Origin of the sequence: Paenibacillus qinlingensis, from assembly GCF_031455095.1 — a bacterium.
GTDB lineage: Bacteria > Bacillota > Bacilli > Paenibacillales > NBRC-103111 > Paenibacillus_E > Paenibacillus_E qinlingensis_A.
The window spans coordinates 1325898-1441240 of record NZ_JAVDSB010000001.1 but is presented as its reverse complement, the minus strand read 5'-3'; the positions used below and the strand labels follow the sequence as shown (position 1 = coordinate 1441240).

The window sequence follows — 115343 nt, the reverse complement described above, 5'->3', positions numbered from 1 at the left end:
GCTGTATATGCAGCATACAGGAAGAACGGTCTTTTTTCCTGATACTCCTCGATGAAGTCGACGGCCGCGTTGGTAAACAACTCGGTAGAGAACGTATTCTCCATATATTCCAATTCCTTTGGATATTTCCCTGTTGCGTCGTAATCAAACACTGGAACTTGGGTATGATCGCTCATCCCGTGAAAATGTAGCTTAGCTCCCCCTTCGAAACTCCGGGTGAGACTCCCCTTGTCGTTATGCCACTTACCAACCGCATGTGTGTAATACCCTGCCTCACGCATCGTTTGCGCCATAAGACGAACATCCGAGCGAATTACGCTCGAATGTTCTCTGTTCGTCATATCCTTGCCGATCGTCGCCCGGAAGAGCGGAATACCCGTATGGACGCAGGCTCGGCTCGGCGCACAAACCGCTCCAGTTAGCGCACCAAATATATGTGTATTCCGACATGCTGTTCCGCTGGCCACTAATGAATCTAATACTGGTGTTTGCAACCTTTCACTGCCAAAAGCACCAATGGCCTCGCCACGATGATCATCTGCGATAAGAAATACGACATTGGGTCTTTCAGCCAATTGCTTCTTGATGCTTTCCTCTTTCATGTTAACCCTCACTCTCAAGCGACTTCATGTGATTTAATTCCAGCAGTGCTTTACTTCTTCGATTTATATTGGGTATAAGCTTCTTGATAAATTTCCAAATAACGTTTGATGTTCATTTTGTCCAACGTGCTCAAGTAGTTGTTCCACTCTTTTTCAACATCCAGTGACCCTGTTACTGTTTTAGCAAAAAATTCAGTTCGATAGTCTGTTAATGTTTTCTCCAGCGTAGAAAGCTCTTCAGCCTGTTCGTTCGTGAAGAATAATGGCGGTACAATTTTGCTCGGATTTAGTTGGTATGGCTCGTATTTCTTCGTTTCATTATACAAAATAAGTTCAAGCGAATTTTTCGGATCGGCTGCCACGCTTAAGCGCAACTCGTTCGTACGCAGTGACGGACCTGCTTGGGCCCAATGCACGTTTTGCAGCTTACCAAACGATACAATTGGTTTCCACACGGCTTGCTTCCCGTTAACGGCGAGCTCTCCTTGTGCAGGGCGCACCCACTCTTGATCAGGACGGCCTTGTGTACTGCGGAGTGTCGCTTCTTCCGAAAGGAGCAAATCTGCTAAGCGGAATGCGGCAGCGGGATTTTTGGCTTTGTTCGTGACCACGTATTGACCTGCAGACACCGCAAATGGATTGAACGCCGTAGACCGAACACCATTCGGGCCTTTGAGTGGCGGCACGGAGATATAATCTTTAAATCTCGCGTTATCGACTTCAACGAATACCGTTTGATTTTGCGATGCAATAGCTCCCACGATTGGGATCTCTGGGTTCATCCCCATTTGTTTCAGTTGGTTTCTGTCCTGTGTAAACGTTTGCGGAGAAATCAAACCTTCAGCAAACATTTTATTCAAATACTTTAAAGACTCTTTCCACTCCGGTTGATTGAAGGCCACTTGAACCTTGCCATCCTTTACATATCGCAGGTTAAAATCCTTTTCGATAAACGCGCTTGGCAGGAATAAATCCAATGTGGATGATGGCCCGTTAGTAGCGCCAACTAATGGAATCTCATCTGCCTTGCCATTTCCATTCGGATCTTTTTCTTTAAAAGCTTTCAGCACTTGATAAAACTCATCCGTCGTTTCAGGCATCTTCAATCCGAGTTTGTCTAACCAAGGCTTGTAGATCCACATCTTTTGACCGAGGGAGCAATGGTAGCACTCATTCACCTGGGGTACGGAATAAATTTTGCCATCAGGCATCGTAATCAAATCTTTGACATAGGAAACCTGACTAAACATCTTTTTCATCTCAACGCCGTACTTATCGATATAGGGATTCAGAGGAATAAACACGCCATCTTTCCCATAAATCGACTGCTGCACGGGAGAAACGTTCATATTCAACAGTACATCCGGATAATCACCGCTGGCAAGTGAAACGTTCAGTTTTTCTGCAAATGTTTTTTCAGGTGCGACTTCCCAATCGATATGAATATTGGTTTTCTCTTCCAGCCACTTCGTAAACTCGTTCGTTGCAAAGTTTTCAACAATGCTGGAACCTTTGACCATCACCTTGAGCGTCGTTTTTTCTTTCGTAATCGGGAATTCGCCCGCTGGCGTTACTTGATCATCAACGATAGCTTCCTTCTTCTGGGCAGCGTCCTTTTGTCCACTGTCCGAGCATGCACTGAGAAGCACCACTGACAACGCCGTAATGGCTGCTAAAACTTTTAACCCTTTTCTCATATAAAAACCTCCCTTTATCCTTTTAGTGAGCCAATCATCATGCCTTTAACAAAATGTCGTTGTATGAATGGATAGATGATGAGCACGGGCAGCGTGGACACAACGATAAGGGAAAATTTCAAAAGCTCCCGTAAACCATCTCGTGCCGCTTGATCGGCAATGTCGGTTATCATCGACGCATCGACCTCGTTTTGCACCAAAATATCCCTTAATACCAATTGAAGCGGATACAACTCTTGATGTTTTAAATACAGTAATGCACTAAAATATTGATTCCAATGACCAACTGCGTAGAACAAAGAAATGACAGCTATGATTGGACCTGACAAGGGAATTACGATTTTTCTAACAAAGGTAAAATCGCTGCAGCCATCCATTTGAGAGGCTTCAAGCAACTCATCTGGAATCGTGGTTTGGAAATAAGTTCGGGCAATAATCATATTCATCACACCAAGCGCTCCTGGAATAATTAATGACCACCTTGTATCAATCATTCCCAGCTCTTTGACCACGAGATAAGACGGAATTAATCCGCCAGAAAACATCATGGTGAAGACAAACAAAGCCATGACAGCATTCCGAGGCATAAAATCTTTCCTCGATAGCGGATAAGCCGCTATGAGTGTAAATAGCACATTGATCGTCGTTCCTACTACGGTATAAAAGACCGAGTTCAAGAAACTCGACATGATCAACCGATGCTTAAATACCGCCTCATACCCCGCTAACGTCGGCTCCACCGGAAACAACCAGACTTTCCCGGAAATGACCGCTGTGGATGAGCTGAAGGAAGCACTGACAATGTAAACTAGTGGGTATAAGATTGTAATTGTAAATACAAATAGGATGATGTAATTCACAATGGTAAAAAGTCTATCATCTGCACTCTCTTTAATATTTCCCGTCATTGAAGCGCCTCCTTATTACCACAGACTCGTTTGTCCCAGTTGTCTAGCTATCCGATTGACAAGAACAAGTAAGATTAAATTGATGACTGATTTAAACAAACCAATGGCAGATGAATAGGAATAGTTGATGGCTGTTGAAGCCAAACCGACTTTGTACACAAACGTATCAATGACCTCAGAAGAGCTCATATTCAACGGATTCTGTAGCAGCAGTACTTTCTCAAAGCCAATGTCAAGGACATGTCCGGTATTCATGATCAGCAGAATTACGGCAACCGGTAGAATACCCGGTATGTCGACATGCCACATACGTTGTACTTTATTGGCGCCATCCACCACTGCTGCCTCATGAAGCGAAGGATCGACAGCTGCAAGCGCTGCCAAGTAGATAATGCAGGAAAAGCCAACGTTCTGCCAAATACCCGACCAGACGAAAACGTGCGAGAACCACTCGGGTATTCCCATAAAATTGATGGCGGGTAGACCGAAATACTTCATGATCTTTTGAACAAGACCCACACGAGGATCCATCATTTGCAGAATGATACCAACCATGACGACGACGGATATAAAATGTGGTGCATACGTGACCATTTGTACGGTTTTCTTAAAGTATCGCGAATTAACGTAATTCAATGAAAGCGCGAGAATAATGGGAAAAGGAAAGCCTGCAAGTAAACTATAGAGGCTAAGCACAATCGTGTTTTTCATAATCCGAACAAATTCATACGAATGAAAAAAACGATCAAAATGCTTTAATCCTACCCAGTCACTTCCCCATACCCCTTTTGTTGGAAGATAATTTTTGAACGCAATCAACGCCCCATACATCGGTACGTATTTGAAAATAATCAAATAAATAATCGGCAACAGCATGAATATATAGAGCTGCCAATGGCTGGATGCGTTTTTCCTCAGTCGGAACAAATAATTTTCCTTTTTACTTACTGTTGTTGTTAAGGTGCCATTCTTGCTAGCCGAAATTCCCATAAATCCCTCCCCATTTCGATGACCATAACTCATTATGTTAGATGTACTTCTGTATGTAGCATACAAAATGATGGGTATCTGAGCATTGTGTTCATTTACACTGCTATGACTTTTTTTGCACTTGAAGATGGCATCCGTATCGTAACTTTCGTACCCCTTCCAAATTCGCTTTGTACAGAAAGCCCATATTGCTGGCCGAACACCATTTGAATCCTGTTATGTACATTGAGGAGCCCGATGCTGCCCTCACTCGTTGGTTGCGAATCCACGAGTCTCTCCTGTCGGCTGTTTTGCAGTCGTGTGTTTAGTTGCAACAGTGATTCCGCTTCTATACCACAGCCATTATCTTGTACAACAACATAGAAATCCGCTTCATCTTTCCAAGCGTCAATAATAATGGTGTGTGTATCCTCGATGCCATAAGGAAATGCATGTTTGAATACATTCTCTACCAAGGGCTGCAGTGTCAAGCGAACCATGCTGTCGAGCAAATAGTCCGTAGAGATCCGAACATCAATCTCAAATTCACGTTGATTGCGATATTTCATAATCGACATGAAATACAAAATGTGTTTAAGCTCATTCGCTACCGTAATTTCTTCCAAATCCGTACGAATGGAGTAGCGCAGCATATAGGACAGAGAACGAACAATGTCTTTGATCTCGCTAGATTTTTGAATGACAGCATAACAAATAATGATTTCTAACGTGTTGTACAGAAAGTGCGGATTAATTTGTAATTGCAACGATTGATATTCGGCCTGCTGCCGTTTCATTAAATTATCCTGATTGCGCAGCTCGGTCTCGTAAACACGCTCAACTAGCTCTTCCAGTCGAGAGACCATCGTATTGTAGCTGATAATCAGCTGATCCATCTCATCAAGGCTTCCCGTAAGCGGAACGCGGGTCCATAACCCTTTTGCCGTCTGACGCATCCCATTCTCTAACAGTCGAACTGGCCGAACAATCGATTGACCGAATCGATAAGCTAACAAGGTTGCTACGATCAAGGTAACGATACCAACAATTAGTGTCGTTTGCCGCAAGTCTGAAATGGGCTGGCGCTGTTCAGAAACGGACATACTGGCAACCAGCGTCCAACCTGAGTAGTCTGATTTTCGACTAAAGAACACTCGCCCCGGTTCTCCGGGCAGCTCAAATATTTGATCTGGTTTCGTCTCAACCGTATTGAAGAAATTACCATTCAGTTGTTTCCCGATACGATCCTGATCTGGATGATAGAGTATTTTCCCGCGATCGTTGACGATAAAGAAATACCCGGATTCCCCGAGTTTTATACCCTTCCATAGGGTGTTTAATTCCCCAATTTTGAGCTCCATGCCCATTATGCCTTTGAATACGGTCGATGAGGTGCGATCCGCTAATTTACGAATGAGAGTAAGATGACCATCCAGGAATCCGGAATCTTGAATCATGAGCTTACCATTGATCCTATCGTCGTCCTTCATCTGTTCCACATATTCTTCAAAGCCTTTATAATTAAAAGGGACAATGTGGACATTGAAATCCGTTGCCTGGAAACCGTTATACCCGACGATGTAAGTCATCGATATTTCCGGGTTGTTAATGAGTACTGGTTGAAATACGCCTTTCATTGCCAACTCGGATGAATAAAACCCAGAAGTTGAGTGATACGGCAGGTCCAGTGCTTCTTTTACCACAGGAGATATCAGAATAGAAACCGTTGCTCTCTCGTAACTTTTCAGAAATAAATCAGTCTCATGTAACACATTATCCACGATTTGCGTTAACAGTCCTTCGTACTGATTCTCCAATTCATTGGACGATCGCCAATAGCTAGTGACCCCCAGCGTCACCAAGGCTAACGTGATAATAATAACGAAGGAAATATACACCTTGCGTACTAATCTGCTGTTCATTACTTGATCCCCAGCAGTCCGCGATATTCGGTGGGGGAATAGCCAGTTGCCTTCTTAAATACTCTGGAAAAATGGGGATAGCTTTCATAACCGACCTCGGCGACAATGTCGATGATTTTGAAGTGCGGAACAGCAAGCAGCTGTTTGGCCTTATCAATTCGTTTACGCATCCGGTGCTGTACAAAGGTCTCATTCGTATGCTTCTTAAAATAATGACTGAAATAAGTTGGCGTTAGACCTAGTTTCCCTGCTACCTTGTCCAAAGAAAGTTCTTCATCAAACAGATGCTTATCAATGTATTGAACAGCCGCCTCCAAAACATCAATTCGTTCATGATTACGGTATTCGCTCAGCCGCCCAATCCAGCTTCTAATTTCGATTTGAAAGCAATCATAGGTAATGATGTTTAGAGCGTTCTCCTCTAAAAGTGGTTTTGCCTCTATCCGGTAAGCTCCTCTGACATTTAGTTTCTTATGCAGCAGCCTAACAGCGTCGGACACAAGCAAATGTTGTTGATGCTCTGTTTTTACATCGAACAACTTCCTCTTCCCCTCTTCCAGCAATTCCTCCACATGATCCCTATCCATGAGCCAAACGGCTTCTTCCAATTGATCGATCCACTGTTCAAAATGGGTGTAGGAAATCAGAGTTGCTTCTTGCATGGCAAGCATTTTATCCAGGACTGGGAAAAGTTCAATTTCTGTAATCGGTTTTAATAAATATTCTTGTACACCATATGACATACACTTCTGAGCATATACAAAATCGCCATATCCGGAGAGCACGACGACTTTGGTAGATAGTTTTAATTGTTGAATATTTCGGCATAGCTCTAATCCGTCCATCCGCGGCATTCGAATATCCGTCATTACAATGTCTGGCGGGCTTGCCATAATATGCGACAAGGCTGAGGCACCATCCGTAAATGTATCAATCTCACTAAACCGTTGATATTCACCGATTAGTGTTTTGAGGCCAACCCCGATAATAGGTTCATCGTCTACAATACAGATTCTAGTCATTCGGTTGCCCCCTGTTTCAAAATGAAAACCTGTAATCGCCTTTGCTAGAGCTCCATACCTTTATTATGGTACGATTTCCTTTAGGCTGAATACCCATCAAAACCTGAACAACGTCTTCAAAATCGCAACCGCGAACCCTTATTTATCGAAATGTGTATGTAAAATAAAGAGAGACCACTCGGTAAAGCCTACCGAGCAGTCTATGGATGCATTGTCATTATTGAATGGGCAACCCGTAGAGTCGCCAAGGTTTGTTTCCTCCAAAATAGCCGCACATATGACTCTCTGCTGGTACTGGCTCGACTTCCCATGAACCCCTATCAGCTGTAGCATAATCTGCACGATAGAGCACAGCTTCCTCACCTTGCGGCAAGTCAAGCTCGAATATACCACCGCCCAACGAACGATACTGGATGTTCGAACTTGCTGACATACGGATGTCTCCCGTCATATCTGTTTTTAAGCGGCAGGGTTGTCCGGCTAAGCTTTTGACCCTAATCCACATTGTAGCTCCTTCAGCTCGACTCGCACTGACCACAAATGCGCCTTCGGCTCGCAAATCATGAAATGCGACTTCCCTCCATGTAGATGGAACGGCCGGGAATACGCGAATCTCCTCTCCCCAGCTTTGAAGCAGCATATCGTGAATGGCCTCAGCGCCAGCGAGCGGTGATTCAATGACCGGTCCAGCTTCTCGATACATGGTATTCGGCTTCAGAAGATGCATCAGCGTTTTCAGATACTTGAGTGACTCATCACCCTCACCTAAAGCGGCAGCAATGGATGCGGCCCCTGTAAAAGTAAACCCACGTAGGTCTCCCTCACGTGAAAACCAATGGCGAAGCGAGCGCATGATGAGTTCTCTTTCCTCCGTCGTGTCTCCACTCATCAAATGTAGCGGGAACACAGCCATTAGATGGCTGAAATGCCGATGTCCAAATTCCAAGGGCTGGCCGGCGCCGATCATAAATCCAGTCTCATCAACGGGGAGTGGCACCAGTTGCTCCAGGGTAGTCTCCCATTTGGCTTTTTGCGGGTCATCTATGTCAAGAATACGGACAATACGCAGCAACGTTTGGCACCCCCAGCGCAGCAAGGCCAAATCATAATGAGTATCTGGTACGGTCAACTGTAAGAAAGAACCATATTCAGGTGAGATCATCGGAGGAAGGTGCAATTTCCCATCTTCACCCTCTTCTAGCAAATGCAAATAGTATTGTACGCTTCGCTTCAGCAGCGGAAATAACAGTTCTTCCAGCATCGAATGGTTCATGGAATGTCGATAATGCCGCCAAAAATTATGGCAAACCCACGTTAAATTTCCTACCTCGGTGCCTACATTTCCAGCTAAATCGTAGCTCATGCTACGGCCCAATCCCGCTGAGTCTCCCCGGTACTGTTCAGGTACGTTTCGTATCAACTGTTCCAAATTGTCTCGGAAAGCACGAACAAGTGACTCGCCTAGCTCTAAGCGTCCTGATGTATACACAGGCGAGTAGCTCATCTGTACATTCATGTTGAACCACACACCTGCCCATGGTGTCGTTGTGAGCCACGGTCCTTGATTATCCATGATCATTCCATCGGAGCGGGTTACAGATGCGAGTTTGTACATTTGGATCCAATAAAAGCTTTCCAGCATCGTATCCGGGATGGATACAAAGCTTTGCTGATAGTAGTCATGCCACCAACTTCGGTGCAACGCCTGCCAAGACTCCCGTGGCTGATTAACCGCATTTCTCACGTTGGCTTCAATCTTTTGTTTCACCTGCTCATTGAAACCATTACCAATGGATAACCATAATTGATGTAGATTTTCGCCTTTTTCTGGCCGCCTCTCGATCCATGCCGTTGTACATCCGCCAGCATAGTTGAACGTTTGTACAGCAACATGTAAGCCATCCTCATTTACTTCACGTACGACTTCCGCCTGTGGAATATATTGATTCAGGTTAAAGCCGTCCGCATTTTTCAATACATGATCCACTTCACTAAAAGCGTACCACGACATACGTGCCGCTCTTTCGCCTTCGCTCGTTTCCAGCTCTACAGACAGTACCTGATCTTGACTGTGTACAAATGCGCGTACCTTCAAGGTGCCAACTGTCGTTGTTATCTCCGCCCGCATCTCGGCATTCCACAAATCAAGCCGTATGCTTGATGGTTGATAATACCATCCGACTAGCTCCAGATGCAGCTCCCCAACGGGCACCCGTGGTGGAAAACCGCCTCCAGGTTTTTGCGCCGTAACATCTGTACACCCAAGTACAAAGCGCAGTACATTGCGTTTTTCACGATGCTCTTCACTATATATCATGGCCCCGAGAAACCCGTTGCCAATAAAAGCTCCCTCATTCCACGAATTCGGTTTTACGGACCAAGTCATATCATGTCTCGCCATAAAAGATGGCCAGTCCACCTTCGTCTTTATCATCCATTGCACAACCTTTCTTACATTTGAGTACGCACTTAGCGGCTAATCTGAACATTACGCGGTCCATGTAAATATACGTGTGAACAGGTGAGCTATCATTGTGTTTATTTATTGCGATATGATTTTTTTTGCTTTTCAAAGTACAAAAAACCTTCTATCCGCATTTGCAGAGGGAAGGTTTATCTTAATTCTAAGTTTTATGTATGACTAGCGTTCAGATGAAGTTAACTTTTCTAAATAGGATAAATAATATAACACGCCTGCTCGATCTACACTAGAAAATTGGCAAGGATCCTCGTTCATGAGTCGTCTTAATTCATCAACTTCTATCCATCTTGGGTTCTTCGTGTCATCTCCTGATTGTAATAACTCACCTTGTACGCGACAACGAAAATATGCTCCAACGGAGTCAAAAGGTCCATTAATTGTCTGATACACGCCAAACGGCTTCATACATTCCACTTCAAAACTAGGATCCATACCTACGGTATCCATTCTTGTATCCTCACCTTCAATTTCAACAACATGGAGTCCCGTCTCTTCCTTAACTTCTCTTTTTAGAGCTGTTACAAAGGATTCGAATGGTTCTAGTCGTCCACCAGGCAACTCAAGCAATTGAGATTCACCTGCTTTGTTTCGTGTTTGAATGACGATTTCCATGGTTCCATTCACATGTCTTTCAACGATTGCACGCGAATTAACAAAAAACATACTTATTCACAGCACCCTTCCTTAAGATCTTTGTGGTATATTATACCTATTTCGGGAAGTCTACAAAAGAGAATAATGGGTTTGCTTGGAAATGATTAAACATTTCACTGTACGCTATATTTTCGCTTACTTTTGTTGAGTTACATTAAAATGTATAGTATAATACATATATCTTGAAGGGAGCGATTCATATGTCTAATCTTACAACTTCATCTATTGAAATAGGAATAAGTACATTCCTCGAGGCAGCTCCAAGAGCTGGCGGCATCACGCACGCTGAACGACTCCGCCAAGCAGTAGAGGAAATCAATTTGGCCGATCAAGTCGGTTTAGATGTTTATGCCATCGGTGAACATCATCGAGCGGATTATGCGAGCTCAGCTCCTGCTGTCATTCTAGCTGCAGCCGCTGCCACAACCAAGCGAATTCGGCTCTCGAGTGCCGTCACCGTGTTGTCATCCGATGATCCGGTTCGTGTCTATCAAGCTTTCTCCACACTGGATGGCATATCCAACGGACGGGCGGAAATTATGGCTGGAAGAGGATCTTTTATTGAATCCTTCCCCTTATTCGGACATGATTTAAACGACTACGATGCACTATTCGAAGAGAATCTTGAGCTTCTACTGAAGATTCGTGAATCGGAGAAAGTAACCTGGAGAGGCGGTCATCGTGCAGCTATCAACAATCTAGGTATTTATCCGCGAGCTGTACAAGAGCCCCTCCCCGTATGGATCGGAACCGGAGGTAATCCAGAATCCGCAGTTCGCGCCGGTATGCTTGGTTTGCCTGTCGTGTTTGCCATCATAGGTGGCATGCCAGAGAGGTTCGCTCCGCTAGTCAATCTCTACAAGGAAGCAGCCGCGAAGGCTGGACACGACGTGAATAAACTTCAAATCGCCACGCATTCGCATGGATTCATCTCAGATACAGTTGAGAAGGCAGCGGACATGTTCTATCCTTCGACGGCAGCTCAAATGAATACGATTGGCCGTGAGCGCGGCTGGGCACCTTACACCCGCGAATCTTTTGATGCTGCGCGCAGCCTTCGTGGAGCGCTGTATGTCGGTGATCCCGAGTATGTGGCGGAGAAGATCGTCCTGCTTCGCAAGAACCTAGGGTTAACACGTTTCCTTTTACATGTTGATGTCAGCACGCTGCCACATCAAGACTTGCTACGTACCATCGAGCTGCTCGGCACAAAGGTCGCTCCAATCGTTCGTAAAGAACTTGCTCGCATGGAAGCGTAAGGGTCATTTAGGTATAATAAAAGAGTCCGAAATCAGGTGAAAAACCTGGGTTCGGACTCTTTTTTCTTCCTATCCCGACGACGTTTACAAATCTAATATCCGCGGATTACGTCCACCGATTGACTTATTTCTTGCCCACGATCTACCCCTTCAAGTACAGCGAGCAAACCTTCAATCGCCTCTTCCACACCGGTAACAGCAGAAATATGCGGCGTAATGACCACGTTCGAATGTGCCCATAAAGGTGATTCTACTGGCAGGGGTTCTACCCTAAACACATCAAGAACAGCTCTGCGCACATGACCTTGTTCAATTGCCTCGAGCAATGCATTGTCATCCACCGAAGCTCCTCTTCCTACGTTGATAAAGCCTGTGCTCTGCATAAAGGAAAACAATCGGCTATCGAATAAACGTTCGGTTGCAGGTGTTAAGGGGAGCGTATTTATTACCCAGTCGGCTTGAGTTAATACAGCTTGTACATCAGAAACCGGTACAACCCTTGTAAAATGACTGTTCGCAGTGCCTCTGCGAGATATACCGAATACGTTCACCCCGAACGTTTGAAGCATCCTAGCCACTTCTTCGCCTATCGTTCCGGTACCGAAAATGACGATGTTCAGCTCCTGCAAAAGTTTCTGCTTTGAAGGCATCCATACGTTCTGTACCTGAGTATGCTGAAAATGTCCATGTCGATGTATATCAGCGAGTATATAACTTAAGCAATATTCCCCTATTTTCTGTCCAAAACTTCCTACCGTACGAGTTAATACAACATCCTTTTTCCATTCGCGGTTAAAAAGAAAGGCATCGACGCCAGCACCGAGCGCATGCACCCACTGCAAATTACCGAAATGAAACGACTCCGTCGGTTTGAAGGCTACATAACCATCCGCCCACTCGAAGTGATTTGGACAAACTTCCGCTTCCGGAAGAAACAGATACTCCCTCTTCGTGTCCATTGAAGCAAGCTTTTCTAGTTCTTTATACATTCGACCGGTTACGATCACTTTTTTGATATCCATCTGACATATCCTCCTGATGAATCGTACAACGATATGATTAATATAAATTCTGTATTTGCAAGCAATTAGCTTGAAAGTAATCCCATTCGTTCAAGGATGTGAAGCTTGTTAGCTGGGACATTTTTAGCCAGATCTCCACTTGCAACATCCATGGCCTCTTCATCCGCAAATATTACAAAAGATTCCGATGTACGAATCATGCTCTCCCAATTGATAAGGTTAAGTTCCATTGCAACTTCCTGCCAAAGTGCTTTACTCTCGCCCCACCATGTGTAGTTACTTAGTACTGGATGTTGAGGTTCTTGAGACCAATCTGAATGAATTTGCCAATACTGCATTAACAATGTGAATTGATTTTTTAATTGTTCATTGGATAGAGATTCTTGATATTGAACGGGATGTTCACCAGCGCTCCATAATGTCCAGGTATCTTCACCAGCTAGTAATTGTTTATCTCGGATACTCTGCAAGCCCGGGTGAAAAATAGGGTCAATCGGGCCTTGTGGCTCGTCATGGAGATATATCCCGATAAAACAAACGGAGTCGTTTCGAAGCTTTTCTCCTATTTTTTTAATCGTATGTATGGATTCAGCTATTAGCCCGTTCACGATTTCAGCACGAAGCTCAATGATCTGTTCACTGCTTAGATTATTGTATATTACGGCTCCGTTTTCCTTAATCAGCGAAAGATTTCCTAAGTGATCATATTCCAATTGAAACTCTCGATTACGGACTGTTTTTCCTGCATACCAATATTCAGTTCGCTTTATTTTTACAAGCATTCTGTTCTCATAAGCGTACTCTTCTTCAAAATGCCATTCTTGGCCAGGATTCATCCCATTACGGACAATAAACTCTACATACATTACAGGTAGACCATCAACTATTCGTATTTCTTCTATGGAGTCCACTTTACCATTCCAGTAGCGTCGATTAATTACATGCTTATCCGTTTGTTCAAAGCACTCCTCTTGACTAGCTGAAATGAAGCAAATGTTGTTGTTTTCATCAAAAGCGTAAGCTATGCCTGCTCCTATTTCCATGAGTGGTGCTCGCGGTTCCAAGTTTCTTTCGAACCAATAAGGAGTGGAATCATAGCGTTTCCAATCGGTATATTCCCAGCGGTGTGCTTTTGATTTAGCTTTCTCAATGTAAGAAACTTGATTTGATTCTGCATCCTTACAAAGTGAAAAATAGTAATCCTTATTTATCATGCGGTATCTCTCCATTTTCAATTTCTGTTAATTTCACCCGCATGTATACATGCCTGTTCAATAAAAGCATCCACTAAACAATGCGGTGTTTCAAAGGTTGAACTTAGCTGTGGTACAAATAGTGTTCCAATAAAAAATGGATGCTTAGGTATTTCTATGATTCGGGGTTCACCCAGTTGATCTGTCCCGACAATTTTTAGTCCTGATTGTTCAATTTGATTTTGATAGTTGGCGTTAAGCCCATAATTACATCGAAAGTGTTCTATAGTCTTCGGTGTTTGATAAATTCTATATGCCTTTGAACATGGGCTAATCTGAACTTCGCCTTGCTGGCCCACAAGTGAACAAGCTAGCCTACTGATAAGTAATTTAGATGCATCTGGTGATTGCTCCTCGTGTGCTGCATCTTCAATCGATAAAATGCTCCTCGCATACTCAAGGATCATATGTTGGAATCCTCCGCATGTTCCTAGCAGTGGCACATGTTGTTCGCGTGCATAAGTGATCATTGCCAAGACACCTGTGATTGATTCTGGGCTACCCGGAGCAATCCAATAACCATCGTAATTTGAAGTAATTACACTGAAATGTTCAGGTATAGACTGGGTAGGAATCCATTGATAATCGACCTGTATACCTGATTTCGCTGAGGAATGACGCATCGCATCATTTGTTGCTTTTTGTGATGGATATTCAGGTCTGTAATCACCAATTATTCCGATTTTCAAGATAACTCTCCCCCTCTGAATATAACACAGATATGACTACCCTTAAAATCGAGAAATAGACAACCACAGGCTGCCTATTCGAATACCTCATGATCACTTTTTTTCTTGTAAATCATGTAGAAAGTCTATCATTTGTTTTTTGTGATGTTCGTCATGCTCAATAAATTCATGAATGATGTAAAGAAGGGAGTAAGGTTGACCTGTATGAGGGCAATGTGTGACACCGTTTGCGGTTGTTTCAAACAATAAGTCTTCCCATGTCATATTTCTTAGAAGATCAATCAGTTTCTTTCTGTCATCTGAGAATTCTTGTAGTAAGTCATTTTTGGATACACCTGAATTTGCGTGTTCATAGGCTTTGCTATTGTAGACGTTGAAATCGGGAAATTCAATCCCGCCGCCTTGCATAATGGAAGGAATGACGACATCAATAAGATGAAGATCCCAGTTTCTTAGATGCGCAATTATTTCAGCGATGGAAGCTTTTCCATCTTGAATGGGACGATGCCAATCATGATCACTTAATGGCTGTAAGGTACTTTGTGTCCAATGGTTAAATTGTTCATAATCACTGATCGTGTTGTGTATATTCATTCGTCATCTCCATCATCATGATGAATACATCATAGCACAATTCGAATAATGAGAACATATGTTTCATCCATTAATTAGGTTTTTTGTTTCTTGAACCAGCTCACGTAACTTATTAATCGCTTCCCTTAAGGAATCTGGATCTTCCGTAATGAGAGCGAAGGCGTCATTGATTCGCTGCGCGTATTGGATGGGCACTATTTGAAATGAATCTGCAATAGCGGCAGCACCTTTTTCATTCATTAAGTAGGTTTCATTTTTTGCAAACAAAACCTGATTTAAACAAGATACGGACCTGAAACAACATCCAGCAATAAAGGAAATATCATTTTTGTAGATTCCTTTATAGCCATTATCTAAAGCAAACGTTGCTTCCCATAGAAATTTTCCGATAATTGCTTCTAAAAAGGCTCGGGGATACGGGATCGTTCTACTCTTCATATTACCTATGACGTCTGAAGGATCCCATAATACTTGACACAAGGAAATTTCTGCCATATAAATGGCGTTAGCAAATCCATGTGGATGTCCGGGTTGATAATCCATTCTGACCTCTCCCCTTACACATTCGTCCATGACTCTCGACACTTTATGCTGATCACGATATATAAAATCGACAGCAATTTGATTAACTTTTAACCATCCTCCCCCATTAATCCAGGGGCCCCAACCACCTATTTCTGTCACTAAGTCTTCTCTATGATCATCATCTAGTTCAGCCGCAACCTGGCGAAGCTGAGCAATATCCAGTCCTAAGGAAGAATCGTAGTAGATACCAATATCAATATCTGAATGTATGTTATCAGTTCCCCTTGCTCTTGAACCACCGAGAACCAGTGCACTTATTCCGTTAACTAGTTTTAGTTTGTCAACAATACTCGCAATAGTACATGCTACGCTCATCTTTCTCACCCCAAATCACATTTATAACTATCATAATGAAAGCACGGTAAACGCTTCAAGGGAGAAGATTGATTAAACAATTATGTACCACCTATAGAAAATTAGATATTTTCAGTTGAATCCATCAATTACCACAGCGCATCCCTTGATAGGTTCACATATTCCAGTTGTTTCATTTCCAACAGAAAGTCAGGTTTACGATCAATCATACACATACTGATGTTCAAAAGTCGCAAGTTTTGAAGCTTCTTTAACTCGCGCGGTAACTCATGGATCGCCGAATATTGGATCGTAAGAAACGCCAGATTCTCTACTTCACCAATCTCAGGTGGGATACGATTTAGGCTGATTTCTTCTTTCGGCTTAAACAGCAAATCAGGAGTCGGCCGATCCGAACTCGCACATATGATGCTAAGCTCCCTCAAGTTTTTCAATTTGGCTATGGATGCTGGAATACATGCTAAATCGGCGGTCATGATTTTCAAACTTTCAAGCTTACTTAATTCAAATAACGCTTCAGGAAGTTGATACAAATCCTGTTCAAATATTTCTAGTTCGCGCAGCTCCGTAAGTTCACGAATCCTCTCTGGCAGTTCAGTCAACCCATGTCTACTCAGATAGAGCCAATCCGTTTGATGTTTGATCGCATCATCTAGCAGACTATCCAGATCACTATGAGACGCAAGTTGCAAAAAGAGCCCCGTTATTTGTTCCATTAATGCAATAGCTTCTTCCTCCGTTACATCCATACCATACCAGCGTTCATGTACAACGGAGTATAGATAATCGCCGCCACCCGCTTTCACGAAACACAAATCTTCTGGCAGTGAAGGATAGATCCAATCAGACAAGCTGTTTGCCATTTGCTTCAGTAAGTTCCCGCTCTCTTCACAGGATCTATATAAGTAATAGGTTCCCGCTGTATAGAAAGCACGACAGTCATAAGTAGTTCTAATCCTTTTGATTTCTTCAATATCTCCTTGGAGTTCGATTGTCTTCAGCAGGAAAGGCTCCAATGACTCCAATACATGAGCATAATTTCCCTTTCCCTCGGCAGCTGCCAGTTTCTCCCCAAGCACAAAATATGCCGAATTTCGTATCGCCAAATCGATTACTTGGTTGTAAGCTTCCCCTTTGGGGTCTGTATACATTCTTTTCATAGAAGTCTCCATTTCTACTCGATGTACAGTTAATCACTACTGTTTACTGACTTTTTCTTTAAATAACTCAATAACAATAGCCCTTTAACAAAACAAACCATACTGATTAACCACATCATGCCAATCCCAGCAATTGATAAAGAATTAGTTAACGAGCTTGAATAAGCCCTATTTTCCAATATCCTTATCCAACTGAATGCTGCAAACGTAAACAATAGCAAGTGACTTAAAAACCACCCATAACCCTGTTTCTTAAAAGAACGCATCAAACTTATCACCAGGACGCAAACAGGAATGATAACAACTAACAAACCTATTTTGAGATATACAAGGACCTCTTCTTCCATGAGCATACAAACCATCACTCCTTCATCCTTAAATAACAAATTATCCCAAACGTGTAGACGCTGCAAAACCATGAATAGTTGCTTACTTCGTTCTCTCCATACGAAAAAGTGGTAGCTCCCCTTAGCTACCACTCCTCTAAGTATTTAACTTACTCTTTAACGAAGGGGATTTTCTTTTGGATCTGGGTACGTTCCTCTCACCGAATTCGCAATGTCCACCAAAACTTGCTCTGTTATTTTCGCTTTCACACGGTAGCCGACAATTAGTGCATATTGATAGTTATTCTTTTCAAACGTAAGCATGTAAAATCGGCCAGATGACACCTTTCCGTATTGTGCTTTAGTTCCATCACGGAGTTCGTAGGTACCAAGTAAATCATTCTTATTCTGGAATAAGTTACCTCGATATTCGGAAGGTCTTATCCGTATCATGTAATGATAGACAGTATCACGTTCGTTCAGATATTCTATTTCAAGTTCATCATTCGCGGGACTGCCAAATGTGGTCGAACATCTCCCAAGTTGATGCGTAAATACAACTGGAGGCACCTCAATCGGCAATTTGATGTCACGCGAGAAATACTTCTCACATGCCGCCACTGCATCATCAACCGTTGTATACCCCATCTTAAGATGCATCTCTTCAAAAGGCTCTTTCGCCTCCACATCACGTGGTGCATAACAAGTACAAACGATTAGTAATCCAAACAACACTAGCATTCTCCACATGGTGTATCACCTTCCATAATTTTGGATATAGGCTCTCCAAATTAGCAAGAAGAAATACACCAGATTCACTTTTAAGGCAAGGAGGTAACACGCTATGAAGTTATTTTTTAAGCCAAATATTCTTATATAAGTCAGTAATCATGACTTCCACAATCCCCGCATCTTTAATAGGCTCACCTTTTGGCTCCGTGCTTAAGTAAATGTTAAATGAGAAACAATCGCCATCCTTAAAATTCAAACCACATTGACCTGACTCCGTTGCATGGTATGTTTTATCTTCGTACTTTACAGTCATTTTGGCAGACATGGAATAAGTAAAAGCATGATCATTTATAGTCTCATGGTGAATCCCCGAGATGAGAGAAGCACCTGATAACGAATACGTTCCAATTGATCGAAATCCAAGGTCATATTCGCCAACACGTCTACTCTGAAGCCAAGATACGTATATTTTATGTTCGTTATCCTTATAGATCACTTTACCGATGTTGCTTTCAAGATCAGACAAATCCACTTGTAGAACATACTTACCATCGATGACCTGACTATTTCTACTCGTAAATTCAGTTGTGTTGTTTGCAATAAATGCGATACCTTCAGTCCATAAACCCATTAATCCAGTTGCCCATAGGACGACAATCGAAACAAAGGTAACCATAAGAAGCGCGGTCATATAAATTAGTTTTTTTACACGCATATCTTCGCCCCTACCTCCTCGCTTTCCTACGTTCATGTATATGAGACTTCAGGTATGTTATTGGATAGCTTTTTGTACACTCCGACTGGGCATCCGCATGGTCAAAGCGAACATTAACACACCAAGTCCTGCACAGGTCCACGCCATGCTATGTAGGTGCGAGGTCGTGATGTTTTTGCCGAATAATGCCGCAAGTAAACTTGAAGACAGAATGGTTCCGATAAACCGCGAAGTCATGAATAGTCCGGAAGCAATGCCTGTCTCTTCTTTAGTAACGAAATCGTAAAGTGCGGTCTGCATGGATAAATTGTTAAATCCGTTGGCAATTCCTAGCACGCAGAGGACAAGGAAAATGGTTACTGCGCTTGCATTATCCTGAATGAGCATGAGCAGCAAGCTGCCCACAGCAACCAGAGCCGTTCCGGCAATCAGCGGCGGCCTGGAACCGCTAAGGTCAATCCAGCGACCGACTAGTGGCGTGACCAACACACTGAAACCGGCAATAGACAGCATGACTAGACCTGTCTTCTGCGGGTCCATCCCCTGTACGCTCTGTAAATAAGACGGAATGCCAAACATGATGGAATAGAAAGCAATATTCGTCAAAATAAACTGCGCATAAATACGAGTCACGTTCATATTTTTACGTAAAAAAGCAACATTGATGAACGGCTTACTTTGCCCGAGCTCATATCGGTATAACCAGAACGTCAATCCTACGCTGACTATCAGCTTCCACAGGCTTAGTCCGTCTGCTAGCGCTAGGAAAAACAGCAGCCACATGAATATGGCCGAAGAAAATAGTGCTACACCCCACCAATCCATTTCAGCAGCACGGCCAACCATTTTTGGATCTTTCGGGAACAGTTTCCAAGCGAGTACAAATGAAGCAATAATAAACGGAAAATTGCAAAGGAAAATCAATGGCCAGTCTCCGTAGTGTAATAACAAGCCACCGAGTGAGGGACCAAAAGCAGCTGAAGTGCTGGAAAATATAGATATGATGCCAAGAGCCTTCGCTTGATTCGAAGTGATTTGACTGCGGATCATCCCCATCCCGGATGGAAACAAGGCAGAGCTGCCCAAAGCCTGAATAATCCGAAACCCAATAAGCCACCCGAAGGTGGGTGACAGCGGAGCAAGACTCGATGACAACGTGACGAGCAGCAGCCCCAGGATAAACACTTTTTTGCGGCCAAATAAATCGCTCCATTTGCCCATAAGCGGCTGTCCAATAGCGCTAATTAAGTAATAGGTAGAAATTAACCACGATACATCAGCAAATGTCAGGTGGAAGTCCTCCTGTAGCCGGGCTAAAGCGACCGAAATCATTGTCGTATTGAGCGGGTTAAGCAAAGTGCCAAGTGCTACGGCAGTAATAAGCAGCATTTCTTTTCGTTTGATTGCTGTCTGAATGATTGCCATACTATCACCTCATTTTATGTTATTCCTGGATTAACTTGCATAAAAAACCGCGGCAGCTTAAAGACTAGCAAAAAAGTCCCAAGCTCACGCGGTTTTCTTAAATTAAGTAAAATAAATGAATCGCTCGCCAGCTGACATCATATGAAACTTTTGTGCTGGATAGTTGTGAAATAAGTAATCAACAAAGTAGGATGGGTTATCACGATTTTTCGAAAACATATCAAAATGGATAGGAATAAGTATATCCGAACCGATTTCCACGCCGAAATCAGCCGCTTCACGGAAGTTCATGTTTCCCACAATGCCTCTGGAAGTTCTGGCATAATCCCCTCCATTTATTGGCAATAACGTGACATGCGGTTGAAATTTCTTAGCTTGCTCGATCAATTCAGGCGTGACTACTGTATCCCCCGTATGATAAATACGCACACCATTTATTTCGATAAAAAAGCCTAGATAATATTGATTGCCGTCTTGATCAGACTCATACGCCGTATGCGCTCCTGCCACAGGCGTAATAGTGATGCTTTGGTCGGAGATGACTTGTTCCTGTCTTGCTGGCAGAATACGACTTCGATCAATCTCAATGTCATGTAGTAGATAGGCATGAGAAGCAGGCGCAACAAATTTCGTTGCCGGATGTGCTTGAGCAACACCTTTAATTGTAGTCAAATCCATGTGGTCATTATGAAAATGTGTAAGCAATACCGAGTTTACATTCAACTCATTCGGAGAAAGCGGAGGTGGAATTTCACGCTTAAATTCCGTATCGGGATCCTCTGTTTCAATGGAATAGCTTAAATAGGGATCTACACAAATAAGTTCATCTGAACTGCTGCCTTTTATCAGCACACCTGCTTGACCCAAACTCCATATAGCTACCCCACCTTCAGGGATTTGTGTTCTTTGAATATCTTTCAACAGCGATTCACCAGCGTTATAAATTGGTCTCATATGCTCTTTTCCCATTTGACTCCACTCCCATTATCATATGTATCATTCGTGTTGCATGTATACGTTAGTTTGTTGTATGAACTCCGTGACGACGCAGCACTTCCTTAACTTCTTCGCTTCCCGCTAAAAGGTTTGGTAAGGGTGATCCTGCATCAATGAGTTGTTCAAGCACCGATGGATAATCCCCTGTTGAATCTCGCATGTGAACGGATCCCCACAAACAACTGCCCAAAGCATTTCCTCCGTAACCCTGTGTAAGTTGGACGGACGCTCCATGCTCAAGCAGCAACTGAACCACTTCTTTATTTCCACGGATTGCTGCGTTATGCAGCGCTGTACAATCTTTGTTACTACGCCGTGAATCGGCTGGAAATCCAGCTTCGAGCATCGTTCGAACAGCCTGATCTTCATTCTTCCAAGCTGCATCAGCAATCGAGCTTAGCTCTTCCGTCGAAAGTGACTTTACCAAATTGGCATCCTTCGCAAGTTGCTCTTGCACAGCCGCTTGATTCCCCTGCAAACATGCTAGCAATAGACGCTGATTTGGCGGACTATGCCTAGAAATCAGATCCACAACGTCGGGATGATTCCGGCGTGCCGCAACATGGAGCGGCCGCGCGTGAATGCCTATTTTATACTCATAAATATGCCCACCGTTCGAATCACCGGAAGTGAAAATCCCTCGTCCTACTTGCGCTTGAAGGCTCTCTGGGTCGTCACGAAGAAGGGATTGAATTAGCTCAATATCTCCGATTTGGATCGCCATAAAGATATCCACTGCCGCACCATGCGCAACGAGATACTTACATTTATCCGTATTGTCGATCGCCCATTGTATAGGCGTGCTGCCATGATCGATATCGCGTATATGAATATCCGCTCCATGAGCAAGTAGTACATCCATAATTTCATGTTGAGTTGCAAAATGAAGCGGAACTTGTCCGTCCGGGCCTCGCTGATTGACCGCTAAGGGATCCTTCGCAATGATCTCTTTGACTGTGTCCAGCATGCCTAAAAGTGATGCCGCATGGATATCAACAGGGGCTCCACGTTCAATCAAATAGCGAGAAAGCTCAAGATGGTCATGATGCAAAACGCCGAACCCGCCTGCCCACCAACTGCTCTTTGCATGTAAATCAGCGCCAAATTCTAGCAATATATCTACGGCTTCTCGGTTCCCTTTTGCCGCTGCAGCGACGATCGCAGGTGTATCGAATGGAAACCAAGGTTCATTGATTTGATTTGTAACAAAAGGATGCTCCTGTAGGAGCCGTCTCAATTCAACGGAAGCGTTGTTAATAACCGTATGCTTGAATTGTTCAATGATATTTCGCTCGTTCACGAACGGAACCCTCCAATTCGATTAAAGGTCTTTTATTCTCGCCATTATTTCACGAACACACTGTTCGATATCCTTATCGGCACAATCAATCGTTATGTCACTGTATTTCCTATATAGCGGAAGCCGTTCCACGTAAACGTCCTCCAGACTATTTCCTTTTTTTATCACAATGCCTCTGGTGGTTATGTTGGTTAATCGCTTGCTAATTTCTTCATAGGAGACATGTAAATATATGATCTGACCGCCCTGTTTGAGTGCATTCATCGCAATATCCGAATAAATGACACTTCCACCTGTAGCAATCACACAATTATCAAAGTGTAAGTTAGCAACAACCTTTTCTTCGACTTCCAGAAATTTTTCAGTGCCATCCACATCGAGGATATCTTGTAATAGTCTACCTTCCTGTTGTTGGATAACAATATCTGTATCTACATAATTCATACCCATTGCTTTTGCTAAAAGCACGCCTAATGTGCTTTTTCCAGCTCCCGACATCCCGATCAATACGATATTCATAAGCTGCCTCACCTTAGTTCTATTGAAATTGGTTTCGTTAACCTATTCGTCATTTTACATAAATATCCTTCACGGACCTGCCTGGTCTATGCATGAACGCAGCGAAGCTGCCGATCCTTGTCCGGCAGCTTCGCAATGTCATCCTAATCTTCTTTAGTATAAGATACGGTTCCAAATTCACCGCATATATCAAGAAATACCCCATTCATATCGAATATTTCTTTCTCTTCTTCTAAATAAGTAAGAACTTTTCTCCTTAAGGAAGTGTCAGGTTTGGCATCCTTCACCTCGGTTAATTCATTAAACACAAAGTTCCATAAAAACCGCACAGAACCCGCTGTCGGATAGAGATAGAACTGCTCTTGGAACTTCACGATATTGCTTGTCTGCGGTAACATCTCCCGCAATTGAGGAGTAAAGAGCCAAGTATGGCATACCATCCCTTTGTATGAAACCTCTGGGAAATATTTTGCATAAAATTCCTTAGCTTGTATGTAGGTGTCTTTAATCTTTTCCATATCAAAAGCTGTATCTCTGGGGATGTGAATCTCAAGCATAGTATCATCCTTATCCAGCACTTTTGTCCATTCATTTTTGTTAAGTTTAATTGGATTGTTGAGACCTTTTCCAATCGGCGTGATCGGATTTCCAATGAAATATTCATCTGTTTCCTCATATTCCGTCACAAAACCATTGGTTGTTTTCTCTTTATTACATACGCCTTGCATATCACCATTAGCCCTTAATTCCATCCCTTTACTGCTTAAGAGCATAAATCTTTCTTCCTTCTCATTGTAAAAACCTTTAACAACCCCAGAAAACTTGGTCGCAATAAATTGCATACCTCCCACTCGAAACATTCGGGCTTCAAGATGACGCCAAATCCAGCTGAAATTTCTAATGGCATAATATCCGACTAAATTATAGGCATTTTGCACCCATACACCGATATCTCGTAAGGTTTCTACAAATAGCTCCTCGTTCAATCTTCTTTCGGCGTACTTCTGCTCGGCCAGAGGTAATCTTTGCAAGGCTGCATGAAGATAAAACAACGAAGCCTCTTGTCCAAGAACTTCTTCCACGTAAGCATGAATCGCTAAAGGTTCCCATACCGTTGTCCAATAGCCACTTTCGATATTATTCTTATAAAAATCCATATAAATGTCCATCAATTTGGAATCATGATTAATTTGATCCGTGATGGCCATCAATATTTCGGTTGCGCCCTCGGGCATCAGAATTTTACGACAATAATGCTGTGTGACATCTTTTGATAATAATTGAAATTCCATGCTTAAACTCCCCTCGATCTTGCTTCACTTACATTCATTTGACCTTATTGTAACATGGGAGCATCCTTTTGTGTTTGACTCGCCGAGTCTTCTTAATCGTTCAATCCTTTGCCACTAAGTATGTGCTCCATGTATTTTTCAACCCGTGACACGCGTGTTTTGGATTGTTTGGGTTCAGAGAAATGAAGGAGATATGCTCTTTGCCTGCCTGGTGTTAATGCCTCGAAAGCCGCTTTTAACGCAGGGTTTTCATCCAATTTAGCCTGAAATTCTTCAGCAACTTTGAATTCGGTTGGCTTTTTAAACGCTACTTCTAATCCGGCTTTTTCCACCTCTATCGCTTCATAAATGTAGGCTTTAATAATGGATTCCAAGGCAACAATTTCGCGTATATCCGTAAACCTAATTTGGCGAGCTGACTGAACATTCTCCGTTTGTTGGATGAGAATCCCATTGGCATCTTTCAGCAAGGCCCCTTTGTGAAACAGAAGTGCACAGTAATCTTTAAAACCATGCATCAAAACGATGTTTTTGTCCTGAAACGTGTAACAGGGATGCATCCATTTAAAATCTTCGGTTAACTCACAGTCAAGAACAATACTTCTCAACTTCTCAAACTCTTCTTTCCACTTCTTTGCCTTATTTAAAAATCCATCAACCTTGCGGTTCATCGTACTATTTGACATAAACATACTCCTCCCAACTCATCGTCGATACGTCAAATCGTTTCAGATATTTACCTTACTTTAAATACCTTCCTGTGATCGATTGCTCAGCTTGAATCATCTGTTTTGGTGTACCTTCGAACACGACCTGTCCACCTTTGCTGCCCCCATCCGGTCCCATGTCGATGATCCAATCTGCATGGCTGATGACTTCAAGGTTATGCTCAATCACGATTACCGTATTGCCAGCGTCCACAAGGCGGTTCATAATCTCCAACAGGTGACCGATATCTGACATATGTAGACCCGTCGTGGGTTCATCCATCACATAGATACTGCCCTTCTTATGCAGCTCGCTTGCCAACTTAATACGCTGACATTCGCCACCCGAGAGAGTGCTGAGCGGCTGACCTAGTGTAATATAGTTGAGTCCTACATCACTCATCGCCTGGAGCTTACGAACAACTTCTTTCATCTGAAAAAATTCCAGTGCCTGATCTACGGTCATACTCAGGACTTCTGCAATAGATTTGCCGTTTAACTTGTAGGCCAGTACTTCTTCCTTGAAACGTTTACCTCCACAAACTTCGCATGGCAACTTCACGTTGTCTAGGTAAGCAAGGTCTGTATATACAACACCTAGTCCTTGGCAGTTCTCGCAGGCACCCTTGGAGTTGAAGCTGAATAAGCCTTGGTTCACTTTGTTCGCAGTTGCAAAAGCTTTACGAACATCATCCATAATCCCTGTGTATGTAGCGGGATTAGAGCGAGTTGAAACGCCAATCGCAGATTGGTCGATTACAATCGCATCCGGATGCTGGCCAAGGAATACGTCATTAATCAGTGTACTTTTGCCAGACCCAGCAACACCTGTAACTACGGTCAGTACACCGGTTGGTATATCAACGCTTACATTTCGAAGGTTGTGCAAGGAGGCTTCCTTAATAGTTAAAGAACCGGATGGCTTTCTGCAATCATCTTTTAATTGGAGCGGACGCTTCATATGTGTACCCGTCAATGTGCCTGACTCCAGTAAGCCTTCATAGCTTCCTTCATACACAATCGTTCCACCGCGATTGCCAGCATGCGGCCCGACGTCTACAATATGATCCGCTACCTTGATTACATCAGGATCATGCTCAACCACAATGACCGTATTCCCTTTATCACGCAGCTTTTGAAGCAATTCATTCAATCGGTGTACGTCACGGGGATGTAAACCGACACTCGGCTCGTCGAAGATGTACGTGACATCTACAAGACTACCGCTCAAATGCTTCACCATCTTGACACGCTGCGACTCGCCGCCAGACAAGGTATCCGTCTCACGATCGAGCGTCAAGTAATCTAGGCCAATATCCACTAGATGCTGCAAGCGATCCCTCAGTGCCTTCGCAACAGGTGCTGCTACTGGATCGTCAATTTCGCGAACAATGCGAATGAGCTGACCAACCTCCAGGGCGGATAACTCCGCAATGTTGTAGCCATTGATTCGACAACCAAGCGCAGCTTGACTAAGCCGCGCACCGCGGCAGCTGGAGCAGGATCCTTCCGTAATGAAGGGTGCAACAGCTTGTTGTGTACGCTCGGACTTCGTTTTCACATCCTGTTTGATATACTTGTTTGTGAACTTCTCAATAATACCTTCCATGGTTATATTCATGGCTTTCCCGGCGAAATTCATCTCCACTTTCCTCGCCTTGCCGTACAAGAGCTGCTCTAATTCGTCTTCCGTGTAATTGATCAGCTTCTTATCGGGATCGAAGAAGCCTGTCTGCACGATCAAGTTCAAATCCCAGCTGTTTACCTTATAGTCAGGCAGCAGGATTGCCCCTTCATTCAAGGACTTTGACTTGTCGAAAGCCTTATTCATGTCGACACCAAGCCTACGACCGAGTCCGTTGCACTCGGGACACATACCTTGTGGATCGTTAAATGAGAACATATTTACAGGGCCAATAGAGGGGTGACCCACACGTGAGAACAGCAGACGGAGAATGGGCGAAATATCAGTAATCGTACCCATGGTTGAATGCGAACCACCGCCTAGCCGTTTCTGATCAACAATAACGGCCATGCTCAGATTCTCAATCGAGTCCGCGTCCGGTTGTGGAAATCGCGGAAGAAAATTGCGAACGAACATGCTGAAATTTTCGTTCAGTAGTCGCTGGGATTCGGCGGCTATCGTATCAAAGACGATCGAAGACTTGCCGGAACCGGATACGCCGGTAAAAATCGTGATCTTTTTCTTCGGAATGCGCAAGGAGACGTTCTTGAGATTGTTTTCCCTCGCAGCCGAAATTATGATATACGCCTGATTGGATTCACTCATGCCTAACATCCTTTCGCTCTAATTCGTTTTAGGTACTCCAAAATTTACTATAGAAAGCGACACAATCTCTAATTTCTCGAAGCGGAATCTCCTCTGCCTCGCTCTTCGGTCGTATTATAGGTCACCATTTAGTGTCATGTCAATTCTATCCTTTAACTCTTAATTTGCACAAAACAGCCCACCGGTAAGTACCGGAAGGCTGTTGTTATGCAATCTATGCGTTCTGCTATTTAGCAGCTTATTTCTGTTGTTGAAGCACTTGCAACATAGCTGCTACAACACCATTATGATTGGATAAATGTGCGGCAGTCGTAAGAATTAATTCACCGAAGTTTTCGGCTTTTTTGAAGTTCTCTGGCACAGACTCGTCTAGTCTATCCTTCAACGTATTGTAAATATGTTCACGCTGTTCTTTCAATTGCTCTATCATGACATCCCACTCAGGCATCTGAGCAAGCTGCGCTTCAGTCCATTCCGTAGCTTTCGTTCCATAATGAAACAATTCTTTATAGTGTTCCGGTGTTGCCAGCGTTTGCTGCGAAAGTCCAAAAACATGGAAATCTGTTATGCGAAGCACATGTCCCAAATGCCAATAAAGGCTGGTGTTAAAACCTTGTGGAACAACTTTACGTAAATCCTCTGGGCATTTAGCAAGGTGGTTCATGAAATTATTATGCTCAACATTATATAAGTGAAATACGAAATCTTTTCTCATTTTCATTCTCCTCTACGTTATAAAATATGAATGCTATGGTGGGCTTACGATTGTTGCAGCTTTGAATAAAATCGATTGAATTTGGCTGAATACATGATCACGTAGATCACAATAATCGCGGCAAATAGATTAAGCAAAATCAACGAAAAATTCAAACTAAAAAATTGTGTCAGAACACCAACGCCAACTGGCGGAACAATGAATCCTGCGTATGCACTTAAATAGAAGGCTGAAATGACGCGCGGACGTTCCTCTGGCTTTGGCAATTGACTAGCAAACCTTAGGGAAACTTGGAATGTCCATCCGGCACCAATGGCTTGAATGAATATGCCTGCCCACAGGAGGAATAGACTCGCTGATTCGCCGGAAAATACGATGACCCACGATCCTATTGCCAGACACAAAATACCCAATCGCATCCGAATAACGGGATTGCGCGGCCAAGGAAAGAACTGCATTAAGGCCCCTCCACCAAGCAGCACCAGTATTAACAATCCAGAAATAGAAAGATTGTTCGTGTGAATGACGTGTTTAACGAAAGTTGGAATTAGTGAAAATACGATGCCACCTAATGTAAATACTGTAAAAATCGGCAGTCCGATAAAAGACCAGAAGTGTGCGCGAATATTGTCAGGAACGCCTAGTGATAGTTCAGTTTTAGCCTGCGTCCGCGCATGACTATCTTCGAGTTTCGGCAGCATTTCCAACACAATCCATGAACTCACTAACAAGATAAGAAGAAACCAATACGGAACACGAAGCGGCATGACATGAACATACTGTATGATTAAACCTGAGATAGCTGGTCCTAATCCAAATCCAATATTGATGATGACACCTGATAATTTTATGGCTGTACCCACTTTAGTGGAAGCCGTTTGTTTCAATAAAAAAGCGCTGGCTGTACCTGTAAAAGCACCATAAGCGATACCTTCCAATATCCTAGCCGCGTAGAGCATCGTTACATTCGTACTTAGGATAAAAAGCAGCGTCGATGCGATCGAAAACCAAATGGAGATGCGAAGCACCTTTTTCAATCCCCAAGCGTTCCCCCTAGCTCCTACGACTAGCAAGGTCGGCAGGAGAACAGCGGCATATACGGCAAACAATATCGTGATTTCAAGAGAGCTCAAATGAAAGTGCTCAGCGTATAAAGGGAATAGCGAGGAAATAAACGTAGCTCCGATGGACATGATAAGTACAACCCAAAGCATTTTTTTCACACGGTTAACCTCTTTCTATATTGAATGAAAAGGTGGATTAGGAAGTATATTGGCTTTATGTTGTCCTGTTTTTATCTAGAAATACAGTGCATGAGTGCCTGAATCCACCTTCTTACTTACTAGTTAGTAAGTATCGTTCAAAAAAATTTATCTCTTAACCATTCTCACTATTTGTTCCATAATTTGAGGTGTAATATCTTTTTCTAACACCCGTTTGTATTGCAAGCTACCTTTGATACATGATAAAACAGCATACGCTAAAGCTTCAATGTCAACAAAACTTTTAACTATTCCTTCTACTTGAGCTTGGCCTAACAGCTCCATCCAACCTGTCAATTCAAACTGGCTAAGCTCTCGAACTCTTAGCTGAACGACTTCTGGTATAGATTCGAAATCGGTTTGCAGTGACGATATTGGACATATCCCTTTACCACTTAGTTTTAATTGTTTATTGATGAGATTTTTAATTTTCTCTTCCGTGGGTACATCTTCATTTTTTACAGATTGCATAAGGCTTTTCAAAGTCTGATGTATCCGATCCGTTACGGCAACGGCCAGATCCTCCTTCCTCTCAAAATGGTAATGTATACTTGCTTTGGTCACGCCTAATTGCTTAGAAATATCATCATAACTAAAAGCAACGTAACCTTTTTCCCGAATCAAATCCAGCGCCAATTCAATAATTTGTGTTTTTCTGTTTTCCATGCTCGTATCTTAACTTACTAGTTAGTAAGTTGTCAACTCATTCTTTTTCTTCCCCTCATAACTTCTATCACATAATCCAAATAAAGGTACTACACAAGGATAGTACTTAATAAATACTTCATAACATGTTACTTTGAGTGTAGAAAGCCAGCCCAGCCGTTCTTACGAAGAGCTAACTGAAAGATGAGGTGATCGATTCATGGACATTCATAATCGATTTGAGGATTTAGAGAAGCGAGTTATTGAGCTCGAGAAAGAAGTTGCACAGTTAAAACAACGCACACCATCAGCCTTTAAAAGCAGCATACCAAATCCTGTTCAGCAGATTGCACCCATTGCTCTTGCACCACCGAAGCAAGATGTAATCAAAAAAGAAACAGACTGGGAACACCTCATTACACGTGTCTGGCTGCCGCGGGTTTTCATGTTTGTTCTACTGATAGGAATCGTCTGGGGATTTAAAGCAGCAGTTGATAGTGGATGGATCACAGAGCGCTTGCGTTGTGCTCTAGGTTACTTAGTTGGTGGTGGCTTTGTATGGCTCGGATTCCATCAACACAAGGCCAATCGACCATTACTATCACAGGTGCTATTAGGCGGTTCCATTGGATTGTTCATGCTAACAACCTTTGCAAGTCATCAGTTATATCATCTCATTCAAGCACCTACAGCTTTTACACTCAATGTTCTAGGAGTTGTACTGGGACTATGGTTGTCACATAAGCTACAATCACAAGCATTAGCGATCATCGCAAGTGCGGCAGGTGTGTTGACACCTTTTCTCTTGCATACTGACCATCCTTCCTCTGTGTTCTTTGTAAGTTACGAAGCCATTTTGTTCATTAGCTTTATGCTGTATGCAATTAGAGCTAAATTTGTCGGTTTACTGTACGTTTCATTTGGTTTACTTCCTTTGGCCCTGTTCCTTTTTGGCATAAGCACGAACGGGGATATGAAGATTGCAGCCATTGGCATTTCCGTGCAGCAATTCGCTTTACTTGTGTCTATTTGTTTAAAAACCCCCACGATGCCTCACCAACTTAGGCTGTTGATTCCGAGCTTTGCTTTAACCTCGATTTGGTTTAAAGTGTCCTACTCGGACACCGTTTTCAACTTTGTAATGATCTGTACCTGTCTGATTTATGCTGCACTTACCTATTGGTTCAATCGAAATGATAAAGAAAAAGTACCGTTTACCTTGACAATAACCTCATACGCTTTATTATTCTACGCGGCGAACTTCTTCAACGCAGATGCTTTAGCTGGATTCTTGTTAGTGGAGGGTATTATTGCCTTATTTCTCGGATTCGTAGTGAAGTCGTTATTGCAAAAGGTGAACGGAATCATCATCTATACCCTCGCTTTTTGTATGTCAATGTCAACGGTCCTTGAAGGGATGCGTACAATCCTGTCAGTTGAGATGCTAATCTGGCTATTCATATTAGTTACAATGCTAGCTATGATCAAAATAGTAACCCGTTACGGGGATGCCTTTACTTTTAGGAACATCATCGTTTGCCTTAAATACGCACTAGGCGTGTTGGTATTGTTTTTCATTACCGAAGTGACGCGGACATTGGCACATGATGTAAGCTCAAATATGCAACATCTGCTTGTTTCGACGGCGTGGGTCGCTTACGCGATTAGTGTCATTGCTTATGGACTACAGAAGCAAATCAAACAAATGAGACTTGCTGGTGTAGCATTATTATTCCTAACCCTAATAAAAGTCATCTATCTGGATTTACCGAATGTCTCCCTGACCGTCAAAGCCATTTTATTCATTGGACTCGGGTTTATTGGCCTTCTGTTATCACGTTTCTTCTACAAAAAGAACTGAGGTAATTGTGCCTATTTTTAACTTTTTTATGAAAGATTTGAAACCTCTTAGACTTCAAATCGTATCAGTGAATAGGCAAATCACAAGGAGGAAATTTAGACATGTCCATGTTTAAACGAATGCTCGCTAGTGTCGGAATCGGCGCTGCACAAGTAGATCTTATGCTTCATCAAGATGAAGTGAACGCTGGGGACATCATCGACGGTGTTGTTCGAATCCAAGGAGGACGCGTTGACCAAGAAGTTGATGACGTTTATGCCTTCGTGATGACGCGTTATGTGAAAGAAGAAAACAATACGAGAACGCAAATTGAAACAGCCATTGCCAAATTCCAGCTTGTCGGGAAATTTACCGTTGAAGCTGAGCAAGTTTATGAATTTCCAGTTTCCTTCGAGCTTCCAGCGATCACACCCGTAACAATGGGAAGAACGCCAGTCTGGATTCAGACCGGGCTTGATATAAAAGAAGCCGTGGATCCCAAAGATCAGGATAAGCTTCAAGTAGGCCCGCACGAACACGCTGCGATTATCCTTGAAGCTATGGACCAACTCGGATTCCGACTCCGTGAAGTGACGTGCGATTACGCGCCAGGCATCGGTCGAGAGATTGGATTGCCTTTCGTCCAAGAATTCGAATTCGTCCCTACCTCACAATTCCGAGGTCAACTGGATGAAATCGAAATAATCTTCTTCCCAGACGGGAACGGCGTGGACTTATTACTACAGATCGATCGTAAAGCTCGCGGACTATCCGGTCTATTCTCAGAAGCAGCCGGAATGGATGAAAGTTTTGTAAGAGTACGTTACGATAGTAATGAAATAGCTTCCGGAACAAGCTACATAGCCGGTGAGCTGGCAGAGTTAATCCGCAATTATGTATAAGATTTTAGTGTAATCCGACTAGCATGAGCAACAAGGAAAACCACGCAAGATAAGGTGATGGCATCTTCTTATCTTGCGTGGTTTCTCATTATTACTAGAAATTTAACATACACCAACCTACCGTTTACTCCAGCGTAAGCAGTAACGATAATAGAATCGGCGTCGTATACTTGCCCCAGGAAGAACCTCAACTGCTGCTTGACGAATCTCGCCTATTGACTCTTTGGGTGCCGCAATCCGCACAGCGGGATCTTTCATCCCTCCGTGCATGCGATCCATGATCCGGATAGGAACAAGATAAAGTCCTGAAATTAGTAGATCCATAAATGTTTTATCCTCTGCTAAACCAATAACGAGGAGCCGCCCGCCAGGTGCGAGAAATTCGCCCATATGTTGAAGTGCCTTTCGCAATTCCATATGATGTAGCGTCGCAACACAGATGATCGTAGCAAATCGTTCTTCTGGAGGCGGAACTGGCATTGCGAGGAAGTCATCATTTACAAATGACACATTCGCCGTTGCAGCTAGTCGCTTTTGCGCAAGAGAAATGGCTTTCAAATCGGGGTCAATGCCAACCACCCCTTGAGCAATTGGCGCGAGACGTTGAAGTAATAATCCGTCACCACAACCAATATCGAGTACTCGCCCTCCTCGCAGCTTTGCGTCTGCTACTAATTCATTATGAAACGCCGTATTATGATTCCAGTAATTTTCCACTGCTATAGTCGCTCCCCTACTGATTGTAGATTAAAGACCCGCCTCTTCATCAAGTCCCAACATGATGTTCATACATTGAATGGCAGCTCCCGAAGACCCCTTCCCCAGATTATCGAGTCGACAGGAAACTAACACTTGCTCGTCATTCCCTAAGACAAAAATCTCAGCATTGTTGGTTCCATTGCATAATATTGGATCTAGCGCATTTGGGGACATTGCTCTAGGATCATCAAGTGGAATGACACTTACAAACCGTTCACCTAGATAATAATCTGTGAGAATCGTATGAATTTGCTTAAGACTAGGTTGATTACGAAGCAAACGAGTGACAAGAGGAACTGTCACAACCATGCCACTATAGAAATTGCAGACAGTTGGAAGAAAAACAGGCGGGAACTCGAGATCCGTAAATTTCTTCATTTCAGGTAAATGCTTATGATCTAATTTTAAACTATAAGGCTGTGTAAGTCTCAGGCTGTGACTTGTATCGTGATTATTGCTGGACTCAAATTGTTCAATTAGTGACTTTCCGCCACCACTATAACCGGTTAAAGAGTTAAGGCTTACCGGATATTGCCGAGGCAGAATTCCCATTTGAATAAGCGGTTTCACCGCTAGGATAAAAGCAGTAGCATGGCATCCTGGAACTGACACACGAGATGAGCTGGCTATCTTGTCCCTTTGGAAGGGCAATAATTCTGGTAAGCCATATGTCCAAGCTTCCTGAGTACGAAAAGCCGTACTACTATCAATAATCCGTGAATGCGGATTCGTAATAAGAGTTACTGCCTCACGAGCAGCTTGGTCAGGTAAACATAAGAAGACAATATCTGCTTGATTCATTAACTCATTTCGGAGCTCAGGATCCTTTTTATATTCCTCTTGAATGGATAGCAGCTCCAGATCATTACGTTGGTTAAGTCTTTCATGGATTTTTAATCCTGTCGTCCCGTACTGACCATCTACAAACACCTTCATCGCGCGTACCTCCGTATACCATAATGTATAATTATACATTTATATGTATGTATATACAATCAATCTTTCATCAATGTTACTAAGAAACACGGTTGCTCCGTCCTCAGAAAGTCAGAAGTTAAAAAGATGCGAAGATGCATCTTTTTCCACTAGAGAAGTCGCAGGCTATTAGGAAAGATGCCATTGTGCATCTTTTCACACCGGATTTATCCCTTTTAGGGAATATCGGTAAAAAAGGATGTATTTTCGCAGCAATTCTTCGATAAACGCTCTTTTCTCCTGAAAAGGATGTATTTTTGCAGTTCTCTGCTCAGATCGAGTTGCTTAATGGGAACAAAAAGGGATAAGGATTGCATAGTGCAAAAAGACCACTCCATGGAGTGGTCCTGTATGCACGATTTCTTCCTTTTAAACTCTGACGTACTGCTTTTCCCACTCCACTACCCTACTGCATAACCTGTTCACCAGTTGATGTTCGTGACTAATGACCAAAATACCGCTGTGAGTTCGCTCAGCCCATTTCATTACCGACTGCCAAATTTGCGTTTGCGTAATCGCATCAAGCATAGTTGACATTTCGTCGGCTATTAGGTAGCGTGTTCCGGCCCCTAGTGCTCGTGCAACGCAAATTCGTTGCAGTTCCCCCCCTGATAGTTCACCGGGGTAACGGTTTAACCACTCGTCCTCAATCGCGAAGTCCGCTAGTAAATTTGCATCTATGCTGCCAGATTCCGCAAGTGTACGCCGCAGCTTCCATTTCGGGTTCACGGCTTGCTCAGGGTGCTGTAGGACGAGCTGGACGGGATTTCGCTCGCCTGCGGGAATTGCTGCACCATCTAGCTGTACATGACCTTCAACAGGTTGAAGATGGCCCGCAAGCAATTTTCCCAGCGTGGATTTCCCACAGCCGCTCGGTCCAACAAGTCCGACAATCTCACCAGATGCTATGGAAATGTTCGTGTGTTGAAATAACCAGTTCCCCTTCTGATACGCATATCCAAGTGCATTTCCCTCAAGTGGCATGTGAACACCTCACTTCACCATTTCTGACCTTACGCAATTCTGGCGGACTTTCCTCACATTCTTTTGTAGCAGACGAACAACGCGGAGCGAACACACACCCCTTAGGTAAAGCTTGCGGCAAAGGTTGAGAACCCGGAATAGCTGTAAACTGTTGACTAGGGAGTGCACGCCATAGCGCCTTCGAATACGGGTGTCTCAGCATCTCTCCATCCCCAGCAAAGTCGCTGCGATGTGCAATTTCCACTACGGTTCCCGCATAGAGTACGGCAATTTTATCGGCTACAGTAATAGCTGCCTCAATATCATGCGTGATCAGCATCACGGCACAGCCGCCTTCAGCTAATTTCCGGAACCGATCCAACGTCTCCTTCATTGCGACAACATCTAAACCTGGTGTGGGCTCATCTGCAATTAACAACTTTGCACCGCTCACCGTTGCGGTTGAGACTAGCACTTTCCGGGACATACCTCCCGATAATTGAAAGGGAAACCATTTGGCTACATAATCCGCCAGATTGTATTTGTCAAAAGCTTTTCGTTGGAGTTCTACAGGATCTCCTTGACGAACAGACTGCTGCACTTGCTCTCCCACTCGCATCAATGGATCTAAATATTGCACGGATTGAGGGATCAGCGAAATTTCAGTTCCTCGGATCCTTTTTTGTCTCTCTGGTGTTAAGGACTCCCCTTTAAATTGAATGCCGCCAGTAACTTGAGCATTACTCGGGAGAATGCCAAGAATCGCATGCGCAAGTAGACTTTTCCCCGAACCACTGGAACCTACAACTGCCACAATTTCACCTGCAGCAATCGAGAGATGTACATCATGAAGGGTTTCCGTGCGTACCTGTCGCATGCGTCGGTCATACCGATTAAAGTGGATAGAAAGATTAGTAATCTCTAACATTCATGATCTCCTTTCTCCAACAATCAATCTTTAACGATCATGCGCATGCCTTGGATTCACCCATTGCTTCAAGTTTTCCCCCAACATAGCAAAGGAACGAACTAACAACAGCAAGCATAAGCCAGGAAATAAGGCCAACCACCAAAGTCCTGAGGACAAGTAACGCATGGATTCGGATAAAATAATGCCAATAGCCGGTTCATGCGGCGAAAGGCCCATCCCGATAAACGTAATGGAAGCTTCATGTAAAATAGCATGCGGGACGATGAGAATAAGTCCCACTAATAACTGTGGAATCAAGTGGGGAATCATGTGCCTAGTCGCAATCCACCATCTAGATTTACCAAAATTACGTGAGATGACGACATAAGGAGCCGTTTGGATCTGCAACACCTCCGCGCAAATCACCCTTGACAAGCTTGGCCAATGTGTCAACGCGACCCCAATGATAATCCCCTTGGCACCTCCTCCTAAAACAAATGCAATTAAGAGCAGCGTCACAAGATGAGGCACACTGAGAAATAAATCCGTCAACCAGTTAATGAAACGATTCATCGTTTTACCCATAACAGAACCTAAGAGTCCCATTACACTAGCAATAATGACACTTGAAGCACCAGCAGTTAGTCCTACTTTGAGACTGAGAATTAATCCTTTGATTGTTCGGGTAAACATATCTCGGCCAAGCCAATCTGTGCCAAAGGGATGTTGCAAGGAAGGCAGCAAATTTCGCTGTGCCAGATTCGTGTCTAAACCAGTAACGTTGAGACACACGGACAGTATATAAATTGCGACTAATACCAACACAGCAACAACCGATGACAACCATAACCGATGACGATAGTGAAGTCTGGGAAGCGTCATACCGACGCGTTTCATAGCCTTCATAACCGTTTGCCTGTTTTCATTCGAGGATCAATAAGTCGGTAACTTAAATCAGCCATCGTATTTCCTGTATATACGAAGACAGCGCTAAATAACACAATACCCAGCAGCAACGGGATATCACCACGAAGCCCTGCCTCTACGGCAGCTTGACCTAACCCAGGATATGAAAATACTTGCTCTGCCAAGACAGCTCCCCCGAATAATTCGCTGAATGAAGCAAACTGCAAGGTAATTGCTGGTAAAGCTACATTACGAAGACCGTGTCTCCAAAATAGGGTGAACCCACGCTCGCCTCGAGCTCTAGCAAACAACCAATAATCGGATTCCGTCACATGGATTAGCTTTTCACGTGTATGTAGTGCGATAGCTGCAATCCCAGTAACACTTAGCGTCAGCGCGGGCAACAGCATATGACGAACACGATCAAGGAAATGAACCTGATCAGATGTAACGCCAGCTGGGACAGCAAGCCCGATGGGGAGTATCCCGAGCCACACCGCAAAAACTAACATGAACAGCAAGCCAACCCAGAAAGTTGGCGTTGAAGAAAGGGTATAACAATACCACCGCACAAGTTTGTCGATCCAAGTATTTCGATTCATTGCGGCAAGAACACCAGACACAAATCCAATCAGACCGGATAACAACCAGGCAGCGCCCATGAGTGTTAGAGATGCGGCAAAACGTTCACCGATCACCTCCAACACAGGTCTGCGGAAAATCATCGACGTTCCCAAGTCCCCTTTTACAAGTGCGCTTATCCAATTCCAATACCGTACCAATGGGGGATCGTTAAGCCCCCAGTATTGCATGATGGCTTCACGCTGTTCCGCACTCACTCGCAACATATCGGCCCCTACATAGGCTTGAATCGGATCTATAGGCGAGAAATGAACCAACATAAAAGAAATAGAACTCACAGCAAGGAGCAGAAGGAGTAGACTTCCTCCTTTGCGAAGCAGAAATGGCAGAATAACATGGGTCATGCTCGTCATTAAAGATCCTTCCTGTTTTAAGATTTCCATCGCCATTCCTCGATGTTATCCGTTACTGGCCAGCCATGGCCATGTGGATGGATTTTTTGCTGCCCGATGTCCAGACCCGTTTTGACCAAATAGAGATGATCGATATTGACCAGCCACGCCCAAGGCGCATCTCCAACCCCACTTAAACCTGTTTCTCCATCCCATTGCGCCTTTTTCCAAAATGACCAAGCTTCTTTTTCATTTAATGCTCGTAAGGCTTGCGTCATATAATTGTCAACCTTCGGATTAGTGTAATACCCAGGGTTATAGTATTCGACCCCGCCAAATTTACTGCTGTATACGTTGTACATTTCAAGTGGATCATGACTGCCCCAACCAAATAGCACGGGATTTGCATGCATTTGCTTCTCAAGCTCATCCCAACTTTTCCCCTCGGCTTTTACCTGTATACCTACAGGTTTCAGCATGTCTGCTGCCGCGATCGCTAGAGATTGACGAGTCACATCGCTAGAAGGATAGAATAGACTTAATTGTGCTTTCAATCCCCCTTTTTCAACAACACCATCATTATCTGAGTCGATCCATCCGTTATCAGCTAACAGTTTCTTGGCAGCCTTCACGTCTGCATCCTGAAAGACCGCCGCTTGGTTGAACCACGGAAGTCCATCATTTAACGTATATGCTGGTGTACCGTGCCCTTCAAGAACACCTTGTACCAAAGCTTTTCTGTCTAACGCGATATTAATTGCTTTACGCACAGATGGGTCTGCCGTAACATCGTTACCGATGGGATAGCCTTCCTTCGTTTTGCTGCCTGATTTCATATAAGGTAACATGATCCCTCGGTTATCAACCGTTTTGGCGGCAATCAATGCCATTCCGTTTACTGCTTGTTTGCTGAATGCCGCAGGAATCGCAGCCATGTCAACCGTTCCCGCCTTCGCTGCCGCAAATGCTGCATCCTCACCTAGGAACAGGAACGTGAGTTTTTGGAAAAACGGTTTATTTCCATAATAATCAGGATTTGCTTCAACAATTAATTGCTGGCCTTTGTCCCATTGAACTAATTTGTAAGGACCAGATCCGATCGGTTTCAGCGAATAGTCTTTTCCATGGGCATGTTTCGGAACAATACCTGTTGACACCAGCATTTGTGTAAATGTAGATTGAGGTTCTTTAAGTGTAAATACGACCGTCGAATCGCCCGACACATCTACTTGCTTAAGGTTGCTCAAATCGATAGATGAGCCGCTCGCGGAAGCGGTTTGATACGTATATTGAACGTCCGCAGCTGTTAGAAGTTTACCATCACTGAACTTAACGTCTTTACGAAGCTTGACGGTCCAGATTAAGCCATCTTGACTTACCTCATAGCCCGTGGCTACATCGTTACTAATATTCAAATCCTTATCGCGTTTCAGCAACGTGCTTTGGAATAAGGGAGAACCATAACGCCCCCATCCCGTAGTTGGATCAAACCCTGTTTCAGGTTCGCCGCCGATGGCGAGAACTAACTCATTCTTCACCTTATCAACTGTCGGTTGTGGCTTTTCTTTCGTACAAGCTGCCAGTATGGCGATCACAGTCATCATCACCAAAAAAGTAAATAAACGTCGTCTCACATCTAACGCCCCCAATAAATGTTCACGTGTGCAGTAACACGATTTTATAAAATAGTAACACAACTTGATGTCAAATTGTACTATTTTTTTGTGATAGTGAACGAGTTGGAAGCGATCATCCATGGTGAAATAAACAAAGCAGGTCGCCTAAGCGCCTGCTTTGTTTGTCACTATCGATTAAAGCCAGTATCAGAAATCACGCGCTCCACTTGCTTCGTTCGTGTTGGTGAAGCGACATGCTCTTTCTATGGCATTTTATAAGTAATCAACATGTGATCAACCATCATTTTGAAAATCGTCAAATCCTGCTTATAGTCTTCCGGCGTCGTCTTCAGGCTCTTATCCTGTGTAATGGCTTCATGGAAGATTTCCATTTCGATCGTGTAAGGATCTTTAAAAGTCGGCCGATGAACCCGCTCCTCGTAAGCCTCTCCTACCGTTTCACCTACATGTAACGTCGTCGGCAAATGCCGGATATAGGGTGTGTTGTACTGCACTTTTAATTGTTTCGTAGATCCAAACACCTCGATGTGTGCATCGAAACGTCGATTGTGATCAAGACCCGTTTCATACGTCGCGTAGAAGCCATCATATTCGAACGTAGCGGCCATACACGAACCCCCTTGCCATTGCACAGCTGAAACAACGCGATTCGGAACACCAATGAGCTCGCGCATAGCTGAAATATCATGTGAACCTAGGCCAAGCAGCAACGAATATGCATTGTAGATGTCCTGCGGAACTTCACCGATCGCTTGCTTCATCAATCGTTGATGAATCGTTTTGCGCTCTACCGCCGCTTCAGCCGGAATATCCGTAAAGCGATGCACCGTGCTTGTTTGATTCGTAAAAAAATGATTCATCCCAATAATGCCTCGAATAACCGCATATTGAATGCGCCCCATTTCTTTGACATCCTGGACCGCCTGTGTAAATGCTGGTGCATAGCGACGCATATAGCCGACCATAACCTTCACGCCATACTCATCTCGTGCGGCTATGATGGCGTCAGCTTCTTGCTGGGTCATCGTCATCGGTTTCTCAATAAACACATGTTTCTTCTGCTCGATTGCGGCAATCGCACAAGCCGTATGGTACTCATTGCTATTTAGAATAAAAACAGCGTCAAGATCAGACTGCTTAACGAGCTCTTGTGCATTTGTGTATTGCTCGTGGACACCGTACCGAGTTCCTGCCCACTTCACTAAGCTAGGGGATATATCACAGATCGCAGCTATTTCATAGCATTCGCTAAGTGAGGCTAGAATTGGCAAATGAATAATTTGAGCTACCTCACCAAGCCCAATGACCCCAACTTTAAGTTTCTTCATGTCACCAACCTACCTCCGATTTACATTATTCATTACTTCCCTTTTAGCATAATTGGATTGTGGAAGAACGGTATCTACCTGAACCCCATCCTCGGTGTGGTCCTTCCTATCCTTAATTCTTATTGAACGCTCCTTACATGAACATCATCCAAATAGAAGGAATCAGTTGCTGCTGGGTTATCGGTGTAAATCAATAGAACGACATCGGTGACAGTCCCCGTTTCACTAATCGTGTAATTCCCTTGCACCTGTGTCCAAGCTGACGTGCTGAGGCCAGCACTTGTCAGCATGGTCACTTGCTTCTGCACCCCATTCAACTTATATTGGATGCCGAGTCGCAAGTATTCTCCAGGGGTTGATCCTATTGCCAATTTGGCCCATGCTGAATAGGTATACGCCGCGCCTTTGACCACAGGCAGTGGGACTTGAAGGCTGCCATAGCCATTCGACTTCGTAATTTTGACCGACTGTGCACCGGTGTGATGCTCAGCAGTCGATAGCAATTGGCTAATTTGCCAACCCGTGTAATGCGTCGCTGCGTCTTCAAAACCTGGGTCCATGACGAAATCCGGCCTCACTTCCACATCATCCAGATAAAAGGCTTCCGCAAGGGCAGGATTATCGGTGTAAATAAGCAGTCTGATATCACTGACTAATCCGGATTCATTAATCGTATACGTGGTGGCCGCTTGTGACCAAGCCGTCGTCGTCAATGCAGCACTTGAGGTGAGGATGACCTGCTTCTGCACCCCATTCAGATTGTACTGTAGTCCGAGCTTTAACACTTGCCCCGACGTAGATCCCGTTGCCAGTTTCCCCCACGCAGAATAATAGAATGGTTGGCCATTCACCACATCGAGTGGCATGTTTAGACTGCCGTAGGCATTCGTCTTTGTAAGCTTCAAGGAATGAGTTCCTGTATGCATTTGCGCATTACTCAATTGTGGCGTAATTTCCCAACCTGAGTAATGCAGGTACGTGTCTTCAAAGCTTGGATCCACAATTTGATTCGCACCAACCGGAATGCCTGAGCTATCGACTGCTCGAATGCTATCAATACTAAATGTTCCCGTGGTGGTCATCATATCAAAACGAATCTGACGAATCGTCCCTGTCCAAGCCGCATTTTCAAACATCGGGACATGATAAAGCGTCTGATTACCGCCATTTGGCCCTATGTAGAATTGCACAGATTTCGCTTCATCCCAATTGGTATCGCTATTGGTAATGAAATAAATGACGCCTGCCCCTTCTGCGCTGTTCATCATTCGAATATCCAAATAAGAAGCATCACTTGCATCAAGCCCCAGCATATCACCCGAAACGATACCTGGATCGGTCCCGGTTGACGTTCCACTATACGAGCCGCCAGCAACTGTTAAGCCGCTAATCTGCTTCACATCTGTCCAGCCCTCACTGTTTCCAGCTGTGTTAAATTCCCATGACTTTGCGTAGTTTCCAGTCAGTTGCGGTTTATTCCACACCTCGTTCACGACTCGGTCCGTCGGATAGAGAACATTGATCCGATTCTTCTGCGTGAGCGTTGGCACTGTATCGGTATGTGCTCCCCCCGTGGTGAAGGTGTTGCGAATCGTATCCATATAGCCAAATCCCTGCAATCCTGTTGGCATGAGGAAATGGCCTTCGCCAAATTCATTCCAATTGTCGAGCATAATGATGCTTTTACCGACAGAGCCTGCAGGTAAAGAAGGAATGTACGTGTTCTTGACCCAGTTCGCTAGCGTGTTAAACTCGGTCACCGTCGTCCAATATCCACTCTTACCGAGCCACGGGAAATCGTCACGCCCCATACTGAGTGTTGGAATCACATCGAGAATACCTGTGTTCTTCTGGTCATTCATGATTTTCTCTTGCAGATTAATATGCGAATTTACACCGCCATAGCTATACGCATAGATGGAATCAAACCCTGCTGTATTCAAATTAGTTAACGCAGTTGTATCCGAGGAACTAGTCGGCGTTATTAGAATAACATCCGTAAACCCAGCAGCTTGCACAGCTGTTCGTAAGTAGGAAATCTCATTCGCAGCGGCTGTTAGGCTGCCGAAGTCGCGAATCAAGCCATCCAATTTATAAATGGAGAGCACCGGTTTATTGCCAATTTTCAAATACCGTGGATCTTTGAAATAATATTCAATCCAATACGGCACGATATTGTTCTCGAAATCAGCAGCTCCTGATGAGAACGAGCTCGTATTTTCCCACATAATCGTAAAGTTCATTTGATCGCTGTATTTGGCATTGAAGAATCCGTCATGAAGTGCACTTCCTAGATAAGGATCCTTAATTGGCAAGCCTTCATTCCCCCGTGGACGGAACCAGCAATAATTCTCGAAATTGACACCATGCTCCACCTTCCACTTGATTTCCCAATCGGCCGTCTCTGGACTTCCTTCATCGTAGAAACCGAGTAACGGTGTTCGCTCTGGATAGGGGTTTATGGCGTCCCAACCAAGATGCGTTCCTTCGCGCCACATGGAGCAAGATTGCACCCCAATTTGATACGTAGGAGACGAAACTTTCACTGGCGTAGGCACATAGTCTCCTGGGAGTGGATAATCCTTGTATAGCCCAATGTCATCTACCCACATCAATTTGTTCGCACCGTTCGGTGCATAGAATCGAATTGTATCGATACTCGTAATCGCTGTTGTGAACGCAGCATTCGAGACCAGCAGCTTCCCATTGAGATAGATATCAGCTTTATCCGTAGACGGATGCACTTTCACCATGAACGCATACCAGACATTGGCTTTGTAATTGTAAAAGGGGACTGCAGTGCCTGAGCCGTTGACATAATTGAACTGTCCACTCGCCGTTGTCAACTTGACAGCGCTTGAACTGCCGCTTTTTAATTCGAAGACCATGCCGTCTGCTTTCGTTGGAATTAAGACTTTGAACTGGAAAATCTCATCATCACTGAGCGCAGAGACGGTTTTCGATAAGGCCACACCACTTGTGGATGCTGATCCATCCAATTTCAGACTATATATGTCTGGGCTCGTGGCGCTTTTGTTCTGCTCGACCGCGATAACACCACCTGAATTGGTCGCCGTCCAATCCGCAGGCACATTCGTCATGGTGGAAATGAATTTCTCATTCACCGAATAGCCTTTGTAAATCTGAATCGGCGTGATGTAGACATCGCCCGTAGATGCTGCACCTGTTTGCATATACATGCCGTTCAGTTGACTCACGCTCTGATTGAAATTCGCTGCGCTCGCCTTAAGTACACCGTTCACATAGACATCCGTTTTGTCGGTGTCGATGTTCGCGACAACTTTGATGCCATATTCTGTGTTGGCGGAGTAGGTTTGTAAGTTTTGCGTGCCTGAGGAGGTATTCAGTACAAACTGATTGGAGCTCGTGGAGATGCTAATGGCTGCAGTCGTATCATTGCGCAGCTGCCACTGAAGCCCATCGATAATGGCGCCAGGCTTGAAACGAAATTCCCATACGACAATGCCCGATGTTTGCGTAACGAATTTATGGTACATGGTCACAGGAAGTGTAGAACTTGTATCGCTGAGCTTCATGTAGTTGTTGTAGGAGTAAGTCATACTTCCACCACTTTGGTTCACATCCCAACCCGATGCCGTGTATGTCGCATCTGGTTTGGCTTGCAGGAAGGAGAAGTTCTCATCCAGCAAATAACCGACCTGAACAGGTCCACCTTCTGCTTGCGCCGTCGAAGATAGAATTGTGATTAGAATGAATGTACTCATTATGACTGAACAAGTGAGAACCATTCTTGCCAGAATCGATCTTATTATCATCTTGAATCCCCTCTCGTAATGAAAATAACCCCTTCACTTACGTTGATCCGAGTGAGTCGATGCCATCGTAGGTGAAGGAGTGTGAAGGATTTTATCTCGGCCATCTCTGCGGAGATGGGGGTAACACTGGAAAAGCGGCATGAGGTTCTAATTGGTACCAATAAGCCACCGACGAAATATCATCCGAACGTTCAAACAGCCGTTTACTATCGTGACCGATTACTTGAATCGTCACTTTGAGGTCACTTTGGAATCGGATTGGATCAGGCAAATGCCAACGATACAACCCATGCATAGGTACTTTTCTCCCATATTCGCGATCTATTTTGGTAGAATCCTTGTAGTATTTGTACCCCAGAAAAGGCGTTGAATACGACTCAGGTTCAGACTCGCCCGCAAAGCACCAAGCACCTCCAACGTAATCCTCGGTGCCTGTTCCACATATGCTCGGCCACTCGGTGTCGCCATCTAAGAAGAACTTAATCTCGCCTTCCCCCCACCAATTGCGCTCTAGCGCAGCCCAAGCCAGATAGGTGCCAATATACTGCCCGGCTCCAGCCACACCATCGAGAATTGTGTAATCCTGCCCGAGCTCTGTTTGCCGCATTCTTCGCCATTGTGCATGGAAGTATGCGGCATTCGCTGGGAGTTCATCGACCAAGGTATAGTTAAACGTGTAGAAAAATCCATGAATATCTTCCGTATGCTGATTATCAATGGTGATCTTCGCGGATTTATGGAATGGCATCGCAAAGTAACAATTCATGCCGCCAGTTGGATTCACGGAGATTGGTAAGGAGTTGACATTCGTACGAATACCAAACCCATTACAGAAGAAATCGCCTAAAGGCACTTCTACAGATGGCGTGTCTTCCTCATCCCAATACATGCGTAGAACCATATCTCGCAGTATATAGTTGCCTTCCTGTGCACGATGGTGAAGTTTATCCGTGACCGTTACCCAGAAGTGCTGTAGAACACCAGGCCCTTGTATATTGGCAATGGTGACCGTCTCGCCTGCCTTAATCGCGATACATGGGCGTCCTTTCCGCCCGACCCCTAAATGATTCGAAGCTTGCCCGCCTTGCCCTTTCTCTCCGTTCGGGTTCTCGGGAGAGATGGATCGACTACGAGCCGTAGTAACGAGTGGAGCAGATGAATAATCAAACCCAATGCCAGATTGCAAATTCATAGGTAACACCTCTGTTATCGTGTAGTTTATTGAAAGATTGTGCCTTTCTTCACTTCGTCGATGATGCGAACGACTTCAAGCGCCTCTTCCATCCGAATTTGAAAAGGGTGATTCAACCTATAGGAGGCATACAACTCATCCCAAATGTTGAAGGTTTTCTCCGGTTTCACTGGTATTCGCTCCTCTATCCAAACCAGCTGTTCGCCGGATTCATACGTACCCGTTTTGCCAAATGCCTCACCAGGTGTTCCTGGATTAACTTCCAATGTAGCGAGCGGCACGTTAGGATCCAAGTAGCGAAGATGAATATCATTGTCGGTCAGTGAAAGAGCTCCTCTGGTTCCATACACTATATAAGTAGGCGAGTTGATCGCGATCCCGCCACTTATTTCCAAATCCACGATGCGACCGTTTTCCCCCCTCAAAATAATTTTCAAGTGATCTTCCGCATCCCCCGCGGCCACGACATGCTTCAGGTCGCTCCACACTTGCTTCACAGGGCTTTCCAACAGCTGTAGCCCGTGATCAATAATGTGCGGTCCCCAATTAAGCAACTGCCCGCCGCCAAAGGCTTTAATCGTCTGCCAATCCGCACGACGCTGATAGTTATGCCGAGTGAGCCGAATCTGATAGACATTGCCAAGCATGCCGCTTGCGATAATTTCGCACACATGCAAGAAATCCGCATCAAACCGACGGTTATGACGGATGAAAATACGTCTGCCATAAGCTTCCGCAGCCTTGCTTAGCTCGAGTGCTTCCTCATAGGTTTGAGCAAATGGCTTTTCAATCTGAATATCCTTGCCAGCAGCTAACGCGAGCATCCCATGAGCGTAATGGTCGCTGGAGCGAGTCGCAATATCCACTAATTCGATATCCGGATCTTGCACCATCTCTTCAATCGTCTCATAGGCGCGAATCCCATGTTCTTCCGCGATTTGCCGGCGTAGTGCGATCGGATCTGTCACTGCCGTCACGATAAACTGCTCAGGCTTATGTTTCAATTCACCATAATGGGCGTTCCACCCCGCACGCCCTAACCCAGCAATACCAACTCGAATGGGCTTAATCCCTGTTTGCACAGTGGATTTCTCAACTTGTTCCAATACGTTCCCCTCCTGCATGTAAAATTAATTCACTTTCGTAGAGTTGCACAACCCATTTCATAGGCATTCTCACAATTTATACCTCCCCATCATGTGTTCATAGATACGGCCGATGTGAGCTTCAAAATGAAACCCAGACCGGCCGTTGTTTTGTCTTCTTCACCTACTTTTTGTTGATGGTTTTCCATTCATCCAACTGTTTCTGCATTTCCACCATTACTTTGTCATAACCCGCATCGACGTACTTTTTCTTCGCTTGCGCAATGAAAGCATCGAAATCATTCATAGAACCTGTGATGAGTACGGGATTTACCTCTTTGGCAACTGCGCTCACCTGTGCAATTTCTGCTTTAACCGGATCTGGGTTAAAGGTGAAGCCAACAATTTTGGACGCCGTTGCGTTCGTGTTGTTATCTTGCATCACTTTCAGAGCGGCTGTGGAGTTCCAGTTGGAATCCCATTGATCCCACAGTGGTCCAAGCCAATTGTGCCAGATGGCCCACGTTTGCTCAGCACCAGATTTGGCAGTAACGGACATTTGCGGTGTTCCTGCGCCAGACTTCACGGTGTAGTTTTTACCTTCAACGCCATACGCCAATGTGTTGGACAACGTCGGATTCTTCCATATCTCATTCAGAAGCATAATGGCACGATCAGGATGCTCTGACGTTTTACTAATAACGGCCATTGCACTCGTAATAGCACTTGTTGTAATTAAGGTTTGACCGTATTTCGTTTCAAGCGTTGGATAGCCGAACAGTGCTGTTGATTTGGAGCCATCTGCTGTATAACCGCCTGAATCTTCAAGGACAGCGTATTTTCCAGATTTGGCTTCAGCAATGAAATCTGTTTTGATCGCAGCATCTTTCGCGACATAGCCTTTTTTATAGAAATCGTTCATTGTACGATAAACGCCTACATTGTCTTCCGCCTCAAGTGGATTGACCAGTTTACCTGATCTCTCATCAAAGAAGACATTCCCACCTAGATTGGAGTAGTGATACAAATTCGTTCCGATGGCTGCCACATTCCCTGTTACCAAAAGCGGTGTCATGTTTGGCTCATTTTTCTTGATGAGCTCTAAGTAAGGTTCAATACTTTGCAACGTTGTAATTTTGGTTGTGTCAAATTTGTATTTCTCTGCAATATCCTTTTTGAATACCCAACTATGTGCATCTGAATAAGGAGTTTGGCCAGGGATGGCATAAATTTTCCCATCAAACGTTACGGCTGACCATGCACGTGGATCAACCTTTTTCTTAATGTCGGGTCCATATTTATTCAAAAGATCATCCAATGGCAGAATTGAACCCATCTTCACATTGTTCATAAATTTATTTGAACCTGAAGTTGAGAAAGCGATATCATATTTGGTGCCCGTTGAGTTCATTAAGCTCATCTTCTGTTCCCAGCTCGCATTGTCAATGAAATTAAAATGCAAGCTCGCATTAATGCTTTCTTTTAACATCTTATTCGCTACGGCTTCTACGGCTTCTTGATCCGTTTCGCTATTGATCGGGCTGCGCATATACCAAGTAAGGTTAACAAATTCCTTCGTAGGTTCCGCAGCTTTCGCTGTAGCCTGTGCAGTTGTTGCAGGCGCTGTCGTACCGTTTGGACTTGAAGTGGAAGTGGAAGTCGAGCTGCTGCAAGCGCTTAACATAACAGGTATCGTCAATACAAAAGGTAAGGTCGTTCCTAACACTTTGAATTTTCTAGCATTTCGTTGACTCATTTTTAAGTCCCTCCCGTATCTTCGTCCATACTATTATCATGCTATATGAAACAGTTACTGCGCAAGAGCACATTCACAGTAACTGGGATACTACCCCTTCACCGAACCAACGGTCAGTCCTCGGACGAAGAATCTTTGAAAAAAGGGAAATACCACAAGCATGGGTCCTGCTGCAAGCACACACATCGCCATCCGAGCGCTGAGCGACGGGACTTCCATACCAGGCTTCACGAGTCCATATTGAATGGCTTCTGCACTATTTAAGAATTCCATATTCTTCAAAACACGAATTAGCAAATATTGAAGCTTCAACATATCCTTGTTATCAACGTAGAGCAACGTCAGCCACCAGTCGTTCCAATACTGTAGAACGAAGAACAGTCCTACGGTTGCAAGTGCAGGTAAAGATAATGGCAGTACGAGTTGAATGAAAATTCGCGTCTCGCCCGCTCCATCCATTTTGGCTGACTCGAAGAGCGCATTCGGTAGCGCTTGCAAGAATCCTTTCATAAGCAGCACAAACCATCCACTGATTAAGTACGGCACAATTAGAGCCAGTATGTTGTTTTGAAGACCTAACCATTTGGAAATCAGAATATAGGATGGAACGAGCCCTCCCTTAAATAGCATCGTGAAAAAGATGAGAAAAGCCAGAATTCCTCGGTACGCATAGTCATGCCGTGAGATCGCAAAGGCATAGGAAGTCGTCACCCACAGACCGACAATTGTTCCAACCAAGGTAGTTATAATTGTAACGGCATACGAATTTAACAATTGCTTGGGTTCCACCAGAATCACTCGATAGGCGTCTAGATTAATTTCTTTGGGAATGATCGTGTAACCGTTCTGAACAATACCGCTCTCCGATTGAAACGAAGTTGCCACAATAACGAGAAAGGGATACAGACAAGCCACACAGACCGCGATAAAAATGGCATGAATCCATATTTGTGTCACTGTATTCGTGTTTCGTAATGCCATAGGTTTGCTCATAGCTCATACTCCTTAGAAAAGCGCATTTTCCGAATTGACTCGGCGAACGATGAAGTTCGTCATTAGAACCAATACGAAGCCGACAATGGATTGGAAAAATCCCGCAGCCGATGACATGCCGATATCCCCCATATCAATCAATGATCTGTAGACGAATGTATCGATAACGTCCGTAGTCGGATAGAGTAACGTCGAGTTTAACGTCACATTGTAGAACAATCCAAAATCACTGTAGAACATGCTTCCGATATGAAGAATCATTAACATAATGATCATCGGTTTGAGCATCGGGATTGAAATGGAGATGACCTGACGCAGCCGGCTTGCGCCGTCGATCTTAGCTGCTTCGAAATATTCCGCATCAATACCCATTAGCGCTGCGTAGTAAATGACGGATCCGTAACCTAACCCCTTCCACACAGCTGCAGCCACAATGAGGACTGGCCAGTACTTGGGTTCGTTGTACCACATAATCGGTTCCTTGCCCAAAGCCGTAAGAACTTGGTTGAATACGCCATAATCCATATCGAGCAACGCTTTAAAAGCAAACCCTGCTACTACCCAGGAAATAAAGTAGGGAATAAACATAATCGTCTGATACACTTTGACAAATTTACGGTTTAGTTCAAACAGCAATAGCGCAAAGCCAACAGCGAAAATGGTCCCTAGCACGATAAATATCAAATTATAGAGGATCGTATTTCTTAATACACGAAAAAGTACGTTTCCATTAAACAAGAAATCAAAGTTTCGAAATCCTACCCAAGGGCTATTCCAAATCCCCAGATCGAATTGATACTGCTTAAATGGCAAAAGTAATCCATACAATGGCACATAATCCAAAATAATAATGAGTATGAGCCCCGGCAAAGCCAATAAGGTAAGCCCGCTATTTTTCCTGAAAATCTTCAATGCTCTTTCCATTCGTTCTCACCTCCTACTTGGTTGCCATATCGAGCTTCACAACCAAATCGTAGTTAAAAACGAAGCGATTGTATATTGCAACATAGGAATAACTCTTCAAAATCGTGCAAAAAGAGCTCCATTTACAGACTGTAATTGGAGTAAAAGTCTTGTTTTTGGAACACACACACTGCCACTGTCCCCTATTTAACACTTTTGAGACGAAACTCCAGCGTGAGCGGTCGAAAATTGCAGGCTCAGTAGCGCATCATCCACTTACTCACTCTGAGACGCCGAAAACTGCTCGCTCAGCTAAACAAACTAGTCTAAGAGACGAAACTCCAGCGTGAGCGGTCGAAAACAGCACTCTCAAAAGTGCAACTTCCTCAAATTCACTCTGAGACGCCGAAAACTGCTCGCTCGAAAGTTAATTACAATTTGTGACTTCAAATCACATGATTATTCGCTTCCCACATAGACAACGCATGATCATGTAATTTGTAAATACGTACACAGGATGTTCCTTTACTCGCAGGCTGGAGAAGGGATTTTAAACACATGTTTTTGAGTAAGTTACGTGACTTCCGAATACTGATATTTAGCAGTTTACTAACGTGTAATGGTTTGATTGCTGAATCATTAGATAGAGCGGAGCGAATAATTTCTTTCTCAAAAGCATTCATGTCAATAGATACTGCATCAACAACATCAAGGAATCGACCCATGAATTGTTGGAGAATTTGTATACACATACGTGGGCGATCTTTAATATCGTCATAGGTAAAACGTAGTATTTTCCAACCATCTAGGATGAGGTGGTTCTGGCGGATTAGCTGGTCAGCAAATTGAGAACGGCTTAAATGTACATGAGTTGTAAAGCCATCAATTTCAATGGCAAGTTTGAGGGATTGCCGTATGAATGCGAAGTCGATGAAACGTGTTCCATCGCGGAAATCCTTTACTTCATACTCAGGATGGAGAAACTCAAAATGACCAAATGCAGGAAACCAAACTTTCTCAAGAAACAGTTTCTCTGCGTGTCCAAGTCCTTCATGGAGTCGACGGTGTCGTTCACCTGTGCGTAACTTAAGATGTTTTTCTACAAAAGTATTAAATAAGCTGATAAACGATATTTTCATAAACGATGCCCCCTGGAAATAAATAAACCGCATCCCTAGCCAGCATGAGCTGAACTTGGAAAAGCGGCGTGTGCTTCACAACCATATGTAAGTTTTGTAGCAGGTGTAAATATACCATAATTTACTAAAATAATCTACTGGTTAGTTATTCCCTTAGCGACGATCCCCTACTCCCCCTGATACAACTTGACCGTCTTCTTCTGCAGCGCGTATTCACGTGGCGTCACATGGAACCTTTTCTTAAATAAGCTGAAGAAATAGCTTTCATTCACAAAACCGACCTGCTCCACTATTTCACGCACGCTGATTTGTTGATCGACCAACAGTTCGGCCGCTTTTTCCATCCGTAATTTATTAATGTAGTCTGGAATGGAGATATCCATGGATTCTCGGAATATTTTGCTAAGCTGTCTGGCGGATATTTTCATCGTTGCAGCGATGGACGGTAAATTGAGCGAGAGATCACGATAGTGCAAGTGAATGTACTCTTTTACAGCATCGACAATGTAATAATTATGTTCATTATGCTTATCCGTACTGTCGTTCACCATGGCATCCTGCAGCGAAGCCTGAAGTAAGTCACGAATCTCAGAGATCGTTTCCTTCTCAAGCAGACTACGACTTATTGCTGAGATCGATGTTGACAGATTCGACGTTGCGGCAAACTTCGATTCCGTAAGCGAATCCTTGACAGCGTCCACGAAACGAATGACCGAAACCAGTGCATTATTATAGCTTAAAGCACCAATCTCGTTGAAAATTTGTTGCAAATGTTCCCCTGTTAATGAAGCATTACCTGCTTTCAACGCTTGTAGGAATGTCTCCTCCAAGTTGCGATCATAGCTCATTTGCTTATTTTCACTATTTCGTTTGATCATCTCGGACGTAATTATACTGGAATGCCCAAAAATAAACCTGTACATCGCTTGGTTCAACGATTGATTATACAAGTCAGCGAGTGCGTTCAATGCATCAACTGTGTCGCTCACCATGCAAGATAGGGTCACTTTAAAATACCGATACACATGGTCCTGAACTTCTTGCATCAAAGTATGAATGGCGTCCGAGTAAGCATGCTCCTCATCAGGAATCCGTACAATTAACACCACTTGATCATCCATCATGTCTAGTCCTTCATTCGAATATGTCCGACCTACGATTTCAGAGGCGATGTTACTGATGGCATAACGGATGGTTTCTTGATCCTTGGCATGGATGTTTTGTTTAAAATCCTTGTATTTGTCTATTTTCATAAGGATCAGAGCATACGGTCCTGCCAAGGGGAGCGAAATGCGCATTTCTGCAAAGATCGGCTTTAGTTCTTCATTGCTTAGTGTTAAACCATCACTCATAATACGATTCAACCAATAGTTTTTCATCACATTTTGATAACGAAACTTCTCTTGATTAAAATGTTCAAGCTTCACCATGGATTGTTTATACACCGTTCCGAGATAACTGAGTTCATCGATCGTGTCAACCTCTTCCAAATGTGAACGACGCATGCGATCCGACATAACCGAATGAACCAATTTATCGAATGGCTTATAAATGCTGCGTGAAATGCTAAATGACAGAATTAATGCAAGAACAACAAAGATTAGTGTTATGAGAACGATTGTTGTTTTCAACCGCTCAATGGATTGAAACACCTGATTAACAGGCTGCGTTTTGATCAGAGTTAAGCCCGTTTCTTTCTCAATCACATACGTTATGTAAAGTTTTGCCCCCTCATACTTGCTTTCGAAAAACCCGTTCTTTTGAGCACCCACATGCGATGTGGCATAATTCATATATTCATTCTTCAACCACATTTTATAGTCGACTTGCTCGTTGTTACTTTCAAGGAATTCACCAGCATCATCCAGCACATAGACCCGATCGCCCTTTTTAGGATCAATGGAATTAATCTTTACGATATTGTTAATGAGCCATGCTGGTTTGACATTGACGACTACAACCCCGTCCGGCTTCGCGCTATTAATGGATGAACTATAAATAAAATACGAGAATACCCGCTCAGGCACTGTTTTCCCATTTACTAGATTTTGGATATTTCGAATGACGGGTTTCAACACTGGCAGCATTTGATTGGCATTATAAAATCCATCTACAAATGGATCTTTAAAGAAAATAGAGCTGCCGACGTTATAAAATTGATCTAGATTGCGATTATAAATACTGACCGAATGGATATAGGGATTCGCTGTCACCAGAGAAGTTACAATGTTATTCAATCGCGTGGCAACGTCTGCCATATTCTCCGTTTTGGCATACATAATTGAAGCGACATCACCGTTGACGAATAAAAATTTACTAAGGTTTTGAATCGATTCATCCATCACGTCCATATTGTATTCGATCTGGTACAAAATTTTCTGATTGGACGTAGACTCATTCCGAAGCAGCAGCTTCTGCGTACTTATATATTCAACCAGAGAAAGAACAAGGACTAGCAGCAGCACCGCCGCGCTAATCCACAGTACCATTCTTGCAAAATACGTTTTGGTTCCAAACCATTTTCGCTTCATCAAAATGGCCTTAACCTCCTCGTGTATCCATTAGGTTGATGTCAAGATTCGTCTCTGTTATATGTCAATGCCAAGCGACTTCAATCGCTCAAAACTGATCGTCATGCTATCAAATGTTCCGATTCCAGCAGAAATCCTGCTCCACCGCTCCCCACTCCACGCCAATTTCTCGGCAAGCCGCTAAGATCCCTGCAAAATTCATATTCCCCTCACCGATTTCCGCAACTCGCTGCCAAATGCCGCGTAACCTTCTCCGCTACCTTTATATTCGTTAGGCAATCCACCAATTCCTACATACTTACAACTCCAAATGTGATGTTGCTCAATGACGCTCTCGATCCGATTGACCAGGTCCGCATAGCTGATATGCGTTGCGCATATTTCTAGACCTTATGGTAATCTGAGTTGATGGTAGGCACAATCCCACCTGCGAAACAGAAGGCCATTTCTCTTCATCATAAAACCATGCCTCTATCCCCAACGCTTCACATTCTTCACAAGCAGCCTGGATGGCAGCCCACCAGTAGTCTCCCAGATATTCCGTCAATAGACCAGTCCGGCTATGGAGATACGCTCCTCCAAATCCACCAACAGCAAACTGCTGCAGTTGTTTTTTGATTTCGGCTGGCTCCAATACGTCATTGAGTGACCAGAACCGCTCTCCTGTACAGTTATTCTAGGAGCTGTATGCTGCAAAGTAAATTGCAAAATGCGTAATTCTCTTTGATTTCAGTCATGGTCGTTATAAAGTCTTGTTCGTAATAGCAAAAACCGTACACAAGTTTTCCCCATGTACGGCTGCCACTATTTTTTTAATTACAAAGCTACCGGCTGTCCTCGTTTAATGGATTCGTATGCAAGAAGTGCGACTTCTGTTGCTTTCAAGCCATCTTCCCCCGTGACAGGCACTTGCTCATTGTGCAGCAATGCTTTGACGAAATCTCGCATCATATAGGCGTCCATATCATCGCCCCAGAACGAATAAACACCTTTACCTAAGGAGTTTCGGTATAAGTCGTTCTTCTGAGCGAAACCATCGACCGAGATAACACCTTTGGTACCGACAATCTCCATCGTCACATCGCCCCAAGTAGGAAACGATTTCGGTCGCGACCAACTTGTATCCAATACTGCAAACACGCCATTCTCAAACTTCACATGAACCATGCCAGCATCTTCAACTTCGAGTTCTTCTCTGAAAAGTGTTGCCCCATAGGCATACACTTCTTTGACCTTGGATTGTAAAAACCAATTCATCAAATCCATCACATGGACTGTATGATCAAGTACAGCTCCACCACCAGAAAGATCTTTATTAATAAACCAACCACCTGGGTTCCCCCCGTGATTCGTCCCTTTAATTGCAACAATGTCACCAATATCTCCACGATCAATCGCTTCTTTTGCTCTCACGACGGCTGCTAAATATCGGCATGGGAAGGCGGTCATGAGCTGTACACCATTTTCTTTACAAGCAGCTATCATGGCTTCCATTTCTTCCATAGTCGTACCCAGTGGCTTCTCGCAAAGGACATGCTTTTTCGCTTGGGCAGCAGCGAAAACCAGTTTGGCATGATGTACGTTCTCGGAGCAAATGATAACGGCATCTATATCCTGAGCTAATAGGTCTTGGTAATTCGCATAATAGGGAATACTGTGCTGCTCCACGATTGCTGCAACACGATTTCGATCTTCTTCAGCGATGCCGATGATACTAACCTCAGGCGATTGAGCCAAATGATTAAAATAGCTAAATGCATGTCCATGCGCGAAACTTATCATTCCTACTCGTAACGTTTTCATGATGTTTCTCCTCTCAAATGAATGTCGATAATTAGAGCAGCACAGATTTACCTGTACGAATGGACGTTAGCGCCGCATTTGCAATTTCCAATGCTTTTACAGCGTCATGTGCCGTTACGATAGGTTCCGTTCCATAACGAATGCTGTTCAGGAAATGTTCCAATTCAATATAGTATGGATCATTGAAATTCGGGCTTTGTGGGATTTCCACAACCTTGCCTTGATTCTCCTCGGAGGCCACTTTGCGAATTTGCAGGGATTGTGCGTCCATACTATCCGTTCGAACTAATCCTTGCGAACCAGCGAATTCAGCTGCATAGCGGAAGGAACCAGGATATCCCCAGAAAGCTTCCAAATTGGCTACGGCACCACTTTCAAATACTAACGTAACAAGCGCATAATCCATATCAGCATCACATTTGTTCATACCATATACCGATTTCACTTCACCTAAGGTCCATCGCATGAAATCAATGTCATGAATCATTAAATCAACGATAACACCACCGCTTTTGTCCGCATCTTTGAACCAAGGTCTTGCATTCCCAGGATGACTGCCGACACGTCTTGCATTCACAACACCGACTTTTCCAATCTCACCAGCGTCGATTTGTTTCTTCATTTGACTATACTCAGGGAAAAAGCGCACGACATGTCCTACGAATAGTCTCACATCATTTTCCTCACAACAGCGAATCATCTCTTTCGCATCTTCTAAGGCAAGGGCAATAGGTTTCTCACAGATCACATGCTTCCCTGCTTTCGCAGCTTGACACACGAGCTCTTTATGCAAATAAGAGGGTACAGCTACACTGACTACGTCAAAATCGACAGCTGCAACCATCTCTTCAAAAGATTCAAAGGCATTCGTTCCTGTTTTTTTAGCAACCTCTTCAGCAAATGATAGAACGTTATCGCAGACGCCAACTAGCTCTACGCCAGACATTTTCATATAGCTCAGAGCATGCCATTGTCCCATTCCACCGCAGCCGATAACAGCAACTTTCATATCTCACTCGCTCCTTTATATGTTGTATACTACTTATAGTTATCATATCTTTTCGACTTCGATACCAAAATAACGGTGTTTGTCTAATTTATATCCAAATTTGCCGTTATAGACAGGGTGATCTTCTCCATGAACACATTCAAAGAACCCATTTATTACCAAAATGAGCATTTATGCATGAAAGTATGGCAATTCACCAATGACAACCCGAAAGCGCCATTCGGCTCTCAATGGCACTATCATAAAGAGATTGAGTTCATTATTGTACAAGAAGGCATTCTTAGTCTCCGAACACCGAATAACGAGTACGTGCTCAAGCAAGGAGATGTCGTATTAATTGGTTCCAATCAACTTCATCTGAGTCATAAACCGGATGATGACTTACTCGTTTATATCGTGCTGCATGTAGACCTGCAACCCTATTTCGATCCGGCAATGATGATGTATTATCGTCATTTTTCGGAGATGGTTAGACCACTTGAAGATCTCAATTATATGTTCTCGGAAAATGAGCAAGCCAAGCAAGAAATCGGCCGAACGATTATCGATATTCATACCGAAATGATGAACAAAATCAAAGGCTACGAAATTGCTATGAGTATGCACATCAAACATTTGCTACTTACACTTCTACGGTATGACCGTCACGAGTTGCTTCAATCGTTCGACTATGTCGATGCCACTGTAATGGAACCCATACTTGCTTACGTGGAAGCTCATCTTCATGAAAAAATTGAAATGGAAGAGGTTAGCCGGCTAGCCGGGATGAGTTACACCTACTTTTCAAAATTTTTCAAGAAATCGGTTGGTCTTTCATTTACAGATTACGTGAACAGACAACGCATCCAGAAGGCAGAGAAGCTGCTCATCACGAAAACTGAAATCATCACCGACATCGCCGCCTCCGTTGGCATTGAGAATATGGCGCATTTTTATGAGCTTTTCAAACGATACAACGGCTGTACGCCAAAAGAATATGTCAGAAAACTAATGAACTGATGCTTCCCCAAATGGAGAATTGAATTAATTAAATAAATAGACTGCCGCGGGGGGCAGATGTTAGTACGAGCACTGCTTTTTCCAAAATTTCCTTATCACGCAAAAACATAAAAGTAGTCGAATAATCCGTCGACTTTTGAATCGAATCCTTCATTACTTGTAAGGCCATATTGAGTGTCATCCATCTCACTTCCATACCTAGCTCAATTTCGTCATCTGTAAGCATGGTATTACTAACTTTTTGTTGTGCTTTGGCAATGTAGCAGTACGAAAGTTGCATGAAATCGTTTCGGTTCTTATGCTCCTCGATATAACCTAGTTCTTGCAGGATTTCTGCTTCATAACCTGTCTCTTCTCGGATTTCACGTAGAAATGCTTCCTTCGCATCTTCACGCTCATCTACGCCTCCCCCAGGTAGCTTGTACAGGTTTGTTTTGGACATATACATCATCATAACGTTCAACTTGTTATCTACGACAACACCTCTTGAACCGTAACGGGAGATGGTTTGCATACATGCAGGATCACCACCAAGCAGATCACTATCGGTTATTCTTTTAATTAGCTGCATAAACTCACCTTTCCCTTCCTATGTAAACACAAGCAGGAGCAGAACTGCGATGCAGCTGCTCCTTGCTTTTTACGATACATATATCCTACTCGCTCTTGTATTCCAAAATATCTCCCGGCTGACAATCTAACGCTTTACAAATCGCCTCTAACGTCGATAAACGAATCGCTTTTGCTTTTGCATTTTTTAAGATAGAAAGGTTAGCCATTGTAATGCCAACTTTCTCGGAAAGTTCGGTTACGCTCATTTTTCTTTTAGCCAACATCACATCAATATTAATTATTATCGCCATGTTTCTCACCTCAGACCGTCAAATCATTCTCTGATTTTATATCAATCGCTTCTTTTAAAAGCTTTTGGAGTACTGCAGCAAAAACAGCAATGACCATGGATGCAAAACTGATGACAAGTGCGATGAGAATTAATCCTGGGGAATCATCTCTCTCTGCTACCAGATAGAAGAGCGGCAAACCGAGTACGTACAAGCCGCTGATAATAACCGCACAGACTTTAATCTTCTTTAACACGTCGACAGATAAATCCGAGAAAGCTTTATTCTTATCAATATAACTCAAAAGCTTGAATGTTTGATAGAGTGCAAAGTAAAAAGGTATGGCCGTTGCATATAGATCACCCATCCATAAATATTTGAGATAGGTGTGATCCGGATACAACTCAACTGCGTAGTTTGCAATCTCTGGCACTACAAATATGCACAACGCCAGAATAGGAAGTCCCATCAGAATAACAGCTATCTTTAAAAAGAGTGTTGATCCTCGTTTCATATAAAGTCCCTCACTTATGTTTAAATTTAAGTTCAATTTACCACAATAATTATCGTTTTGCAATAAAAAACAATCGTTTTTAAATACATTATTGTTGTTGATACACAAAAAACAGCCGAGTCCAGGATGGTCGGCTGCCCAATTGACAAGTATGTTTAGCATCTTACATGTTTGCGTTTAAAACCAAGTCGATCCTTCATTACGGCTTTTTGAATATTTTCGGCCGCGCTTATGAATTTACTCTGTTTTGTTCCTTTATTAACTTCTACGGGACCGACGGCCTTAGCGATCTCCACCGCTTTATCGTGCATGGGTATGTAAGACACCGCCACCGTGTAAATAAAATTATTCATCGCATACTGAGCCCGCACTGGAGCTTCATGTATCGTACTCTTCACTAGATCAAGCATGTTGGCAATTTTACTTTCGGAGAATTCGCTGTCTGGACGGTTCCCCAACAACCAACAGTAGCAGCTCCAGCCCGCCGACATTCTCAGTTCCTTGCTGCTAGCGATCCATTTATCCGCGACTTCTTGGGCAATATTCGCTTCTGACAAGGTGACGGCAACCACATAATCGGACAACATAAAGAAATAAGCGGTGTCCATCCAACGTTCATAATCTGCTTCCTTCATGGCATTGGGATCTGCGATAATTCCAGCAAAATACATGGCATCGTAGTTCCCTGTAGCATAGAGCTCATCAGCTAAAGCTTGATTGATTTTAGTTTTCTTAAAGATTGGCTTCATAGCGCCTGTCGCAACCCCAAAAAGCGGTTCATGCGCACCGTTAGACAGGTACATTTTCTTTGTACGTTCCTTACCGAGAGCTTCAAGCTCCTGCATCACGCTTTCTAGATTCATAGTTGAATACTTCCTTCTATTTTCGATTTTCATCTCAATTAACTCGTGGAGAAGTTTCAGGCTGTCTTCAAGCGGCTTCTACCTATATCTCTACCACAACAGGCTCAAAAAGTAAATAAATGGACTATCCTCCCATAGAAAACAGGTGCAAGCTGGATGATTATCAGCGTAATGGTACAAATCCGTTATTTGGTCTACTTCATTGACAACGTTCCGTATGAAAGTATAAATTTAAGAGAATCCGTCTTGTAAATCGCCTTCAAAGGAGGAGAACTCCGTGTATCGGCTAATGATTGTAGATGATGAGGAACACATTAGAGAAGGGTTAAGCGATTTAGTTGATTGGTCTTCCCTCGGATTTCAGCTTGTTGCTAAGCTGGAGGATGGTAAACAAGCTGTTGAATGGCTGCAGAAAACGGAGATCGATATCATCCTATCGGATGTGAAAATGACGCATGTTTCCGGGCTAGAACTCGCTAAATATGTGCATGAGAATCACAACAAGACCAAAATCGTTCTCATTAGTGGCTTTAAGGAATTTGATTATGTCAAACAAGCAATGAGTTATAATGTCATTCATTATTTATTAAAACCGACAAAGCTCAGTGATATAAGAACTGTATTTCAAGACGTTAAACTCCGATTGGACAAGGAAAAAGAGGAGAACGAACAGGTATCCAAAGTCGTGAAGCATAAGAATGAATTGCTCCCTCTGATTCGAAAACACTTATTTCGTGATTTGTCGACAGGTAAATTGACCGATACGGCTGAGGTAGAGAAACTGCTTCGGCTAACCGAAGTCCAAGCTAATACCCTCGATCATCGATGTGCATTAACCCGCATCTCCTTTGCAACTCCTGGCGTTTCCGCTGATTCTATCGAAAAAATGATTCGTCATGAAGGGTCTGGTATCCTGTATGTCCCCATCTTCATGAATGCACAAGAACTTGATCTTGTTGCGCTAGATCTTCAATCTCACCCTGATGCCTCATCCTTCCGAGCATCGATCACGTCGTATATGCAAACTGTCTTACAACGTATGCATACCTTATTAGGTGTTGAAGCACATACAAACATCGTGGGCCTGTTTGAGAATTTACGCCAACTCATGAGCGAAAGTGCTCTACATTTTAACAAAGAAGATGATTTGTTCGAACGGGAAGTAACGGAAATGTCTTTACGCAACACCCCTCAACTTGCGGAACAACGTAAACAATTCCTCGCCTATCTAGGCGCTGGCAATATCGCAGCACTGTCTGAGCAGTATGTAATCTTATTGGATACCGTACATCAAGGTAAATTACCCACTCATTATGTGAAAAACTTCTTAATTGAACTCTTCTCCTCTCTTAGCTTCAAATTGAATGAAATGGATTTGCCTATCGATAAAATAACGAACAAACCTTTCTATTATGAGACCATTCTACGATTGAATAGTTATGATGAATTGCTGCAATGGGGACTCTCGGTTCTGAATGACATCAACGCTTACTTTCAAAAACATATGGCAACAGAGCCATCAGCAATTCAGAAAGCCAAGGATTATGTGAACCACTATTTTAATAAAGATATCTCCTTAGAAAGTGCAGCTTCGCAAGTGTATTTAAGTCCAGATTATTTGGGCAGAATCTTCAAACAGTACACGGGAAGTAATTTTACTGATTTTGTGACGGAGACCCGTATCCAGAAAGCCTTAGAATATTTGCAAGATCCACAATATAAAATCTATGAGATTGGTTCCAATGTAGGGTATAAGAATACGAAGTACTTTTTCAAAATATTTAAAAAGCAAACTGGGTATACGCCTACCGAATATAGACGTAAATCGATTAGTAAGGATAAACAATGAGAGATCCCTTAAGCTTATGGTTCATCTTGAAAAACTATCGATTTCAAAGTGTATTTATCAAAAACTTTCTAATTATCCTAGCGCTTGTCCTACTTCCAGTCACAGGTCTAAGTGTCGGGATTTACAATCTTTACAGTAAAACGGTGACGGAAGAAATCAGCTCCGCACATTTAAACTCCCTCTCGCGAATTCGAGATATGGTCGATATGCTCATGCGTGAGGTGGATGATTTCTCCGTGCGATTTGCATCCGATGATGTCGTAGCGCAATTGATGGAAAAGCGAAACACCGGGACAACGACCTATGATACGAGTATCCTGACCGCCAAACTATTTACGAAGCTTAATTACACCAACAATATTCAGGATTTTGTAGATTCCGTGTACTTGTACTCCGAAAACAATCAGTCCATCTGGACGTCTGACTTAAGAAGATGGTCTTTGGAAGAATTTATGGATCTGGGATGGCTGCCCAGCTACAATGAAAAGAAATTGACGTATAGAGACTGGTCGCTGGCTAGACAAGCAAAAACCCATTATTCCGACGCCAGCGTACGTCAGCTGATGACATTAATTCGGATGGCCCCCTTGCTTCAGACCAAGACAGGTAGTGTCATCATGAATATTGATACCGCAAAGTTCATGAGCATCATTCACAATACCAACAACCATTACATTGATAACCTCTATATTATTGATGCCAATGGGATCATCGTGGGTCAGGACAATTTCGATTTGATCAACCATCCGATTTCAGAAATCATCCCGAATTCGAATATGATGGAAGGAAATCCGAATGAACCCGTCTTTTTTTACAATGAGGAATCCAAGCAGTCCATTTCTCATGTCAAATCTCAATACAATAAATGGCGGTTTATTTCCGTCGTGCCTTTGAAGCTATATGAGGATAAAGCCAAGTACATTAGGAATTATTTATTCGTTTCTTCCCTATTCAGCATCGCGGTAGCCTTAATATTGTCCTTAGTCGTCTCATGGCGCATGTTTATTCCAATTAAGCAGATTATGTCTGTCGTTAGTCGACCTGGCGACTGGTTGGAGGATTCGGAGCGAGCCAGCCCGATTCCATCCGTGAAAACGCATGTAAATGAAATTAAATACATTACCTCAAGTATCCTTAGCTCCTATGGAGAAAAGCAAGAACTGGAGAATGAGCTTCGTTATCGTCTGTCTCTCCTTGATCGTGCGTATGCTGTTGCACTGCAATCGCAAATTAATCCACACTTCCTGTATAACACACTGGAAACGATTAATTGGCAAGCCTTACGACTAACAGGCGACGAAAATCCGGTGTCCGAAATGATTACCTCTCTTTCTCAGCTTCTGCGCTTCTCCTTAGAAGGTGAGGGTCATTTGGTCACGATTCGAGAGGAACTCGCGTACTGCATGCATTATCTCGACATTCAGAAAATAAGGTATCCTCGCAAATTTGAAGTGGTCGTGCAGGTAGATGAGAAGTTGAGTGATTACAAAATTCCTAGAATCACGCTCCAACCGCTGATTGAAAATTGCATCTATCATGGCATTAAACCCAAAGAAGGCGAAGGCAGAATTACAGTTACCGGCACTCTGGAGGGTGCTCACGCCGTCATTCGAATTGCAGATAACGGAATCGGAATCGATCCCGATAAGCTCGAACAGATTAATGCTGAGTTAGCCAATAAGAATTGGATTACGGGGAATCATATTGGCTTTATGAATGTGAACCAACGGATTAAGTTGACCTTCGGTGAGCAATGTGGCTTACAAATGGTGAGCGAGCCTGGCGTTGGCACGGAAGTAACAGTGAAAATAACTGCGTTAGTTGGATAATAGGTAAGGGGCAGAGCGAATAGGTTACATCGCTCTGCCCCTTATTTATTGTCATGCTATAGCTGTATTTCCGCTTTTCTCACACAGAAATTATCGTCGCCCGAGAAAACCAAATAGACAGTCTTGCCATCTGGACTCATCCATTTCGTTGGAAATTCTCCTCGTTCTCCTGGCCCCATATCCCATTGTTCTGTAAAATAAGCTGTCGTCCAGGGGCCCCATGGCTCCGGTGCATCATATACCCCGAAGCCGCCAGAGAAGCGAGTGTCTCCCCTATCTCTGTGGCCAGGTGCGTTCGGAATGTGCTGCCACCACAAATACCTTTGTATGGCACGGTTATAGCTGATTCCTGATCTTAGGCAGGCATCTTGATGCTCGAACACCGCACCGCGCTCCTCGATCTCTTTCGTCCAAATCGGTGTCTCCTCATCTAAGGCTTTGAAGAATTCATAGGCTTCTCTTTCACCTATCCGGTCCTTCGGGACACGCATAAGAATCATCCGATCTGAAGGTACATCGGCTTTGGGGTGATCATGAGTGACCGTGTAGACATAATCGTCCCTTGCATCACTGTAATTCTTCCCGTAATTGATAAACGCGCATAAACCAAATGCTTCAAACTTCCAATCGCTGAAGTTCCAGGTCTGAGCATGGTCGGTTGACCAAGTTAACTGCGCTTGTCCCCCTTTCTCATCTGCGTGAAATAACCACGCATATAAGATGCCGTCGACCATGAGAACACCGCTGCCCTTTTTCCCTTGTCTGCCATACCCTTGGTTTTCGCCGGATCCAGAGCGAACATTAATCCCTTGAACATCCGGTGGATTCCCTGTTACATAGGCAAAGCCTAATCCGAGTTTCTCTTCAAGTACTGGGTCAAAGCCATATCCGTCACCATATAACGTGTAGAGTCGATCATCGTCAGCCCATGTCACTGGCCAATTATCGCTCCCATCATACTTGACAGGATCTGTCATATAGACGACACCGATTGCCGTGCGAATCATGCTATCTGCGGGTTCCCACTCTAGGCTCTGAATCACGCTGCTTTGCGGATACGGTGGTTTTCTGAGTGCTCGTTCCTTTTCTGTCGTCATTTCTTCGTGGTTCTTCATTTGTCACCTCGATAATTGGATAGATTCTCCTGATTTGGCCCAATGATAACCAGCTTCTGCCGGCAAGATTGCCTGTTCATAACAATGCGTCATTTGCTCCACAAGGCCTTCCACATAATGGCCCGTATCATTCTTCCAGAACCGCTCCCCACGCTTGACGATCGCTTCAGGGAAGTCCACTATCTCACGCATTGAGGCTTGCATGCCGCTTATACACATCGTTTGGGACATGGCAGCCTCAATCCCACATACGGGTACACCTTGCTCTGCCACTGCCGCTATAGCCATCCATAGCTTTGTAGCCGGATGCTGATTGGGATTCTCGTATTCTTTGATTTCTCCGTTATGAAAGCGTGCCACAATAGGGGAACCTTTTTTGTGTTCTCCATCATCAAACGTAATGACAGCCTGCTCGAATTCGTAGCGGAACAAAGCCCCCTTGCTTTGATTCACTGCATGGGACCCGTAATACAACACTTCTACCCCATTCTCCGTATAGGCTCTCATCGCAGCGGTATCGAAATTGTCGATAAAATTCGCACGGTACAGCTCTGCACGAACAACAGATGGAAATGCGCTCTCAGCGATACCCTCACCAAGTACATAGAACATGTTATGTAAGTAGTGCGCTGTGGCATTATTGGCTACGCTATCCAAAATCATCGTTCCATTGGCGTCTTGCTTTTTGCCTGCCCAACCTCTGGCATAATAGGAATCTGTTCGTGGCCATAGCACGAGCGTCTTGAGCCTTAAAGGCTTTCCGAATTCGCCTGACATGATATCTCGCTTTAGATCCTGTATGCCTTGACTATGACTCCACTGGTACCCAATCGCAACAAATTTCTGGGCTTGATCTCTCGCCTTCATCATCATGAAAGCTTCTTCCATTGTTGGACATAACGGTTTTTCAGATAACACGTTGCTTCCTTGAGACAAGGCTAAACAGGTTTGGGTACTATGATATTGAATTGGAGAAGCGATAACGGCCAAATCCGACTTTGCAACCGCATAATATGCCTCAAGTGACGGATACATCGGTATCTTCAATTCACGTATTTTCTCATAATAATGACTTCTTTCCGGATAAGGGTCTACTACACCATTCAGGATATAGGGGTATTTGCCGCCGCCTTGTAACAAGGCATTCACATAAAAGCCGCCATAGCCGCCTATGCCGACCAGCACTACGTTTACAGGTTTCATAGAACCACCTCTCTCCAGTGTTAGTTAGAAAAAGACAACGCGTCCTTCATCAGCAGACATTCTTGCTCTCAGACAGGCTTCTGTCACCGCAAACGATTGCTCAGAACTTATTAAACACTTGCCACGCCCTTGAACCTGCCGCAAGAAATCGGCAAAGATCGGCTGTGAAGGCAGCAAAGGTGCTTCTTGAATACCTTCGGCACCTTCGTTGATTACATACACTTTGTTATGCATCACTTCGACAATGCCACGCGTACCTACGATCCGTATACGATCATCCGCATGACTCGGAGCCTGCTTCGGTCTTAAATAGTCAATCGTGAGAGAACCCATAACTTCATTCGTACATGTAAATTGACACATGGCAGTCGCTTCTAACTCGCCATGCTGCTGATTGGCTCTCGTTGAATGCGACGCAAACACGGACGTGAATCGTTCACCACTCCATGAATAAAGCCAATCGATGGCATGACTTCCCACCCATGGAATCGTGCCTCCATAGGTTTCACGTCGCTTGTATAACGCATTGCGCTCCCCTAACCGGTATGATTTCTGTGCATGAAGCAATCTAACCTCGCCTACGCTTCCTTCCTGAAGCAACTTTTCTACCGTCAAAAAGCAAGACGTATAACGGATGCCGAACATCGCCGCCAGCTGTGCATGCGAGTTCTGATACGCCACTTTGACATTGTCCAAATCTGCTAAGGTCGTAGCCACCGGTTTTTCCACGAAAACATGAATATTGCGATGTAAGGCTTCCACAGCTATCGAGGCATGATCATTAAAATGGCTTGCAATGGCTACGACATCTGGCTTCAGTGTATCTAACATCTCTATATAGTTTGGATAAAGCTCCGGTATGTATCCGTACTGTAGTGCACGACGATTTAGGCTATCCATGTCCTCTCCATGCGAACCAGGAGCAATTCCTGCTAGATAGGCATCTGTTTGCTCCCGTAATCCTTCCAACACATAACCTACATGGCCGGTTGCGCCTATGAGCCCTATTTTCAGCACAATACGCCTGCCTTTCTATGACTAAAATCGAACTAATGTATCCACGCTTACGAATTGACCCGTCTGCATGGAAATATTGCCTGCAATGCCAGTCAGAATAGACATAGCACCATCTATATGCGTAGCCGCACGATTCAATCTGTCTTTCACTGGTTCCACAAAAATATCATGTAGTAAAGCCGGGTCTCCGCCGCCATGACCGCCTACTCCTTCTTCATAATCAACCTTAAACGCGTTTCCGAACATCGGATGAACAGTAATTGATCTTTCGCGAGATAATTCCTGTGCATGGGTTCCATCCGGATTGTTCAAGTGCTTCACAATCAATTTAATTTCCATTCTCCCCTTCGTTCCGTTCAGGCTAACGACCAGCCCTTCCCAGGGTGTGTACGCGTTAAGCGAATAGGTCAGAATTGCGTTATTCTCATAGCGAACGATGACTCCAAGCGTATCTTCTATGGAGATCCCATCGCCGAATACACTTTGATCGCGTTGATAACCATCTTCTTTCTCAGCGTCCAAATACATCGCTTTCAATGTGTCATTGCCTGCGAGGTCAATTGCGAAAGGATCATTCAATGCATTCTCACTGCCAAAGGAACGCTGGTAGAATTGTTCCACGCCGCGTCTTTCCGCGTTTTCTCTACCATAGAAACTCAAGTCACCCATTGCAGCAACTGTCTTCGGCTTCGTCCCCAACCAGAAATTAACGAGGTCGAAATGATGCGTGGACTTGTGAACGAGTAAACCTCCACTGTTTCTTTTATCTCGATGCCATCTGCGAAAATAATCGGCTCCATGTTTAATATCGAGCAGCCACTCAAAATTGACAGACTTTACTTCTCCGATTACATCATCCAAAATAAGCTCACGAACTTTGCTGAACTGAGGCGCATATCGATAATTGAACGCAACACGAAGCTGTTTTCCCGTCCGTTTCACCGTATCTAGGATGGCCTGACACTTGTCAGCATCCACCGTCATCGGCTTTTCAGAAACAACGTCACAACCTAATTCCATCGCTTTGATAATATATGTATGATGGGTGCGGTCGATAGAAGTTACAAAAATAACATCTGGCTTCTCTGCTCGAACCATCTCTTCGAATTGACTCGGTTTATACGTAGGAACAGCAGGATGATCGCATTCATTTACTAAGACACGATTGGTAAAATCCATGCGTGTTTGATTGATATCACAGATCGCGACCAGCTCTATGTTAGATTTAAATTCAGTTACCATCGCTGTATAGAAGAACTTTGCTCGTATTCCGCATCCGACTAAGGCATACCGCTTCTTTGACATGGTGGGTAATCTCTCCTTTAAATGTTATTCCGATATTTTAATAATTCCAAGCGATTTCACGAGTAATTCACGCAGCTTGTCAACTTCAGGTTCAACACCTAATCCTGGTGCAGTTGGAACCTGCGCGACACTTCCGCGGATATCAAGCCCTTTCACCAGCATATCTTGAAGCAGCTCTGGACCATTTAATTCAGCCGGAAGCGCTAGCTCAAGCGTACTGAACATATGAATGGACGCAGCGAAGGCCACGCCACAATCCGTCAAACCGCTGCCTAACAATTCGATGCCGTTCGCTTTAGCGACTGCAGCTGTTTCCATACATTTGCGAATGCCAGCTGATTTGCAAATTTTAAGAACAACCATATCCGCAGCTTCCATCCCAATCACTTTTGCCAAATCCATGGCTGAGAAACTGCCCTCATCAATGGCAATTGGTAATCGGCTTCGTTGGCGTATGGCTGTCATCCCGGACCAATCCGAGCTTTTAACCGGTTGTTCTACACAAACGACAGATGGGAATCCTCGGATAGCCTCCAAAAGCTGAACCATCGTACTCGGCGTATACGATTGGTTGGCATCCAGCCAGAGTGGTTTATTTCCTGCTACTTTGAGTATGGCTTGCAGACGCTTAAGATCCCCTCTGACATCACCGGATATTTTGATCTTATACGCCGAATAATGACTGGATTCTCGTGCTTGCTCGGCCATGACCTCAGGCTGGTTCACGCCAATCGCTGAACAAAGCGGAACTTCTGTGGTAATCGCACCGCCGAGAAGGGCATGTAAGGGCAATCCGGCCATTTTGCCTGCCAAATCGTGAAAAGCCATGTCGATGGCAGCTCTGGCGAATGGCATGCCATTCGATACGGATACGCTAAGCGCCTCTTCGGCTCGTTTATGGAATACGTTTACCTCATAGGGGGATAAGCCGATCGCTAAGGGAGCTAGATGATGCTGGATGACAGCAACCATCGTTTCAATCGTCTCGTAGCTCCATCTCGGCTCGGCTCGTTGCTCCCCCCAACCAACCAGTCCGTCATTCGTTTCCATCCTCACAAAGAGAACGGGCTTACCAGCGTCATTCGTCTTGTTGGTGGCCCCGTTACCAAGCGTAAACACTCTACGGTAGGGGACGAGCACCGGATATAATTCAATATTGGCGATAATGGAACGCATCCAATCTCTCCTCCCTTCATGTGCAAACGAGTGATTTTACATAAGCTATATCTGCGGCAATATGATCGTCAACATGTAATTCGTCGCTATATTCGGCTGTTAAACAAAGGACACCTTTGTAATCCCTTTGAATTAAATTATCGATAACTGATGGCCACGAAGCCATGCCTTGACGTGCAGTGCTCCAATAGGGTTCCCATTGTGCTTGCTCCGCTTCATTCCCGTTCACTCTTTGGTAGTAACCATTTTTCAGATTCACCATGCATAAATACGGTGCGACGACATCCAGACTCAACTCGTGTCGCTCTCCCGTTAAGGCATCATGCGCTGCATCCCAAATCGCGCCAAAGCAATTCGGATCTAGCCCATCTAGAATGCGATGCAGAGCGAAGGCATTTTTGATACGGGTGCGTCCAATATGCTGTTGAATGCCGACTTTTATGCGGTATCGTTGACAGAGCACTTGGAGTTTCTCCAGCTCGGACTTGATCCTTTTTTCAGATGCCCAGTAACCTTCTTTGAAATCAACATCAACCATAATCCGAATAAGGGGGACGCCTGACTCCGCACAAGCTGCAAAAATGGCTTCCTCGGTCGTACTCGCGATACTATAAATGTGAAGACCATACGCTTTTAATCTGCTGCTTAATCGTGGCAACTCTTTCTCAACTTGTTCAGGCTGCACTTGAAAGCCCTCTCGGACAGGAAATTCAATGCCATCAAAGCCTAATGATTGAACTTTTGCCGCGAGATTATCTATCGATAATGATTTCCATGGCTTGGTAAAGACTGAAAAAGCAAACCGAGATGGTTGATTCAGGTGATCCGTGTTTTCCAATTGTCCCAAGCAAGAATCACTCCTCTTTATTAAAAAATTCAATCTCTTCCCAATTCATTTGCGGAACATCTTCTAATAAAGGTTGATAGGCTTCCATACGACGCAGCTTAAGCAACATTTGTTTAATATCCTCACATGAACCTTTTACTGCTCTCGTATTCGTCATAATCTTCGTACTCAAATCGATTTCAACGACTTGATACGTCCCCTCATTCTCTACTTTGGCGATAATCTCGCCGGTTGGCGAAACCATCCCCGTAAACGAAGTTCCTGGATCAGCATGCAAATGACAAGTGGCGACATAGACAGAATTGTCAATCGCTCTTGCTCTTAATTTGATCTCCCACTGCGGATTCAAGGTATCTCCAAACAAGGGAAATAGGATCAATTCAGCTCCCCGTAAGGCCAATATGCGTGCGGATTCTGGAAAATAATTGTCAAAGCAGATCATGATGCCAACCTTACCGAAGTCAAGGTCAAACACAGGGAAATCACGCCCATACGTTAGCACCTTGGTCTCACCGCGGGTCAGATGCACCTTCCGATACCTGCCAATTTCTACGCCATTTCGGTCTAACACATAGGAGACGTTATAGACATTCTCCTGCTCATCGATTTCATAATCCCAGGGAACAACGTAAGCATTATACTTTCGGGCCAGCTGACTGCAGCGCTGTTTATAGGTTTCTGAATACGTTTTGGACAACTCTCCTCTTGGAATATGACGCCGAGCCAAACGATATTGATATGCCTCTGGCATGAATACAAGATCGGCGCCATCCTTGAGACATTGCTCTGCTAGCTGCAGCAGCTCATCCAAGCACCCCTCTACCGTAACACTCTCGTCATACCGTGGCTTCACTTGAATGAGACCAATTTGGGCTGTTCTTCTTGGGGTATCCGTCATTGTTCTCAGCTCCTAAATGATTGATTTACGCTAATGCAAAGATGGTGAAAGTAACTGTCAACATGCTGGCAACTGTAGAGAATAACACCGCATGTGCGGAGAAATAAGCCTCATTATCGTATTCCAGTGCAATTAAGGCACAAATTAAGGAAGTTGGCGCCGCACAAGATAGCACTAAAGCGCTCGCAATATCTCCGTAGAAGCCCATTAATTTGACAAGTCCATATCCGATCATCGGACCTGCCAGCAGCCGAAGTGTAGCTGAGATAAGGACATCATGATACCGAATGTTCAGGTTCAACGAGGAGAGCTGAACACCTAATGTAATGAGTGCCAACGCAATTGTCGCGCCTGACATATATTCCAGCGGTAGATACAGGGGTTCTGGAATGGTGAACTGCGTTAATCGAATGACAACCGCTGCAAGCACCGCATAGATACCGGGGTATAAAATAATGGTTTTGATCGCAAAGTTAAACTCACCTTTATGCGCATTCGCGTTATAGATGCCATAAGTGCCCGGCAGCAGATTTTGAATCACCGATACGATAACTTGAACAGCTAAGGTAACCGGATTTCCTGCGAACACCAGTTGATTAAGCGGTATCATATAATTACCACTATTATAAAATAGGATCGTATTCCGCATGGCTCCCCGCATCGGTGCATCGTAGCGACGTATTCGGATCACAACTTCCGCCAAAACAGCTGATACAACAGCAAACAATAGACTGAACAAGGCAACTTTCAGTACGAGTTCCCAGCTTATTGACACTTTGAGCAGCAGTACAAACATAAAGATAGGCATAAACAAGTTAAATACTAGCTTGGATAAAGAGGCTGCGTGAATCGTGTATTTTCTTCCCATCACAAAGCCAGTTGCAATAATTAAGCCAATGGGAACCACATTCGACAATAAAATATGTAAAAAATAACTCAGATGATGAAGCCTCCCTCGATAGAATTCCAAGCATCATTATATTCTCTTCCCGAGAATACCATGACGAATTCCCAACCGTCGTTGTCCCACCATTTTGGAGAGAAGCTCAAGTAAGAAACTAATTTGCACTCCCAGTCTTCCGGTACAAAGCAATCCGAATAATAGATCGTTTTCCATGATCCCCACGGTTCGTTCGCTTCATAAATGCCCCATCCATAGTTTCTTGCTGTATGCTGCGTAACGAGGAGATATTTCTGCAGAGCAGGATTATACACCGCGTTTACCCGCATAACCCCATTCGCATCGTAAAAGACGGGCCTGCGCTGTTCGCCGTCATGCGTCCATCTGGCAGTTCCACCGTACTCATTTCCAGCAAAAAACTCGTAATGCGCCTGAGAAGTGATTTTATCCTTGGGGACTCGGATTAATGAGATTTCGCCGGGAATTTGCAATTCCCAGACCAGACTTTTTACTTCCGGTGCATACATATAGACATAGTTGTCTCTAGCTCCCTGATAATTCTGGCCAAACTGCAAAAAGGTCGGAACGAAAAACCCTCTAGATCGGTTAAACGAATTGATATTAAACTCTACGCATGTATCTTCCCAGCTAGCTCCATGATCTTCCGATTTGTATAGCTTCTGAAATTCATAGCAGTCACTAGACGCCGCTCCACTCCTCCACATGTAGAAGATACCATCTATACAAATGATCCCCCATGATTTACCTTCGAAGGTTGCAGGATGCTCTGCATCTTTTCCACCCCATACATTACATGCTTTGTAATCTTTGCGATCCCCTTCGATTCGCGCGATACCCATACTTGCACGCCCAATTTCATTCGTACCTCCGAAACCGCCGCCATCTCCAAATACGGTATATTGGTGACCATCATCCGCCCAAGTTAAGGGCCAATTATCACTGCCAGGAGCCAGACGAATGCGACTAGACCAATCAAAGGTGATACCTTTAATGAATTTACTTCTGGGATACGGCGGGTATAATGTGTTCGCAGACATCTCTTCCAACCTCCTGCTCTCTATTTACTGATGCATGCATGAACAAATGCCCGAAAGATATCGTTTGCTGCTTCGTTAGTTCCAGCTAAGTTTTCCGGATGCCACTGCACCCCGAGCACGAACCGATGTATCATACTCTCCAGCCCCTCGATAATGCCGTCAGCAGCCGTAGCATTCACTCGAAAGTCGGGTGCCGTCCGCTTTACCGCTTGGTGGTGAAAGCTGTTCACACGAATGTGAGCTGAACCAATAATCCGTTCCAATAACGACCCTGATTCGATGTGGATCTGGTGGGACAAGTGCGCTCTAGGTGCTTGCTGTCTGTGCTGTAAACACACGGCTTGAGCTCGTTCAATGTCTTGAATTAATGTTCCCCCTGCGACAGCGTTCAACAACTGCAAGCCACGGCATATGGCTAGAATCGGTTTATCCGATTTCAGAAAACGTTCTGTTAATCGGCTCTCGAGCACATCGCGTTCCGGTGTTATGGCACCTAAGCCTGGCGCAGGCTCTTCGCCGTATAGGAACGGATCAATATCCTCTCCACCGCTTAGCATGAGTCCATCTGCCATTTCGCAAATCTGATCCAACATATCTTGTGAAGCCATATAGGGCATTACGAACGGAATACCGCCAGCCTCTATGATCGCATTGGAATAATCTTTATGAAGAAACGTATGACCATTATCGAAAGTCGAAGTAACCACAATAATAGGTTTCATGTACAACAACCCCCAGTTGACAATTACGCTAGTTAATCAATCAATTCCAACGTCATGGAACGAACGCACATCGCATCATAATCAATCGATTTGAAGCGTCTGCCTGAGAAGACTAAATGCAGTTGAGTCCCGTCTTCACTTATCCATTTTGTGGGAAACCGGTACGCATGTGTCTTACCCAGTCCCCAGTATTCTGTAAAATAAACCGTGCTCCATGGCCCATAGGGCGTTGGTGAATCGAATATTCCCCATCCACCTTCATGATTACAGGCGGACACAAGCCAATATCTTTGAGTCGCTGCGTGGTAGATGGCTTCAAGCCTATGACAGTGATTAGGAAACGTGAATACCGGCTTCATCTCTGAGATAAGAGGAGTCCATATAGGCGTTCCTGAATCATCGATACCTTTAAAATATTCATATTCCGTTAGATGTTTGAGTTGATACCGATTTACTCGTGCTAGAACAATATGGTCATATTCCTCATAGGCACTAGTCCCGTGCGGAGAATAAATGTATACGTAATCGTCTGGTGCTCCTGCATAGTTTTGTCCGTAGTTGACGAAAGTTGGACAACCAAAGCTAGTTTCAAACTTGAATCCCCACTCCCATGTACGCCCCATGTCTGCGGACCATGCCAATTGTGAATTGCCTGCATTCCTGGCGAGCATATACATCACGCCGTCCACCATGAGTAATCCGCTAGCTTTTTCACCTGAAGAACCGTCGCCTTCCCGCTCTCCTGTTTCGGTCCGTAAGTTAACGCCTTCAAAAGATTGTGGCGTACCTATAATCTCGGCAAAGCCTAAACTTAGCTTTTTCTCCGTATGTGGAAGGAATCCATACCCATCCCCATAGGAGGTATAGAGCCCGCCATCATTCGCCCATGTACACGGCCAATTATCGCTGTCTTCACCGCTGATTCTAATTCGATCTGCCGGTTCGAAGGTAACATGACGCACCTTTTCACTAGCTGGAAAAGGACTTTGATGCTGCAGCATCTCTTGAATGGGATCGCAGATCCATTCCTTGATTTCACTCCAAAATAAAGCATTTTTGCCCTCTATCATCCGATTTCCTAGCCGCACAACAATCAACTCAAGACTTGGAATAACCATCATTACTTGATGTCCAGCACCTGCTCCAAGAAACATACAATCCGGAATGTTAGGAAAGATCGCGCAATGATTAGAGAAGCCGCAAATAGATGAAGTTAATAAATCACCTTGTGGGAAACCTTCTTGCGTAATGGAATGGAAATTGGCTGCCATCATTGGTTTTAACACATGAGCGTTAAGTAAGGTTTGGTCTCCCCATTGACCTTTCTGCAGATAGAGACGGGCAATTTGCAAAATGGCACGAGGTGAAAATTCGCCGCCGCCCCATGTCCCATACACGTCCAAGCCATTGTATTGAAAGGGCTTATTGTAGCCGATATGCCATTCCGAATCTGGAATGCCGAGGGGATTAAAGATTTTTTCCTGCAATAATGCTTGGATATTTGGATAAGGTGACTGCTGCAAGCTAACTGTAATGGCATAAGAAAGGGCACCGAATCCTGGGTTACTGTACAGAAACTTCGTTCCCGGGGGGTGCATCATTTGCGCCTTTTCAAGTGAACAAGTAATCGGATCCAAAGCAGAAGGACTTGGCTCTTTCTGCCAAAACATGCGTTTCCACCCCGATAACTCCGTATCAAGTGCCGATGTGTCCTCTAACCCTGAGGTATGCGTAGCTAAATGCCGAATCGTGATCTTCGATTTCAATGGATCCCTTTGCCAACTTGGAATGTAAGTACAAGCAAGATCCTGATAGGCGATGTACCCCTCCGTTACAGCAACGGCTAACGCTAGCCCCCCGACGATCGTCTTGGCAAGCGAGGCTGTGTAATGCGGAATTTCCGGGCCATAATCATCCGAATAACATTCCTTAATGAGTTTATTATTGCGCATGATAAGTAATGCTTTGGTGTTCATTTTCATTAATTGATTGGCATAACTATCGATCAACTGCGTATTCATTCCTTGATGATGGGGTTCATCGTACTCAAAAGTAATCATAAGCTTAGGCCTCCACATTCTTTGCAAGAAGTCGCTTCAATGTCGTTTCAATCGCCGAGGATTGCGCTTTTACTTGAATCTCTACCGGATATTGAGCGCGATTCGTAATAACTTCGGTACTGATCCGACTCATACGTTTGTGAATCTCGCGGAAGTTTCTACGGAAATACTCCGCTTGGATATCGGTGTATGGTGTGCTGATAGGGGCTTTCGCTGCAAACCCGTTGTCCAGCCAGTCTTGTGTTATTTCAGCTGCCCAAGCTAGATTCTCATCACCATGCGGACTTACGACCAGATCAGGGAGCGGCATGAAAATTTGACATGTCGATCCTGAGTCTTGTTCCCCCTGACCAAGAAACATCATTTGATGCAAATCAAGCCAATACTCATACTGATATTGGTCATCCATTTGATAAAATAGTTTGAAATAGGAGGAGAGCTGACTGCGATTGGGCTCCACATAACGGAATTCATCGATAGGTTCATAGACAATACCAATCGGATTGGGTGCATTTTCATCTCGACGATCCCACAGGTCCACGCGCTTCCATCGCTCGCCAGGATTGTCAGGGTCTTCTCCGAAAATAAGGCATTGGAATTGCTTAGGCGTGTACTTCGTTCCATCGTAATAAAGCTCAGGTGAATTCGCGCGACCGAACGGGTTGCCATCCGGGTTAAAGGTAATAATGGTATTCGCCAAAACTTTCTCACGGTCGAATTGACAAGGGTTACCGAGTAAATCTTTCCCGGTAAGAAGCTGTTCGATGACATCTACCATTCCGGCCGTGGTACCCGGTTCATGTGCATGGGGCTGGGAGATGTACAACGCCTTTTTCTTCGTGCGAGGTACTGTAAAATCCGAAATCGTGATGGCATACACCTTGTGCCCGCTGTAAGCAATCAAATGATCCAACACCATATTAGATCCTGCTAAGGTCTCCCATTCCTTTATTTTCTGCTCCAACTGTTCCGCTTTTGCAATGAATGGAATCAAAGTGATCTCTCCTGTCCGATAGACAAATAATTAACGTCATTAATGAATTCCTCTTGGGTTAAAATCTTGCACAAGATCTGCTTTTTCTTTTACGTTCAACAACCGCTTCGTTCCTCGCGATATCAATTGCCCATTCTGTACTGCGGGATCAGACTCTCTAGCGCTCAACATACGCGCCAGCTCATCTCTCCATTGCTGCAATTGCTCCTCGTTCAAGTTCGTTAGATCATGCATTTCCAGTGAATCCGTATAAAGATCGAAGAGCAGCTCATGTCCATCTTCTTCATACCAAATGTATTTCCATTGCCCATCCGTTACCATCAGGGTCCGTTGACCGCTGTGGCCAAATTCCCCCAATAGACAATGCCGAACAGAAGCTTCCTCCGGCTCTGCGACAAGCGGCAATAAGCTTCTCCCATCCAAGCCATCTACCTCCGCGATTCCTGCAATGGCTAGACATGTCGGCATAATATCTTGAAGTCCAACAGGCGAACGGGTGGTACGTCCAGATACCCAAGACTCGTCTCGAATCGGGCTCTTAGTTGGCGGTACAATGATTAAGGGAATTTGGCAAGCACCTCGCGTAAAATTAGCCTTAAACCAAAGTTTATGATCCCCCATATTATCCCCGTGATCCGAAGTGAAAATGATCCAGGTATTATCAAGAATGCCTGCTTCGCGCAAAGTTCCGATGATTCGGTTAATCGCACGATCAACCTGTGTAATGGACGCATAAAACCCACGATAAGCTAAATCTGCTTGTTTGTCCGTCAAGATCTCCCCACAATACCGCTCAATCGTTCGTTGATCGTATATAGAGTGCCGCTCCACCCAATCTCCACTAACGGGCTTGGGCATCTCATCTCTCTCATACAGATATAAATCGCGCATTAGCGGCGTTAGTGGCGGATGAGGTGCTGTAAAAGATGCCCATAAAAATAAAGGCCGCGTCCAGTCCCTCCGCTTGATCGTCTTGCAGCTTTGATCTGCAATCCACTCCGTCGGATGCAAATGATCAGGCAAATGCCACGGTGACATGGCATATTCATTATTGGCTATCCCGTGTGCAAAGGCTTGACCTGGGTAACCTTGCTCCGCCAACCAAAGCTCATAATCGTCGTAGCCCCGTTTCTCCGCTGTTTTGGCACCAAACAATCGCCCTTCTTCACACAAGAGCATACTGTCGAACCCATAATGGCAGCGCTCTGGATAGACATGCATCTTGCCAACGAGTCGTGTTTCATATCCCGCGTCTCCCAGTGTTTGAGGCAAAGTTGTCTCCGTAGGCAACTTGAACCCTTCTACATACGTGGTGATTCCCATGCAGTGTCCTTCAAGCCCCGTCATGATACTTGCCCTAGCTGGAATACAGATTGGCGTTGCCGAATAGGCTTGCTCGAACCGTATACCGCGTCTGGATAAAATATCTAGATGCGGCGTTTGGATAATTGGATTGCCGGCACACCCCATCAAATCAGCACGCATTTGATCTGTTGTAATGAGTACGATATGTGGCTTCATGACTTCCATGGCCCCCTAATCTCTTCAGCTAAGCTACTCAAATCAGCGATTAAAATTTGTCTCTTCCCTTCTGGCGTACCATTAAAACAGACATATTTGAAATCATTACGCCACACTGGGTGCGGATCACAACGTAATTCTGCAGGTATAGACGTACCTCCAAGCGTCCAAATCCAACAAATGGCTTCTTCTTCGCCCGTACTCGTTCGAATTAATCGGATAGGCACCTGATGAGCTTCATTGGTAAAAGGTTCCCCGGTATAAGCATCCGTCACAATATAGCTACCATGATGAGAAAAGCTGGGATGTCCGCCGCCTCGTACCTGTGGGGCTATGATTTGGAATTTCTCTCCTGCGCTGTCAAACTGACAGAACCGCAGCTCTTTCAAATTGATATTCATGAGAATATCTGTTCCGTTGGGATGCCAATCAGGGTGATGAGAACCTTCCAACCACATTTCATATGGGAGCGCGATCTTAGCATCGCTCCCATCAGGAGCCATCGTGACGATGAACTTCTTTTGCGGCTGTCCATGATCGAATAAACATCGTACTACTTGCATAATTCGATCTTGTTGACGGTTAATTTTCGTATGGAAAAAGGTAAATCTTGCACCTTCGAATGGCTTCTTATTCGGTAATAGCTCATAAGCTTGCTGTAAGCTGAAAAGCAATCGCTTCGTATTGCTCTTCACATCTACCAGCCATAAGCCCTCATCATGAGGTGCTCCGATTGGCGGTGTACAATCGCAGTCAACTGGCATCGTCGCACCATAACCATTTTGTGAGGCATTAATTAGCGAGAGAGATGGACTCAAAAGATAGGAGCCATCTGGTGCAATCTGATAAACCGGACCCGCCATCCTTCTTGTAGTTCCTGTGTCTAGCGAATACTCTACGGCAAATACATCACAGCCCTCTTTATCGTTAAAATAAAGACGATTGTCACTGCCCCAACAGAGATGCGCGCCAACCTGCATTCCCCAGCCCTTCGTGTCGGCAATTTCCGTTATCGTTTGTTCCCCCAAATGAATAATACAAACCGTCGCCGCATCATCAGGTCCAGGCAAGCGGTCTTGAAAAGGCAGTTTCAAACAAGCTAATAAGTTGCCCGATGGGCTCCAAGGGCTTACGTCGAAGAACGTATGAATGTAATAACCATCTTCAGGCGTAACGATCGTAATCGGATATGCCGTATGGCCAGCTGCATAAGGTCTGAACTTCACTTTGTTTGTTACTCTCATTCCCTTCACCCCTTACTGCATTTTCTGAAATACGACAAGCTCGCTGTCAAAATCTCCCTTTAGCTCAAGCTGAACGCCTGTGGCCATTAACGAAGCACCGCTGCGTTCCAGCTTCAATGACTCGCAACTGTAAACTGCTTGCGGGTTCAAGCCTTTCAATCGGATTGGATACACGGAATGAACAAATCGCATCGAATGTCTAAAGGCAAATAAGACAACTTGGTTCCTGTCTTGGTTTACATATTGAACGGCAGCCGTACCCTCCGGTGAGTTTGTGGGCATAAGTCTGTATAAATCTCCCTCTTGAACAGTTCCACGAATGTTTTTGTATTGCGCAATGTAACTTCGGCATTCTGCAAATTCGGCCTCAGTAAGCTTCGACAAATCCAAGCTGATACCAAGAGATCCCATCATAGCGACGTGGAACCGATAGCGAATCGATGTCGATCTGGGACGAATTCGCGCTGCCGGAGCTACCCAACACATCATCGCTTTCGGCGTATAGCCATAGGAGTATCCCTCTTGTATGGATAATCTGTCGAAGCCGTCCGTATCGTCACTCGTCCAGAATTGCTCAACATATTTCATCATGCCTAAATCAACCCGGCCACCGCCGCTCGCACAGGCTTCAAACATAACCCGAGGATGCCTGTCTCGTAAGGTTTCTATAATGCCGTACAGCCCTTGCACATATCTGACCCACACTTCTTTGTGATGCTCCCTAGGTGCATCATGCCATCCAGGCTCACTGATATAGCGATTCATATCCCATTTCACATAGGAAATATCATGAGTAGCCAATAAATTGTCTAGACGGCTAATCAGGTGATCTCTTACATCTTCTCTAGCCAAATTAAGCGTAAATTCCTTGTTTAAATGCGTGCGTTCCCGATTAGGAAAATGGAAGATCCAATCGGGATGTTCACGATATACGTCACTGTCAGGACCGACATTTTCCGGTTCCACCCACAGCCCGAATTTCATGCCTAAAGACTTTACGTGATCGATTAATGGGGTTAATCCATCTGGGAATTTACTGGGATCGGCCACCCAATCGCCTAGTTTAGAACGATTCGTGCGACTCGGCCCAAACCAACCGTCATCCATAACGAACATTTCTGTCCCCATCGCTGCTGCCTTATCCGCTAATAACTTCTGACTATCTACGGAAATGTCAAAATGAGTTGAATACCATGAGTTATACATGACTGGCCTAATTTGATCCGCTTGGCGAAGAAGGTACTTCTCTTGGTAACGGTGCATATTGCGGCTTGCTTGCCCGTAACCATGTTTCGTATATCCAGCTACGCAGACAGGCGAACTGAATGACTCACCTGACCCAAGCGTCCATGCGAAATCAAAATCATTCAACCCTGCTGTGATTTGAAGGGATTGTCTCATATAGCGTTCTGCTACGAGTTTCCAATTTCCGCTATAGGCAATCGCCCCGAAGTATACGTCACCGTGTTCCTCTGCAGCATCACCGAAGTCCACCGCGAACCACGGATTGTACAAATGCCCAGATAATCCGCATCGACTTTCCAATACTTTCTTGCCTTCTTGTAAAAACTCACGACGAACCTGGAATTCTCCGCCCCAATGCCCTGTCAAATAGGTAAACTGATATTGTGGATAGACTGGTAAATGCCATACCGCTCCCATCACTTGTTCCAGCGTAACGGATTCATGGCTTGCATTTATAATTTCAACATTTCGTTCGATGAGATCCTGTTCAGCAATGAGATTGTAATGAAGCAAAACATGAAGCTGCTGCTGCGAATCTACTAATCGAATTGTAAGCAGGTTACGATTGGTTATTTGATAACTATCATAAATATGGCAAAGATCACGACTGTGATCAGCGAAAGTTATTTTTAAGCCAGGCTCTGTGAATCGCAACCCACCCCAAGGCATAATTTCATCTTTGGATGAATCCGTATGGGAAGTTCCGATCCAATGCTGACCACCATTTTCATGCTCATAATCGAATAATTGCTGTTTCTCACCCCAGTAGCGGTGCAGCAATTGTCCTTTGGGAGATACTTGAATGACATAATCAGATTCTTTCGTTGAAAGGATCCACAATTTCTGTTGTTCCAGATACTGTATGGACATGCTGCTGAGCCTCCATTAGTTGGGAGGATAGGTAGTAGCACCTATCCTCCCCTGATGTCAATCTCGAAACATTTTAATCGCTACGAGACTTATATCTTTCGCATCAATGGTTAGATCTCCATTCACATCGGACGCTTTCATCGACTCCCAATTCGGGCTATTGCTACTTTTATGCAAATGGGAAATGACAATGAGTAAGTCGGCTATATTAATCTTACCGTCCGCGTTCACGTCTTCCCGCTGGCGAGGGATGATTTTAGCCTTGAAAGCATCAACCGCAGTTTGCAGCGCAACTTTGGCAGTATCTACCTGCGCTTGCGTTGCACTTCCATTCGAAGCCGTGACTTGCGCAGCCTGTATGGCTGCATAAAGAATCTCCTTCGCACCTTGCGGATATTGGCCTGGCTTCGTTCCAACAACGGCAGCATCGTGCACGGTTTGCGCGTTTGAGATCGTTGCGACGAGTCCTGTTGGATCAACAACGGCCACATTAAAGTAGCTTTCAGCAGCAACGCCTGCAGCCCCATCGTATACAGAAGCAGTTACCGTATACTGACCATTTGAAAATGGTACATTCGCTACATCTAACATCCAAGTACCCAAATCCGGATGATACGAAGCGTATACGTTAAAGCTGACCGATTGGCTTTGGTCAAATGCCATCGAAGATGGATTTAAGTATTTGTTTGAAGCATTTTGAAGAATAGAGATGTAAATGCCTGTAATTGCTTGATTTTTCGTGTCGGAATCGCTAGCTGTTCCAGCTATTACGGTTGGCTTTTCAGCAAGTGTTGAGCCCGCCAGAGGATTCGTAATAGCAGCTTGTGCATTGCCTACAACTGGTCTACTTTTCACGACAGGAATGTATTGCAGATTCGTTGAGTTACCGTTTTTACCTAGTGTTACTGTGGAGCCAGCCAAATAAGTCTTCTTGTATAAATCAAATGGCAGTGTCTCATTAATGATGAAAGCTTCTCCCGTAGCTACATAGCCAGCATCTAGGAACCACTGCGGCTTAGCTGTCAATCTACGGTCATAAGCTACATACACATCTGCATCGACAAGAACTTTGTACGTGGCTAACGGATCATTGCCTAAGTACGCTTTCGAGTTGGCTGCTGTCATAATCCAGTTACTGCCCGCTACAGTCTGCGGCACATAATTAAATTTAAATGCCCTGTCACTATAGGTCAGGTTTCCGGTCTGCAAGTTGGTCATGATGGACCACGTACTTGCTCCCGTTGCAGTCGGATTGACGACAAGTTCGGAAATAATCTGAGGATACTCTTCCTGTCCTTGTTCGTCTTCAGGTTCGCCTTCCGCAGGATCAATTAGCGGTGGTTGAGAACCTCTTCCCTCGACGAAAGCGGCATAAGATTCCAACCACTCTTCTAGATTCGTGTAACCGTCCCCGTCAGCGTCAGCGCTTGGGTTTTTGGGAAGGACCAGCTTTCTCTGATTTGCTGCAACGACTGGCCAGCCGCCGGCTTCCGCTATCGTGTTGACGATCATTCCTGTTCCATTTCGTGCTTGGTTAATGATTCTTGTTTCATAAGGTAAACGATCGGCTGGTCTAGCGCCAGCTTGGTTTAATACCCAATCCATCACTTCACCGACAGGTTTGGCAACGAGGCCATCTACCCATGTTGGGGCTTCTGTGGCTTGCAGCTGAGCTTGGGTGAGCGTTGAGCTGTTTTGAATCAGATCCCACTGTGTACCCACTGTAAAAGAATGATTCTGTACGCGATTATCGGATAGATAGATTTTACCGCCGGAGGCGAATCCAGCATTGATTTCAATCGGTTTCTTCCCTACAGCCCAAGATGCCAATGAAGGTCCGTTCTTGAAAACATTGCCGACAAGACTGTTTCTCGTCTCAATATTTTTCTGTGCATCAAAACGGTTAAATGAATTGATTCTGTCATAAAACACATTGTTTACTTCAACGTATTCGCTCGCCATGACATAAGGAATGCGACCTTCAGCGTGGCTTAGCAAACTGCCGATCAACGCGACTCTGGAATCCGGTTGATTATCAAATATAGGGCCAAATCCATGTGGCGCAGCGACAGTTGCCCCTTCATCGATATGAATGGAGTTGTTTAATGGCTCGGCACCGATAACATTGCGGAACGTTACATTCCCGTAGGGACCCCAAGTTCCGAATATTTCGTCAACTGACCATGTGAATGTGCTATGATCAACCACAATATTGTCTGGCCTTCCAGTTGGAATGCCAATAGACAGCGCATCTCGATTCGTTGGTGTTACCGCATAGGGCTCGTCACCTGGTGCTGCTCGGATATGCTGAATGAGTACATCATGGGTGTAAATACGAATATTAGCTCCTTTTAAGAAAATACCTGGCGAAGGTGCCGTTTGACCCGCAATAGTAAGATAGGGATCAATAATATCCAAAAAATTATTCACGACAATCGTACCCGAGACTTCAAACACCACGACCCTTGGTCCGGATTGGCTAATGGCGTATCGCAACGTTCCTGGTACATTTTTATCCTCGAGGCTCGTTACCTTATAAACCATTCCACCGCGCCCTGCTGGCGTATCCAACCCATAACCTGAAGCACCTGGAATAACTGGCTGAGCATACACAGAACTTGAAATGAAGAATAGGAGGAAGCCAAAAAATATACTGATAAGTAGTCTTGTACTTGTTTTCACGATGTTAGGCGCAGCCAATCTCGTTACCATGTCCAATCCAATCACTCCTATCGGAAATTCAGCTATAGATCCCAATTAATATTTTGGAATGTACCTGTTTGTGCAGATTCCTTCGCTTTCAGGCACATCAACGCGCTTAGAAGGCCATCCTCCAGCGTACTAACTGATTTTTCTTGTCCCTTCATAACATTCACAAAATTTTTAACAAGTGCGGTATCCCCACCGAAATGATCGTTGCCCAAATCTAAATCATGCGTCTCCACACGTGGCGTATGGTGCATGTATACCTTTAATTGACTTTTATAAAAGTCGAACTCCACGGTGCCTTTGTAACCCATAAATCGAGCTCCTCGGTAACCGGCCTTATTACGGACAAAAAAGTTTTGAGAATAGGTAACATGCATACCACTTTCGTAACGAACAATGGCACTCCCTGAGTCCTCATTCCCTGTATCTTCAGCGAAAGCACAATACGCCCATTTCTCACGCTTTGGACTTTTGAAGAATGCCGTACTCTCTTCACACGTCGTATTCTCCTCGCAATCGACACACTTCAATCCTGCAGGCTTTGTTCCTTTAAAAATCTGCTTCGAGGTCATTGCGCACACGCTGACAGGTAACTGCCCTGTGACATAATTGATATAGTCCAAATCATGCGTAGCCTTCTGGAGAAACAATCCCCCTGTTTCATTCTCGTCTCGGTACCAATTGTGATAGTAGACGGAACCGTACGGGGTATTGTTAACTGCTTGCACATGCTCGACTGTTCCAATTTTCCCAGAATCAATGATCTCTTTGGCTAATCTAGCTAGTCTGGATACGCGTAGAGGAAAAGAAACAACGACTTCCGAAGTGGCGTTGTCACTACCTTTTTTTAATAAATGAACATCATCCAATGTTGTAGAGACCGGTTTCTCTAAATATAAGGGTATACCGGATGGTAAAACTTTCAGCGCCATTTGCGTATGCAGGGAGCATCGAGTTCCGATTAAAAGACCATCAGGACGCTCATTTCTTAGCATCTCTTCAACCGTTTCATAATAATGAACATCCGTAAGATGGTTATTCTCTTCTTTAATAAACTCATTTCGAACGTCAACAATTGTAGTTACTTGACATTCCGGATGATGCTCTTGCATGACCTTGATCACATTGCGAATCCTCGAACCATAGCCGATAACACCTAACTTCAACATCTTGGTTCCCCCTATGACTGACTTCTTCAAATCACATAGCCGGGAGGCGTACCGTTTCATGACTCTGGCATCCTCCCGACCGTGCCTCACTGGAGCTAGCTTACATTACTTTACTCAATAGCGATTACGTACTGACCTAATGACGTATCCCCGTTATTGCCTAGAGACACCGTAGAACCTGATGTATACGCTTTCCTGAATAAACTGTACGTCAATCCGTTACTAGTCAAATCAGCTCCCGTATCCGTCCATGTTGACAGCCAAGAAGGTTTCGTTGTTATTGCGTCATTGTGCGCCACGTACACATTGGCGTTACTGTTAACCGTAAAACTTACAAGTGTTGTACCCGTATATGCTTTCGAATCCATCGCAGGTCGAATCCATGTCTTTCCAGTCACACTTGGTGCCACAGCAGAGAATACGACCGTTCTGTCCCCGTACGTCAAATCCCCAGCTTGCAGATTCGCTCGGATAGACCAGTCTGCTGAATTGGCTGAGTCATTAACAGTTAAATTCGAGACTAGTGATGTAAGTGGTTTTACCACAACCACATATTGACCCAACGATGTATTTCCATTATTCCCTAGCGATACGGCAGCCCCAGAAGAAAATGTTTTCTTATAAAGGCTGTAGGTTAACCCATTCCCAGCTATATCTTGCCCCGTGTCTGTCCATGTCGATAGCCAAGTAGGTTTAGTCGTAATCGCATCATTATGAGCAACATACACATCCGAGTTCTGGTTAACATTAAAAGAAACAAGCGTAGTCCCGGTATATGCCTTAGAGTCCATTGCCGGTTTAATCCAATCGCTTCCCGCTACACTTGAAGAAACAGCTGAGAATACGGTTGTTCGATCCCCATAAGTGAGGTCTCCTGTTTGCAGATTAGTGCGAGTAGACCAATTAGCCGCGTTCGTTGCATCATTGACAGTGAGATTGGAAAATAATGTAGAAGATACTGCTCTTCCCTCTACCTCAGCTGAATAGGTTTCTAACCACTCTTCCAAATTCGTATAGCCATCAGCGTCATCATCCGCGTTCGGTGATGTTGGAAGTACCAGCGTCCGGGTGTTGTTCTGAACAACGGGCCACCCCCCCGCTTCAACGATGGAATCGATGATAGCACCTGTACCATTTCTCACATTGTTAATAATGGTGTTCTCATAAGGAAGGCGATCAGCTGGTCTTGCTCCTACGTTATCCAAAACCCAATCTACAACTTCACCGACTGGTTTAGCGACAAGTCCTGTATTCCATGCTGGCGGCGTAGCTGCTTGCAGCTGAGCTTGAGTGAAGGATGTACTATTCTGAATCAGATCCCACTGTGTACTTAGCGAGAAGGAATGATTCTGCACGACATTATCGGACAGATAGACTTTCCCGCCAGAGGCGAATCCAGCATTGATTTCAATCGGTTTCTTCCCCACAGCCCAAGCAGCAAGGGAAGGACCGTTTTTGAATACATTACCGACAATACTATTTCTGGTCACTACATCTTTCTGTGCGTCAAAACGGTTAAAGGAATTGACTCGGTCATAAAACACATTGTTGACTTGCACATAATCGCTCGCCATGACATAAGGCATACGACCTTCTGCATGGCTGATTAAGCTGCCCACGACCGTGGAATGTGAACTCGGTTGATTATCATAAATAGGGCCAAATCCATGCGGTGCAGGCTCGGTATCCCCTTCATCGATATGAATCGAATCATGGAGTGGTTGTGAGGCAATCACATGTCGGAACGTAATATTGCCGTATGGATTCCACGCTTCCCATAATTCATCTACCGACCAAGTAAACGTGCAATGGTCAATGACGATGTTTTCTGCCTTTCCATTGAGGCCATTAATGGCTAAAGCATCGCGACTCGTCGTTGCTACGCCAATGGGATCATCTCCCGGCGCGACTCTTAGATGCTGAAGCAGTACGTCATGCGTTAAAATTTGGACCACAGCTCCCCTGAGGAAAATACCTGGAGACGGAGCTGTCTGACCGGCGATGGTGATGTATGGATTATTAATGTTCAACGTTGCGTTGACATTAATTGTGCCGGATACTTCGAACACAATGACACGGGGGCCCGTGCGGTTAATGGCGTATCGCAACGTGCCTGGCGTATTCGTATCCGCTAAACTTGTTACTTTGTAGACGGTCCCCCCGCGACCTGCTGGGGTATCCATCCCATAGCCTGCTGCGCCTGGAATGACGGGTAACGCGAATGCTGAACTTGAGATGAAGCATGCTGTCATGAACATGAGACTGAACAGAATGGCTAATCTTAATTTGGACATTGAAATCCTCATAACTCGTTCCTTCATTTAATAAGTTCACCTCATCCGAATAGATTGGTAGATCCTTTCAACGAAGACTGACAAGAAGGAGCATGACCATCCATGCTAGATGCCCATCCCGTTTACGATTTCAGCACATCACCTCCTATCGGTAGCGCCTGCTATTCTTTCAAAGAACCGATCATCACGCCTTTTACGAAATATCTTTGGAGAAAAGGATACACAATTAATATAGGTACAATGGAAACGATAATAATGGCATATTTCAATTGAATGGCAAAGAGTGCACGATCTAATTGATCGCTCATCCCTTCCAGCATGGAATTGTTGTTCTGTACTAACACTTTCATTAAATATAAGGACATCGGCTGCAAGTTGACATTGGATAAATAAATCATGGCAGGTACATAGCTATTCCAATGTCCTACTGCATAAAACAATGTCAGTACAGCCAGGATTGGTTTGGATAAAGGTAAAATGATCTGAAGTAAGATACGGATATCATTCGCTCCGTCAATTCTTGCGGATTCGGTCAAGCTTTCCGGAATGCTTTGTAAAAATGATCGGGTAATGATGATATAAAAGGCGCTCGTCAAGCCAGGAAGCAGAATCGCCCATCTTGTGTTGTAGAGGCCTAGCTCTTTAATAAGTAGGAAGCTGGGAATAAGCCCTCCACCAAAAAACATCGTAATGACGATAATGACCATAATCCAATTTCTGGCAAAAAAAGTGCGGCGTGATAGCGGATAGGCGGCTAAGATGGTAAAGATGAGATTCAGCATTGTGCCAACGACCGTATAGAAAATCGTGTTATAGTAGGCGACCCAAATGTCCTCATTCTCAAATACTCGCTTATAACTTTCTATCGAAAATCCTTTAGGGAATAGCCACACAGAACCTGAAACGACATGCTGTGGTGCACTGATCGACATACTAAATACATAAACAAACGGATACAATGTGATCACGATGACCATAACCATCATGACATAAATGAGCCAATCCATGATGTTGCCTCTTTTTGCTCGTCTTACTACGGCCAATTCGAAGTCCCCCTTACCATAACGACGTTTCTGACACCTTTTTGCTTATTCGATTAACCGTTACCAGCAAGATCAGATTGATGATGTTATTAAACAAACCAATCGCTGTTGTGTAACTGTAATCGGCGCTCTGAATCCCTTGTCTGTATACGTAGGTGGAGATGACATCCGCCGTTTCATACGTGGTAGGGTTGTAAAGTAGATTAATTTTCTCAAAACCAACATCCATTAAATTCCCCACACTGAGGATTAACAGAATGACGATAGTCGGGACTAGACCCGGCAGTGTAATATGCCACATTTTATGTAGGCGGTTTGCTCCATCCATTTCTGCGGCTTCATAGAGCTGAGCATCAATCCCTGCAATCGCTGCTAGATAAATGATGGAGTTCCAGCCGAAGCCTTGCCAGATGGAGGAGGAGATAAAAATATCTCTAAACCAGCTAGATTCACTAAGAAAATTGATCGGTGCAAAGCCGAACCAGGTAATCACGGTATTCACGATACCGCCATTCACTGTTGTAAAGTTGGTTATCATCCCTACAATAACTACGATCGAGATAAAGTGTGGAAGGTAGCTGATCGTTTGAACCGACTTTTTGAACATACCTTCGCGTACTTCGTTTAGCAGTAGTGCAAACATTATTGGAACCGGGAACCCCCATAACAAGGAATAGAGGCTAAGTAATACTGTATTTTTCATCAAGCGCCAGAAGTATACGGAATTAAAGAAGGTCTCAAAATACTGAAATCCAACCCATGCACTGCCGAGAATCCCTTTGAGGGGCTTAAAGTTTTTAAAAGCAATGATGATACCATACATTGGAATGTAGTGGAAAATTAAATAGTAAAGTAAGACCGGTAGAATGAGTAATAACAAATATTTATCCCTGTTTAATACTTTTGCTACATTCCCCATCATGTTCACCTCCGCATTTCAAAAGGCAGGCGTGTGTAATCTTACACACGCCACGTCCTTCGTTTATAAGTCGTTATTTCTTCATATAACGGTCGTATTGTTTTTGTTTGATGGCGGTTAATTGATCGACACCGAGTTCTTTACTGCGTTTGACATATTTATCCCAATCAATAGGTTCTTTCCCAAAGATATACTTGAGGATAGTTTCTTCATGGTACGTGTTTAAATCCGTGGAAATTCGTTTCTCATCTGCCGCTTCTTCTTTCGTTGCCAACATAAATTGGAACGGAATCGGATCGATCAGATATGGTTCTATTTTCTTAGCCAAAGCGACCAAATCAGGTTTCATTTGCAGTAAATCCATCGCTTGATTGGAGAACACGCCTTTTTCATCACGAATCCAAGGTGTAGATGGGAAAGCGCCAAGACTTCTTAATGCGCTTGTTGCGTCAAGCTTATCTGGATTGTTTTTAATAAAATCAGTGAATTGCGGTTTGCCGTTTACCATCGTATAGCTGATGCCTTCAACCCCATAACTTTGCATTCTTGCCCCTTCTTCACTGGCAAAAATATAATCCAGCCATTTGATAGCAACTTCCTTATTCTTTGCGTCTTTGCTGATGGCGTAGTAACCGCTGAGAGGTCCGTATTTTTCATAGTACCCTTTTAAGCCGGCATTTGCGGGAGGTACTGTAACGATCCAATCCGTCCCAGGCTTATTAATTGCAGCCTCTAAGGTTGCCGTATTGTTAACAAATCCTTGTGTAGCCCCTACCAATTCCCGTGTAATGTCTGGAAGGATTTGGGCAGGTGTACGTTTTGTCACGAATTCAGGATCAATTAATCCCTCGGTATATAGTTTATTGAGCCATACAACTAAGTCTTTCGCTTTGGGGTCCATCCACTCGTACTTGACTTTACCGCTGGCATCTACGGAATAATTGTTGCTGTAATCGCCCATTTTGAGGCCAAGCGCTTTACCGAAGTTCTGCAGCCCACCCCATGAATAGTTAGGAGCAAGTGGAATTTCGTCTGCTTTGCCGTTGCCATTCGGATCTTTTTCTTTAAAAGCTTTTAACACGGTGTACCATTCATCTAGATTCGTCGGTTCCTTCAAACCTAGTTTATCCAACCAGTCTTTTCGGATTAGCCAACCTTGTGGATCGGAATAAGCAGTACCACTTGTATCGCTGGAGAGTGCGTATATTTTGCCGTCAGGAGCCGTAAACAATTTGCGCATATTCGGATATTGCGTGAAATACTTCTTTATATTTGGCGCATATTTGTCAATGAGTTCATCCATCGGAACGATGAGGCCATCATCGGCTGCGGCAACTGGATTGGATGGAAGCTTCAAAATATCAGGTAAATCCGTTGCCGCTGCCAAACGAATATTCATATTCGCGTTATATTGTGCGGCTGGACTGACATCCCATTTAATCTTGACGCCTGTCTTCTTTTCTACTTCCTGCCAAACAGGGAGGTTCTGTGTGTAGCTTTTTGGAGCGTAGCTATTGTCAGGAATACCAATGGATAACGTCACCGAGCCATCTTTCACGATTGGCAGCGTATATGCCGGAGCTTCAGTTGCAGTAGGTTTAGTTGACTCAGCACTAGGCTTCGGCTCGTTGCTTTCTTCACTACTCGATTGGCTGCATGCGGCCAGCACGCTCGAAAGTAACACAATGCTTGCCGTTGTTAAAGCAATCTTTTTCTTTTTTGGCATATACGTGAGCCTCCCTTATTTGTTGTGACACGAACTTGTTTGCGTTCACATTACTATTATTAACGAATTATTGAAACAGAAAAATACTATAAATCCGCGATCTAGTACAGTAAATGGACTTCTTTCGTTTGTGAAAGGTATACAATCGAGTTAATTGGTTCAAAAATCTGTTTTTTTAAGATTACTGTCCCTTTGAACGTAAAAAGCCATCACGGCGAACCGGATGGCTTTCTTAGTATGTTTTAGGCTAAAACTTCCCACATGCGTTCATAAATTTCATATCGAGTTGGTTCATTATGGCTGCTACGCTGAATATCTTGAGCAATTTCCAACATTAAAGCTTTGAAGCATTCTACGGAATGTCCTGCAATATGCGGTGTCACTAACACATTATCAAGCTTTGTGAATGGTGAATCCTGAATAATCGGCTCTTTCTTAAATACATCAAGTGCGGCAAAGAAACGACCCGTCTGCAACTCCTTCAGTAAGGCATCCTCATCTAATACGGATCCTCGCGATGAATTTATGAGAATGGCTCCATCCGAAATCGATTGTATTAAATCCTTATGGATAAGGTTGTCTGTTGAAGGAAGCGAAGGTGCATGGATGGAAATGATCGGACAACGCATCACATCTTCAATTGAGGCAAGTTGAACACCAAGTTTCTGAGCATGCTCCTCCGTGAGATAGGGATCATAAAGCAATACCTTAACTTTAAATGGCGCTAATAATTGGAGAAAAGCTCGTGCTGTGGAACTCGCGGATACGATTCCTATCGTATTGCCTGTCAACTCATGACCCTGATTTCGTTCGGGGATTTCCCACCAAGCTCCTTGTTTTACTGCGCTGCTGCACTGCGGAATTCTTCGCAATAGCGCTAAAAGTACGGTCAAGCAATACTCGCCAACGCTAAGGGCCAACCGAGGTGCACCCGAGAATACCTTAATGTCATGTGCGAAAATATCTTTGGTTAGGCACCCTTTAACGGAGCCAGCAGCATGACCCACATAGCGAAGTTTGCTTGCTTTTTGCAGCAAGTCAGGCGTTAGTTTCGGCGTCCCCCAGCTTGACAGCAGAATTTCGGCGTCTTCCAGGATGTGTGCCATTTGTTCATGGGAATAAGGCTGGTTGCTAGTATTCCAGACCGCATCGAAGTGTTCATTGATAAACGTTCGCGTTTCCTCTGTACAAACATTTTCTAAACCTTGACCAAATGGTAAAATATAAGCTTTTGCTTTATGACTCATGTACCTAATCCCCCTGCTCTTATGAATTGGGATGCTCATTGGGACTCTCAAAGTTGGATAGGGTCATCATAAGTCTGACTCCAAACTTTGTCAATATATGAATTAACTTCTTTTCATGAGTTGGGATGTTTGTTATGATGAGTTCAATGAGGTGGAGCTATGACCATTCGAAATAAGCATGTTGAACAAAAAAGTAAGCTCGCCATCCTGCAAGCACTCCGTATGCACGGATCTTCACCTCGTATTAGGCTTGCCACGCTGACTGGGTTAAGCCGAGCAGCCGTGTCTTCTGCGATAACTGAGCTGATGGAATCAGGTCTCGTTATTGAAAGGGAACTCCTTCAATCTACTGGCGGTAGACCCCCTATTGCGATACAGTTAACCCCCCGCACACATGCCGTCATTGGTGCGGATTATGAGCATCAGCAATGGACGCTTGGTGCTTTCGATCTTATTGGCCATACGATGAACATGATCCAAATTCCTGTTGGTCAGTCTGATCCCCAATCGGCGATCGAGATGCTAACTAAGCAACTCCCTGCTTTTATAAAATCCATTGAAGCACCGATAATTCCCGTACTCGGACTTGGTATGCCCGGATTAATTGATACGGAGCATGGCATCATCGTCAGCGCTTCTGATCTAGGCTGGGAACGTGTAGACATTCGAAAGTTAATTGAAGATAGAATCGATTGGCCAACGATTGTATTAAATCGTCATCGTGCTAGAGGACTTGCAGAGTGCCGCTTCGGTTCGGGGAGCAAGAACAGCCACATGATTTATGTGGGTGTTGGTACAGGCATTGCTGCTGGTTTATTTCATAATCAGCGATTATTGTCTGGCGCTCTTGGTGGTGCTGGTGAGCTCATGGGTCATATCACTATTGTTCCTGATGGTCCCTTATGCCCTTGTGGGAATCAAGGTTGCCTACAGATGCTTGCTGCGGAATCCGCCATTGAGCATGAGTACGCCACGCTGAATACGGACACTTACGAAGATATGACCATGGATACGATCTGCGAGGCGGCTGAGCTAGGTGATCCGATTGCCTTTCTCGCTGTTACGAAAGCAGCTTCCTATTTAGGCATTGCACTCGCTACCATGCTGAATTTATTTAACCCAGAATCCATCGTACTTGGAGGCCCTATTCCCAGAGCTAGTCGTCTATACGTGACTACTGCTATGAAGGTGATGAAAGAGCGGGCTATGAGTCAGATCGTCAATGGTTCCGACTTCCGTACAGCGGCTATCGATGAAGCTGGCGGCGCTTTAGGCGCAGCGACTTTCGCATTGGATGAACGTTTGACATATCCCATGCTGATTAAATAAAAAACACGGCTGCTCCGTCCTCGGAAAGTCAGAATCTAAAAAAGGATGCGAATATACATCTTTTTCCACTAGAAAAGTCGTAGTCTAATAGCAAAGATGCAAATATGCATCTTTTTCCACCATATTTACCCTTTTTATGGAATATCGGTAAAAAAGGATGTATTTTCGCAGCAATTCCTCGATAAACGGTCTATTCTCCTTAAAAAAGATGTATTTTTGCAGTTCTCTGTTCATAGTGAGAAGCAGAATGAGAACCCAAATAGGTGTAAGCTTCACTTACCCCAAACTTAAAAAAGGTACCCTTCCTCCGTATCGAGGCTGGGTACCTTTTCAACTTCAACTTGCATACTTCGACGTAATATAACTGATGAATCTCTGCGTTGCTGGAGATAGAAACCGATCTTTCTTGATATGTGCGCCAACTCCCCACTTCCAGCCTTCGTCTTCGATCTGTATCCATCGCAGTCCATCCAACTGCAAGGCAACTGTTCTCGGCAACACGGATACACCAAGTCCTGCCGCTACGAAACCTGCCACGGTAGGAAGATCCTCTGCATCGTAGCTCGTTGCAAGCGTGAAATTCATGTGATGCACGCGGGTTAGAAGTGAGTCTCGTAATGAGCAGTTATGTTTCAAACCGACAAATGGCTCTCCTGTAATGTCCTTTAATCGAATCGACTCCCGCTACGCGAAAGGGTGATCGTTGGATACCACGAGAAATAAGGGCAGCGATAGGATTGGTATCCATTCGAAAGTTTCATTGATTGGTCTCTCGGACGTGATCATCACATCTGAATAGCCGCTCTCGACATGTGCTAGAATTTTCCCTTTGTCTCCCTGGGTTAGCTCAAACGTAATTTTCGGATTGGCCCGCTGATAGTCACGTATCAAATGTGGGATTAAATCCACACCCAAGATATTTAAATAAGAAAGATGGATGACACCCTGATTCTGGGTTCGTGTATTCTTCGATTTCGTTCTTCCCACGTTCTACCACTTGCAAAATCCTCTCGACTCGCTTCGCAAACAGTGTACCGTATCGATTTATTCGGAGGTTTCTTCCCTTCCGCTCAAACAAGACTACACCGAGCTCAGCTTCCAACTTCGAAATGGAGTGACTCAGTGCTGGCTGCGTATAGCTAATGCTTCCGCCGCTTTCGTCAGATGCTCCATCTGGGCAACTTTCAAGAAGTACTCTAATTGAGTAAGCTCCAAACGGAAGCCGCGGATCGCATGATTGACCGAATTGCTTCAGCGGCTGGAAGCCGCGAGGCTGCTTTGCAAGAACTTATGAATTCCCTCGGAGGCATTCCGATTGGACGACCAGGCCTACCCGAGGAAGTCGCTGAGCTCGCAGCATTCCTCGTTTCAGATCGCGCTGCCTCAATAACGGGAAGTGAATATGTAATTGATGACGGCACTGTGCCTACCAGCTAATAGGATTCCCATTTTATTAAAAAATACATGTTACCAAGCTGCGCTCCATCATAAAAATCCCCATCGTCAAACCTGACGATAGGGATTTTATGACTTGTCCAAAGCAATGTTAATCATTGTTCACATTTGAATCTGTTTGAGCATCCTTAATTCCATACCCAATCTTTTTCAGCATGTCAATCAACTGAAGCTTCTCTTCATCCGTTACAAAGGACACATTGTTAGAAATGGTCTCCACATGTTTCGGGAAGATCGTATCGAAGTAATTGCGTCCTTCCGTAGTTAACACGACATTCGTTTTACGTCGATCACCTGGAATCGGCAGCCGTTCCACGAGACTTTTCTTTTCCAGTTTATCTACAACATACGTGATACTCCCGCTTGGAATCGAGAACGTATCACTTATTTTTTGAATAGGGTGTGGGCCTTTGTTATAGAGAAACTCAAGAATTCGAAAAGTTTCCATACTAAGGCCATAGCTGTCAATATCGCGTTCTAAATTGGCATACAGTACGTTCACCATATTGTTTAATACCCGTATTAACCTTAAATCCAGTTCCTTACCTTCTGCATTGCGTTCAGTCATTCTTCAACCACCTTATCTAGCTTTGTTATACAAAGGATAATCGACTTCGGTTGGAACTTCAATTAAAAATATTCGAAGTGTCTCATTTTCTGCCTGAATCCTGATATCTGCCTCTTCATCCGATTGCACGATTGCAAAATCTCTATTCTTAAACTGGACCGGAGCTTGTCCTATACTTGTTAGAGAGCCGCCTTGTCCTCTTATCGCCAATCCCGCAAGTGTGCGATTCGGCAACAACTTATGAACATACGACGCACCTGCTTCAACCTCAACATCAACCATTCGTGCATCCGCTACGAGTTGTTGAACTGGAGAGCCATCACCCAAAATGGTTTTGATGTTTACACCAGCCTGTCGTGTCTGTGGGAACTGCTCGTGTTTGTATAGTGAATAAGTTGGCTCTCGTCTCACCGCATCATTCAAGTAGGGCTCAAGCCAGATTTGAAAACTTTCGAAGCCCGCTTCTACGCTCTCGGCATGCTGCATACCTGAACCGGCTTGCATGAGCTGAATATCACCTGCTTGCATTGTGCTTTCTGTACCTAGCGTGTCTCTGTGAAGTCCTTGACCAGCAATCCCGTAGGAAAGGATTTCAAACCCTTGGTGAGGATGAAAACCAACACCCCCAGCCGATGCTGCTTGCCCCCAAGCCCAATAGAATAAGGGACCTAATCTTACTGTAACTGCCCCTTGGCCTGAGAAACCTAGCGGTTTTTGAGCCCTAATTTTGCCTCTATCGAATTCTTCTTTTCCTTGATATTCAGGACCTAGGATTTGAATGTTCATGGGAATCGCTCCTTTTGTGTTAGATCAGATGTATTGTTATTCCACTTAATATCCTATAATTATTATATCTAATTATAATATATTCTTTATAATCGGTTTCGTCAACATGTAAAAATAAACAGGAATAATCGGTAGCCCATCACTCCTCCCGGTATGATCATACACATAGCAAAAAGAATCCCAAGGCAGCAAGCCATGGGATCCTTTCTTTTCTATACACTTATGCATCTTTAAATTGATTGAGTATGGATTGTGCTTGATCTACGGTTTCTAGTACAATGCTTGCTGCACTTTGACCAGCAGTAAGCATCCGCAATCCCTGTCCTGCCCAAAGAGACATATAATCGGAATTATGTTGCTTAGCCGCAGCATTTCGGATATCTCTTGTCGCAGTATTCTGACTCGGAAACGGAAGGGGCTCTACCCCATTCTTCTCCCAGTCTTTGATAAATGCATTCGCGATTCCTCTAGCAGGCCGTCCCGAGAATACGTTCGTAATCAATGTGCTTTCCTCGTTGCTAGTTAGCAGCTTTTGCTGATACGAGATATGTGCACCTGATTCGATGGCAGTCAGGAACCGTGTCCCCATCTGAACTCCTTGTGCCCCGAGGGCTAATGAAGCGAGGAGTCCACGACCATCCATAATCCCGCCTGCGGCAATAACTGGGACATGGACGCGCTCTACAATTTGCGGCACTAACGCCATTGTGCCTATATTAGCACCCATCGGACGATTGGTAATATCAAATGTTCCGCGGTGCCCTCCTGCTTCACTGCCTTGCGCGACGATTGCGTCGCAGCCGGCCTGTTCAGCAAGTAACGCTTCTTCTACGGTAGTCACCATCGTAACAATTCGAATGCCCGCAGCTTTCGCTTGCTCTGTCATGTTAGGAGGAAGGACCCCAAACGCTGTACTGATCACCGGCACTTTTTCCGCTAGTAGAACGGCGAATTGCTCCTCAAAATGATCTGGCGTCTTCACATCATCTGCAGGGATCTGAGCTAAGCCAAGTTTAGCTCTCATCACATTCAGTTCTCGTTGAACCTCCGCGGTTCTCGTATTGTCATCCTTAGCCTGAGTAACAAATAAATTGACGCCGAATGGAGCATCTGTCAACTCCCGTATGTCCCTAATGGCAGTACGAATCGCTTCAGGCTCCATGTAGGCAGCCCCCAACGTCCCCAATCCACCTGCGTTAGATACAGCAGCAGCCAAGCTCACTGTTCCTGGCCCACCAGCCATACCTGCTAAGAAGATTGGATATCGAATTTGAAAGATGCGGCAAAGTGCTGTGTTTAGGTTCATGTTCTTCTTCCTCCTATCCCTAACAAGACGACTCGATTTCCTCTATAATAACATGAGTGGATGCTAAAGGCTTGTTAAGCAGGTTGAGTACTGTTGTCTATCTACTAAAAGGTAAACAAATTGCGCGATTAATTACCAGCTTTAATTAATTTGGCTACGGATACAGTGCGTTTTGCTTGATGTACAGCTGCATCGCGGGCATCTTCTTTAATCTTCCCATTTTGATCCACTGTTACACTAGTACCGTAAGGATTTCCTCCCGCTACAAACACGGATGGATCGGTAAATCCAGGAGTGGCTACGATCGCACCCCAGTGGTACATCGATGTATACAACTGCAGAATGGTTTGTTCTTGACCTGCATTCGGATTCTGAGCGGAAGTCATGGCGCTCACGACTTTATTGACCGTTTTGCCTTTGGCCCAAAGACCGCCAGTTGTATCGATGAATTGTTTCATTTGCGCAGGTAGATTACCGAAGCGTGTAGGCATACTAAAGATAATGGCGTCAGCCCATTCCAAATCCTCTAAAGAAACAGTAGGAACATCTTTCGTTTCCTCTAGATGTGCTTTCCAAGATGGACTCGAATCAACAACGGATTGCGGCGCCGTTTCTGGTACTTTCAAAATTTTCACATTAGCTTCAGCTTGAAGACCTCCTTCTGCTGCCCATTGCGCTAATTGATAATTCGTTCCATTGGAACTGTAGTAAATTACAGCTAGGTTTACTTTTGGTGTTGTCACTTGATTGGACTCCTTTTTAAATAGGTTTTTGAAAATATTCATTGTTTCACTCCGATCCCATTTTCGAAATAAGCGATTTATTGCGTAACCAGTACTGGTTTTACGGTTTTCAAATGATGCATGTAATCTTTCGTACTTTGTGCAACGCGCTCTTCAGTAACCGTGGAAGTATCGTTAAGTGCGAAGTGTGGCAAATAAGTACCACTAATAAATGCCGTCGTAGCTTCAATAGGACGTAATATTTCTTCTAGTGTAAAACGATTTGAACCTGTTGGTTGATAAGACTCCAATGAACCATAAGTTGAGACCGCGACACCGAATTCTTTTCCTGCTGTTTTGTTACCATCTGGACCAAATGCCCAACCGTATTGTAGGACACTATCGAACCATTTTTTAAGCAAAGAAGGTGTGCTGTACCAGAAGAGCGGATATTGGAAAATAACGCGATCATGCTCTTCGATTAGTTTTTGCTCTTTGGCAACATCGATATTTTCATCAGGGTACTCTTTATATAATTCATGAGTAGTGACATCACTTTGTTCTTGTAGGGCTTCCAGCCAAGCTTTATTCCAGTTCGATTGCTCAATGTTCGGGTGTGTAATAATGACTAAAGTTTTCATCGTATAATTGCTCCATTCTAGTTATAGTTTTTTTTATGATTAGTTGGCAGACCTGTCGTCAAATCATTTGTTTTCAAAGAATGCTACATTTTTCATGAAAATACTTTCTTGTTTGCTTAGTAAGGGACCATCTAGTTCAGAAACTCGTCTCACTTCAATCCACTCAGGATCATTGCGGAAACGTTCATAATTCAGGTTGCGCATCTCCATACTCGGATGCTCAACGATATAATACAGCCGGTTATTCGCTTCATTGCTATCTTCCCAATACTGCGTAATCTTCATGCCATGCTTCGCAAATAAAGCAATCACATGATCCCTGAATCTATCATGAAGAACTCTCATTTTGCCAGGATTCACGTCATAAATGCGCAGTTCATATAACATGTCCATCTACCTCCACATACAAGTCGTATTAGGTTGCTTATTGCTTTATTCTTACCATTGACCCGCGTTTTGACCACCATCAACATGAAGAATTTCACCAGTTACGAAATCCGCGGACTCCAGATACACAATGGCTTTTACGATATCTGCAACTTCACCCATGCGGCCCATCGGATGAACTTTTGCTAGGAAATCATGCGTCTCAACAGCATGCATCGGCGTTTTGATAACACCTGGAGCAACAGCATTTACGCGAATACCCTTGTCTGCAAACTCAATTGCCATCGACTTCGTTACTGTGTTCAAGCCACCTTTGGTTAATGCGGCAAGTACGGCTGGTACAGCTTTAATTGGCTTTTCCGCGGTAGCACTTGCTGTAATATTGACGATATGACCAGAGCCTGCTTTTAGCATTTCCGTCACTGCACGTTGCGTTACATGGAAGAATCCAGACACATTCGTAGACAAGGCAGTTGCAAAATCTTCTTGCGTATATTCATTGAATGGTTTGGCAATAAAGATGCCCGCATTGTTCACCAACGTGTCGATACGACCAAAACGTGATAGTCCTTCTTGAATGATGCGCTCAGCGGTTTTCGGATCTGCAATATCGCCGGCAACATAGGCAACTTTTGCTCCTGAAGGATCGATCTCTTTCGCAACCTCAACGAGTGCTTGTTCACGGCGGCCATTAAGAACAACAGATGCGCCTTGTTTCGCTAATCCAATTGCAGCTGCTTTACCAATACCACTACTTGCCCCAGTAATAACGACTACTTTATTTTCTAAATTCATAGTCAACACCCCCCTTTTATCTACCTATTAAAAGGTAGATATTTCGTGAAAAACAATCCGCCTTTATTTAACCAAAGCGGACATTAAACTACTGGTGATCTGTTCGAACTTACTGGTATCATGAAAACTTCGTGAAAGTAATTGTGCACCTTGCAATGATGCAAGAAAATGATGTGCTTCTACTTCCGCGGTGCCTTCAAACTTCAGCTGTCCCTCACGCTTGCCCTCTTCCATCACTCGTTCTAACCACGCTAGATTAGCCGTGAAGAACTTGGATAGCCCTGCCTGCACTTTGCCTGATAATGTTGCCAAGTCAGCCGAAAGCGTGACACTCAAGCACGTGCAATACTCTTGAACAGGTCCATTGTACAGTAAGATGAATTTACGAAGCTTCTCCACATTGTTCGATGTGTCTGCATCGACTTGATCCACATACACAAGGAAGCTTCGGAGATACCTGGAAATCAATGCTTCCCCTAAATCCTCCTTGTTCGGGAAGTAATAATGAATACTGGCATTTCGTATACCTACTTTTTCGGCGATATGCGAGTAGCTGAATCCGTTAAATCCGAATTGCTGCACAATCGCCTGGGCTGTGTCCAAAATAAGTTCTGACGTGTTTTTGTTATTGTTTTTGTTCATGAGGTTATTCTACCTTTTAGTAGGTAGTATGTCAACCCCAAAGTTAAAGTTGCTATAATCCTGATGATACGCCCCCTTTTGGCATGATCATAACTATCTTCACCCTCGAGTTTGACATAATTGAAGAAATAGCTGCATAACGTTCTAAATCAAAGAGATGTGTACAGGAGGTTGAATCATGGAAGATAACAGAGAGTTGCCCAAGAAGCCTTCCCATCACGATGGCCGTCCTTCATGGGCAGGCGACACACCAGCTCAATTTCATTCCCAAACCGTTGGAGAGCGAGGCCCCGTACTGGAACAGGACAGTATGCTTCATGAAACCTTAGAAACATTCATACATACAAAAATTCTTGAAAGACCCGTCCATGTAAAAGGCTATGGCGCTTTTGGTTTTTTTCAGACGGTGAATTCGATGGCTCCCTATACGAAGATGTGCTTTCTGCAGAAACCTGGTCAACAGGTTCCCGTCACCGTCCGATTTTCCCTTGCGGTAAGTAACAAAGGCACCCCAGACACATCCCGAAACGTGCGCGGCTTTTCCACCAAATTTTATACGGAGCAAGGCGTTTTCGATCTATTGTGTAATCACATCCCTGTCTTTCTGGTGCGAGATGCGATCCGCTTCCCCGAATCCATCCAAGCCTTTTTACCCTCGCCGGTTAATAATTTGATCGATCCTGAACGTTTCTGGCGTTTTATTGCTCGAGCGCCAGAAGCAACTCATTTCCTCGTCCGATTATATTCGGATGCTGGAACCGTCAAGAGTCTCCGTCATATCCCAGGTCATAGCGTTAACACCTATGTATGGCGGAATGAGCAAGGTGCTCGTACTTTTGTGAAATATCTCTGGTATCCGTTGGCAGGCGTTCAATATATCGATAGCCGCGAAGCAGCCAAGTTAGCTGGCGAGAATCCCGATTATGCCGGTAACGACCTCTTCGATTCCCTTGCGACAGGAAAACCCTTCGAATACGGACTGTATGTTCAGTTGATGGATCCCAAAGTCGCTGAAACGCTGCATTATGACCCGTTAGACGATACTAAGGTATGGGATGAGAGACAGTTTCCATTGATGCCAGTAGGCCGTCTCGTCTTAAACCGCAATCCCGACAACTATATGGAGCAAGTTGAGAAGATTGCCTTCTCCCCCTCAAATCTAATAGAAGGAGCAGAACTATCGGACGATAAAATGCTGCAGGGACGAGCGAATATATACTCGGATTCTCAAAGGCACCGAATAGGTTCAGATTTCCGCAAAATTCCGATCAATCATCAACAAAACTGGACACCACGGTCACAAGTAACCAGCGGCGAAGGTAGATTCGTAGAGGGTCGCCTGGTACGCTCTGATATCCCTGAACCTGATAATTTCACACAAGCGGGTCAGTACTATAACACTCTCCCTCCCCTTCAACAGGAACATCTCGTAGAGAATTTATCCACTGATCTTTCCAACATCTCTGTTGATACACAACGAATCGTTCTCAGTTATCTTTCCCAAGCATCGGAAGAGTTAGCAAACAGAGTATCTCGGAAAATAGAGTTGCATCGACAAGATTAACTATTGGACTTATCGGCTGCCCATGAAGGCGGCCTTTTTGTCGTTCTTTCTCCATGTAAAATGAATATTCTGGCACCATTGGATCTATTTACACCGGTTTTAAACGATGAATTTAACCTTATTTTCATCTTCGCTACAGTTTTTTTTTATATACTTAAAGCAGCTTTATTCTTGTAAGGCGACCATATCTGTTACAAATGTGAGAGCGATGTTGATAGATTTGATAATAAGATCAGGTACAAAATAGATAAGAAAGTAGGCATGACATCCATGAAGCTAGCGGGAATCAATTACAAACATGAGCAAAGCGCAAGCTGGCTGAAACGTTCTTTATTGATTGGAACTATATTAATAGGTTTATCGGCAAGTTTTCTGTTCTTAACGCCGCCAGGCGAACGAATTCGTTTGTTTCTCGCGGACACGTTCATTGCTACCCAACATCGTGACTGGGCTTGGATTTTCGTAGGTGTGAAGAAACGGGACGAAATGATCCAAGATGTGATGCAAATGAGTGAATCCAACTCCATTGAGAAGCAAGATTTGAACGCAATCACCATTCAAAAGCATGATGGTAAGATTATTGATGTGCAAGACATCGCAGGACACGGCTGGGTTGGCAAACAAATGTATGTCTACGACCCAAGAGCAATTCGTGTTGTTGTTCCAAGCAAGGTGGGACAAGGGGAAACGATTAGTTCTATGGTTTCTCGTACAGGCGCACTAGCTGGTATTAATGGAGGAGGATTCGATGACCCGCAGGGACTGGGCAACGGTTTTGCACCTATTGGTGTTATTATGTCTGGAGGTAAGATCTTGTATACGAGTGTTGATGGGACAGTGCCACAACAAGTCGTTGCATTTGATAAGTCAGGAAAATTAATAATAGGGAAATACTCGATTGAAGAACTGTTAGATTTGCATGTAACCGATGCTGTATCCTTCTACCCGCGTATTATTGCGAATGGGAAACCTCTACCTATCGTGGGAGATGGTCTTAACCCGCGGACAGCCATAGGTCAACGCGCCGACGGTGTCATCATCATGATTGTCATTGATGGACGCCAAACCAAAAGTATTGGCGCTTCTCTCAAAGATGTTCAGGAACTTTTGCTGAAAGAAGGCTGTGTCAATGCTGGATTCTTAGACGGCGGAGCCTCTTCTGAAATGGTCGTGGGGAGCGAGTTAATCACGCATCCTTCAAGTCGATATGGTGAAAGAAGACTGCCTTCTGGACTCTTAATCTTTGAACATCCTGATAAGATTAATGTCCCGAATATTTGGGAAGGTGTCACTCACATTGATCCTGGTGGTGCTTATGATCATCCGGGTTATCAAGCGGAGCATAATAAGTAAAAAAGAAGCTGTCTCAAAAGTCCATTCAGACTTTTTGAAACAGCTTCTTTTTTCGTTAAATGCCTCACATTAAAATGTATTATAGACATTTTGACATTCTTTGGCTGTCGGCTCATAGAAACAGTGCTTCTTGTAACGTCCAGCTTTCGGCTGATTATACCACGTATCCGGACATGGTCCAGGATTGTCAAACGTGCCCGGTCGAAAATACCAGAGTGAAAACTTACCTGGCCAAACCCGCTCCCCATTTACAGCACGTTGTGCTAGGCGACGCTCTCTTTCTCTTGCATTTTGATAGTACAACCCATGCTGCAACGCTTCAAACGCATGCGGTTGGTTGATCATTTGGGGAATAGTCCGGAGATTTTTAAAATCAGAGCAATTTGCTCTTATTCGATTAATGCCAACATTGCCAACAAGCAGCATACCCGTTTCGCCTTCGGTCTCAGCTTCAGCTCGAAGCAACCTTGCCAACATGTCGATATCCTGCTTTCTAGCTTTTACGACTGCCATTCGCTCACCTCAATTGAGTATATGTCTAGACCCATCATATTGTAGGTGAAGCGGAAATGTGACTTACTTCCCACGAAACGATAATTTAATCTGATTGTCTTTCGCTCGCAGCGAATAGCTAGAATCCAACGTGCCTTGCAGCACTTGAAACGGGCTATATGCGAATTGATCATACACCATGTGCAGTTCGCTTTCCGTTGCATGTGTGATCCGCGGCAAGCTTTGAGCATTTGCGTCATATTTGGGTATCCATAAGATTTGATCCGCGTTCTTATCCATTGTTATTGACATGGCATCATCATCGAGTGTCACTGTAATTGTTCCGCAGGCTGTACCTGTAAATGAAAGAATGGCTCTGCCATCTTCCTCCTGATAGGCAATATGCTCAAATGTAAGTGGCAGCAGTTGTCCGTCAACACTATAAAATGGATATATCCCTGCACGAATGTGATTGCCGCTCCATCGATATCCATCCATTATCGGCAGATTGTTAAACTGTAATTGGTTGCCTGTACACACTTCATCCACATAACGCTCGCGATAATTTTCACAAAATAAGTGCATATCCCTGATCCAAAATCGTTCGTTCTCTGTATACCAATTGACACGGTAATACTTACTGTTGTACCAAACTGACGAACACCCTTTTTCCATCGAATCGCTAAAAGCAGCAACTACGGACGCTGGCGTTTCGGTGTAGGTACGCTTAAACCAACAGCCTGTTTCGCCAAGTGTTTCAACGTCTAGCACGCCTTCTTTTTGAAGTTTGGCTATCTGTTCAAATTGATACGTAAGTCCTTGACTCATCTTCTCCCAGCCAAAACTGTTCTCTTGTCCGACCTGGGTATAGCCAAAAGAGAGGCAATTGCCACTAAAGTTTTCTTTCAAGTACCAATCCGTCCACGTATTTACGCCACCACCAAGCGTATGATAGACAGGTTCAAGCGTGATGACAGGCTGATGGGCAGGTGCGCCAGTCTCTAGATTCAAACCTACATCGTATTGGTGAATCGGATCAGATCCCAACATACGCAGGATTGGAATGTTAATCTGTTGTTCCAGTGTTTGTGCGGGACTAAAATAGTTGTTGCGGCTTGGATAATACCCTTGATTATAATAGCCTCCCCAGAGATTATATCCATCTGTTCCCCACTGATCCTTACAAATACATAGGGCATCGATTTCATATTTTTCGGACAAATACGTTATTGTATGAGCATCCAAGCTCCAGGAACCAATAGATCTAGGGTATCTGTGAAACACCGTATAAAAGTCATTCATAATCGTATCAATGATCTGCTCCCGTTGTTTGCTTGTATATCCGACCGTAAATCCACAATGCGCATGCCAATCCCAAGGAAACCGGCCTCTCCACGGGATTCCAATTTTGGATGTCAACGGTTCTACAACCTCCAACCATACTCCAAGTTCTACGCGTTCCGAGTCTATTTCATCGAACAAAGATGTGTATTCGGGGCTACTCAATGCATCATATTGAAACAGAAATGTTCCTTTAAGCTCATGCTTCTTAAGCAGTTTTAGTTGCTCTACGACAGGTTTAACTAAATCAATGACTCTACCCGGCCTCGGCTCTACAGCACGAATAAAATTAATCATGTTGACAATCTGTCTTTTCAAATGAGAACCTTCTCCCGTTGATTATTTGTTTGATTTACCCAATGATATAACTTAAAATGCTTTCTAGGGAGTCAGAATCCAACGTAAAATGTGGACAAATCAACGGGAGTGATGGAATGAAGCAACAAGCTTATTATCGCAATATTTGGGATAACGACAACGATTACGCTGTAGATGACACCTATCTCATCGTTAACTGTACGGGATGTCAGGTTATGCAGAGTCGCTATGTGGCTAATTCCGTTCGGAATGATTATTTCTTGTTGTATATGGTCAAAGGCAACATTCGTGTACAAACCGGAGAACTTGACACATCTATGGCACCAGGTGAGTGCATCATCTTCACACCCCATCTGCCCTTCTATTTTGAAAGTGCTGGAGATCAGGAACTGGTATATGTCTGGGTTCATTTTTCGGGAAACTCGGCAGACGAAGTGTTGAAATCTTGTGGACTACCCACAGGCAAAGTGTACTATCTTAGCGGAATGGAAGAGATTATCCAAACATTTCAGTCTTTATTTCGAGTGTTTTCCCAGAGGGATTTATTTTTACAACTAGATGCAAGCCAATATGTCATTTCATTGTTGGTGTTCATCGGTCGAAATGTGCAGAAATCTAAGTTATCATCCACGAACCTTACCAATCGAATTGAATCCTCCTTGCGATTTATCCACGAAAATTTTCATCATCCATTAACCTTACAACAGCTTGCTGATATGGAACATCTGAGCGTCAGTCATTACAGGACTGTCTTTACAGAATCCTTAGGGATGTCCCCCTATGAATATATCCTATTACAAAGAATGAATCGCGCCTGCGATCTACTGCGCAATTCACGATTAAGCTGCGCCGATATTGCCGAAATGATTGGATATCAGGATCAACGCTATTTCAGTCGCTTATTCAAAATAAAAACAGGCATGACGCCTCACATGTATAAAAAACGAAAAAATGAATAAAGCAGCATGCCTCGGGCATCCTGCTTTATTCATTGCTTTTTAGTGTGTCATGGCGCCCCAATGAAAAATGGTCTTCGCGTATACATGGAGAATGCCACCTTTTGCAACTGCTCTTCTTGACTTCCTTCGATTCTATTAGGGATCGTCAATGGAGCTTTCAAACTAACCACATACTCACCGAAAGGAACTTGTTTTCCATCCGAATCTTTCCCATCCCAGTCAAATGTGATCATCGCACTCTGCATTCTCGTTTTAAACGTAAAATTGAGTACAGGCAGCTTGCCGCTCCACACAACTTCTTGTGAACGTTCGTAAAACGAACCTGTTACTCGCGATATTTCAATAACAAGATTGTCTGCCTGCTTAAGTATGATCCCGTTATCGCTTGCATTCATCCATTCGAAGCGAATTGGAACTGGCTGGCCATACGGGAAAATGCCATCAGACTTATTAGCACCTCGGTTTGTATCCAAGCCAATCAACGGAGCTAGTGGAAAACCACTCTTACCTCCTGTGGAATCTGGATCGTATTGGAACTGTTGCCAGTCTCCAGCCAACAACTGATTTGTAACAATGCTTGGTGGGATGTACGTCTCCGGATCCGCCGCTGGTTCCGTAACATAAACCCAGGCATCCCCAAGCCAGCTACTCTCTATATGATGCCAACCACTGCCGCTTTCGAACGCCGACACGACTTGCGGAGCAAGAGTTCCTCTTATGTTCGCTTGACGATTGGGGTGTTCATAGAGTGGCGTATTTTCTTTAAGCTCAATTGTTTCATTTCGCGTTTGTAAATCTTTCGGCAGCGAATAGGACAAATTGATCCATTGTTCTCCCAACCACGTATGGATATGAAACCATTCTCGATTGATTCGTTCAAAGGCGGTCACCGACTGTGAAGCACTCAAATAGCCGTTCACCTGTGAGTCCCCTTCTGGAACATCAAAAATAGGAATGCTTTCGTTCAAAGTAATGGTTTCATCCACTGGAATTCGATACGGAACAAGTTGATGCTTCGGTTTGATCCATTGGTAACCTAACCAAGTCTGAATTCTGTAGTATCCGTTGATCGTTCCCACCGATTTAAGCGGTTGCGGAGATATCGTATTCAATGTTTTCCCTTGCTCTCTTGGGTGATCGTAAAGGTACTCTATCCCTGTGGTTTGAATCCATTCGAAGAAGTCTTCAGGGAACTCGGGGTGTACAGGTTTAATCCATGTTTCTCCCTCTTCCGCCGATATCTTATACCATATCAGTGGATCGGATTCTTGAATAAGATGTGATTGCCACCCGGATTCGGCATCGAGCACATTTACTACTGCAGCTGATGTTGTTCCGATTTGTTTACCATTAGGAGTATCATACATAGCTGTTTGTTTCTCTGTCAGTATGAGCATTGTAGGCAGCTTCTTAGCTAGCAGCTCCGCTTCGACGGCGGTGGCCGGAGAAGACAACAATTGCGATAAAACGATCGACGTTACGAATACACAAGTCAGTACGATGCGCTTCAAACCCTCTCACTCCCTTTAAAAATACATTCCCCCTATACGCCTCTATACTCAACCGATAACTTTACGAAGATTAATGCCAAAATAAGATAACAACGCAGCGTCAAACGCTTCAGGCGACTGTGGCGTAAACGTACTTACTCCTTCCGCGTTGAAGATGCGGAACTCTTGATTAGCAACGGTAAGCCGTCCCTCTGGTGTTCGTTTTGCAACAATCGGATATTTATTGAAAATCGAATCCGGAGCCTGCTCACACCAGAAACTCGCAAACAAATAGTCTTTCGGTAGTTGCCGTTCCTCTGTAAAGGTGTAAATACGATGCCAACCGTTGTTTTTATGTTCGCACAGCGACCAGCCATAATCGGAGTCTTTCTCAAGCTTATAACATTCATCGCCTTGCTGTTGTTCCAATCCTTCGATGAAGGCAACCGCCCTGAGAGGCACCATGCCGCCAACACCAACATCGCAAAGATAGTTGACGCCTTCTGCTTCGACCTTTAGCACGTGATGACGCCTTTTGGGTGGCAGGTCAGCCGTGTCACGCCAAAATCGAGCAACGAAGTCCGTTACCTTGTAACCTAACTCACGAAGCAGCCAGCCGAATAAAGCATTTAGTTCAAAACAGTACCCGCCACGCTGTTGGATAACAATCTTCTGATAGAGATCCTGTGGATCGAGAGAGAGCGGTTTATGGGCTAGAATATCTAGATTCTCATAAGGAACTGTGTATAAATGCCGTTCCTGTAGATCAGCAAGCGTCTTGGCACTACCATCTAGTTCACCTTGAAAACCGATACGCGCTAAATAACTTTGAATTTGATTTTTTGTATTTGTATGCATGACTAGTACGACACCATCCTTAAGAGATTTACTTACTCTGATGAGAATTGCGGTTAAACAAATCATACCATGAGAAAGCTTCATTATCCTTCTTTTTGTCAGGACAGGACTACAAGCACAACAAAAAACCTCGTCATCCCTTTGAGGATATGACAAGGTTATTCGAATATTGACCGATTATTTATTTGTTTCCTTCCAAACACAACTTAACCAAATCATCCACATGAGCGGTTGCCAAGCACTCTACTGTATCCGCTGCACCGTAGTAAATTTTTACTTCACCATCATCTTCCAGCACCATACCTCCTGGGAAAATAACATCATTACGGAAACCGCCATCTGTTTCATAGCTAACTTCCGGAGCTAGTAATGGCTCTTTATAGAGGCCGATTACTTTCTGCGGATTATCCAAATCAAGCAGCATAATGCCAGCTGTATAGCGTTTTTTCCACGTGTTCTCCCAGCCATTTTTACCGCGGTTCGGATCAATATCAACAGCATGAATGGTCGTCAACCATCCTTTTGAAGTACGGATTGGCGGTGCAGCAGGTCCAATTTTATCATTCGCATACGGGACATGCTCGACACCTAGGACGAGATCAGTTTCTCCCCAGTACTTAAGATCAGGTGACTTGGAAAGCCAGATATCAAATTGATCTTTACCACGGCTGTACACGGGGAATGGACGCTCTAGACGCACATAATTGCCATTGATTTTCTCAGGAAAAAGAACCATATTCCGGTTGTCAGGTGCTGACATCGAGAGGATTTCGAAGCGATCAAAGTCATCCGTCACGGCAATGCCGCCTCTGACTCCATGACGCGTATCAACAGCAAAACACATGTATACGCGTCCATACATCACAGTTAATCTTGGATCATATACGCGCGTAATTTCCTCATCATAAAGTTTCCAGCAAGGGCGAGATTGCACATCCCAGTGGATGCCATCTTTACTGTAGGCAAGTCCTAAATCTGTTGTATGTGACGGTTCTAACGTTTCATTCTTGACGGAACCGTGGTCATTACGGAACACCATGACGTACTGGCCTTGGAACTTGGTGACACCTGCATTGAATGTAAGCGCTGTCGGATAGGGCACGGAATCTGCCGTAAGAATGGGGTTAGCTGGATGTCTAGTAATAATAGAGCTTGATTTTAATGAACCGATGGTTAAAGTCATCTGTGTTCCTCCTTCAATCTTATCTGACTTTAGGTTACAATAGGTGTGCTTACTATACTTATCATTCCTTGAACAAACCTCTCATTTCTTGAATAGGCAGTGATTCTATGACCTTTCCCATGAATAAACAGCTATCGGATTATCCGAATATCGGATCCTTCCCGTTTCATTTATCGATTAATCGGGTTGATCAGCATTTCCCAAGCCATCGTCATGATTTTCTGGAATTCTCTTTGGTTGTAGAAGGCCTCGGATACGAAACCGTCAACGGTCAAACACATCCCATGAAACCTGGAACTTTTACATTACTGCTTCCTTATCAAGTGCACGAAATCACTGCAGGTCCTGGCAGTCCTTTAATCTTGTTCAACTGTATGTTTGGCTTAGAGTTGCTTGGTGACCCCGCTGAACGACTGCTTCTTTCGGATCATAATCCATTCCAGACTCACTATGACCTAGGCATGGAGCAATGTGAGTTCATAACCCAGAAGCTTCAAGCTATGCTGCGAGAATATGAGTTGCCCGCTGATATGTGGCAGCCACTTCTCTTGAAAGGTGAGCTCCAGCGAATCCTTGCCTACTTGCATAGGCTTCAGCCAATTCCTTCACGTCAGCCGATTACGGAGACGCCACCCAAGACGGCTCTGCCTTGGACGATTTTGCGATATATTCATACGCACTATCGGGACCCGCTGACGTTGGAGCAGATCGGCGCTCATTTTCATTGCCACCCGTCTCGCGTAACTCAAATATTATCCCAACATCTAGGCGTAACCTTTGTTACACTGCTTCAGGAGACACGTATTCGTCATGCGTGCAGTTTATTAACGACTTCTGAGATGAAAGTGACGGATATCGCGTTTGAAGTTGGTTACGAATCTTTTGCTAGCTTTAGTCGTAATTTTCTGAAGCTTGTAGGTACTTCTCCTACGCAGTATCGAGCGTCCATGCGAGAGAAGTTGAAGTGAAACTACAAAAAACCGACTGAGACGAATCTCAGTCGGTTTTTGTTTGTACTGCTCCTATACAGATATAAATCGGATCAAACCTAGTAGGGCGAAAGCGAACAATACGATGCCAGCACCTATGCCTGTAATCGCGCTATTCGCCACTTTGAGTTTAGGAGAAACGATTATGGCAACCAGCGAGACGGCTACCATTAACGCGGCCAGTATCCACAAGCTGGGATCTTTAAAAACACTTTTTAAACTAATAAAATGAATGCCGACGATAAAAGCGATCCAAGGAGCAACATACGCTTGACGTTTTTTCCTGATGAGGACAAATGCTCCTGCACCGCCTACAACAAATTCCGTATAAAACGAAAGTAAATAATCACGAAAAGCAGCCTGATCATTCAATGCGGAGGGTTCCTGCCAGTTCTTCACGCTCAAATAGACACCTAGCAAGCAGACGAGCAGTGCTATCCCGGAAGAAATCCCCAGGTAAATTCGCCAACTTGGCCTAGGATTCTCTTGTGCCCAACCGAACCAGACGAAGCTAAACAGGCCAAATACAGATGCATACATCGCATAATCCCTTATGTATTCCAATCTGATTCCCCCTGTTCATTAATTCAATCTTCGCACAGGTTCACCGAACAGATAAGCTTCAATATCTTCCACCACGTCGCGATAAAAGGCTTCATAATTCGCTTTGGATACGTAACCGATATGTGGTGTTGTGAGCAGGTTGGGAAGCGATCGATAGATATCATCTTTAGGCAAAGGTTCCACATCGAACACATCTACCGCGGCACCTGCGATTCTACCAGACTGTAGAACATCTGCAAGTGCAGTTTGATCTACGATTGGCGCACGTGATGTATTAACTAAATAAGCTGAACGGCGCATCCGATTGAGCTCACCTGCCCCAATTAAACCTCTAGTTCGATCGCTTAGGACGAGATGAATCGATATGAAATCGCTGTTTTCCAGAAGTTCCTCCTTGGAAGCGGCTAATTTCACGCCAACCTCATCGGTCCGCTCTTTCGTCAAATTCTGGCTCCACGCCATGACATCCATACCGAATGCCTGACCGAATTTCGCGATCTTACTGCCAAGTTTACCAAGTCCAAGTACACCAAGTGTTTTACCGTACAAATCTGTTCCAAGTGTACTCTGCCATTGACCGCTGCGAATAGCGTTATGCTCGACTACGATGTTTCTAGCGAGTCCTAATAGCAATGCCCAAGTAAGCTCCGCTGTTGCATTGCCTGCTCCGCCCGTTCCGCAGACAATGATGTCTTGTGAAGCTGCTGCGGACATATCGATGGATGCATTGCGCATGCCTGTCGTAATCAGCAATTTTAAATTTGGAAGCTGAGCAAGCAACTCTGCACGGAAAGGCGTCCGTTCGCGCATAATAACGATAATTTCACAGTCAGCGATCTGTTCAAGCAATTCTTCTGGCTGATCGATATGATGTCCGATACTCTTAACCTCAACCTTATCCATGATCCGCTCCCAATTCGCGGAAGTTAACGCGACTTGCTGGTAGTCATCTAAGATCGCACAACGAAGTTTCTTCATAATTTTCTCTCCTTATAACAAATGATCATCCAGCGATCTAACGGGTACCTTCGAGCGTCATCATCGTTTCCGGCAGCACATGTGCATGTTCATTTATTAAATGAAATCGTCCATGATACGCATGGACTTCAGGTGCCCACGCACCATGCTGCGGATGGGCCCAAACGTCATCAGGAACAGTGAATACGGTGTAAGGTCCTTCCCATTCCGTTAAATTCATGCTTTTGTAAGTAATAATGCCATAACGTTCCAACCCATGCAACCTTGGCGAGGCTCCTGTATACAAGTAATACGTACCTGTACGGCTATCAGCAAAAATAAAAGGATCATGTGCAGGAATATCTGCTAATCGGTGACCTTGTTGTGGCTGAGCAACATCGCATGTTAAGTGATAGACAGTCAACTGGCGTCAACTCCTCTGGTATTCATGGATTGGCAACAAAAAGAACAGGCTGCTAGGGCACCTGCTCCTGCTACTAGACACTCTTTTAGCCTATTTGGAATATAGGACGTTCTTTGATGTAATGAACAGGAATATCAGGATAACGGGAAGTCAGTCTATCCGCCAAAAGTTTCATCCCTGGTTCTTCACTCTCAGCATGACCTAGAACGATTAATGCTTTATGCTTTCCTTGGTAAACAGCGTCCCTTACATATTCAGGCGTTTCCCATTCCGGACCTTCCCCGTAAATAACGAGATCAAGTTGTTCCTTGGCAAAAAGCGGAAGCACGTTCTGAGCTCCACCTCGATAACCCGCGAGCAGCCCTATTTTCGAACACTCCAACCCCAATTCACCTACTACTCTTACATACGGTATATCGAGGCATTTCTTCACATGTTCTACTAGGCCACTTACCGTTTCAGTAGGAATATGCAGGACGGAAGAAGCCGCATGATGCTCCTTTACGAAAGACAGCCAATTGAGTGATTGAATCAGCCCTTCCGTAACCCCATCAGGTTTATACCGATGATAATAATCATGAA

The 115343-nt window shown here is 44.2% G+C and carries 101 protein-coding genes and 2 pseudogenes (2 of these 103 cut by a window edge); 12 read left to right on the top strand and 91 right to left on the bottom strand.

Annotation, left to right across the window (positions count from 1 at the left end; all coding sequences use genetic code 11):
* The 8 genes from J2736_RS06545 to J2736_RS06510 all read right to left on the bottom strand — a co-directional run.
* Positions 1-602, bottom strand: the 5' end (the start) of a protein-coding gene (locus J2736_RS06545) for a sulfatase-like hydrolase/transferase (RefSeq protein WP_310224556.1). 799 nt of this gene lie to the left of the window's left edge; only the first 602 of its 1401 coding nucleotides appear in the window; the start codon lies at positions 600-602; its stop codon lies beyond the left edge, outside the window.
* A 50-nt stretch (positions 603-652) separates the two neighbouring features.
* Complete coding sequence (locus J2736_RS06540) at positions 653-2299, bottom strand: ABC transporter substrate-binding protein (RefSeq protein WP_310224554.1); 1647 nt, start codon at positions 2297-2299, stop codon at positions 653-655.
* 14 nt (positions 2300-2313) lie between these two features.
* Positions 2314-3207, bottom strand: coding sequence for a carbohydrate ABC transporter permease (locus J2736_RS06535; protein WP_310224552.1), 894 nt, complete (start codon positions 3205-3207; stop codon positions 2314-2316).
* Between the two features lie 15 nt (positions 3208-3222).
* Positions 3223-4197: an ABC transporter permease gene (locus tag J2736_RS06530; RefSeq protein ID WP_310224550.1), complete on the bottom strand. Its 975-nt coding sequence runs from the start codon at positions 4195-4197 to the stop codon at positions 3223-3225.
* Between the two features lie 95 nt (positions 4198-4292).
* Complete coding sequence (locus tag J2736_RS06525) at positions 4293-6098, bottom strand: sensor histidine kinase (protein ID WP_310224548.1); 1806 nt, start codon at positions 6096-6098, stop codon at positions 4293-4295.
* Positions 6098-7120, bottom strand: coding sequence for a response regulator (locus J2736_RS06520; protein ID WP_310224545.1), 1023 nt, complete (start codon positions 7118-7120; stop codon positions 6098-6100). The genes J2736_RS06525 and J2736_RS06520 overlap by 1 nt, the downstream gene beginning before the upstream one ends.
* Positions 7121-7337: 217 nt before the next feature.
* On the bottom strand, positions 7338-9554 hold the full coding sequence (locus J2736_RS06515; RefSeq protein ID WP_310224543.1) for a glycosyl hydrolase family 95 catalytic domain-containing protein: 2217 nt from the start codon (positions 9552-9554) through the stop codon (positions 7338-7340).
* A 207-nt stretch (positions 9555-9761) separates the two neighbouring features.
* Positions 9762-10265 (bottom strand): NUDIX hydrolase, encoded by a 504-nt coding sequence (locus J2736_RS06510; protein WP_310224541.1) that lies wholly within the window; start codon positions 10263-10265, stop codon positions 9762-9764.
* A 191-nt stretch (positions 10266-10456) separates the two neighbouring features.
* Here J2736_RS06510 and J2736_RS06505 point away from each other — a divergent pair, with 191 nt between their 5' ends.
* Complete coding sequence (locus J2736_RS06505) at positions 10457-11515, top strand: LLM class flavin-dependent oxidoreductase (protein ID WP_310224540.1); 1059 nt, start codon at positions 10457-10459, stop codon at positions 11513-11515.
* Between the two features lie 92 nt (positions 11516-11607).
* Here J2736_RS06505 and J2736_RS06500 read toward each other — a convergent pair whose 3' ends face one another.
* From J2736_RS06500 to J2736_RS06410, 19 genes are all read right to left on the bottom strand, one after another.
* Positions 11608-12537: a D-2-hydroxyacid dehydrogenase gene (locus tag J2736_RS06500; RefSeq protein WP_310224538.1), complete on the bottom strand. Its 930-nt coding sequence runs from the start codon at positions 12535-12537 to the stop codon at positions 11608-11610.
* Positions 12538-12602: 65 nt separating this feature from the next.
* The gene (locus J2736_RS06495; protein ID WP_310224536.1) at positions 12603-13751 is read right to left on the bottom strand and encodes a hypothetical protein; all 1149 of its coding nucleotides are present in this window, start codon (positions 13749-13751) and stop codon (positions 12603-12605) included.
* A 17-nt stretch (positions 13752-13768) separates the two neighbouring features.
* A complete protein-coding gene (locus J2736_RS06490; RefSeq protein ID WP_310224534.1) occupies positions 13769-14479 on the bottom strand; it encodes a CTP synthase C-terminal region-related (seleno)protein in 711 nt (236 codons plus the stop codon).
* Between the two features lie 93 nt (positions 14480-14572).
* Positions 14573-15073 carry a DinB family protein gene (locus J2736_RS06485; protein ID WP_310224532.1) on the bottom strand — a complete coding sequence of 167 codons (501 nt, stop codon included), beginning with the start codon at positions 15071-15073 and terminating at the stop codon, positions 14573-14575.
* A gap of 63 nt (positions 15074-15136) precedes the next feature.
* Positions 15137-15973 (bottom strand): nucleotidyltransferase domain-containing protein, encoded by an 837-nt coding sequence (locus J2736_RS06480; RefSeq protein ID WP_310224530.1) that lies wholly within the window; start codon positions 15971-15973, stop codon positions 15137-15139.
* A 128-nt stretch (positions 15974-16101) separates the two neighbouring features.
* Positions 16102-17133 carry a leucine-rich repeat domain-containing protein gene (locus J2736_RS06475; protein WP_310224528.1) on the bottom strand — a complete coding sequence of 344 codons (1032 nt, stop codon included), beginning with the start codon at positions 17131-17133 and terminating at the stop codon, positions 16102-16104.
* Positions 17134-17162: 29 nt separating this feature from the next.
* The gene (locus J2736_RS06470; protein ID WP_310224526.1) at positions 17163-17486 is read right to left on the bottom strand and encodes a hypothetical protein; all 324 of its coding nucleotides are present in this window, start codon (positions 17484-17486) and stop codon (positions 17163-17165) included.
* 150 nt (positions 17487-17636) lie between these two features.
* Positions 17637-18209: a hypothetical protein gene (locus J2736_RS06465; RefSeq protein ID WP_310224524.1), complete on the bottom strand. Its 573-nt coding sequence runs from the start codon at positions 18207-18209 to the stop codon at positions 17637-17639.
* Positions 18210-18309: 100 nt separating this feature from the next.
* Positions 18310-18906, bottom strand: coding sequence for a hypothetical protein (locus J2736_RS06460; RefSeq protein WP_310224523.1), 597 nt, complete (start codon positions 18904-18906; stop codon positions 18310-18312).
* Between the two features lie 57 nt (positions 18907-18963).
* Positions 18964-20331 (bottom strand): MFS transporter, encoded by a 1368-nt coding sequence (locus tag J2736_RS06455; RefSeq protein WP_310224521.1) that lies wholly within the window; start codon positions 20329-20331, stop codon positions 18964-18966.
* A 102-nt stretch (positions 20332-20433) separates the two neighbouring features.
* Entirely contained in the window at positions 20434-21300 is an 867-nt protein-coding gene (locus J2736_RS06450; protein WP_310224519.1) for an MBL fold metallo-hydrolase, read from the bottom strand.
* A gap of 49 nt (positions 21301-21349) precedes the next feature.
* Positions 21350-22627 (bottom strand): ankyrin repeat domain-containing protein, encoded by a 1278-nt coding sequence (locus J2736_RS06445; RefSeq protein ID WP_310224517.1) that lies wholly within the window; start codon positions 22625-22627, stop codon positions 21350-21352.
* A 21-nt stretch (positions 22628-22648) separates the two neighbouring features.
* Positions 22649-23146 (bottom strand): shikimate kinase, encoded by a 498-nt coding sequence (locus J2736_RS06440; protein ID WP_310224515.1) that lies wholly within the window; start codon positions 23144-23146, stop codon positions 22649-22651.
* A gap of 143 nt (positions 23147-23289) precedes the next feature.
* The gene (locus J2736_RS06435) at positions 23290-24438 is read right to left on the bottom strand and encodes an acyltransferase domain-containing protein (protein ID WP_310224513.1); all 1149 of its coding nucleotides are present in this window, start codon (positions 24436-24438) and stop codon (positions 23290-23292) included.
* Positions 24439-24530: 92 nt separating this feature from the next.
* Positions 24531-25124: a YdeI/OmpD-associated family protein gene (locus J2736_RS06430; RefSeq protein ID WP_310224511.1), complete on the bottom strand. Its 594-nt coding sequence runs from the start codon at positions 25122-25124 to the stop codon at positions 24531-24533.
* Between the two features lie 55 nt (positions 25125-25179).
* Complete coding sequence (locus J2736_RS06425) at positions 25180-27435, bottom strand: excinuclease ABC subunit UvrA (protein WP_310224509.1); 2256 nt, start codon at positions 27433-27435, stop codon at positions 25180-25182.
* Positions 27436-27673: 238 nt separating this feature from the next.
* The gene (locus J2736_RS06420) at positions 27674-28150 is read right to left on the bottom strand and encodes a DinB family protein (protein ID WP_310224506.1); all 477 of its coding nucleotides are present in this window, start codon (positions 28148-28150) and stop codon (positions 27674-27676) included.
* Between the two features lie 44 nt (positions 28151-28194).
* Positions 28195-29364, bottom strand: coding sequence for an MFS transporter (locus J2736_RS06415; RefSeq protein WP_310225248.1), 1170 nt, complete (start codon positions 29362-29364; stop codon positions 28195-28197).
* A 156-nt stretch (positions 29365-29520) separates the two neighbouring features.
* Positions 29521-30078, bottom strand: coding sequence for a TetR/AcrR family transcriptional regulator (locus J2736_RS06410; protein WP_310224504.1), 558 nt, complete (start codon positions 30076-30078; stop codon positions 29521-29523).
* 199 nt (positions 30079-30277) lie between these two features.
* Here J2736_RS06410 and J2736_RS06405 point away from each other — a divergent pair, with 199 nt between their 5' ends.
* Positions 30278-31918, top strand: a complete 1641-nt coding sequence (locus tag J2736_RS06405; RefSeq protein ID WP_310224502.1) for a DUF2339 domain-containing protein — start codon at positions 30278-30280, stop codon at positions 31916-31918.
* A gap of 101 nt (positions 31919-32019) precedes the next feature.
* The gene (locus J2736_RS06400) at positions 32020-32799 is read left to right on the top strand and encodes a sporulation protein (protein ID WP_310224500.1); all 780 of its coding nucleotides are present in this window, start codon (positions 32020-32022) and stop codon (positions 32797-32799) included.
* A 117-nt stretch (positions 32800-32916) separates the two neighbouring features.
* Here the strand turns inward: J2736_RS06400 and J2736_RS06395 are convergent, their stop codons facing one another.
* The 19 genes from J2736_RS06395 to J2736_RS06305 form a co-directional block, all read right to left on the bottom strand.
* The gene (locus J2736_RS06395) at positions 32917-33516 is read right to left on the bottom strand and encodes a class I SAM-dependent methyltransferase (protein ID WP_310224497.1); all 600 of its coding nucleotides are present in this window, start codon (positions 33514-33516) and stop codon (positions 32917-32919) included.
* A gap of 30 nt (positions 33517-33546) precedes the next feature.
* Positions 33547-34494: an N-acetyl-gamma-glutamyl-phosphate reductase gene (gene argC, locus J2736_RS06390; RefSeq protein ID WP_310224495.1), complete on the bottom strand. Its 948-nt coding sequence runs from the start codon at positions 34492-34494 to the stop codon at positions 33547-33549.
* Positions 34495-34902: 408 nt separating this feature from the next.
* Entirely contained in the window at positions 34903-35517 is a 615-nt protein-coding gene (locus J2736_RS06385; RefSeq protein WP_310224493.1) for an ABC transporter ATP-binding protein, read from the bottom strand.
* Positions 35507-36424: an ABC transporter ATP-binding protein gene (locus J2736_RS06380; RefSeq protein WP_310224492.1), complete on the bottom strand. Its 918-nt coding sequence runs from the start codon at positions 36422-36424 to the stop codon at positions 35507-35509. Before J2736_RS06380 ends, J2736_RS06385 begins: the two co-directional genes overlap by 11 nt.
* A 30-nt stretch (positions 36425-36454) precedes the next feature.
* A complete protein-coding gene (locus tag J2736_RS06375) occupies positions 36455-37303 on the bottom strand; it encodes an ABC transporter permease (protein ID WP_310224490.1) in 849 nt (282 codons plus the stop codon).
* Between the two features lie 5 nt (positions 37304-37308).
* Positions 37309-38298 carry an ABC transporter permease gene (locus tag J2736_RS06370; RefSeq protein WP_310225246.1) on the bottom strand — a complete coding sequence of 330 codons (990 nt, stop codon included), beginning with the start codon at positions 38296-38298 and terminating at the stop codon, positions 37309-37311.
* 26 nt (positions 38299-38324) lie between these two features.
* Positions 38325-39890, bottom strand: a complete 1566-nt coding sequence (locus J2736_RS06365) for an ABC transporter substrate-binding protein (RefSeq protein ID WP_310225243.1) — start codon at positions 39888-39890, stop codon at positions 38325-38327.
* A 275-nt stretch (positions 39891-40165) separates the two neighbouring features.
* Positions 40166-41251 carry a Gfo/Idh/MocA family protein gene (locus J2736_RS06360; protein WP_310224488.1) on the bottom strand — a complete coding sequence of 362 codons (1086 nt, stop codon included), beginning with the start codon at positions 41249-41251 and terminating at the stop codon, positions 40166-40168.
* A 119-nt stretch (positions 41252-41370) separates the two neighbouring features.
* The gene (locus J2736_RS06355) at positions 41371-44997 is read right to left on the bottom strand and encodes a carbohydrate binding domain-containing protein (RefSeq protein ID WP_310224487.1); all 3627 of its coding nucleotides are present in this window, start codon (positions 44995-44997) and stop codon (positions 41371-41373) included.
* 142 nt (positions 44998-45139) lie between these two features.
* Positions 45140-46240, bottom strand: a complete 1101-nt coding sequence (locus J2736_RS06350) for a glycoside hydrolase family 172 protein (RefSeq protein ID WP_310224485.1) — start codon at positions 46238-46240, stop codon at positions 45140-45142.
* Positions 46241-46266: 26 nt separating this feature from the next.
* Positions 46267-47346, bottom strand: coding sequence for a Gfo/Idh/MocA family protein (locus tag J2736_RS06345; protein WP_310224483.1), 1080 nt, complete (start codon positions 47344-47346; stop codon positions 46267-46269).
* Positions 47347-47509: 163 nt separating this feature from the next.
* Positions 47510-49081 (bottom strand): DUF3502 domain-containing protein, encoded by a 1572-nt coding sequence (locus J2736_RS06340; protein ID WP_310224481.1) that lies wholly within the window; start codon positions 49079-49081, stop codon positions 47510-47512.
* Positions 49082-49171: 90 nt separating this feature from the next.
* The gene (locus J2736_RS06335) at positions 49172-50074 is read right to left on the bottom strand and encodes a carbohydrate ABC transporter permease (RefSeq protein WP_310224479.1); all 903 of its coding nucleotides are present in this window, start codon (positions 50072-50074) and stop codon (positions 49172-49174) included.
* Between the two features lie 12 nt (positions 50075-50086).
* Positions 50087-50998, bottom strand: a complete 912-nt coding sequence (locus J2736_RS06330; RefSeq protein ID WP_310224477.1) for an ABC transporter permease — start codon at positions 50996-50998, stop codon at positions 50087-50089.
* 425 nt (positions 50999-51423) lie between these two features.
* Positions 51424-52116 (bottom strand): endonuclease domain-containing protein, encoded by a 693-nt coding sequence (locus tag J2736_RS06325; protein ID WP_310224475.1) that lies wholly within the window; start codon positions 52114-52116, stop codon positions 51424-51426.
* A complete protein-coding gene (locus J2736_RS06320; protein ID WP_310224474.1) occupies positions 52088-52234 on the bottom strand; it encodes a hypothetical protein in 147 nt (48 codons plus the stop codon). The genes J2736_RS06325 and J2736_RS06320 overlap by 29 nt, the downstream gene beginning before the upstream one ends.
* A gap of 49 nt (positions 52235-52283) precedes the next feature.
* Positions 52284-54647 carry an AraC family transcriptional regulator gene (locus J2736_RS06315; protein WP_310225240.1) on the bottom strand — a complete coding sequence of 788 codons (2364 nt, stop codon included), beginning with the start codon at positions 54645-54647 and terminating at the stop codon, positions 52284-52286.
* Between the two features lie 816 nt (positions 54648-55463).
* The gene (locus J2736_RS06310; RefSeq protein ID WP_310224473.1) at positions 55464-56450 is read right to left on the bottom strand and encodes a Gfo/Idh/MocA family protein; all 987 of its coding nucleotides are present in this window, start codon (positions 56448-56450) and stop codon (positions 55464-55466) included.
* A gap of 31 nt (positions 56451-56481) precedes the next feature.
* Positions 56482-57459, bottom strand: coding sequence for a Gfo/Idh/MocA family protein (locus J2736_RS06305; RefSeq protein ID WP_310224471.1), 978 nt, complete (start codon positions 57457-57459; stop codon positions 56482-56484).
* A gap of 129 nt (positions 57460-57588) precedes the next feature.
* Here J2736_RS06305 and J2736_RS06300 point away from each other — a divergent pair, with 129 nt between their 5' ends.
* Positions 57589-58458 (top strand): AraC family transcriptional regulator, encoded by an 870-nt coding sequence (locus J2736_RS06300; RefSeq protein WP_310224469.1) that lies wholly within the window; start codon positions 57589-57591, stop codon positions 58456-58458.
* 28 nt (positions 58459-58486) lie between these two features.
* Here J2736_RS06300 and J2736_RS06295 read toward each other — a convergent pair whose 3' ends face one another.
* The 4 genes from J2736_RS06295 to J2736_RS06280 form a co-directional block, all read right to left on the bottom strand.
* On the bottom strand, positions 58487-59029 hold the full coding sequence (locus J2736_RS06295) for an NUDIX hydrolase (protein WP_310224467.1): 543 nt from the start codon (positions 59027-59029) through the stop codon (positions 58487-58489).
* Between the two features lie 85 nt (positions 59030-59114).
* The gene (locus J2736_RS06290) at positions 59115-59321 is read right to left on the bottom strand and encodes a helix-turn-helix domain-containing protein (protein ID WP_310224465.1); all 207 of its coding nucleotides are present in this window, start codon (positions 59319-59321) and stop codon (positions 59115-59117) included.
* 10 nt (positions 59322-59331) lie between these two features.
* Complete coding sequence (locus tag J2736_RS06285; RefSeq protein ID WP_310224463.1) at positions 59332-59814, bottom strand: DUF2975 domain-containing protein; 483 nt, start codon at positions 59812-59814, stop codon at positions 59332-59334.
* A 155-nt stretch (positions 59815-59969) separates the two neighbouring features.
* Positions 59970-60677, bottom strand: a complete 708-nt coding sequence (locus J2736_RS06280; RefSeq protein ID WP_310224460.1) for a DNA alkylation repair protein — start codon at positions 60675-60677, stop codon at positions 59970-59972.
* A gap of 277 nt (positions 60678-60954) precedes the next feature.
* Here J2736_RS06280 and J2736_RS06275 point away from each other — a divergent pair, with 277 nt between their 5' ends.
* Together J2736_RS06275 and J2736_RS06270 are read left to right on the top strand one after the other, a co-directional pair.
* Entirely contained in the window at positions 60955-62526 is a 1572-nt protein-coding gene (locus J2736_RS06275) for a response regulator transcription factor (RefSeq protein WP_310224458.1), read from the top strand.
* Between the two features lie 26 nt (positions 62527-62552).
* Positions 62553-64355 (top strand): sensor histidine kinase, encoded by a 1803-nt coding sequence (locus J2736_RS06270; protein ID WP_310224456.1) that lies wholly within the window; start codon positions 62553-62555, stop codon positions 64353-64355.
* Between the two features lie 56 nt (positions 64356-64411).
* On the opposite strand, the gene J2736_RS06265 is transcribed toward J2736_RS06270, so the two are convergent.
* The 22 genes from J2736_RS06265 to J2736_RS06160 form a co-directional block, all read right to left on the bottom strand.
* Positions 64412-65470, bottom strand: a complete 1059-nt coding sequence (locus J2736_RS06265) for a hypothetical protein (protein WP_310224454.1) — start codon at positions 65468-65470, stop codon at positions 64412-64414.
* A gap of 3 nt (positions 65471-65473) precedes the next feature.
* Positions 65474-66673: a Gfo/Idh/MocA family protein gene (locus J2736_RS06260; RefSeq protein ID WP_310224452.1), complete on the bottom strand. Its 1200-nt coding sequence runs from the start codon at positions 66671-66673 to the stop codon at positions 65474-65476.
* 24 nt (positions 66674-66697) lie between these two features.
* Positions 66698-67690 (bottom strand): Gfo/Idh/MocA family protein, encoded by a 993-nt coding sequence (locus J2736_RS06255; RefSeq protein ID WP_310224450.1) that lies wholly within the window; start codon positions 67688-67690, stop codon positions 66698-66700.
* A gap of 21 nt (positions 67691-67711) precedes the next feature.
* Positions 67712-68995, bottom strand: coding sequence for a Gfo/Idh/MocA family oxidoreductase (locus J2736_RS06250; RefSeq protein WP_310224448.1), 1284 nt, complete (start codon positions 68993-68995; stop codon positions 67712-67714).
* 24 nt (positions 68996-69019) lie between these two features.
* Complete coding sequence (locus tag J2736_RS06245) at positions 69020-70171, bottom strand: mandelate racemase/muconate lactonizing enzyme family protein (protein ID WP_310224446.1); 1152 nt, start codon at positions 70169-70171, stop codon at positions 69020-69022.
* A 16-nt stretch (positions 70172-70187) separates the two neighbouring features.
* The gene (locus J2736_RS06240) at positions 70188-71018 is read right to left on the bottom strand and encodes a sugar phosphate isomerase/epimerase family protein (protein WP_310224444.1); all 831 of its coding nucleotides are present in this window, start codon (positions 71016-71018) and stop codon (positions 70188-70190) included.
* A gap of 7 nt (positions 71019-71025) precedes the next feature.
* Positions 71026-71916 carry a carbon-nitrogen hydrolase family protein gene (locus tag J2736_RS06235; RefSeq protein ID WP_310224442.1) on the bottom strand — a complete coding sequence of 297 codons (891 nt, stop codon included), beginning with the start codon at positions 71914-71916 and terminating at the stop codon, positions 71026-71028.
* Positions 71917-71941: 25 nt separating this feature from the next.
* Positions 71942-72823 carry an AEC family transporter gene (locus J2736_RS06230; protein WP_310225238.1) on the bottom strand — a complete coding sequence of 294 codons (882 nt, stop codon included), beginning with the start codon at positions 72821-72823 and terminating at the stop codon, positions 71942-71944.
* 29 nt (positions 72824-72852) lie between these two features.
* Complete coding sequence (locus tag J2736_RS06225) at positions 72853-73875, bottom strand: DUF4185 domain-containing protein (protein WP_310224440.1); 1023 nt, start codon at positions 73873-73875, stop codon at positions 72853-72855.
* 20 nt (positions 73876-73895) lie between these two features.
* A complete protein-coding gene (locus J2736_RS06220) occupies positions 73896-74597 on the bottom strand; it encodes a gamma-glutamyl-gamma-aminobutyrate hydrolase family protein (protein ID WP_310224438.1) in 702 nt (233 codons plus the stop codon).
* Between the two features lie 32 nt (positions 74598-74629).
* On the bottom strand, positions 74630-76657 hold the full coding sequence (locus J2736_RS06215; protein WP_310224436.1) for a serine hydrolase: 2028 nt from the start codon (positions 76655-76657) through the stop codon (positions 74630-74632).
* Between the two features lie 4 nt (positions 76658-76661).
* Positions 76662-77651, bottom strand: a complete 990-nt coding sequence (locus tag J2736_RS06210) for a hypothetical protein (RefSeq protein WP_310224434.1) — start codon at positions 77649-77651, stop codon at positions 76662-76664.
* 39 nt (positions 77652-77690) lie between these two features.
* On the bottom strand, positions 77691-79172 hold the full coding sequence (locus tag J2736_RS06205; protein ID WP_310224432.1) for a sulfatase-like hydrolase/transferase: 1482 nt from the start codon (positions 79170-79172) through the stop codon (positions 77691-77693).
* A complete protein-coding gene (locus tag J2736_RS06200) occupies positions 79169-80416 on the bottom strand; it encodes a hypothetical protein (protein ID WP_310224431.1) in 1248 nt (415 codons plus the stop codon). The genes J2736_RS06205 and J2736_RS06200 overlap by 4 nt, the downstream gene beginning before the upstream one ends.
* A gap of 12 nt (positions 80417-80428) precedes the next feature.
* A complete protein-coding gene (locus tag J2736_RS06195; RefSeq protein WP_310224430.1) occupies positions 80429-82531 on the bottom strand; it encodes an alpha-galactosidase in 2103 nt (700 codons plus the stop codon).
* Positions 82532-82588: 57 nt separating this feature from the next.
* Positions 82589-85243, bottom strand: coding sequence for a dockerin type I domain-containing protein (locus J2736_RS06190; RefSeq protein WP_310225236.1), 2655 nt, complete (start codon positions 85241-85243; stop codon positions 82589-82591).
* A 32-nt stretch (positions 85244-85275) separates the two neighbouring features.
* Positions 85276-86409, bottom strand: a complete 1134-nt coding sequence (locus J2736_RS06185; RefSeq protein WP_310224429.1) for a Gfo/Idh/MocA family protein — start codon at positions 86407-86409, stop codon at positions 85276-85278.
* A 110-nt stretch (positions 86410-86519) separates the two neighbouring features.
* Complete coding sequence (locus J2736_RS06180) at positions 86520-88703, bottom strand: hypothetical protein (RefSeq protein WP_310224428.1); 2184 nt, start codon at positions 88701-88703, stop codon at positions 86520-86522.
* A 161-nt stretch (positions 88704-88864) separates the two neighbouring features.
* Positions 88865-89746, bottom strand: coding sequence for a carbohydrate ABC transporter permease (locus tag J2736_RS06175; protein ID WP_310224427.1), 882 nt, complete (start codon positions 89744-89746; stop codon positions 88865-88867).
* A 13-nt stretch (positions 89747-89759) separates the two neighbouring features.
* Complete coding sequence (locus J2736_RS06170; RefSeq protein WP_310225234.1) at positions 89760-90665, bottom strand: ABC transporter permease; 906 nt, start codon at positions 90663-90665, stop codon at positions 89760-89762.
* A gap of 73 nt (positions 90666-90738) precedes the next feature.
* Entirely contained in the window at positions 90739-92391 is a 1653-nt protein-coding gene (locus tag J2736_RS06165) for a type 2 periplasmic-binding domain-containing protein (RefSeq protein WP_310224426.1), read from the bottom strand.
* A 242-nt stretch (positions 92392-92633) separates the two neighbouring features.
* Positions 92634-93638: a hydroxyacid dehydrogenase gene (locus tag J2736_RS06160; RefSeq protein ID WP_310224425.1), complete on the bottom strand. Its 1005-nt coding sequence runs from the start codon at positions 93636-93638 to the stop codon at positions 92634-92636.
* Positions 93639-93797: 159 nt separating this feature from the next.
* On the opposite strand from J2736_RS06160, the gene J2736_RS06155 reads away from it, so the two are divergent.
* On the top strand, positions 93798-94967 hold the full coding sequence (locus J2736_RS06155) for an ROK family transcriptional regulator (protein ID WP_310224424.1): 1170 nt from the start codon (positions 93798-93800) through the stop codon (positions 94965-94967).
* Between the two features lie 336 nt (positions 94968-95303).
* Here the strand turns inward: J2736_RS06155 and J2736_RS06150 are convergent.
* Together J2736_RS06150 and J2736_RS06145 are read right to left on the bottom strand one after the other, a co-directional pair.
* A pseudogene (locus J2736_RS06150) lies at positions 95304-95954 on the bottom strand (LysR substrate-binding domain-containing protein).
* Positions 95848-96069 (bottom strand): hypothetical protein, encoded by a 222-nt coding sequence (locus J2736_RS06145; RefSeq protein WP_310224423.1) that lies wholly within the window; start codon positions 96067-96069, stop codon positions 95848-95850. Before J2736_RS06145 ends, J2736_RS06150 begins: the two are co-directional and overlap by 107 nt.
* A gap of 107 nt (positions 96070-96176) precedes the next feature.
* On the opposite strand from J2736_RS06145, the pseudogene J2736_RS06140 reads away from it, so the two are divergent.
* Positions 96177-96404: pseudogene (locus J2736_RS06140) on the top strand (SDR family oxidoreductase); the annotation flags it as partial.
* Between the two features lie 109 nt (positions 96405-96513).
* Here J2736_RS06140 and J2736_RS06135 read toward each other — a convergent pair.
* The 8 genes from J2736_RS06135 to J2736_RS06100 all read right to left on the bottom strand — a co-directional run bounded on the left by J2736_RS06135 (position 96514) and on the right by J2736_RS06100 (position 102269).
* On the bottom strand, positions 96514-96990 hold the full coding sequence (locus J2736_RS06135) for a MarR family winged helix-turn-helix transcriptional regulator (RefSeq protein ID WP_310224422.1): 477 nt from the start codon (positions 96988-96990) through the stop codon (positions 96514-96516).
* A gap of 12 nt (positions 96991-97002) precedes the next feature.
* The gene (locus tag J2736_RS06130) at positions 97003-97776 is read right to left on the bottom strand and encodes a pirin family protein (protein WP_310224421.1); all 774 of its coding nucleotides are present in this window, start codon (positions 97774-97776) and stop codon (positions 97003-97005) included.
* Positions 97777-97996: 220 nt separating this feature from the next.
* Complete coding sequence (locus J2736_RS06125; RefSeq protein ID WP_310224420.1) at positions 97997-99082, bottom strand: NAD(P)H-dependent flavin oxidoreductase; 1086 nt, start codon at positions 99080-99082, stop codon at positions 97997-97999.
* Between the two features lie 128 nt (positions 99083-99210).
* Positions 99211-99867, bottom strand: a complete 657-nt coding sequence (gene wrbA, locus J2736_RS06120; RefSeq protein ID WP_310224419.1) for an NAD(P)H:quinone oxidoreductase — start codon at positions 99865-99867, stop codon at positions 99211-99213.
* A 35-nt stretch (positions 99868-99902) separates the two neighbouring features.
* Positions 99903-100445: an NAD(P)H-dependent oxidoreductase gene (locus tag J2736_RS06115; protein WP_310224418.1), complete on the bottom strand. Its 543-nt coding sequence runs from the start codon at positions 100443-100445 to the stop codon at positions 99903-99905.
* 63 nt (positions 100446-100508) lie between these two features.
* Positions 100509-100832: an NIPSNAP family protein gene (locus tag J2736_RS06110; RefSeq protein ID WP_310224417.1), complete on the bottom strand. Its 324-nt coding sequence runs from the start codon at positions 100830-100832 to the stop codon at positions 100509-100511.
* A 51-nt stretch (positions 100833-100883) separates the two neighbouring features.
* The gene (locus tag J2736_RS06105) at positions 100884-101627 is read right to left on the bottom strand and encodes an SDR family NAD(P)-dependent oxidoreductase (protein ID WP_310224416.1); all 744 of its coding nucleotides are present in this window, start codon (positions 101625-101627) and stop codon (positions 100884-100886) included.
* A gap of 63 nt (positions 101628-101690) precedes the next feature.
* Entirely contained in the window at positions 101691-102269 is a 579-nt protein-coding gene (locus J2736_RS06100; protein ID WP_310224415.1) for a TetR/AcrR family transcriptional regulator, read from the bottom strand.
* 178 nt (positions 102270-102447) lie between these two features.
* Between J2736_RS06100 and J2736_RS06095 the strand changes: the two genes are divergently transcribed.
* On the top strand, positions 102448-103833 hold the full coding sequence (locus J2736_RS06095) for a catalase (protein ID WP_310224414.1): 1386 nt from the start codon (positions 102448-102450) through the stop codon (positions 103831-103833).
* 261 nt (positions 103834-104094) lie between these two features.
* Entirely contained in the window at positions 104095-105186 is a 1092-nt protein-coding gene (locus tag J2736_RS06090) for a phosphodiester glycosidase family protein (protein WP_310224413.1), read from the top strand.
* Between the two features lie 69 nt (positions 105187-105255).
* Here J2736_RS06090 and J2736_RS06085 read toward each other — a convergent pair whose 3' ends face one another.
* Positions 105256-105699, bottom strand: coding sequence for a cell wall hydrolase (locus J2736_RS06085; RefSeq protein ID WP_173109105.1), 444 nt, complete (start codon positions 105697-105699; stop codon positions 105256-105258).
* 63 nt (positions 105700-105762) lie between these two features.
* Positions 105763-107337: a hypothetical protein gene (locus tag J2736_RS06080; protein WP_310224412.1), complete on the bottom strand. Its 1575-nt coding sequence runs from the start codon at positions 107335-107337 to the stop codon at positions 105763-105765.
* Positions 107338-107453: 116 nt separating this feature from the next.
* Between J2736_RS06080 and J2736_RS06075 the strand changes: the two genes are divergently transcribed.
* Positions 107454-108296, top strand: coding sequence for a helix-turn-helix domain-containing protein (locus J2736_RS06075; protein WP_310224411.1), 843 nt, complete (start codon positions 107454-107456; stop codon positions 108294-108296).
* A 47-nt stretch (positions 108297-108343) separates the two neighbouring features.
* Here the strand turns inward: J2736_RS06075 and J2736_RS06070 are convergent, their stop codons facing one another.
* From J2736_RS06070 to J2736_RS06060, 3 genes are all read right to left on the bottom strand, one after another.
* A complete protein-coding gene (locus J2736_RS06070; RefSeq protein WP_310224410.1) occupies positions 108344-109807 on the bottom strand; it encodes a flagellar hook assembly protein FlgD in 1464 nt (487 codons plus the stop codon).
* A gap of 48 nt (positions 109808-109855) precedes the next feature.
* Complete coding sequence (locus tag J2736_RS06065; protein WP_310225232.1) at positions 109856-110644, bottom strand: arylamine N-acetyltransferase family protein; 789 nt, start codon at positions 110642-110644, stop codon at positions 109856-109858.
* 181 nt (positions 110645-110825) lie between these two features.
* Positions 110826-111827, bottom strand: coding sequence for a glycoside hydrolase family 130 protein (locus J2736_RS06060; RefSeq protein WP_310224409.1), 1002 nt, complete (start codon positions 111825-111827; stop codon positions 110826-110828).
* Positions 111828-111946: 119 nt separating this feature from the next.
* On the opposite strand from J2736_RS06060, the gene J2736_RS06055 reads away from it, so the two are divergent.
* Positions 111947-112795: a helix-turn-helix transcriptional regulator gene (locus J2736_RS06055; protein WP_310224408.1), complete on the top strand. Its 849-nt coding sequence runs from the start codon at positions 111947-111949 to the stop codon at positions 112793-112795.
* Positions 112796-112849: 54 nt separating this feature from the next.
* Here J2736_RS06055 and J2736_RS06050 read toward each other — a convergent pair whose 3' ends face one another.
* The 4 genes from J2736_RS06050 to J2736_RS06035 form a co-directional block, all read right to left on the bottom strand.
* The gene (locus J2736_RS06050) at positions 112850-113380 is read right to left on the bottom strand and encodes a hypothetical protein (protein WP_310224407.1); all 531 of its coding nucleotides are present in this window, start codon (positions 113378-113380) and stop codon (positions 112850-112852) included.
* A gap of 18 nt (positions 113381-113398) precedes the next feature.
* On the bottom strand, positions 113399-114358 hold the full coding sequence (locus tag J2736_RS06045; protein ID WP_310224406.1) for a D-2-hydroxyacid dehydrogenase family protein: 960 nt from the start codon (positions 114356-114358) through the stop codon (positions 113399-113401).
* A 37-nt stretch (positions 114359-114395) separates the two neighbouring features.
* On the bottom strand, positions 114396-114761 hold the full coding sequence (locus tag J2736_RS06040) for a family 43 glycosylhydrolase (protein ID WP_310224405.1): 366 nt from the start codon (positions 114759-114761) through the stop codon (positions 114396-114398).
* A gap of 85 nt (positions 114762-114846) precedes the next feature.
* Positions 114847-115343 carry the 3' portion of a Nif3-like dinuclear metal center hexameric protein gene (locus tag J2736_RS06035; RefSeq protein ID WP_310224404.1) on the bottom strand. 298 nt of this gene lie beyond the right edge of the window, so only the last 497 of its 795 coding nucleotides appear in the window; its start codon lies off the right edge, out of view — the gene reads right to left on this strand; its stop codon occupies positions 114847-114849.

Bases quoted from the DNA above. Each gene is read 5' to 3' on its own strand.
- J2736_RS06465 (WP_310224524.1), bottom strand. From the start codon at position 18,209: ATGTGGAGAATGCTAGTGTTGTTTGGATTACTAATCGTTTGTACTTGT.
- J2736_RS06400 (WP_310224500.1), top strand. From the start codon at position 32,020: ATGTCCATGTTTAAACGAATGCTCGCTAGTGTCGGAATCGGCGCTGCA.
- J2736_RS06135 (WP_310224422.1), bottom strand. From the start codon at position 96,990: ATGACTGAACGCAATGCAGAAGGTAAGGAACTGGATTTAAGGTTAATA.
- J2736_RS06115 (WP_310224418.1), bottom strand. From the start codon at position 100,445: ATGAAAACTTTAGTCATTATTACACACCCGAACATTGAGCAATCGAAC.
- J2736_RS06285 (WP_310224463.1), bottom strand. From the start codon at position 59,814: ATGAAACGAGGATCAACACTCTTTTTAAAGATAGCTGTTATTCTGATG.
- J2736_RS06330 (WP_310224477.1), bottom strand. From the start codon at position 50,998: ATGGAAAGAGCATTGAAGATTTTCAGGAAAAATAGCGGGCTTACCTTA.
- J2736_RS06430 (WP_310224511.1), bottom strand. From the start codon at position 25,124: ATGTCAAATAGTACGATGAACCGCAAGGTTGATGGATTTTTAAATAAG.
- J2736_RS06460 (WP_310224523.1), bottom strand. From the start codon at position 18,906: ATGCGTGTAAAAAAACTAATTTATATGACCGCGCTTCTTATGGTTACC.
- J2736_RS06495 (WP_310224536.1), bottom strand. From the start codon at position 13,751: ATGATAAATAAGGATTACTATTTTTCACTTTGTAAGGATGCAGAATCA.
- J2736_RS06155 (WP_310224424.1), top strand. From the start codon at position 93,798: ATGACCATTCGAAATAAGCATGTTGAACAAAAAAGTAAGCTCGCCATC.
- J2736_RS06295 (WP_310224467.1), bottom strand. From the start codon at position 59,029: ATGCAGCTAATTAAAAGAATAACCGATAGTGATCTGCTTGGTGGTGAT.
- J2736_RS06480 (WP_310224530.1), bottom strand. From the start codon at position 15,973: ATGAGCGTAGCATGTACTATTGCGAGTATTGTTGACAAACTAAAACTA.
- J2736_RS06485 (WP_310224532.1), bottom strand. From the start codon at position 15,073: ATGAATATACACAACACGATCAGTGATTATGAACAATTTAACCATTGG.
- J2736_RS06100 (WP_310224415.1), bottom strand. From the start codon at position 102,269: ATGAACAAAAACAATAACAAAAACACGTCAGAACTTATTTTGGACACA.
- J2736_RS06130 (WP_310224421.1), bottom strand. From the start codon at position 97,776: ATGAACATTCAAATCCTAGGTCCTGAATATCAAGGAAAAGAAGAATTC.
- J2736_RS06535 (WP_310224552.1), bottom strand. From the start codon at position 3,207: ATGACGGGAAATATTAAAGAGAGTGCAGATGATAGACTTTTTACCATT.
- J2736_RS06065 (WP_310225232.1), bottom strand. From the start codon at position 110,644: ATGCATACAAATACAAAAAATCAAATTCAAAGTTATTTAGCGCGTATC.
- J2736_RS06410 (WP_310224504.1), bottom strand. From the start codon at position 30,078: ATGGAAAACAGAAAAACACAAATTATTGAATTGGCGCTGGATTTGATT.
- J2736_RS06540 (WP_310224554.1), bottom strand. From the start codon at position 2,299: ATGAGAAAAGGGTTAAAAGTTTTAGCAGCCATTACGGCGTTGTCAGTG.
- J2736_RS06260 (WP_310224452.1), bottom strand. From the start codon at position 66,673: ATGAAACCTGTAAACGTAGTGCTGGTCGGCATAGGCGGCTATGGCGGC.
- J2736_RS06475 (WP_310224528.1), bottom strand. From the start codon at position 17,133: ATGAAAAGAATGTATACAGACCCCAAAGGGGAAGCTTACAACCAAGTA.
- J2736_RS06245 (WP_310224446.1), bottom strand. From the start codon at position 70,171: ATGCGTTCCATTATCGCCAATATTGAATTATATCCGGTGCTCGTCCCC.
- J2736_RS06530 (WP_310224550.1), bottom strand. From the start codon at position 4,197: ATGGGAATTTCGGCTAGCAAGAATGGCACCTTAACAACAACAGTAAGT.
- J2736_RS06405 (WP_310224502.1), top strand. From the start codon at position 30,278: ATGGACATTCATAATCGATTTGAGGATTTAGAGAAGCGAGTTATTGAG.
- J2736_RS06450 (WP_310224519.1), bottom strand. From the start codon at position 21,300: ATGGGAAAAGAGCATATGAGACCAATTTATAACGCTGGTGAATCGCTG.
- J2736_RS06125 (WP_310224420.1), bottom strand. From the start codon at position 99,082: ATGAACCTAAACACAGCACTTTGCCGCATCTTTCAAATTCGATATCCA.
- J2736_RS06380 (WP_310224492.1), bottom strand. From the start codon at position 36,424: ATGTTAGAGATTACTAATCTTTCTATCCACTTTAATCGGTATGACCGA.
- argC (WP_310224495.1), bottom strand. From the start codon at position 34,494: ATGAAGGTGTTTGTAGATGGTCAGTACGGGACGACAGGATTAAAAATC.
- J2736_RS06290 (WP_310224465.1), bottom strand. From the start codon at position 59,321: ATGGCGATAATAATTAATATTGATGTGATGTTGGCTAAAAGAAAAATG.
- J2736_RS06420 (WP_310224506.1), bottom strand. From the start codon at position 28,150: ATGAGAAAAGATTTCGTATTTCACTTATATAATGTTGAGCATAATAAT.
- J2736_RS06045 (WP_310224406.1), bottom strand. From the start codon at position 114,358: ATGAAGAAACTTCGTTGTGCGATCTTAGATGACTACCAGCAAGTCGCG.
- J2736_RS06205 (WP_310224432.1), bottom strand. From the start codon at position 79,172: ATGAAGCCACATATCGTACTCATTACAACAGATCAAATGCGTGCTGAT.
- J2736_RS06095 (WP_310224414.1), top strand. From the start codon at position 102,448: ATGGAAGATAACAGAGAGTTGCCCAAGAAGCCTTCCCATCACGATGGC.
- J2736_RS06365 (WP_310225243.1), bottom strand. From the start codon at position 39,890: ATGATGACTGTGATCGCCATACTGGCAGCTTGTACGAAAGAAAAGCCA.
- J2736_RS06265 (WP_310224454.1), bottom strand. From the start codon at position 65,470: ATGAAGAACCACGAAGAAATGACGACAGAAAAGGAACGAGCACTCAGA.
- J2736_RS06220 (WP_310224438.1), bottom strand. From the start codon at position 74,597: ATGAAACCTATTATTGTGGTTACTTCGACTTTCGATAATGGTCATACG.
- J2736_RS06470 (WP_310224526.1), bottom strand. From the start codon at position 17,486: ATGCTCATGGAAGAAGAGGTCCTTGTATATCTCAAAATAGGTTTGTTA.
- J2736_RS06505 (WP_310224540.1), top strand. From the start codon at position 10,457: ATGTCTAATCTTACAACTTCATCTATTGAAATAGGAATAAGTACATTC.
- J2736_RS06305 (WP_310224471.1), bottom strand. From the start codon at position 57,459: ATGAAAGTTGCTGTTATCGGCTGCGGTGGAATGGGACAATGGCATGCT.
- J2736_RS06180 (WP_310224428.1), bottom strand. From the start codon at position 88,703: ATGTCCAAATTAAGATTAGCCATTCTGTTCAGTCTCATGTTCATGACA.
- J2736_RS06190 (WP_310225236.1), bottom strand. From the start codon at position 85,243: ATGGTAACGAGATTGGCTGCGCCTAACATCGTGAAAACAAGTACAAGA.
- J2736_RS06515 (WP_310224543.1), bottom strand. From the start codon at position 9,554: ATGATAAAGACGAAGGTGGACTGGCCATCTTTTATGGCGAGACATGAT.
- J2736_RS06320 (WP_310224474.1), bottom strand. From the start codon at position 52,234: ATGGTATATTTACACCTGCTACAAAACTTACATATGGTTGTGAAGCAC.
- J2736_RS06370 (WP_310225246.1), bottom strand. From the start codon at position 38,298: ATGACCCATGTTATTCTGCCATTTCTGCTTCGCAAAGGAGGAAGTCTA.
- J2736_RS06375 (WP_310224490.1), bottom strand. From the start codon at position 37,303: ATGAAACGCGTCGGTATGACGCTTCCCAGACTTCACTATCGTCATCGG.
- J2736_RS06500 (WP_310224538.1), bottom strand. From the start codon at position 12,537: ATGGATATCAAAAAAGTGATCGTAACCGGTCGAATGTATAAAGAACTA.
- J2736_RS06350 (WP_310224485.1), bottom strand. From the start codon at position 46,240: ATGAATTTGCAATCTGGCATTGGGTTTGATTATTCATCTGCTCCACTC.
- J2736_RS06110 (WP_310224417.1), bottom strand. From the start codon at position 100,832: ATGTTATATGAACTGCGCATTTATGACGTGAATCCTGGCAAAATGAGA.
- J2736_RS06455 (WP_310224521.1), bottom strand. From the start codon at position 20,331: ATGGCAATCATTCAGACAGCAATCAAACGAAAAGAAATGCTGCTTATT.
- J2736_RS06440 (WP_310224515.1), bottom strand. From the start codon at position 23,146: ATGAATATCGTATTGATCGGGATGTCGGGAGCTGGAAAAAGCACATTA.
- J2736_RS06165 (WP_310224426.1), bottom strand. From the start codon at position 92,391: ATGCCAAAAAAGAAAAAGATTGCTTTAACAACGGCAAGCATTGTGTTA.
- J2736_RS06425 (WP_310224509.1), bottom strand. From the start codon at position 27,435: ATGAGTGAATCCAATCAGGCGTATATCATAATTTCGGCTGCGAGGGAA.
- J2736_RS06525 (WP_310224548.1), bottom strand. From the start codon at position 6,098: ATGAACAGCAGATTAGTACGCAAGGTGTATATTTCCTTCGTTATTATT.
- J2736_RS06090 (WP_310224413.1), top strand. From the start codon at position 104,095: ATGACATCCATGAAGCTAGCGGGAATCAATTACAAACATGAGCAAAGC.
- J2736_RS06385 (WP_310224493.1), bottom strand. From the start codon at position 35,517: ATGCCACTTGAGGGAAATGCACTTGGATATGCGTATCAGAAGGGGAAC.
- J2736_RS06235 (WP_310224442.1), bottom strand. From the start codon at position 71,916: ATGACGGATACCCCAAGAAGAACAGCCCAAATTGGTCTCATTCAAGTG.
- J2736_RS06300 (WP_310224469.1), top strand. From the start codon at position 57,589: ATGAACACATTCAAAGAACCCATTTATTACCAAAATGAGCATTTATGC.
- J2736_RS06195 (WP_310224430.1), bottom strand. From the start codon at position 82,531: ATGTCCATACAGTATCTGGAACAACAGAAATTGTGGATCCTTTCAACG.
- J2736_RS06335 (WP_310224479.1), bottom strand. From the start codon at position 50,074: ATGAGCAAACCTATGGCATTACGAAACACGAATACAGTGACACAAATA.
- J2736_RS06185 (WP_310224429.1), bottom strand. From the start codon at position 86,409: ATGTTGAAGTTAGGTGTTATCGGCTATGGTTCGAGGATTCGCAATGTG.
- J2736_RS06105 (WP_310224416.1), bottom strand. From the start codon at position 101,627: ATGAATTTAGAAAATAAAGTAGTCGTTATTACTGGGGCAAGTAGTGGT.
- J2736_RS06340 (WP_310224481.1), bottom strand. From the start codon at position 49,081: ATGAGTCAACGAAATGCTAGAAAATTCAAAGTGTTAGGAACGACCTTA.
- J2736_RS06355 (WP_310224487.1), bottom strand. From the start codon at position 44,997: ATGAGTACATTCATTCTAATCACAATTCTATCTTCGACGGCGCAAGCA.
- J2736_RS06315 (WP_310225240.1), bottom strand. From the start codon at position 54,647: ATGAAGCGAAAATGGTTTGGAACCAAAACGTATTTTGCAAGAATGGTA.
- J2736_RS06310 (WP_310224473.1), bottom strand. From the start codon at position 56,450: ATGAAAACGTTACGAGTAGGAATGATAAGTTTCGCGCATGGACATGCA.
- J2736_RS06435 (WP_310224513.1), bottom strand. From the start codon at position 24,438: ATGGAATTTCAATTATTATCAAAAGATGTCACACAGCATTATTGTCGT.
- J2736_RS06360 (WP_310224488.1), bottom strand. From the start codon at position 41,251: ATGAAGAAACTTAAAGTTGGGGTCATTGGGCTTGGTGAGGTAGCTCAA.
- wrbA (WP_310224419.1), bottom strand. From the start codon at position 99,867: ATGAATATTTTCAAAAACCTATTTAAAAAGGAGTCCAATCAAGTGACA.
- J2736_RS06075 (WP_310224411.1), top strand. From the start codon at position 107,454: ATGAAGCAACAAGCTTATTATCGCAATATTTGGGATAACGACAACGAT.
- J2736_RS06510 (WP_310224541.1), bottom strand. From the start codon at position 10,265: ATGTTTTTTGTTAATTCGCGTGCAATCGTTGAAAGACATGTGAATGGA.
- J2736_RS06160 (WP_310224425.1), bottom strand. From the start codon at position 93,638: ATGAGTCATAAAGCAAAAGCTTATATTTTACCATTTGGTCAAGGTTTA.
- J2736_RS06085 (WP_173109105.1), bottom strand. From the start codon at position 105,699: ATGGCAGTCGTAAAAGCTAGAAAGCAGGATATCGACATGTTGGCAAGG.
- J2736_RS06325 (WP_310224475.1), bottom strand. From the start codon at position 52,116: ATGAAAATATCGTTTATCAGCTTATTTAATACTTTTGTAGAAAAACAT.
- J2736_RS06280 (WP_310224460.1), bottom strand. From the start codon at position 60,677: ATGAATCTAGAAAGCGTGATGCAGGAGCTTGAAGCTCTCGGTAAGGAA.
- J2736_RS06520 (WP_310224545.1), bottom strand. From the start codon at position 7,120: ATGACTAGAATCTGTATTGTAGACGATGAACCTATTATCGGGGTTGGC.
- J2736_RS06055 (WP_310224408.1), top strand. From the start codon at position 111,947: ATGAATAAACAGCTATCGGATTATCCGAATATCGGATCCTTCCCGTTT.
- J2736_RS06215 (WP_310224436.1), bottom strand. From the start codon at position 76,657: ATGATTACTTTTGAGTACGATGAACCCCATCATCAAGGAATGAATACG.
- J2736_RS06225 (WP_310224440.1), bottom strand. From the start codon at position 73,875: ATGTCTGCGAACACATTATACCCGCCGTATCCCAGAAGTAAATTCATT.
- J2736_RS06200 (WP_310224431.1), bottom strand. From the start codon at position 80,416: ATGAGAGTAACAAACAAAGTGAAGTTCAGACCTTATGCAGCTGGCCAT.
- J2736_RS06170 (WP_310225234.1), bottom strand. From the start codon at position 90,665: ATGGGGAATGTAGCAAAAGTATTAAACAGGGATAAATATTTGTTATTA.
- J2736_RS06250 (WP_310224448.1), bottom strand. From the start codon at position 68,995: ATGTCAAAGAAGCGGTATGCCTTAGTCGGATGCGGAATACGAGCAAAG.
- J2736_RS06060 (WP_310224409.1), bottom strand. From the start codon at position 111,827: ATGACTTTAACCATCGGTTCATTAAAATCAAGCTCTATTATTACTAGA.
- J2736_RS06415 (WP_310225248.1), bottom strand. From the start codon at position 29,364: ATGCTTTGGGTTGTACTTATCATGTCCATCGGAGCTACGTTTATTTCC.